This is a genomic window from Nonomuraea spiralis (assembly GCF_014648435.1).
Classification (GTDB): Bacteria; Actinomycetota; Actinomycetes; order Streptosporangiales; family Streptosporangiaceae; genus Nonomuraea; species Nonomuraea spiralis.
This window is the reverse complement of sequence record NZ_BMRC01000005.1, coordinates 226,511-338,031: the sequence shown is the minus strand read 5'-3', so window position 1 is coordinate 338,031 and position 111,521 is coordinate 226,511. Positions and strand designations below refer to the sequence as shown.

At 71.5% G+C, this 111,521-nt stretch carries 103 protein-coding genes and 2 pseudogenes (2 of these 105 running past the window's edge); 53 read left to right on the top strand and 52 right to left on the bottom strand.

Annotated elements, in window-relative coordinates; genetic code table 11:
* A protein-coding gene (locus IEZ27_RS14610; protein WP_189647674.1) for a hypothetical protein crosses the window boundary here: on the top strand, positions 1-81 show its 3' portion. Its footprint begins 108 nt before the window's first position; only the last 81 of its 189 coding nucleotides appear in the window; its start codon lies beyond the left edge, outside the window; it ends in the stop codon at positions 79-81.
* Between the two features lie 180 nt (positions 82-261).
* Here the strand turns inward: IEZ27_RS14610 and IEZ27_RS14605 are convergent, their stop codons facing one another.
* The 3 genes from IEZ27_RS14605 to IEZ27_RS14595 all read right to left on the bottom strand — a co-directional run bounded on the left by IEZ27_RS14605 (position 262) and on the right by IEZ27_RS14595 (position 2,525).
* The gene (locus IEZ27_RS14605) at positions 262-1,203 is read right to left on the bottom strand and encodes a ribosome-inactivating family protein (protein ID WP_189647673.1); all 942 of its coding nucleotides are present in this window, start codon (positions 1,201-1,203) and stop codon (positions 262-264) included.
* Positions 1,204-1,406: 203 nt separating this feature from the next.
* Positions 1,407-2,090 carry an alpha/beta fold hydrolase gene (locus IEZ27_RS14600; RefSeq protein WP_189647672.1) on the bottom strand — a complete coding sequence of 228 codons (684 nt, stop codon included), beginning with the start codon at positions 2,088-2,090 and terminating at the stop codon, positions 1,407-1,409.
* 141 nt (positions 2,091-2,231) lie between these two features.
* On the bottom strand, positions 2,232-2,525 hold the full coding sequence (locus tag IEZ27_RS14595) for a hypothetical protein (protein ID WP_189647671.1): 294 nt from the start codon (positions 2,523-2,525) through the stop codon (positions 2,232-2,234).
* 619 nt (positions 2,526-3,144) lie between these two features.
* Here IEZ27_RS14595 and IEZ27_RS14590 point away from each other — a divergent pair.
* Positions 3,145-4,134 carry an ArsR/SmtB family transcription factor gene (locus IEZ27_RS14590; RefSeq protein ID WP_189647670.1) on the top strand — a complete coding sequence of 330 codons (990 nt, stop codon included), beginning with the start codon at positions 3,145-3,147 and terminating at the stop codon, positions 4,132-4,134.
* A 92-nt stretch (positions 4,135-4,226) separates the two neighbouring features.
* Here IEZ27_RS14590 and IEZ27_RS14585 read toward each other — a convergent pair whose 3' ends face one another.
* The 3 genes from IEZ27_RS14585 to IEZ27_RS14575 form a co-directional block, all read right to left on the bottom strand.
* A complete protein-coding gene (locus tag IEZ27_RS14585; RefSeq protein ID WP_189647669.1) occupies positions 4,227-4,973 on the bottom strand; it encodes a hypothetical protein in 747 nt (248 codons plus the stop codon).
* Between the two features lie 121 nt (positions 4,974-5,094).
* Positions 5,095-5,649 carry a hypothetical protein gene (locus tag IEZ27_RS14580; RefSeq protein ID WP_189647668.1) on the bottom strand — a complete coding sequence of 185 codons (555 nt, stop codon included), beginning with the start codon at positions 5,647-5,649 and terminating at the stop codon, positions 5,095-5,097.
* Positions 5,646-6,500, bottom strand: a complete 855-nt coding sequence (locus IEZ27_RS14575; RefSeq protein WP_189647667.1) for a hypothetical protein — start codon at positions 6,498-6,500, stop codon at positions 5,646-5,648. Before IEZ27_RS14575 ends, IEZ27_RS14580 begins: the two co-directional genes overlap by 4 nt.
* 210 nt (positions 6,501-6,710) lie before the next feature.
* On the opposite strand from IEZ27_RS14575, the gene IEZ27_RS14570 reads away from it, so the two are divergent.
* Positions 6,711-7,715, top strand: a complete 1,005-nt coding sequence (locus tag IEZ27_RS14570; protein WP_189647666.1) for an ArsR/SmtB family transcription factor — start codon at positions 6,711-6,713, stop codon at positions 7,713-7,715.
* A 727-nt stretch (positions 7,716-8,442) separates the two neighbouring features.
* Here IEZ27_RS14570 and IEZ27_RS14565 read toward each other — a convergent pair.
* Positions 8,443-8,733, bottom strand: a complete 291-nt coding sequence (locus tag IEZ27_RS14565; protein ID WP_189647665.1) for a hypothetical protein — start codon at positions 8,731-8,733, stop codon at positions 8,443-8,445.
* 136 nt (positions 8,734-8,869) lie between these two features.
* Positions 8,870-16,207 (bottom strand): LamG-like jellyroll fold domain-containing protein, encoded by a 7,338-nt coding sequence (locus tag IEZ27_RS14560; RefSeq protein ID WP_189647664.1) that lies wholly within the window; start codon positions 16,205-16,207, stop codon positions 8,870-8,872.
* A 128-nt stretch (positions 16,208-16,335) separates the two neighbouring features.
* On the opposite strand from IEZ27_RS14560, the gene IEZ27_RS14555 reads away from it, so the two are divergent.
* Entirely contained in the window at positions 16,336-16,968 is a 633-nt protein-coding gene (locus IEZ27_RS14555; RefSeq protein ID WP_229823976.1) for a tyrosine-type recombinase/integrase, read from the top strand.
* Positions 16,969-17,187: 219 nt separating this feature from the next.
* On the opposite strand, the gene IEZ27_RS14550 is transcribed toward IEZ27_RS14555, so the two are convergent.
* Positions 17,188-18,498 carry a serine hydrolase domain-containing protein gene (locus IEZ27_RS14550; RefSeq protein WP_189647663.1) on the bottom strand — a complete coding sequence of 437 codons (1,311 nt, stop codon included), beginning with the start codon at positions 18,496-18,498 and terminating at the stop codon, positions 17,188-17,190.
* A 597-nt stretch (positions 18,499-19,095) separates the two neighbouring features.
* On the opposite strand from IEZ27_RS14550, the gene IEZ27_RS14545 reads away from it, so the two are divergent.
* Entirely contained in the window at positions 19,096-19,737 is a 642-nt protein-coding gene (locus tag IEZ27_RS14545; RefSeq protein ID WP_189647662.1) for a winged helix-turn-helix domain-containing protein, read from the top strand.
* Positions 19,734-21,089, top strand: a complete 1,356-nt coding sequence (locus IEZ27_RS14540) for an MFS transporter (protein ID WP_189647661.1) — start codon at positions 19,734-19,736, stop codon at positions 21,087-21,089. Before IEZ27_RS14545 ends, IEZ27_RS14540 begins: the two co-directional genes overlap by 4 nt.
* A 704-nt stretch (positions 21,090-21,793) precedes the next feature.
* On the opposite strand, the gene IEZ27_RS14535 is transcribed toward IEZ27_RS14540, so the two are convergent.
* Both IEZ27_RS14535 and IEZ27_RS14525 read right to left on the bottom strand, forming a co-directional pair.
* Positions 21,794-21,931 (bottom strand): hypothetical protein, encoded by a 138-nt coding sequence (locus IEZ27_RS14535; protein WP_189647660.1) that lies wholly within the window; start codon positions 21,929-21,931, stop codon positions 21,794-21,796.
* Positions 21,932-22,110: 179 nt separating this feature from the next.
* Complete coding sequence (locus IEZ27_RS14525) at positions 22,111-22,971, bottom strand: LysR family transcriptional regulator (protein WP_189647658.1); 861 nt, start codon at positions 22,969-22,971, stop codon at positions 22,111-22,113.
* 71 nt (positions 22,972-23,042) lie between these two features.
* Here IEZ27_RS14525 and IEZ27_RS14520 point away from each other — a divergent pair, with 71 nt between their 5' ends.
* Positions 23,043-23,786 carry an SDR family oxidoreductase gene (locus IEZ27_RS14520; RefSeq protein ID WP_189647657.1) on the top strand — a complete coding sequence of 248 codons (744 nt, stop codon included), beginning with the start codon at positions 23,043-23,045 and terminating at the stop codon, positions 23,784-23,786.
* A 200-nt stretch (positions 23,787-23,986) separates the two neighbouring features.
* Positions 23,987-24,793 carry a transposase gene (locus IEZ27_RS55505; RefSeq protein ID WP_379478686.1) on the top strand — a complete coding sequence of 269 codons (807 nt, stop codon included), beginning with the start codon at positions 23,987-23,989 and terminating at the stop codon, positions 24,791-24,793.
* On the opposite strand, the gene IEZ27_RS14510 is transcribed toward IEZ27_RS55505, so the two are convergent.
* Complete coding sequence (locus IEZ27_RS14510; protein ID WP_189647656.1) at positions 24,704-26,152, bottom strand: alpha/beta hydrolase; 1,449 nt, start codon at positions 26,150-26,152, stop codon at positions 24,704-24,706. The two genes, IEZ27_RS55505 and IEZ27_RS14510, sit on opposite strands and share 90 nt — an antisense overlap.
* Before the next feature lie 137 nt (positions 26,153-26,289).
* Positions 26,290-26,700: a hypothetical protein gene (locus IEZ27_RS14505; protein ID WP_189647655.1), complete on the bottom strand. Its 411-nt coding sequence runs from the start codon at positions 26,698-26,700 to the stop codon at positions 26,290-26,292.
* Between the two features lie 132 nt (positions 26,701-26,832).
* Here IEZ27_RS14505 and IEZ27_RS14500 point away from each other — a divergent pair, with 132 nt between their 5' ends.
* Positions 26,833-27,270 carry an NUDIX domain-containing protein gene (locus tag IEZ27_RS14500; protein WP_189647884.1) on the top strand — a complete coding sequence of 146 codons (438 nt, stop codon included), beginning with the start codon at positions 26,833-26,835 and terminating at the stop codon, positions 27,268-27,270.
* 153 nt (positions 27,271-27,423) lie between these two features.
* Here IEZ27_RS14500 and IEZ27_RS14495 read toward each other — a convergent pair whose 3' ends face one another.
* Together IEZ27_RS14495 and IEZ27_RS14490 are read right to left on the bottom strand one after the other, a co-directional pair.
* A complete protein-coding gene (locus tag IEZ27_RS14495) occupies positions 27,424-27,768 on the bottom strand; it encodes a nuclear transport factor 2 family protein (protein WP_189647654.1) in 345 nt (114 codons plus the stop codon).
* Positions 27,765-28,199: a MarR family winged helix-turn-helix transcriptional regulator gene (locus tag IEZ27_RS14490; RefSeq protein WP_229823975.1), complete on the bottom strand. Its 435-nt coding sequence runs from the start codon at positions 28,197-28,199 to the stop codon at positions 27,765-27,767. Before IEZ27_RS14490 ends, IEZ27_RS14495 begins: the two co-directional genes overlap by 4 nt.
* 294 nt (positions 28,200-28,493) lie before the next feature.
* On the opposite strand from IEZ27_RS14490, the gene IEZ27_RS14485 reads away from it, so the two are divergent.
* Positions 28,494-29,570, top strand: a complete 1,077-nt coding sequence (locus IEZ27_RS14485) for an isoprenoid biosynthesis enzyme family protein (RefSeq protein ID WP_189647653.1) — start codon at positions 28,494-28,496, stop codon at positions 29,568-29,570.
* 455 nt (positions 29,571-30,025) lie between these two features.
* Here IEZ27_RS14485 and IEZ27_RS14480 read toward each other — a convergent pair whose 3' ends face one another.
* A complete protein-coding gene (locus IEZ27_RS14480) occupies positions 30,026-30,475 on the bottom strand; it encodes a MarR family winged helix-turn-helix transcriptional regulator (RefSeq protein WP_189647652.1) in 450 nt (149 codons plus the stop codon).
* 63 nt (positions 30,476-30,538) lie between these two features.
* Between IEZ27_RS14480 and IEZ27_RS14475 the strand changes: the two genes are divergently transcribed.
* The 6 genes from IEZ27_RS14475 to IEZ27_RS14450 all read left to right on the top strand — a co-directional run bounded on the left by IEZ27_RS14475 (position 30,539) and on the right by IEZ27_RS14450 (position 35,417).
* Positions 30,539-30,907, top strand: coding sequence for a VOC family protein (locus IEZ27_RS14475; protein ID WP_189647651.1), 369 nt, complete (start codon positions 30,539-30,541; stop codon positions 30,905-30,907).
* Between the two features lie 178 nt (positions 30,908-31,085).
* The gene (locus IEZ27_RS14470; RefSeq protein ID WP_125634361.1) at positions 31,086-32,069 is read left to right on the top strand and encodes an AraC family transcriptional regulator; all 984 of its coding nucleotides are present in this window, start codon (positions 31,086-31,088) and stop codon (positions 32,067-32,069) included.
* Positions 32,070-32,168: 99 nt separating this feature from the next.
* On the top strand, positions 32,169-33,392 hold the full coding sequence (locus IEZ27_RS14465) for a styrene monooxygenase/indole monooxygenase family protein (RefSeq protein WP_189647649.1): 1,224 nt from the start codon (positions 32,169-32,171) through the stop codon (positions 33,390-33,392).
* Positions 33,389-33,886: a flavin reductase family protein gene (locus IEZ27_RS14460; RefSeq protein ID WP_189647648.1), complete on the top strand. Its 498-nt coding sequence runs from the start codon at positions 33,389-33,391 to the stop codon at positions 33,884-33,886. The genes IEZ27_RS14465 and IEZ27_RS14460 overlap by 4 nt, the downstream gene beginning before the upstream one ends.
* A gap of 79 nt (positions 33,887-33,965) precedes the next feature.
* Positions 33,966-34,538, top strand: coding sequence for a hypothetical protein (locus IEZ27_RS14455; RefSeq protein WP_189647647.1), 573 nt, complete (start codon positions 33,966-33,968; stop codon positions 34,536-34,538).
* A 114-nt stretch (positions 34,539-34,652) separates the two neighbouring features.
* Positions 34,653-35,417, top strand: coding sequence for an IclR family transcriptional regulator (locus tag IEZ27_RS14450; RefSeq protein ID WP_189647646.1), 765 nt, complete (start codon positions 34,653-34,655; stop codon positions 35,415-35,417).
* 9 nt (positions 35,418-35,426) lie between these two features.
* Here IEZ27_RS14450 and IEZ27_RS14445 read toward each other — a convergent pair whose 3' ends face one another.
* Entirely contained in the window at positions 35,427-36,188 is a 762-nt protein-coding gene (locus IEZ27_RS14445) for an IclR family transcriptional regulator (RefSeq protein WP_189647645.1), read from the bottom strand.
* A gap of 68 nt (positions 36,189-36,256) precedes the next feature.
* On the opposite strand from IEZ27_RS14445, the gene IEZ27_RS14440 reads away from it, so the two are divergent.
* Genes IEZ27_RS14440 through dmpG form a run of 3 tightly spaced genes read left to right on the top strand, consistent with a single transcriptional unit; the run spans position 36,257 to position 39,047 of the window.
* A complete protein-coding gene (locus IEZ27_RS14440; RefSeq protein ID WP_189647644.1) occupies positions 36,257-37,081 on the top strand; it encodes a 2-keto-4-pentenoate hydratase in 825 nt (274 codons plus the stop codon).
* On the top strand, positions 37,078-38,022 hold the full coding sequence (locus tag IEZ27_RS14435) for an acetaldehyde dehydrogenase (acetylating) (protein WP_189647643.1): 945 nt from the start codon (positions 37,078-37,080) through the stop codon (positions 38,020-38,022). Before IEZ27_RS14440 ends, IEZ27_RS14435 begins: the two co-directional genes overlap by 4 nt.
* Complete coding sequence (gene dmpG / locus IEZ27_RS14430) at positions 38,022-39,047, top strand: 4-hydroxy-2-oxovalerate aldolase (protein ID WP_189647642.1); 1,026 nt, start codon at positions 38,022-38,024, stop codon at positions 39,045-39,047. The genes IEZ27_RS14435 and dmpG overlap by 1 nt, the downstream gene beginning before the upstream one ends.
* Here dmpG and IEZ27_RS14425 read toward each other — a convergent pair.
* The gene (locus tag IEZ27_RS14425) at positions 39,010-39,723 is read right to left on the bottom strand and encodes a TetR/AcrR family transcriptional regulator (RefSeq protein ID WP_229823974.1); all 714 of its coding nucleotides are present in this window, start codon (positions 39,721-39,723) and stop codon (positions 39,010-39,012) included. The genes dmpG and IEZ27_RS14425 overlap by 38 nt on opposite strands.
* 183 nt (positions 39,724-39,906) lie before the next feature.
* Here IEZ27_RS14425 and IEZ27_RS14420 point away from each other — a divergent pair, with 183 nt between their 5' ends.
* From IEZ27_RS14420 to IEZ27_RS14395, 6 genes are all read left to right on the top strand, one after another.
* Positions 39,907-41,451: a bifunctional 3-(3-hydroxy-phenyl)propionate/3-hydroxycinnamic acid hydroxylase gene (locus IEZ27_RS14420; protein WP_189647640.1), complete on the top strand. Its 1,545-nt coding sequence runs from the start codon at positions 39,907-39,909 to the stop codon at positions 41,449-41,451.
* Between the two features lie 45 nt (positions 41,452-41,496).
* Positions 41,497-42,444, top strand: coding sequence for a VOC family protein (locus IEZ27_RS14415; protein ID WP_189647639.1), 948 nt, complete (start codon positions 41,497-41,499; stop codon positions 42,442-42,444).
* Complete coding sequence (locus tag IEZ27_RS14410; protein WP_189647638.1) at positions 42,444-43,289, top strand: alpha/beta fold hydrolase; 846 nt, start codon at positions 42,444-42,446, stop codon at positions 43,287-43,289. The genes IEZ27_RS14415 and IEZ27_RS14410 overlap by 1 nt, the downstream gene beginning before the upstream one ends.
* Before the next feature lie 58 nt (positions 43,290-43,347).
* Positions 43,348-46,953 carry a WD40 repeat domain-containing serine/threonine protein kinase gene (locus IEZ27_RS14405; protein ID WP_229824014.1) on the top strand — a complete coding sequence of 1,202 codons (3,606 nt, stop codon included), beginning with the start codon at positions 43,348-43,350 and terminating at the stop codon, positions 46,951-46,953.
* 118 nt (positions 46,954-47,071) lie between these two features.
* The gene (locus IEZ27_RS14400; RefSeq protein WP_189647636.1) at positions 47,072-47,632 is read left to right on the top strand and encodes an RNA polymerase sigma factor; all 561 of its coding nucleotides are present in this window, start codon (positions 47,072-47,074) and stop codon (positions 47,630-47,632) included.
* 68 nt (positions 47,633-47,700) lie between these two features.
* Positions 47,701-48,657, top strand: a complete 957-nt coding sequence (locus tag IEZ27_RS14395; protein ID WP_189647635.1) for a hypothetical protein — start codon at positions 47,701-47,703, stop codon at positions 48,655-48,657.
* A gap of 24 nt (positions 48,658-48,681) precedes the next feature.
* Here the strand turns inward: IEZ27_RS14395 and IEZ27_RS14390 are convergent, their stop codons facing one another.
* A complete protein-coding gene (locus IEZ27_RS14390; RefSeq protein ID WP_189647634.1) occupies positions 48,682-49,803 on the bottom strand; it encodes a sensor histidine kinase in 1,122 nt (373 codons plus the stop codon).
* A complete protein-coding gene (locus tag IEZ27_RS14385; RefSeq protein WP_189647882.1) occupies positions 49,800-50,462 on the bottom strand; it encodes a response regulator transcription factor in 663 nt (220 codons plus the stop codon). Before IEZ27_RS14385 ends, IEZ27_RS14390 begins: the two co-directional genes overlap by 4 nt.
* A 151-nt stretch (positions 50,463-50,613) precedes the next feature.
* On the opposite strand from IEZ27_RS14385, the gene IEZ27_RS14380 reads away from it, so the two are divergent.
* The gene (locus IEZ27_RS14380; protein WP_189647633.1) at positions 50,614-52,161 is read left to right on the top strand and encodes a DUF1349 domain-containing protein; all 1,548 of its coding nucleotides are present in this window, start codon (positions 50,614-50,616) and stop codon (positions 52,159-52,161) included.
* Between the two features lie 14 nt (positions 52,162-52,175).
* Here the strand turns inward: IEZ27_RS14380 and IEZ27_RS14375 are convergent, their stop codons facing one another.
* Complete coding sequence (locus tag IEZ27_RS14375) at positions 52,176-53,060, bottom strand: LysR family transcriptional regulator (RefSeq protein WP_189647632.1); 885 nt, start codon at positions 53,058-53,060, stop codon at positions 52,176-52,178.
* A 101-nt stretch (positions 53,061-53,161) separates the two neighbouring features.
* Here IEZ27_RS14375 and IEZ27_RS14370 point away from each other — a divergent pair, with 101 nt between their 5' ends.
* Positions 53,162-54,364 carry an alpha/beta hydrolase gene (locus IEZ27_RS14370; RefSeq protein WP_189647631.1) on the top strand — a complete coding sequence of 401 codons (1,203 nt, stop codon included), beginning with the start codon at positions 53,162-53,164 and terminating at the stop codon, positions 54,362-54,364.
* On the opposite strand, the gene IEZ27_RS14365 is transcribed toward IEZ27_RS14370, so the two are convergent.
* On the bottom strand, positions 54,305-56,227 hold the full coding sequence (locus tag IEZ27_RS14365; protein WP_189647630.1) for a hypothetical protein: 1,923 nt from the start codon (positions 56,225-56,227) through the stop codon (positions 54,305-54,307). The two genes, IEZ27_RS14370 and IEZ27_RS14365, sit on opposite strands and share 60 nt — an antisense overlap.
* On the bottom strand, positions 56,212-56,982 hold the full coding sequence (locus IEZ27_RS14360; RefSeq protein WP_189647629.1) for an ABC transporter ATP-binding protein: 771 nt from the start codon (positions 56,980-56,982) through the stop codon (positions 56,212-56,214). Before IEZ27_RS14360 ends, IEZ27_RS14365 begins: the two co-directional genes overlap by 16 nt.
* Before the next feature lie 102 nt (positions 56,983-57,084).
* Here IEZ27_RS14360 and IEZ27_RS14355 point away from each other — a divergent pair, with 102 nt between their 5' ends.
* Positions 57,085-57,666 carry a TetR/AcrR family transcriptional regulator gene (locus tag IEZ27_RS14355; protein ID WP_229823973.1) on the top strand — a complete coding sequence of 194 codons (582 nt, stop codon included), beginning with the start codon at positions 57,085-57,087 and terminating at the stop codon, positions 57,664-57,666.
* Between the two features lie 52 nt (positions 57,667-57,718).
* On the opposite strand, the gene IEZ27_RS14350 is transcribed toward IEZ27_RS14355, so the two are convergent.
* The 4 genes from IEZ27_RS14350 to IEZ27_RS14335 are packed head-to-tail and all read right to left on the bottom strand — an operon-like array spanning position 57,719 to position 63,101.
* Positions 57,719-58,078, bottom strand: a complete 360-nt coding sequence (locus tag IEZ27_RS14350; protein ID WP_189647628.1) for a hypothetical protein — start codon at positions 58,076-58,078, stop codon at positions 57,719-57,721.
* A gap of 51 nt (positions 58,079-58,129) precedes the next feature.
* Positions 58,130-59,122, bottom strand: a complete 993-nt coding sequence (locus IEZ27_RS14345) for a pyridoxamine 5'-phosphate oxidase family protein (RefSeq protein ID WP_189647627.1) — start codon at positions 59,120-59,122, stop codon at positions 58,130-58,132.
* Positions 59,122-59,760 carry a hemerythrin domain-containing protein gene (locus IEZ27_RS14340; RefSeq protein WP_189647626.1) on the bottom strand — a complete coding sequence of 213 codons (639 nt, stop codon included), beginning with the start codon at positions 59,758-59,760 and terminating at the stop codon, positions 59,122-59,124. Before IEZ27_RS14340 ends, IEZ27_RS14345 begins: the two co-directional genes overlap by 1 nt.
* A 44-nt stretch (positions 59,761-59,804) precedes the next feature.
* Positions 59,805-63,101, bottom strand: a complete 3,297-nt coding sequence (locus IEZ27_RS14335; protein ID WP_189647625.1) for a BTAD domain-containing putative transcriptional regulator — start codon at positions 63,099-63,101, stop codon at positions 59,805-59,807.
* 165 nt (positions 63,102-63,266) lie between these two features.
* Between IEZ27_RS14335 and fxlM the strand changes: the two genes are divergently transcribed.
* Positions 63,267-64,493: a methyltransferase, FxLD system gene (fxlM, locus tag IEZ27_RS14330; RefSeq protein ID WP_189647624.1), complete on the top strand. Its 1,227-nt coding sequence runs from the start codon at positions 63,267-63,269 to the stop codon at positions 64,491-64,493.
* Positions 64,494-64,526: 33 nt separating this feature from the next.
* Here the strand turns inward: fxlM and IEZ27_RS14325 are convergent, their stop codons facing one another.
* Positions 64,527-65,096 (bottom strand): TetR/AcrR family transcriptional regulator, encoded by a 570-nt coding sequence (locus tag IEZ27_RS14325; RefSeq protein WP_189647623.1) that lies wholly within the window; start codon positions 65,094-65,096, stop codon positions 64,527-64,529.
* A 96-nt stretch (positions 65,097-65,192) separates the two neighbouring features.
* Here IEZ27_RS14325 and IEZ27_RS14320 point away from each other — a divergent pair, with 96 nt between their 5' ends.
* Positions 65,193-65,594, top strand: a complete 402-nt coding sequence (locus IEZ27_RS14320; protein ID WP_189647622.1) for a nuclear transport factor 2 family protein — start codon at positions 65,193-65,195, stop codon at positions 65,592-65,594.
* A gap of 48 nt (positions 65,595-65,642) precedes the next feature.
* Here the strand turns inward: IEZ27_RS14320 and IEZ27_RS14315 are convergent, their stop codons facing one another.
* Positions 65,643-67,442, bottom strand: a complete 1,800-nt coding sequence (locus tag IEZ27_RS14315; protein WP_189647621.1) for a DUF5107 domain-containing protein — start codon at positions 67,440-67,442, stop codon at positions 65,643-65,645.
* 207 nt (positions 67,443-67,649) lie between these two features.
* Between IEZ27_RS14315 and IEZ27_RS55500 the strand changes: the two are divergent.
* The 6 genes and pseudogenes from IEZ27_RS55500 to IEZ27_RS14295 form a co-directional block, all read left to right on the top strand.
* Positions 67,650-69,224, top strand: a pseudogene (locus tag IEZ27_RS55500) (glycoside hydrolase domain-containing protein); the annotation flags it as partial.
* 204 nt (positions 69,225-69,428) lie between these two features.
* Positions 69,429-70,271: pseudogene (locus tag IEZ27_RS55495) on the top strand (discoidin domain-containing protein); the annotation flags it as partial.
* Positions 70,272-70,313: 42 nt separating this feature from the next.
* Complete coding sequence (locus tag IEZ27_RS55490; protein ID WP_379478688.1) at positions 70,314-70,790, top strand: discoidin domain-containing protein; 477 nt, start codon at positions 70,314-70,316, stop codon at positions 70,788-70,790.
* Positions 70,791-70,798: 8 nt separating this feature from the next.
* The gene (locus IEZ27_RS14305; RefSeq protein ID WP_189647619.1) at positions 70,799-72,151 is read left to right on the top strand and encodes an ABC transporter substrate-binding protein; all 1,353 of its coding nucleotides are present in this window, start codon (positions 70,799-70,801) and stop codon (positions 72,149-72,151) included.
* Positions 72,151-73,095 carry a carbohydrate ABC transporter permease gene (locus IEZ27_RS14300; RefSeq protein WP_189647618.1) on the top strand — a complete coding sequence of 315 codons (945 nt, stop codon included), beginning with the start codon at positions 72,151-72,153 and terminating at the stop codon, positions 73,093-73,095. The genes IEZ27_RS14305 and IEZ27_RS14300 overlap by 1 nt, the downstream gene beginning before the upstream one ends.
* Positions 73,095-73,925: a carbohydrate ABC transporter permease gene (locus tag IEZ27_RS14295; RefSeq protein WP_189647617.1), complete on the top strand. Its 831-nt coding sequence runs from the start codon at positions 73,095-73,097 to the stop codon at positions 73,923-73,925. The genes IEZ27_RS14300 and IEZ27_RS14295 overlap by 1 nt, the downstream gene beginning before the upstream one ends.
* A gap of 42 nt (positions 73,926-73,967) precedes the next feature.
* Here IEZ27_RS14295 and IEZ27_RS14290 read toward each other — a convergent pair whose 3' ends face one another.
* Complete coding sequence (locus IEZ27_RS14290) at positions 73,968-74,426, bottom strand: SGNH/GDSL hydrolase family protein (protein ID WP_229823972.1); 459 nt, start codon at positions 74,424-74,426, stop codon at positions 73,968-73,970.
* Between the two features lie 59 nt (positions 74,427-74,485).
* On the opposite strand from IEZ27_RS14290, the gene IEZ27_RS14285 reads away from it, so the two are divergent.
* Positions 74,486-75,223 carry a hypothetical protein gene (locus IEZ27_RS14285; protein WP_229823971.1) on the top strand — a complete coding sequence of 246 codons (738 nt, stop codon included), beginning with the start codon at positions 74,486-74,488 and terminating at the stop codon, positions 75,221-75,223.
* Positions 75,224-75,349: 126 nt separating this feature from the next.
* Positions 75,350-75,784, top strand: a complete 435-nt coding sequence (locus tag IEZ27_RS14280) for a hypothetical protein (protein WP_189647616.1) — start codon at positions 75,350-75,352, stop codon at positions 75,782-75,784.
* Positions 75,785-75,887: 103 nt separating this feature from the next.
* Here IEZ27_RS14280 and IEZ27_RS14275 read toward each other — a convergent pair whose 3' ends face one another.
* Positions 75,888-77,051 carry a hypothetical protein gene (locus IEZ27_RS14275; RefSeq protein WP_189647615.1) on the bottom strand — a complete coding sequence of 388 codons (1,164 nt, stop codon included), beginning with the start codon at positions 77,049-77,051 and terminating at the stop codon, positions 75,888-75,890.
* On the opposite strand from IEZ27_RS14275, the gene IEZ27_RS14270 reads away from it, so the two are divergent.
* Positions 77,029-77,193, top strand: coding sequence for a hypothetical protein (locus IEZ27_RS14270; RefSeq protein WP_189647614.1), 165 nt, complete (start codon positions 77,029-77,031; stop codon positions 77,191-77,193). The two genes, IEZ27_RS14275 and IEZ27_RS14270, sit on opposite strands and share 23 nt — an antisense overlap.
* Before the next feature lie 787 nt (positions 77,194-77,980).
* On the opposite strand, the gene IEZ27_RS14265 is transcribed toward IEZ27_RS14270, so the two are convergent.
* Together IEZ27_RS14265 and IEZ27_RS14260 are read right to left on the bottom strand one after the other, a co-directional pair.
* Positions 77,981-78,163: a hypothetical protein gene (locus IEZ27_RS14265; protein ID WP_189647613.1), complete on the bottom strand. Its 183-nt coding sequence runs from the start codon at positions 78,161-78,163 to the stop codon at positions 77,981-77,983.
* 80 nt (positions 78,164-78,243) lie between these two features.
* The gene (locus IEZ27_RS14260; RefSeq protein ID WP_189647612.1) at positions 78,244-78,756 is read right to left on the bottom strand and encodes a MauE/DoxX family redox-associated membrane protein; all 513 of its coding nucleotides are present in this window, start codon (positions 78,754-78,756) and stop codon (positions 78,244-78,246) included.
* A 77-nt stretch (positions 78,757-78,833) separates the two neighbouring features.
* Here IEZ27_RS14260 and IEZ27_RS14255 point away from each other — a divergent pair, with 77 nt between their 5' ends.
* The 7 genes from IEZ27_RS14255 (at position 78,834) to IEZ27_RS14225 (ending at position 85,095) form a co-directional block, all read left to right on the top strand.
* A complete protein-coding gene (locus IEZ27_RS14255) occupies positions 78,834-81,527 on the top strand; it encodes an AfsR/SARP family transcriptional regulator (RefSeq protein WP_189647611.1) in 2,694 nt (897 codons plus the stop codon).
* Positions 81,528-81,590: 63 nt separating this feature from the next.
* A complete protein-coding gene (locus IEZ27_RS14250; RefSeq protein ID WP_189647610.1) occupies positions 81,591-81,758 on the top strand; it encodes a hypothetical protein in 168 nt (55 codons plus the stop codon).
* A gap of 67 nt (positions 81,759-81,825) precedes the next feature.
* On the top strand, positions 81,826-81,984 hold the full coding sequence (locus tag IEZ27_RS14245; RefSeq protein ID WP_189647609.1) for a hypothetical protein: 159 nt from the start codon (positions 81,826-81,828) through the stop codon (positions 81,982-81,984).
* 80 nt (positions 81,985-82,064) lie between these two features.
* Positions 82,065-82,232 (top strand): hypothetical protein, encoded by a 168-nt coding sequence (locus IEZ27_RS14240; protein ID WP_185844634.1) that lies wholly within the window; start codon positions 82,065-82,067, stop codon positions 82,230-82,232.
* 72 nt (positions 82,233-82,304) lie between these two features.
* Positions 82,305-82,853 (top strand): TlpA family protein disulfide reductase, encoded by a 549-nt coding sequence (locus tag IEZ27_RS14235; protein ID WP_189647608.1) that lies wholly within the window; start codon positions 82,305-82,307, stop codon positions 82,851-82,853.
* Entirely contained in the window at positions 82,850-84,688 is a 1,839-nt protein-coding gene (locus IEZ27_RS14230) for an ABC transporter ATP-binding protein (RefSeq protein ID WP_189647607.1), read from the top strand. The genes IEZ27_RS14235 and IEZ27_RS14230 overlap by 4 nt, the downstream gene beginning before the upstream one ends.
* The gene (locus IEZ27_RS14225; protein ID WP_189647606.1) at positions 84,685-85,095 is read left to right on the top strand and encodes a S26 family signal peptidase; all 411 of its coding nucleotides are present in this window, start codon (positions 84,685-84,687) and stop codon (positions 85,093-85,095) included. Before IEZ27_RS14230 ends, IEZ27_RS14225 begins: the two co-directional genes overlap by 4 nt.
* 38 nt (positions 85,096-85,133) lie before the next feature.
* Here IEZ27_RS14225 and IEZ27_RS14220 read toward each other — a convergent pair whose 3' ends face one another.
* Complete coding sequence (locus IEZ27_RS14220) at positions 85,134-86,045, bottom strand: hypothetical protein (protein WP_189647605.1); 912 nt, start codon at positions 86,043-86,045, stop codon at positions 85,134-85,136.
* A gap of 145 nt (positions 86,046-86,190) precedes the next feature.
* On the opposite strand from IEZ27_RS14220, the gene IEZ27_RS14215 reads away from it, so the two are divergent.
* Both IEZ27_RS14215 and IEZ27_RS14210 read left to right on the top strand, forming a co-directional pair.
* Complete coding sequence (locus IEZ27_RS14215) at positions 86,191-87,006, top strand: hypothetical protein (RefSeq protein WP_189647604.1); 816 nt, start codon at positions 86,191-86,193, stop codon at positions 87,004-87,006.
* Positions 87,003-87,380, top strand: coding sequence for a GntR family transcriptional regulator (locus tag IEZ27_RS14210; protein WP_189647603.1), 378 nt, complete (start codon positions 87,003-87,005; stop codon positions 87,378-87,380). The genes IEZ27_RS14215 and IEZ27_RS14210 overlap by 4 nt, the downstream gene beginning before the upstream one ends.
* 137 nt (positions 87,381-87,517) lie before the next feature.
* On the opposite strand, the gene IEZ27_RS14205 is transcribed toward IEZ27_RS14210, so the two are convergent.
* From IEZ27_RS14205 to IEZ27_RS14160, 10 genes are all read right to left on the bottom strand, one after another.
* The gene (locus IEZ27_RS14205) at positions 87,518-88,759 is read right to left on the bottom strand and encodes a M24 family metallopeptidase (RefSeq protein ID WP_189647602.1); all 1,242 of its coding nucleotides are present in this window, start codon (positions 88,757-88,759) and stop codon (positions 87,518-87,520) included.
* Positions 88,756-89,823: a sugar phosphate isomerase/epimerase family protein gene (locus tag IEZ27_RS14200; protein WP_189647601.1), complete on the bottom strand. Its 1,068-nt coding sequence runs from the start codon at positions 89,821-89,823 to the stop codon at positions 88,756-88,758. The genes IEZ27_RS14205 and IEZ27_RS14200 overlap by 4 nt, the downstream gene beginning before the upstream one ends.
* A 5-nt stretch (positions 89,824-89,828) precedes the next feature.
* A complete protein-coding gene (locus IEZ27_RS14195; RefSeq protein ID WP_189647600.1) occupies positions 89,829-91,268 on the bottom strand; it encodes an FAD-binding oxidoreductase in 1,440 nt (479 codons plus the stop codon).
* Positions 91,247-92,344, bottom strand: coding sequence for a sugar phosphate isomerase/epimerase family protein (locus tag IEZ27_RS14190; RefSeq protein ID WP_189647599.1), 1,098 nt, complete (start codon positions 92,342-92,344; stop codon positions 91,247-91,249). The genes IEZ27_RS14195 and IEZ27_RS14190 overlap by 22 nt, the downstream gene beginning before the upstream one ends.
* Positions 92,341-93,168 carry an ATP-binding cassette domain-containing protein gene (locus IEZ27_RS14185; protein WP_189647598.1) on the bottom strand — a complete coding sequence of 276 codons (828 nt, stop codon included), beginning with the start codon at positions 93,166-93,168 and terminating at the stop codon, positions 92,341-92,343. Before IEZ27_RS14185 ends, IEZ27_RS14190 begins: the two co-directional genes overlap by 4 nt.
* Positions 93,165-94,028, bottom strand: coding sequence for an ABC transporter ATP-binding protein (locus IEZ27_RS14180; protein ID WP_189647597.1), 864 nt, complete (start codon positions 94,026-94,028; stop codon positions 93,165-93,167). The genes IEZ27_RS14185 and IEZ27_RS14180 overlap by 4 nt, the downstream gene beginning before the upstream one ends.
* A complete protein-coding gene (locus IEZ27_RS14175) occupies positions 94,025-94,942 on the bottom strand; it encodes an ABC transporter permease (RefSeq protein ID WP_189647596.1) in 918 nt (305 codons plus the stop codon). The genes IEZ27_RS14180 and IEZ27_RS14175 overlap by 4 nt, the downstream gene beginning before the upstream one ends.
* Positions 94,942-95,949, bottom strand: a complete 1,008-nt coding sequence (locus tag IEZ27_RS14170) for an ABC transporter permease (protein WP_229823970.1) — start codon at positions 95,947-95,949, stop codon at positions 94,942-94,944. Before IEZ27_RS14170 ends, IEZ27_RS14175 begins: the two co-directional genes overlap by 1 nt.
* 26 nt (positions 95,950-95,975) lie before the next feature.
* Positions 95,976-97,418 carry an ABC transporter substrate-binding protein gene (locus IEZ27_RS14165; protein ID WP_189647595.1) on the bottom strand — a complete coding sequence of 481 codons (1,443 nt, stop codon included), beginning with the start codon at positions 97,416-97,418 and terminating at the stop codon, positions 95,976-95,978.
* A 173-nt stretch (positions 97,419-97,591) separates the two neighbouring features.
* Complete coding sequence (locus IEZ27_RS14160; protein WP_229823969.1) at positions 97,592-98,800, bottom strand: amidohydrolase; 1,209 nt, start codon at positions 98,798-98,800, stop codon at positions 97,592-97,594.
* Positions 98,801-98,980: 180 nt separating this feature from the next.
* On the opposite strand from IEZ27_RS14160, the gene IEZ27_RS14155 reads away from it, so the two are divergent.
* Complete coding sequence (locus IEZ27_RS14155; RefSeq protein ID WP_189647594.1) at positions 98,981-99,736, top strand: GntR family transcriptional regulator; 756 nt, start codon at positions 98,981-98,983, stop codon at positions 99,734-99,736.
* 140 nt (positions 99,737-99,876) lie between these two features.
* Positions 99,877-101,043: an acetate/propionate family kinase gene (locus tag IEZ27_RS14150; RefSeq protein ID WP_189647593.1), complete on the top strand. Its 1,167-nt coding sequence runs from the start codon at positions 99,877-99,879 to the stop codon at positions 101,041-101,043.
* 17 nt (positions 101,044-101,060) lie between these two features.
* Here the strand turns inward: IEZ27_RS14150 and pta are convergent, their stop codons facing one another.
* The 4 genes from pta to IEZ27_RS14130 all read right to left on the bottom strand — a co-directional run bounded on the left by pta (position 101,061) and on the right by IEZ27_RS14130 (position 105,338).
* Complete coding sequence (pta, locus tag IEZ27_RS14145; protein WP_189647592.1) at positions 101,061-103,133, bottom strand: phosphate acetyltransferase; 2,073 nt, start codon at positions 103,131-103,133, stop codon at positions 101,061-101,063.
* 61 nt (positions 103,134-103,194) lie between these two features.
* Positions 103,195-104,016 carry a universal stress protein gene (locus IEZ27_RS14140; protein WP_189647591.1) on the bottom strand — a complete coding sequence of 274 codons (822 nt, stop codon included), beginning with the start codon at positions 104,014-104,016 and terminating at the stop codon, positions 103,195-103,197.
* A 29-nt stretch (positions 104,017-104,045) separates the two neighbouring features.
* Positions 104,046-104,573: a DoxX family membrane protein gene (locus tag IEZ27_RS14135; protein ID WP_189647590.1), complete on the bottom strand. Its 528-nt coding sequence runs from the start codon at positions 104,571-104,573 to the stop codon at positions 104,046-104,048.
* 108 nt (positions 104,574-104,681) lie between these two features.
* Complete coding sequence (locus tag IEZ27_RS14130) at positions 104,682-105,338, bottom strand: CBS domain-containing protein (protein WP_189647589.1); 657 nt, start codon at positions 105,336-105,338, stop codon at positions 104,682-104,684.
* 407 nt (positions 105,339-105,745) lie between these two features.
* Here IEZ27_RS14130 and IEZ27_RS14125 point away from each other — a divergent pair, with 407 nt between their 5' ends.
* The gene (locus IEZ27_RS14125) at positions 105,746-106,426 is read left to right on the top strand and encodes a CBS domain-containing protein (protein ID WP_189647588.1); all 681 of its coding nucleotides are present in this window, start codon (positions 105,746-105,748) and stop codon (positions 106,424-106,426) included.
* A complete protein-coding gene (locus tag IEZ27_RS14120; protein ID WP_189647587.1) occupies positions 106,411-107,040 on the top strand; it encodes a CBS domain-containing protein in 630 nt (209 codons plus the stop codon). Before IEZ27_RS14125 ends, IEZ27_RS14120 begins: the two co-directional genes overlap by 16 nt.
* 10 nt (positions 107,041-107,050) lie before the next feature.
* Here the strand turns inward: IEZ27_RS14120 and IEZ27_RS14115 are convergent, their stop codons facing one another.
* Together IEZ27_RS14115 and IEZ27_RS54945 are read right to left on the bottom strand one after the other, a co-directional pair.
* The gene (locus tag IEZ27_RS14115; RefSeq protein ID WP_189647586.1) at positions 107,051-108,544 is read right to left on the bottom strand and encodes a carboxylesterase/lipase family protein; all 1,494 of its coding nucleotides are present in this window, start codon (positions 108,542-108,544) and stop codon (positions 107,051-107,053) included.
* Between the two features lie 175 nt (positions 108,545-108,719).
* Positions 108,720-108,851, bottom strand: a complete 132-nt coding sequence (locus IEZ27_RS54945) for a hypothetical protein (protein ID WP_260477668.1) — start codon at positions 108,849-108,851, stop codon at positions 108,720-108,722.
* A gap of 135 nt (positions 108,852-108,986) precedes the next feature.
* Here IEZ27_RS54945 and IEZ27_RS14110 point away from each other — a divergent pair, with 135 nt between their 5' ends.
* Positions 108,987-111,035, top strand: coding sequence for an NACHT domain-containing protein (locus IEZ27_RS14110; RefSeq protein ID WP_189647585.1), 2,049 nt, complete (start codon positions 108,987-108,989; stop codon positions 111,033-111,035).
* A 48-nt stretch (positions 111,036-111,083) separates the two neighbouring features.
* On the opposite strand, the gene IEZ27_RS14105 is transcribed toward IEZ27_RS14110, so the two are convergent.
* Both IEZ27_RS14105 and IEZ27_RS14100 read right to left on the bottom strand, forming a co-directional pair.
* On the bottom strand, positions 111,084-111,263 hold the full coding sequence (locus IEZ27_RS14105; RefSeq protein ID WP_189647584.1) for a hypothetical protein: 180 nt from the start codon (positions 111,261-111,263) through the stop codon (positions 111,084-111,086).
* Between the two features lie 26 nt (positions 111,264-111,289).
* Positions 111,290-111,521, bottom strand: the 3' portion of a protein-coding gene (locus tag IEZ27_RS14100; RefSeq protein WP_229824013.1) for a S26 family signal peptidase. It continues 224 nt past the right edge of the window; 232 of the gene's 456 nt are visible here — the last part of the coding sequence; its start codon lies beyond the right edge, outside the window — the gene reads right to left on this strand; the stop codon is at positions 111,290-111,292.

The following is a 111,521-nucleotide window of genomic DNA, read 5'->3' as shown; positions in this document are numbered from 1 at the left end:
GGGCATGCGCGGATCGGCTACGCCCGCGCCTCCACTGTTCGCCAGCCGCTGGACACCCAGCTCGGCTTGGCTACGAGTTGATGAATCGTGGGGCGCTTTGTGATCACCGATCGCATTGGCGTACGGGTTCCGGAGGTGATCAGCCGGAAAGGGGGTGGGCCCCTCCGGAGAGGGGCCGCAGAACGGTCCTGGGCGACGGGATCTCGTCACTCGATGGCGGAGCGGGCACCCCTCCGTCAGCGCAGGGCCGAGAGGTCGAGGTCAGAGTTCGTCGCGTGAGGGGTTGGGATAGTTCCAGCCGGCGTTGAAGGTGTGCAGGACCCGTACGTACCGGCGGACCTGGTTGACGTTCTCGATGGTCCCGATGCCGGGGATGAAGGGGACGGTCGGGGTCGAGGTGTTACCCGCTCCTACGAGGTTCCAGTAGAAGTTGGACAAGACACCCCAGTTGTTCTCCAGGTTCTGCTGCCACGCCTCCAATCCGTAGCGGCCCCAGCCCCAGTCGCCGACCGCGGCGCGGAAGACGCCTTCGAGGTCGTTGAAGCGGGCGGCTTCCGAGGTCATCTGGATGAGCAGCATGAGGGAGCGGGCGGTGTTCTGGGTGTTGGTGTTGGCCGAGGTCTGGTTGGCGAGCTGGAGGATGGACGCCCGGATGTCGTTCCAGTAGATCGGCATGCTCGACCGGTCGCGCCCGGCGGCCTGGACGAGGGCCTGGTAGTTGCCTCCGAAGGGCAGGTTGGTGAGGGATGTGTCGATGGGGGCGCGGTTGAAGCTGGCGTCGTTGAAGGTGTAGGAGGTCCCGCTGCCCTGGGGGGAGAACCCGACGACGTACAGGTTGTCGGGCTGGACCCACAGGTCCACCGCCCGTCGGTTGCCACTGTCGTCATGGGCCGACAGCGAGACCCGGACGATCCCCTCCCCTGTAGAGGCGTTCTGCGTGTACTGCGTACCGTCTCGCCAGGTGTCGGAGACCGCGGCGCGCAGGCTGGCCAGGAACGTGGAGTAGGCGATCGTCTGCTGACTGCTGGGCGCATCCCCCAGGTCCAGCCAGACATGGTTGATCGACCCCTCTCCGGTGTGCGCGGCGGCGGGCCCGGCAGTGGAGAGCAGGCCGGCTACGACGGCCACGGACACCGTGAGGGCGAGCAGTGCCCGGCGAATTCTGCCGTGTCTGGGCGGGGTACGTCGGTGGTATCGGGGCATGGTCGACTCCTGCCTTGGGCGAGTGCTCATAGGGGCTCGGTGTTCTCCACCGAGGTGGTCAGGCCGGTACTCGGGGCCGGTGTGGGCATGTCACCGAATGCATGCACGTGCCGTACGGCATTGAGGTGTTCGCCGTGGATGGGGCGCTGGAAGCGGCGGGGCACGGGTCCGGCGGGGGGGGTCGCGGGCGGTGTCCTGTGCGGCTATGCCTGGGAGGCCTGCTCGATGAGGTCGGCGACCGCGTCGGGCCGGGACAGGTAGACGGCGTGGCTGCCGACGACCTCGACAACGGTCGCTCCGGCGCGCTCGGCCATGGTCCGCTGGGCCGGGGGCGGGATCATGCGGTCCTCGGTGGCGACCAGGTACCAGCTCGGCTTGGTACGCCAGGCCGGCTCGGTGACCGTACCGCCGAGGGCGTCCACGCCCCACGGCACCTGGGAGTCCGCCATGAACGCGGCCACCTGGCCGGGCAGGTCAGCGGCGAACGAGCCGTGGAATTTGTCGCGGTCCAGGAAAAGGAAGCCGTTCACGGGAGGGAGGATGGGCGGCACCGGCGCGCCGGGCGGCGGGTCGGCGATGAGGGTGTTGACCGACTCGCCCTTGTCGGCGGCGAAGGCGGCGATGTAGGCGAGGGCGGCGACGTTGGGGTGGGTGCCGGCCTGGCTGATGACGACCCCGCCGTAGGAGTGGCCGACCAGGACGGCCGGGCCGTCGAGAGCGTCGAGGACCTGGCGGGTCGCGGCGACGTCGCCCTCCAGCGACAGCGTCGGGTTCTGCACGACGTGGACGCGGAAGCCGTGCCTGGTCAGCTCGTCGTAGACGCCCTGCCAGCCCGATCCGTCCACGAAACCACCGTGCACGAGCACGATGTTCCTGATGGTGGTCATGGTCGCTCCTGACCTGGAGGGACAGACCCAACGCCTGTCCTGGTGCCCTTAATCCAAGTCGCGCGCACGCGGCCCGGCCACGCAGAACAGGACGCAGAAGTGGCGCGCAACCCGGGCCCCCGTCGAGCTCGCCGGCTGGGGTCAGGGCGTGGCGTTCGCCAGGTCGCGGCAGCGGCTGCTCGCCTCGGTGAGCTTGGTGATCGCCTCAGAGCGGCGGCCGAGCGACCCCGGACATTCGCCGATGCGGGCAAGCGCGATCGGTCGGGTGAACGCCACTACGTTGGGCCTCATCCCCGACTGGTCGTCATTCAGCGGCGCCCACAAGCCGAGGTACCGTTCCAGTGCCTCGGTGTAGCGTCCTCCATCGCGAAGGCAGCTGCCGAGGGAACCCGGACACTGACTGTAGGAATCGATGTCGCCGTCGGCCTTGAACATCTCCGCCGCCCGGTTTCCGACGCAGTGGCCTCGTCGAGCCGTCCGAGCCTTTGAAACGCGCCTGCCGCGTGGTGGTGGGCCGTGGCGATCTGCCACGTGGCGCCACTGCGGGGAGCCAGGTCCAGCGCCTGGGCTGTGTACCGCAGTGCGGTCTCCGGGTCGTCGCGCGGTACCAGATGGACCCAGGCCGGCAAGTTCAGTTGCCCAGCCTGCCGGGCCGCGCATGGCTGCACAAGTAGCGGCCCTCACGCGCGGGGAGGGCCATTCCCTGGTGTCCAACCTCGGGCGCAATGCGGCCGGCGGCGGCCAGGTGGGGCAGCTGATGCAGCGTCCAGCCTTCCCCATGTGGGTCGAGCTCAGCGGCGACCTTCGATGATTACCGCGATATTCTCACTGCTCTCATTTCTTTCCCTTGTGCCACTCTCGCCGGGCGTGCCCGAGCACCGGCCTCGGCGGGTTCAGCGCTCGCAACCGGGGACCTTTCTCGTCGGGAAAAGGGCCCTCACTGTCGCAGGAAGAGATCGCGCGTCGCGAGGCTTTTCAGTTTTGACTCAACCGTGCTGTCCAGCACCCTCCGCGGCCGCTGGACGCACGCTACGACTGCGACGTGGAGGAGCGGATGCTCAAGATTCACTTCACCCCCGCGGACCTGGCGCGTGTGCGCCTGGTGCCGACGCTGGGCGCCTTGGCCGAGACCCTGTTCAGCCTGAACGCGCTGCGCGGACGGGTGGAGGAGCCGACCTTCGGGGCCTGGCGGCGCCGGGTGCGAGCCGGACTCGACTCCCGGTTCTCGGTCCTGGCCGACATCACGCCGGGGCGAAGGCCCTGCTTCGACCAGACCTTCCTCGCCCGGCCCGATCGTGACCTGTCCGAGAGCGCCGGTGCCTTCCTGGTCAGCCCTCCCCGGAGCGTCCGGGCGGAACCGGACTTCTACGCTGGTCGGCGCGGCAGGGTGCCTGACTTGTTGGCCGGGCTCGCCGACGCCCTCAGCGCCCGGCGGGAGGTCCTGTCCACAGTGGAGGCGTACTTTCACGCCGCGGTCGGCCCCCATTGGAGGGGCATCCGCGCGCACCTCGACGCCGAGCGCGCGCAACGTGGCACGATCATGCTCGACCGGGGCGTCGACGGCCTGCTGTCCAGCCTGCACCGCACCATCCGGTGGACGGCGCCGACCCTGCGCATCGACTGCGACCCGGCGCTCGACGGCGATCTCCTCCTGGACGGACGAGGGCTGGTGCTGATGCCGTCGTTCTTCCTGCGCAAGCCGGCCGTGATGCACGACGCGAACGACTGGGCCGACTGCATCCTGATCTACCCGGCCACGGTAGGCCTCGACCAGGCCGCGAACGTCTGGACGGGCGACGCGCCCTCGGGGGCGCTGGGCAACCTCCTCGGGCGTACCCGCGCGTCAGTGCTCATCGCCATCGCCGACGGCATGCCTACCACCGGCGCCCTGGCCGGGCGCCTCGGCATCTCAGCGGCCGCGGTCAGTCAGCACACCGCCGTACTGCGCGAGGCAGGGCTGATCACGACGCGCCGGCATCACGGCAGCGTCCTGCACACCCCTACACAGACCGGTCTGACGCTCCTCAACCGCTGGCACGGCTAGCTGGACCATCAGGTATTGGGCCCCAGCCGATGGTCGATGAGACTTTTCCCGGTACTTGGCACTTTTGCGAGCAAGGTGGCAGTGGCACCTGATCATGGCTGAGTCTCGGGTTGCGGTCTTCGGCGCCGTCCGCGCGATTCCGGCTCCCAGGGTTGGAGTTCGGCGATGTCGAGGGTCGGTTCGGTGTCAGCGTCGCAGCGTGCGGCGAGTGCGTGGGCGTATTTGCTGATCCGATTGCGGATGGTCAGGTTGGCGCCGGTGCGGGTGGCTGGTGTGCGGAACAGGGCGATCTTGTTCTTGAGGGCGCGGGCGGCGCTGGCTTCTTGGTGGCGAAGTTTGGTGAGCCTCGGGCTGTGGAGGTGCTCGGCTTGGGTGGCCTCGGCCCGGATGAGGGCGGTTCCGATCGCGGGATCTTGCGGTCCGAGGTAGGGGCCCGCCTGGTAGACGTCGGTGCAGATGGCCTGCCAGTGGTCGACGGGGATCTCCCAGTCGTGGAGGGCTCGTCTGCGGCGGGCGTAGTCGGTGCGCCGTCTGGTCTGATCAAGGCTGTTGGCGAGCTGCTCGACGATGCTTTCGAACTGTGGCCATAGGCCGGTTCCGGCGATCTGGCGGCGGAGCACCACGAACGAGGTTCCTGCGGCGGTGACGGAGATGCCGAGAGCCGCGGCGCATTGCTTCCAGGTTCCGCCGGCAGTCATCTCGACGAGTTTGATGGGGGTGACGCGCCGCAGATGTCGTGGTGTCCACCGGTTGGGGTTGGGGATACGGCTGGCGAAGCCCGCGACGTAGTCGTCATACCAGGTCTGCCCGCAATATCGAGCCTCCTTCAACGCAGTCACTCACAACACGCGGCCTCACGTCGCAACCAAGGTTCTCCCGGTCTCCGTCTTGCCCCGGCCTCGGCGTATGACGCTGGAGGCCCGTCTTCCCACCGTGTGGGAAGACGGGCCGGATCCGTGTCTAGCGGTTGTTGTTACCGCACCAGTCGACCCAGATGTGGCCGCTGCCGTTGTCGTGCACGCGCCTGCCCAGCGGCTCGCGCTGCCACGCGTCGGCGCCGTCGTTGACCCAGGAGAACACGTAGTTGATGTCCGTGCGGCGCAGGTCCCAGTAGTCGCCGTTGCCGATGCACGCGTAGGCGCTGCCCGACCAGGGCGCGTAGTCGTAGATGTTCACGTCGTCGTACGGGCCGGGGTAGCCGTTGTTCCACACCACGTCCACCGTGTTGTTCCAGCCGGACGGCCAGCCGTTGTAGGCGTCGCCCGTGTACAGCAGCGCCTTGTTCATGTCGTCGGACCAGACGTAGAAGTTGCCGTCGGCGTTGAGCGCCCGCACCGGCAGCCCCGACTGGATCTTCGGCTTGCCCTCGGGCCGCTGCGGCTTGACCGCCTCGACCGCCGGCCTGGCCGCCTCGGAAGTGGGCGCGGGGGCCGGCTCGGCGTAGGCCGCCGTCGAGGCGGTCAGCACCGCGGCGACGGTCATGACGCCGAGCAACGCGTTCCTCAGAACCTTCATGATGGGTTTTCCTCTCCCTGTTCAGCGATGAGCGATTTCCTGATCAGCGCACGCGCCCTCGGCAGCGCCGCCTCGCGCAGGCTGCGCGCGTTCCGGTACTCGGCCGGATAGCGCGCCTCCAGCGCGGCGGCGTTGGCCTTGTCGAGGTCGCGTGCCGTCCTCGACAAGCCGGAGGAGGCCGCGCAGCGTGCTTCCGCCGTCGCGGCCCGCCGGTCGCGGTCCTCCGCGCCGCCCTCCTGGTCGGCCAGACGCTCCCTGCGCAGAGCCAGAGGCGTGTCGGCGGTGAACCCGGCCGCCTTCATGCACGCGGACCAGCGCTGACGCGCGGCCCCGTAGGCGGGGTCGGCCTGGGTCTGGCCGATACGCATCTGGACGAGCGTCTGGGTGACCCTGCTGGCGCGGAACCAGCGCGCCTTGTCCCCGTAGAGCTCCTGCCACGCCTGCGCCACGCAGCCGCCGGCACTGTGACCCACCGTGCCGCCGACGGGCAGCGCCGCCTCCAGGACGGCGGACCGGTCGCCGTGGTAAGCGGTCAGCCAGGCGCGCCTTTTCCCCTCCGGCAGGCCGCGAAAGTAGTTCTGCGCGGGGACGGCCGCCTTTTCCAGCTCCTTTCTCGCCGCCCTGCCGTACCCGTTGTTCCGCGCCCATTCCTCGTCGTCCACGACAAAGGGAAAACGGTCCATGTCCGGAGTCCTGCTTTTCGGCTCCGGCCAGTACCGCAGGCCCCGCCCGCTCATGCAGGCGCCGATGAGAACCTGCTCGGCCTGCTGGAGAACGTCGGCTTCCACCGGCGCAACCGGCGCAACCGCGCATCCGGCAAGCACGGCCAGCCCGATCAGGGCATGCCTCAACTGTCGTCCTGACACGTGAATTCCCCCGAAGTGGACTCGCCTGAGGTCGGGTCGGGCCGCCTTTCCACGGAAAGGCGGCCCGCTCACTGTCGCAGGAAGAAATCAGCTGCCGCGAGGCTTGTAAGTCCTGGCTTAATCCCGCCGCTCAGCGACGTGCGTGGCCGATCGGCGGCGTTCCGTGACGGATATGGCGACGTGTTTGGGGGGCGAATGCACAGGATTCACTTCACCAGCGACGACCTGGCGCGGGTCAGGGTGGCGCCGACGCTGGGCCCGATGGCCGAGACCCTGTTCAGCCTGACCATGCTGCGCGGACGGTCGGGAGAGGCGACGTTCGGCGCGTGGCGGCGCCGGGCCCGTGCCGGGCTGGACTCCCGGCACGCGATACTCGGGGCCGTCCTGCCGTCCCGAGGACCCAGCTTCGACCTGGTCAACCTGGCCGGCCCCGGACACGAGTTCGCCGAGAGCGCGGAGCGCTTCCTGTCCAGGAGCCGGCACGCGGTCCAGGCGGAGCTCGACTACTACGCCGACCATCACGGCCGGGTGCCGGCGGTTCTGGCCGGGCTCGTCGACAGCCTGGCCGCCCGCCGGGAGGCGCTGGCCACGGTGGAGGGCTACCATCGGGCCGCCGTCGCGCCGCACTGGGCACGCATCCACTCCCACCTCGTCGCCGAACGCGCCCGGCGCGGCACGATCCTGCTCGACCATGGCGTCGACGGCCTGCTGTCCAGCCTGCATCCGGACGTCCGCTGGGCGCCGCCGACGCTGCACGTCCGCAACGGCGACGAGAGCCCCGCCGAGCTGACGCTCGACGGGCGGGGGCTGCTGCTGGTGTCCTCGTTCTTCCTGCGGGTCCCCACCGTGATGTACGACCCGAGGTGCCTCACCGGCGGCCTCCTGGTCTACCCGGCCACGCTCGACGCCGACCAGGCCGCGAACGTCTGGACGACCGGCACGCCGGCGAACGCGCTGGCCGATCTTCTCGGCCGCACCCGGGCGGCGATCCTCACCGCCATCGCCGAGGGGGTGACCGGCACCGGCGTCCTGGCCCGAAGCCTGGACGTCTCCTCAGCGGCCATCAGCCAGCACACCGCCGTGCTGCGCGAGGCGGGCCTGATCACCACCCGCCGCCATCACGGCGGCGTCGAGCACCACCCCACCCAGATCGGTCTGACCCTCCTCGACCGGCATGACACACCACACCCGGCCCCCTGACGCCACTCGGCCACCCGCGAGCACCGAGCTCCACGCTCTCCATGGCCCTGCACCTGCCTCCATTCATGGCGCATCACGTGGAGGCCCCGCCCGTGGTGGTGACCGAAAGGGAATTCGCCGGCGTACCCGTGGCGCATCTCTGGGTTGTCGGCGATGGACTGGCCGAGGAGATCGCGCCCTTGGAGTTCGCTGATGGCGGTAGCAAGGTCTTGGGTCGCGACCAGATGGGTGTAGACGTGGGTCCAGACGCCTCGGGTGCTCTTCGTGATGTCGGGGCCGTTGTCCCACTTGTAGGTACCAGACAAAACGATGGAGGGACGGCCGTCAAAGACGGCTTCGTGCACGTCTGGAAGGTCGGTCTCGTCGGCGATCCACTCGGCGCCGGTCTTCGCGACGGTGGGCGCCCAGTCGTAGATGGGTACCCACGGGCGGGGGTCTGGTCGGCGGGGGCGTACTCGAGGATGGTAGGGGCGGCCTGCCGTGAGATGCCGGTGTGCGGCCCGGGGACGGCGGGCGCCGGCGGGTCCCAGCTGTCGGGGGTTTTGGGGGCATGGTCGGAGACGACGCCGATGAGGCGGTTGAGCGCTATCCACTGGTACTTCTTGCCGATGCGTTCGATCCAAGCGGGCTTGGGCCAGCCACTGCCGAACCTGCCAAGAACGTACCCGGCGAAGGCCGCGTGGAGTCGGGGCTGGTACCCGAGGCGTATGACTTCGGTGACGTTCCATCACGCGGCGGAGGGAAGGTCGATGCCGGGACGGTCGCGAAGTTCGGGGCTGAGCTGGTAGGTGAAGAAGTCGTCGCCGGTGGCCGAGTGGACCAGCTTCGGGTAGCCGCTGGTGTCGTACTTGGCGATGTCTGTGCCGGTAGGCCAGACGAGGGGCCAGTCGCTGGTGCAGGGCGGCCGGAACTGGTCGACGGCGACGTCAGCAGGCAGAGCTGCGCGGCTGTTGGCTGCTTCGAGGATGCTGCGGGCGGCATCGCGTACGGCGGCGTTCGGGGTGACGGCCGACGGCATGGAGAAGATGTTCCTCCACACCACCGCAGCCGCGGCCACCCAGTCGTCTGGAGCAGGACGCGGGCCTGCTTCGGCCGGCCGCTGTGGGAGATGGCACCTGCCGCCCCCGGACAAACAGGGGCGGCAGGTGGTGGAATCAGAGGTCCAGCCCGTAGTACTGGGCCAGATAGGCGATGATGTCGTCGGCGTGCGGCAGCAGTTCGGGCAGGCGCGCGGCGAGCGCCGCCCGGGTCGCCACCGCCAGGTCCGACGCGCGGATCGCGGAGGTGCGGACGTACGGATCCAGGCGCTGGATCAGTTCGTAGTTGCTGTCGATGTTCTCCGCCCTGATCGCCTTCTCCAGCGGCGGCGCGCCGGGCGGCGGTACGGGCGGGAGCACCCGGCTGATGTAGGTCACCCGGTGCATGACCCGCCAGCAGGGCGGCTTGGCGACCGACTGGCGAGCCTGACGCAGCGCGGCGGCGTTGGCCTCGCTGCTGTTCGTCAGCCACATCGGGTCGACGACCTTGTTGTAGAAGTCGTCGAAGTTGGCGCTGCTCTCACCGAGGTAGAAGGTGAGGAAGCGGTAGGCGTCCACCTTTCCGGGCACGAGCACGGGCTTGCCCTGAGCGTTGAAGACGGGTTTGCCGTTGTCGTAGCGCTGCAGGTCGCCCGAGGGCGCGCACTCGACGGTCAGGCCGAAGCCTCGGCTGGCGTCCTTGCTCTTGGCCCGCGTCACCGAGGTGCCGCCGGCAAAGGACGCCTCCAGGCCGAAGGTCGCGCCCTTCCCCTTGATCTCGAAGCCCACCTCGTAGGCGGCGCTCAGTGTGGCCTTGAACGAGTAGGAGCCGGTATGGGTCTCCGTGACCGCGTCAGTGGCCTGGATGGTCTCGGCGAAGAAGCCGCCCTGGGCGGTCCAGACGTAGGTGTTGACCAGGTCGCGGTGGGAGAAGCCTTCGGGAATGGGGTTGGGACTGGCGTCCCGCGCGGGCGGGGCCGGCGGCTCGCTGATGCCCATGGCGCGCAGGACCTTGCGGGCCTGCTTGCCCGTGGGGTCGGCGTGGTGGGTCTCGGTGGAGACGCCCTCGTAGTAGGCGCGCAACCGCTCCTGCTCGCGGGTGATCCTGCGCTTGAGCGCGTAGGCCTCCCGGGGCTTGAAGAAGCTGTACTGCCCGTAGTCGACGGCGGTCGGATAGTCGGGATCGCAGACCTTGCCGCGGTCATTGAAGCCGACCGCGCCGTCCAGGGTGCCCTGCTTGGTGTAGCGGGGGTTGACCGGGAACGAGATGATGTTCCAGTCCTTGGGGATGTCGGGATTGGCCAGCATCCGGTAGGCGACCAGCGCGCCCGTGTGGGCCAGGCGCAGTGCGAAGACGTCGGCCGTCTCCGACTGCACCAGCGCGTATCCCATGTTGGCCGGCACGTAGCGGCGGCCGACGGCGGAGTTGAGCACCTTGGTGGCATCCTCCAGATGGCCGGTGAGCCGCAGCTTGGCCGCGCGCGTGGTGTTGAGGCCCTGCGACACTTTCGCCTCGCTCGACCAGGCGTTGGAGAACTCCAGGCCGAACTTGAAGTTCCCGGTGTGGGTGACCTTCGCGATCGGGGTGGCGGTTCCCATGCCTCCGGGCGCGGTGATCGCCAGGAGGTTCTCGGCGTTGTTGACACTGAGGGCCAGGTTGAAGGCGAAGTCGACGCTGCTGGTGCGGTTGGACGACAGGCTGTAGACGACCTGGTTGGCCTCGTTGAACTCGACGCTGGAGGCGCCGGCCCACGAGTCCGCGCCGGTCAGGTTCTCCGACGGCACCGGAGGCGCGCTCTCGATGTAGCCGATGAGCTGCGGGTCGAACTGAACCTGGCCCACCCACTCCGACACCAGGCTGCCGACCTTGTACCCGGTGACGAGATGCCAGCGCCCGTCACGCAGGTAGCCGTAGCAGCGCTTGAGCACGCCGAACGACACGCCCTTGGCCGTGCGCTGCGCGTCGGCGTACTCGCCCACGGCCGGGGACGAGGTGATCGTGTCGTGGAACGGGGTGCGGATGGCGGCCAGCGCCGAGCGCACCTGGGAGCTGTCGGTGGAGATGGGCGCGTTGGACAGCATCAGCGTGGGACGGGACGCGGGGAAGTCCAGGGAGTTGCCGCGCAGGCCCTCGTCACGGATCTGCTTGGAGGCATCGGTGGTGGAGTCGCGGTCGAAGGGCCAGTAGGCGATGAGGTCCTGCTTGTCGCCCTGGAGCCGGGTGAAGAGGCTGTCCAGGATCTGCTCGGAGGTGCGCACGGTACGCCAGATGCGCACTTCCTCCAGCTTGCCGCCGAACGGCTCGCTCACCGTCCCGCCGGACAGCCGGGCGGCCAGGGTGAGCTGCTGGTCGCCGTAGTCGCCGACACCCGTGGCCGGGTCACAGGTGATGAGCTCGCCGTTGCGGTACACGCGGAGCCTGCTGGCGTTCTGGTCGGGGTCGACGGTCCAGGTGGCGCGGCGCAGGCGAGCCGGGTAGGTGTTGCCGTCGTCGAAGGTGACGTTGCCGGTGTTCTCCTCGAATCCCCAGCGGGCCACCAGACCCTTGTCGTGGCCGGTGACGGCCTGGCCGATCTGGGCGTCCTTGCGGGCCACCCGCCACAGCCTGACCTCGCCCAGCGAGCCGGACAGCGCGGAGACCTTGCCCGCGTCGCGGGCCAGCCCGATCGTCAGGCCTCCGGAGTTGCCCTGCGCGCCGGGACCGGTGTACCTCTCGGCGCCCGCACCCTGGCCGTCGATGTAGAAGCGGATGTCCGCCCAGGGCTGGGCGTCCGCCGTCTGGGCCACGGAGGAGACCGCGACCTGGCGTCCCTGGCGGACCACGGCGATCCGATGGAAGGCGTTCGCGCCGATCGCCCGGTTGGACGTGAAGCGCACAACCTTGCCGTCCGGCTCCACGAAGGAGAACTCCAACTTGCCGTCCTCCCGGACACAGAGCTGGTACGGCACGCCGATCCCCATCTCCGTCTCGCCCTTGGAGATCAGCCCCATGCGCTGCCCCAGCCGGTCGACCTTGAGGAACGCCTCGATGGTCAGGTCCTCCGGCAGGTCGAGCGCCTCGTCCTTGTCGACCTCCAGGTACGCGCCGCCGGAGAACCGGATGCCCCACGACTGCTCGAAACCGGCCGCGAGGTGCGCCCACTCACCGCAGGGGAACACGTCGCGGCTGCGGAGGATCCGGTTGCCGACCCCGGCCAGCACCTGGTGGCCCTTGATCGGGGACTGCACGGCCGAGGGGCCGGGGAAGGTCCAGTAGCCCAGCAGGCCGGGCTCTCGGCCGGACAGCCGCTGGTTGCGTTCGATGGTGATCTCTGCCTCGGTCCTGGCCCGGCCGAAGAGGCGCACCTCGTCGATCTCGCCGCTCAGGTACTCGGTGCTGAAGTTCCTGACGCCCAGGCGCATCGGGCCCTTGCCGGAGTACGGAGCTTTGGAGAAGCGGCGGGCGACCTCGACGCCGTCGCGGTAGATGATCTGGGTGCGGGTGGCGTGCTCGTACACGGCGGCCCAGTGGTGCCAGTTCAGATCCGGGGCGCTCGCGGGGCTGTGCAGGTCGTCGCCGTACAGGCAGAAGCCGAAGGAGTTGTCGGAGGTGATCTGCAGGTGCAGGGTCCGGTTCTGCGCTCCGCCCATCTCGCCGTGGACCAGCAGCGGTTCGACGACCGCGCGGGTGGTGGTGCGCCGGACCCACATCTCGATGGTGAAGTCCCGTCCGGCCAGGTCGATGCTGTCGCTCAGCTCGTAGGCGTCCTCGGGGGCGCCCTTGAACACCCGCGCGGTCATCCGGGGCGCTTCCGAGAGGGCCAGCATGTACTGCGAGCCGCCGGCGTTGGCGTTCAGGATCCTGGCTCTGCCGGACATGGGCGCGGCGTGGACCCAGGCCTCCATGGTCAGGTCGCCGGTCGTCGTGACGCGGTCGAGCTGGGTGGCGGGCAGGCGCAGGTGCTGCTGGCGGCCGTCGAAGGAGTAGGTGCGGCCGGGCATCTCGCCCCGCCAGCGGCTGCCGTGCCCGGTTACCAGCTTCCTGGCCTTGCCGTTCGGCATGCTGGTGATGCTCCCGGGTGTGAGGGTGAGCAGGCGCGAGCCCGACGACAGCGTCGCCCCCTGCCGGGAACAGGTGGCCTGGTCGTAGTCGTAGGCGATCAGGAAGACCTGCCCAGGGAACCTGATCGCCCCGCCGCTCGAGGTCAGGGTGAGAGACTTCTCGCCCACGGCGTGCGGGGAGGCCGCGCGGAACCCGGTCCCGGTACCGATCATGAGGTGGGCCCGCTCCGGCACGTCGACCGCCAGCGGCTCGGCCAGCGTCATGGTGTCGCGGGCCGCTGTTGTGATCAGGCCGAGCTTGACCGGCTCGGCCGCGGTTCCGGCGAGGATGGCCGCCATGCGCGCGGTGTCGCGCGGCAGCGACTTCCAGACCTCGGTCTCGTTACCGGCGGTGATGGTCAGGTCGCAGCGGCTCGGGGCTTCGCCGTCGGTCACCGTGATCGTGAACGAGCCGAGGTCGATGGCCGCGTCCTTGGCCGTGAACAGGACCGCGCCGCCGCCGCTGACCAGTTCCTGAACCGACGGCTTGACCTGGGTGTCCAGGTAGGCGGCGAAGAACTGGTCGTTGGCGCCTCGGTAGTACAGCACGACATTGCCGTTGGCGCTGTCCAGCAGGGTGGGCGCGTCGGTGCAGCGGGCGAAGCCCAGCAGGGCGCCGGAGCAGCTCAGACCGGTGCGGTCGAGGTCGAGCAGCGGCAGGTTCACGGTCAGGTCGGGGTCGCCCTTGGTGGCGCCGGTCATCGCGGCGAGTTGGGCGCTGACCTTGGTCAGCTCGGCCTGCTTGGCCGCCAGCCGGCGGGTCAGCTCGTCGATCCTGGTCTGCGCCCTGAGCGCCGCGTCCAGGGCGGCCTGGGCCTTCTGCAGCTGGTGCTGGACGTCCTTCAGCCGCTCTTCCCAGCCGTCGACCATGCCGGATCGGATCATCTTGATCTGGCCGAATTCCATGATCGTGGCGGCCTTCATCTGGCTGACCCTGCCGAGTGCGGAGCTGATCGCATAGTTGGTGTGGCGGGCGAAGATCCTGACCCAGTCACCATCCGGCACCAAGTAGAACTGACAGCTCGCTTTGAAGATCCGCTGGTACTGGATGATGGCCGTTCCGTCCGTGCCGCTGTCGCCCTGCACATTCATGTCCTTGCCGGACAGCACGTTCTTGATGAAGTAGACGGTCCGGCCGTTGTGGGTCTCGCCCGTCTCCTCGAACACCCACAGGCCGGAACGCGAGCTGGCGTCGACCACCTTGCTCAGAGGGGCCTCGTTGTCGAGGCTGTCGCCCCGGACCGTGATGTAGAGCTCCTGCCAGGTCTCCCTGCTGCTGTTGAACCGCAGCCGATATCGCCAGGACGTCAGCTTGTCCTGCAGCCTGTCGATGGTCGACTGAATAGACTTGACGTCACGGGCGAGGCGGTCGCGGTCGGCCGTGAACGCGGGCACGTTCGCGGCGTCCGCCCTGAGCGCGTCGATGTCCCTGGGCAGGCTCAGGATCTCGGCCTCCAGCGAGGCGACCCGCTGCTCCAGCACGCTGATCGCGTCCAGGTCCTGGCTGGCCAGGGGCCGCTGCAACACCGGCAAGTCGAGGACGTCGTTCACCTGGGTCAGCCGTCCGTCGCGCCCCACGCCGAAGTCCAGGGTCGCCACCTGGGCCTCCTTGTCGCCGGTCGCCTTGGTGGCGAAGGCCAGGAGCACACGGGTGTGCATCTTGACCGGCTTGGGGGCGGTGCCGTACCCGGTGGTGGTGGACTGCTGCCGGTGGTAGACGACGGAGGCCAGCCCGGAGGTGACGTTCCTGCCCTTGACGGTGAAGCTGTCGCGGCGCACGCCCGGGTGGTCGCCCACGGGCGCCTGCGACGCCACCCACACCGGGAGGTACGCCGTGCCGTGCAGGCCATTGTCGCTCTGGTCGTGAACGACGGCGCCGAGGCCCTCGTCGAGGCGGTAGTAGGCGACCAGGCCGGGCTCGTTGCCGATGAGGCGGTGGTCGAGGTCGCGCTTCAGCTCCGCCACCGGGCGCGCGCGGTCCCAGATGCGGACCTCGTCGATCTCGCCGTTGAAGAGCTTGCTCGGCTGGCCGCCGGTGTCCGTCGCGCCGATCAGGACCTGCGTGGCCTTCCCGGCCCGGTACGGCAGGCGAACGGTGGCGCTCGGCCGCCCGTTGATGTACACGGTCGCGTCGGCGCCGTCGAAGACCGCGGCCACGTGGGAGTATTCGTTCAGCGTGACGGTGTCGGTGGTGGCCACGGAGAAGGGCACGGCGTCGTGCGCGAGGAAGAGCGTGCCGTCTTGGCGCGTTCCGAACTGGCAGGCCACGCCCTTGCCCAGGACGAGCCCGTCGTGGGCGGCCGGCTTGATCCACGCCTCGATCGTGTACGGCCCGGCGCCGAACGTCAGGGCGGCCGGGCTGCCCAGGTCGACGCGGCCGGCCTTGCCGTCGAAGAGCAGCGCGGTCTCGGCGTGACCGGTCGCGCCCGCGACCGGCACCAGCTCGCGGTTGGTGAACGGGCACGTTCCAGGGCTGCGCTCGAAGACCGCGTCGCGGTACTTGGCGTCGGGGCTGGTGTAGAAGCGGGTGCCCTGGGTGTTGAACCAGCCGTCGGCGCCGCGCTCGACGTTGAAGGAGTCGACGCGTCCCGTGGCGTCGTTGTGGGCGAACACCTGCCAGCGCCACATCTCGTTCGTCGCGGTCGGCACGTGCACCGCGGTGAACCGGCCCTCCTTCAGGTTCCTGATGAAGGACAGCTCCCTGGTCGGCTCGTAGAACGGCCGCCCTTCCATGTCCTCGGTGCCCAGGGTGTCCTTGGCCGACTCGGGCTTGGTGGAGTGGCGGCTGCGCCGGTAGCGCACTTCGAGCACCGGCTTGAGCTTGCCGTCGACCAGCAGGAACCGGTCGACCAGCAGCGTGTCGCGCACCAGCGGCACCTGCTTGGCGCCGCTGAGCACGTAGTCCTTCCTGGCCGCGTCGGCCGAGCAGCCGCCGCCGGTCAGCTTGAACACCGAGTCGCCGTGGCCGTCGCCGATCGACTGGCGTAGGACGATCACGTAGCTGCCGTCCGAGAGCACCTGGAACGGTGCAACGGCCGACAGCCGCGCGGTCGTGGAGAGGAAGGAGTCGATCTCCTCGGGTTCGAGCTGCTCGTCCTTACCCGCCTCGATGCGGCCGCCGCGCTTGACCGTGGGCATCATCGTGGCGCCCGCGATTGCGTAGCCGACCTCGGTGATCTCGCGCGGGAACGGCAGTTCGGCCGGGTTGTCGGCCCAGTAGGCCGCGTCCAGCTCTCCCTTGGCCGGATCCTGCTTGGCCAGATTCAGGACGTTGTAGACGATCCGCCGCGCCGCGTCCATCGCGAACGCCACTGTGCTGCCCTGGTGGCGAACCATCGCCGTGTACTTGTATGCGCGGTCGCCGTAGACCTTGACCATCGCATCCCCAGCCGCCATGACCACCCCTCCTCGCCCGCCGAAGCACCCTTGACGATGATCGGAAGCTAGCGCTAGGTCAACGCGATACTGTGGCCACATCCGGCCATCGCATGCGCCCCGCTCAGACACCTCTAGCCGCCAACCCGATGGACCGGATCGACACCGTCAAGGTCCCGAAGGCCCTGCCCCGCCCGGCCGCGGCCGCCGACGTCGCCAAGGTCTTGGCCGCGATTTGCTCGCGGCGGCCGCGCAAGGATCTGCCACTGGACCGGCTGCGCGACCGGGTGCTGTTCGAGACCGCCTACGTCTGCGGCGCCCGCGCCTCCGAAGTGTGCGGTCTCTGCGTGGAGGATCTCGATCTGCGCCTGGACGACGAACATGTCCGCATCCACGGCAAGGGCGGCAGCGTACGCACCGTCCTGCTGGACGACCGCGGCTACGTCACCCTGCTCAAGCTCTACCTGGCCCGCACCGGCTACACCGCCGGGCCGCTGTTCCGGGCCAGCATCAACGGCCGCGGCGGACCACTGTCCTACGACGCCGCCCACCACCGCTGGCAGACCTACTGCACCGCCGCACGCGTCGAGATCGACATCCACCAACTGCGCCACGCCCACGCCACCGAACTCATCAACGCCGGCGTCTCCATCGAGGCCGTCCGCCGCCGCCTCGGCCACGCCTCCACCGAAACCACCCAGCTGTACGCGCTGCTGGACGACAAGGTCGCCGACGCCGAGATCCGCGCCGCCCGCCGCCGCCGCGACCGGGCAACGCGCTGAAAGACCTTCACGACCAAGAGAGACTTCACTCGCGCGGCCAAGATCCTCTCAGCGTCCACGGTTGTCTGCCGGTACCTCACCCTCGGACGCGGTCAGCGGAGCGGGCTGCGTCCAGGCCGTCCAGGGTGCGCTCGGAGATGTGAGGTCGTCCCCTTCGCGCAGCCAATCTCAGCTGAGTAGCGATTCACCGTGGCCTTGGGAGTTCCGGGCCCGTGACCATCAGGCAATGCGGTAGGCGGCGGCACCGTTGTGCAGGAAGCGGGCGCGGCCGTGCCCGTCGGAGCCGACCAGGGACAGGACCTGGTGGCCGTCGGACTTGGGTTCGGCGGTGATGACCGAGCTGTCGTTGAGGCGGACGACCTCGACGCGCTCCTCGGACCCGCCGAGGAAGGATTCGGCGATTTCATTGCGTGGCCGGTAGATGAGGAACGCGCGGTCGTGCTCACTGGTCAGGGTGATGTCGTACAGGGTGGAGCGGTAGGTGCCGCACATGCGATCCGCGTCGATCCCGGTCGGGTTCAAGGGCGGCACGGGTAGTGGTGCCGTCTCGACGCCGGCCAGGTCCCTGAGCACCGCACCGAAGATGTCGTAGGCCAGTGGCCCACCGCCCGTGCTGTTGGTCAGCACGGCCACCGCCACACCCGCCGATGGAACCACGCGAAGCCATGCCTTCTGCCCCTTGGCGACGCCGGTGTGGCCGACGACGCCGTCCTGGTAGAGCATCCAGCCAAGTCCCCAGCCGATGACGCCGCCGCCGAAGTCCGGTACGGATTCCACCTGGGGTTCGCGCAGTGCCGCCAGCGCGGAGTCGGTGAGATGCAGGCGGACGAACTCCAGCAGGTCGCGTGCGCTGATCGCAAAGTGCGAGCCGCTGGGCGCGGCGTAGTAGGAAACCGCCCACTCTTTCGCCGGAACGACCTGTCCGCCGGTCTGGATGTGACCGACCGCGGCGCGGTGCAGGATCGCCTCGTAGGTGTCGGTAGCGGCGGTGTGCAGGCCCAGCGGTGCCACCAGGCGTTCGCGGAGCACGTCGTGGAAGGGCTTGTCGCGTAACACCTCCACCAGCCTGCCGAGCACCACGTACCCGCTGTTGGAGTAGGAGAAGACGGTGTCAGGCGGGAGGAGGTGGTCCGCCTCGGCTAGGGTGGCGACGAACTTCTCGATCGCGTCGTCATTGCGACCGGTGTCGGTGAAGTGGTTGCCGTCGATACCGCCCGTGTGGGTGAGCAGATGGCGGGCGGTCAGGGACGCGGTGGCGGCCGGGTCGCTCAGCCGAAAGCCGGGCAGGTAGTCGCGAACGGGACGGTCGAGGTCCAGCACACCGTCGTCGACCAGTTGCTGGATCAGCGTGGCTGTCCAGATCTTGGCGATCGAGCCGATCTTGAACACCGAGTCGGTCGTGGCCTCGACCTGGGTGCGCAGACTCAGCACGCCCGCAGCCTCATCCCGAATCTCCCCGTTGGCCAGCACGGCGACCTGCGCGCCCGGTACGTCGTACTTCGCGACAAGCTCGCCCAGATCCCATCCCATCCCGCCAGGTTAGTGGCAAGCCTCCACCTGACCCGGGGACGGCTTTCGTCCAGCGATGGGCCAGTTCGTGACCTGACCGGGAGCCCTGCGACTCCACTTCAAGATCGTGGATGTGGGTTCCGGGCTTATATGGGCTGATCCCCGGTTCGGCGTGCTCGGTGACCCAGTTCAAGCCGCACCTGCAGTGGGTGTCGTGGTAGCGGCGCCACTTCGAGCCGAGCGCCTCGTACACGAGCCTGTCGCCGTAGCGCTGGGTGTCGCGCGTAAATCCCGACATCACAGCAGCGTTCCACGAACTGCCGACAGTTTCGCCCTGCTCGACCGACGCTGTGCCTTGCACTGGCGCCGCCTTGCCGTTCCAAGGGCCGACCTCGCGGCCATCTCTCCCGTGATCGAACTGAGACCTCAGCCGGACGGCACTCCGATACCGCAGGTCAGGTGCTACTTCGTTGGAAATCTCTTCATTGCTACCGAGACCCCTGACTCGGTCGGGTTGTCGCCGCCCGCCTTTGCACTGAGTTCCCACCGCCCATCTTTCCAAAAGATTTTTTGCAAAAATACTTTGGGAAAGATGGGCGGTGGATCTACTCTTTGGCCATGGTCAGCGAAGAGCACAAGCGCGTTCTCGACCCTGAGCAGGATGCCGCCGCGTTGAAGGCACTCACGCACCCCTTCCGCATCCGGCTGCTCGGATTGCTGCGGCAGGACGGACCTGCCACCGCGAGCGAACTCGCGGTCAGGACCGGAGAGACATCCGCTTCCACCAGCTATCACCTGCGGGTTCTGGCGAAGTATGCGTTCGCCGCCGAGGCCGAGCACCGCGACAGGCGAGAGCGCCGCTGGCGGGCGGTGCACCTGGTGACGTCCTGGAGCAACAAGGAGATGGACGCGGCACCGGAAAGCCGCGCCTTCGTCAGCTTCGCACGCAGGCGCCAGATCGAGCACCTGGAGGAGTCGCTTGCCCGGCATGAGGCCGACATCGCCGCCGGGCGGCTCGGCCAAGAGTGGCTGGAACCATCGGATATATCCGACCTGCTGCTCCGGCTGACCCCCGAGTCTCTCACCGAGCTGCGGCAGGTGCTCGATCGGAAAGTGGAGGAACTGACCACCCGAGACGCGGGCGACCCACGCGCTGCTCAGGTCGTCCTCCTCGTTGCCGGACTGCCCCTCGCACCGCACGATCCCGACATTGATCCGGACGCCTCCGTTCCCGCGTCTACGGGCGAGGACGCATCGTGACCGAGCCGCTGAACATGCGCGCCGCATGTCGCCGCTATGTCACAGCCTGCGTGCTCTTCTGGCTTCCGGCCGGGCTGACCATCGCGCCCCTGATCCTGCTCTTCACCGAACGTGGCATGTCCCTCGCGGCCATCGCGGGCTTCTTCGCCGCGCACTCTTTCACCGCCGCCGCGCTGGAGTTGCCCACAGGAGGGCTGTCCGACGTCCTGGGACGGCGCACCGTCCTGGCCGCCGCCGGTCTGCTGAATCTGGCTGCTTTCCTGCTCCAAGGCCTGGGCACCGCGCCCTGGGTGCTCGGTTGCGGCATGGCCCTCATGGGGGCGGGCCGAGCCCTGTCCAGCGGGCCGGCCGAGGCCTGGTACGTCGACATCGTCCATGCGCACTCCGGGCCCAGCGCCGACCTGCGTCCCGGTCTAGCCCGAGGGAAGTCCGCAACATCGGCGGCGCTGGCCGCCGGCACTCTGCTCGGCGGCGCCGTGCCCTGGCTGCTGGCAACCGGCCCGGACGTGGGTACGCAACTGAGCCAGGCAACCTCCGGCTTGGTTCTTCCTTTATCGGTCCCGCTACTGTTGGCCGCTGCTATCGAGATCATCTTCGTGCTGTACGTCCTGACGGCCCTGCGCGAGCCACCTCGGTCGGTGGCCACTCTGCGCGGCGTACTGCGAGGCATCCCTGTCACCATCGCAGATGGACTGCGTCTGGGCGGACGCGACGCGATGGTGCGCCGTATCCTCCTCAGCGCGGGGGCTGCCGGCAGTGCCCTGGCCGCCATCGAACTGCTCACACCGGGCCGTGTTGCGATCCTGACCGGCGCATCGGAGTCTGGCGCGGTGGTCTTCGCCTCGCTTGCTTGTGCCGGTTTCCTCTGCTCGGGTCTCGGGAGCCACCTCGCACCGCTCATCGCACGTCTGGCAGGCAGCGGCGAGCGCGCAGTCCTGGCAAGTCTTGGGACAAGCGCCAGCGGCCTGCTCCTCCTCGGCGCCACCGCGGCATCCACCGGAGCACCCGCGACAGCCCTCGCGGCCACCGGTTATGGCCTGGTGTACCTCGGGCTCGGCTCGGCGGGCCCGAGCGAAAATGACCTCCTGCACCGCCGGGTCACAAGTGCGGGCCGCGCTACCGCCTTATCCGTCCAGTCTCTCGCCCTGCAACTGATCGGCGCCCTCACTGGCTTACTCGTAGGTGTCCTGCCGCCCGGCCCGATTCCTTGGTTGCTGGGAGGAGCCGTATTGCTGACAGGAGCCCTCCTATGGATCTACCGCGGCCAACCGACTCCCGCGACCGGCATGGCAACAGGCCAGCACACCACGGTGTCGCCCTCTCCGAGCGCGGATGCGCCGCCCCGCATCTGACCGAAGGATCAGAGGGGGCTACCCATAAGTCCGCGCAGACCCACTTACCGGCCCATGTTCACCGACCACGGCCGCTGTCGCGCTCACAGAGCCGTGAGTACGTCGCCGTGCACACGTACGGCTTCCCGTTCCGACCGTGACGATCACCAGGAGATCACGATGCATCCAGACTTATACCTATTTGTTGAAGGCGTACGAGCCCGTGAGCTGTGGGAGGAAGCTGACCGGCAGCGCAAAGCCCGCCTGGTCGCCCCGGCGTCGGTCATCAGTGCTTTCGAGGAGCGGCTCGGCTGGGTGCTGGTGAGGACGGGCCTTCGGCTCGTGGACCGCCACGCCTGTAGGCCGCACTGGTCGCCGTCCATGCCGCCGCGGTGATTGCCGACCTCAGGGCCGAGGTGCTGCAGAACCTGGCTGATCATCACGGACAAGCTCGACGGTTCAGACGAACCCGATACTACTGCCGCCATCCGATCAGCCCGCAGGGGATGAGGGCCGTGATCTGAACGCGAAACGACGAGTACGCCGTCACCACTGGCCGCTTCTGCGCTGCCAGCCGCTGCTGGGATACCACCCGTGATGGCGACTCCTACCTCCCCCCAGCCTTCGCTCCCCCGCCTTCGGCTGCTGTTAGCCCGTCTGTGCCCGCAAGAAGCGGTGGCTCCCGGAGCTGTGAGAGCTCGGGGAGCCACCCTCGTGCGGGGCGGTTAGCGGTCGACGGGCCCTTGCGTGCGGTCGGGGTCGGGATGGGCGGTGTTGCTCTCGCCGTGATCGGTGGGTCGGCGGTGGCGGTCACGGGTCGCGGCGGCGGTGGCCAGCGGGATCCACTCTGTCAGGTGCTGCATGGTCGAGCTCCAAAGGTCTGGGCGAAGGGATGGGCGCGGGCGCGCAGGACGGTGTGCATGTTGACCCCCAGCGACGAGGCCAGCTCGCGGCCGGCCGGTAGCCGGTCCCCCGGGGATAGCAGTTGCCACCCCGTGCAACGCCTGGACACCGCCGTCGCCCGACCCCCGACTGCTGACATTCACCCGCGGTATGGCTGCTTGGTTTGCCGGTGGGCCGCGGCGGTGGTTGCGGTGCGGACGAATGCTGCGAGTGCAGATGTTCGGTGTCCTTGTGGCCAGGCGAGGATGAGGGTGGTGGGCTCGGCGTCGGTGACGGGTACGCAGACCAGGTCGGCGCGGAGCTGGCCGCGTACGGATGCGGGCACCACGGCGACCGCGCGGCCGAGCGCGACGAACTGCATGAGTTGGCCGACGTCTTGTACGGACAGCCCGTTGGTGGTGTCGGCAGACCAGTGGGGCATCGTCTCACCGGTCAGGTCGGCGAGACTCACGCTTACCCGGCTGGCCAGGCGGTGGTTGTGGGGGAGGACGACGACCTGGTCTTCGATCAGGAGTTCCGCGAAGTCGAGACCGGTCAGGTCGGTGTTCGAGCGGTGCAGCAGGCCGACGTCGGCACGGCCATCGCGGATCATCCCGGCGCGCTCGTGGGCCGAGCACAGGACGATGTCGACCGGGACCGCGTCCGGGTCGACATCGTAGGCGGCCAGGATGTCGGGCATCAGGCCGCAGTCACCACCGGGTTTCATCACCACGACCAGCCGCGCGGCGGGCCGGCCCGCGCGCTGGGCGCGTCGCACGGCTGCGTCGACCGCGTCCAGGGCCCGGCGGCTCTCGGTGAGGAACACCTCGCCGGCCGGGGTGAGCGTGACCCTTCGGCTGGTGCGTTCCAGCAGAAGCACGCCCATCCGGCGCTCCAGCCGGCTGATCGCCCTGGACAGCGGCGGCTGCGCGAGGCCGAGCCGCTCGGCCGCCCGGCCGAAGTGCAGTTCTTCGGCGACCGCCACGAAGAACGCGAGTTCGCGGGTCTGTAAGCGATCCATACCGTGAGGGTATCGGCCGAGACTCAGCTGGGCATTGTCCTGCCGTGGCCCCCGGTGGTGAGGTCGTCCCCATGACCGACAGGACGATCGCCCTGATCACGGGGGCGAACAGAGGAGTGGGGCGGGCCGTCGCCCGCCGGCTCGCGGACCGCGGCGCGACGGTCCTTCTCGGCTCCAGGGATCTCGGGCGTGGTGAGGAGGCTGCCGAGGCGCTCAGGTCCGGTGGGGGTGACGTACACGCCATCGCGCTCGACGTCATCGACGCGGCGACGATCGAGGCGGCCTCCGTCCAGATCGGCGAACGCTTCGGCCGCCTTGACGTACTGGTCAACAACGCCGGAATCTCCGGCAGCCCTGGTCCTACGGAGCCGGCGGCCGCCGACCTCGACCTGGTCAGGCGGGTGTTCGAGACCAACTTCTTCGGTGTGATCGCGGTGACCAACGCCATGCTGCCGCTGCTGTCGCGATCGGCGGCGGCCCGCATCGTCAACGTGTCCAGCGGTATCGGCTCGCTCGCCTATATGACCGATCCGGATCACTACATGTCCCGGTTGTCGGGGCACGCGGCGTACCCGCCGTCGAAGACCGCACTCAACTCCTTGACCGTGCAGTACGCCAAGGACCTTCGGGAACAAGGCATCCTCATCAACGCCTGCACCCCGGGTGCCTGCGCGACGGACTTCACCCAGCACCTCGGCCTCCCCGTCACTCGCACGGCCGACGACGGCGCCGCGATCGTGGTGCGGCTGGCCACCCTGGACGCGGACGGCCCGACCGGCGGATTCTTCGACGATGACGGCGTGGTGCCCTGGTGATCGCCACACGACTGACTGGAAGTACGGCAACATGAGCTGAAGCAGGCCGGGGGCGGCATCTACAACTGCTAGCCGGCGTCGTTGGGCGGGCGGCCGTAGCCTTGCGTTCATGATCGAACGAGTGAAGGTCGCCGTGGTCGGCGTCGGTAGCAACGTGTCCGCGCTGGTGCAGGGGATAGCGCTGTACCGGGCCTCGGGGAGTGGTGGCCGGGATCCGTCCGCCGGTGCTGGAGGGGCTAGGGGCGTGTTTCATAAGTGATCTCGGTGTGCCGCTCTCATGTGATGATCATGGTGTGGGTCGCGGGGATCTGACAGACGCGCAATGGGCGATGCTGGAGCCGCTGTTGCCGGGTGCGGCCGGGCGAGGACGCCCGGCCATCTGGTCGAAACGACGGCTCATCGACGGGATCCGATGGCGAGTACGGACCGGCGCTCCCTGGCGGGATGTGCCCGCATGCTACGGGCCATGGCAGACGGTCTACGGGCTGTTCCGCCGATGGCAGCGCGAGGGCTTGCTGCTGTGCGACCTGGTCGGGAACATGCCCGAACTGAGCCGGATCGTCCTGGCCGACGGCGACGAACCCAACGGCTACAGCGCCTGCTGGCAGGTCACGTTGCCCGAACCCCGGGCATTCGCCACCCGCCTGCACCAATCTGGGGTGCCGAACAGCGTCGGCACGTTCGGGCCATGGGCCGCCTCAGCTCACCCGGCCTGTCAGGAGATGAACCCGACCGCGTGTCCCGCCGCCGAGGAGGCCGTCGACCACCTGCTGGCCGTACCGCTGCTGTCGGCTGACACCGAACAGGACACAACGCACGACCCGAGCGGCTCCCGGCGGGGACCCCCTGGGGGAGCTGGAACGAGCCGGGAACCCGCAGGTTGGACGCTGTTGCTGACTACCCGAGCCGCACCGGGTTCAGCGGCAGACCGTGCCGGGCACAGGGAGCGTCCCGGAGATCAGGTAACGATCGATGCTCCCGGTCGCGCAGGCGTTACGCAGGTATGAGGTGTGCCCGTCGCCGTCATAGGTCAGCACCTGTGACCCCTTGATGCCCCTGGCCAGGCTCTTGGCCCAGGCGAGCGGCGTTGCCGGATCATGCGTGTTCCCGACCAGCAGAACGGGCGGCGCCTGGGTGATGTGCACCGGCCGCTGCGGATTGGACGGCGGGACGGGCCATCCCAGGCATCCGGTCGTCATGTCCCAGAACTCCGACGTCCCGCGCATGTGCGGAGCCTTCCGCACGGCGTCCCGAGCCCGCGTCCTGAGCTGTGAGAATCCGTTGATCTCAGGGTTGATGTCCTGGCAGAGGACCGCCCGGTAGGCCGAGGTCGTCCCAGGGTTGTCCAGCGCCTCGGCCCGCATCTGCCCGAAGATCACCGCATCGCCCCGTTCCGCCTGAACGATGCCCCGGGCCAGACCACCGTTGAAGTCAGGAGCCATCGTGAGCATCGCGTACGCGACGTAGCGCAATTCGTCCGCCGTCAGCGGACGCCCGCCGGTCACCGGGATCGGCGTCTCCTCCGCCTTGCGCACCAGCGCATCCCACACCTGCGGTACGGACCGACCGTGCAGCTCACATTCCTTCGTCCGCTCGCACCACCCGGCGAACCTGCTGAACCCGTCCTCCACCGCCGCCGCGGCATCGCGCACCATCTGGCGCGAGCTCATCCCGTGATCGACGATCCCGTCCATAGCCATCGCCCGCACCCGGTGGGGAAACTGTCGCGCGTACTCGGTCCCCAGCATGCTCCCGTAGGACCGTCCCAGGTAGCTGATCTGCTCCTCGCCCAGCGCGGCCCGCGCCGCGTCGAAGTCCCGCGCCACGCTCCCGGTGTCCATGTGCCGGATCAGCGGCCCGCAACTCTCGCCCACGGCCCGGTTGTGCGCGACGAGCCGGTCATACTCCCGCCGCGTCGCAGGAAACTGCGTGACAGCCGGATCATGCACCGCCTTCCCACATTGGATCTGCTCGCTGCCACCAACCCCGCGCGGATCGATCCCGACAATGTCGAACCGCTCGCGCAACTCCTCGGAGAAGTAGTACGGCGCCCAATCCCGCACCAGATCAGCCGCCCCCGTCCCTGGTCCACCCGGGTTGTAGAACAGCACCCCGATCCGTTGTCCGGTGGCCTTGCGCCGCGTCATGTTCAGCGAGACCTGCGGCCCGTCCGGCTTCGCCCAGTCCACCGGCACGGCGAGGGTGCCGCACTCGGCCCCGGGCTCCTTCCCGCAGGCTCGCCAGCCGATCGCGTCTGTACTGGTCACACGTGCCGCTTGGGTCTCTTGGCCGGTCGCAGCGGCAGGCGCCGCCGGGACCACTACCGCGATCAGCGCCAAGCCCGTGACGAGAGGGGTCCATTTCATGATCTAGATCGTCCCCGGCTCACCAGCCCCCGGCCATCGGCCTTTCGGGCCTGCCGCATCGGCCGAACGGACGATGGTTCGTCAGGTACGGCCCTTGGAAGTCCTCACAGAAAGATCAGCGGACTGGTAGTGCTTTGTCAGGTCGGCGTGTCGTAGGGCGGCTGTGCCGGTGCGGGTAGTTTCATGCTGCGATGCCCCCTCACGAGCCCTCGGTTGCGCGGCGGCGGCCTCCAGGACCAGCTGGAACTGCAAGCTGTCATGCCGGTGGCCGGCGGTGACGAGCAGTGACAGCGGCTTGTGTCCCTGCTCGACCGCCAGTAGGCGCCCGCCTGGACCACCCACTCCACCGTCATCTCAGCGACCGGCCCGCCGCACAAGAGGGACAGGTCGGCCGCACGCAGATACCGCTCGCCCCCGCCGCCGGTCAGGGCGTGACCCGCCCACGCGACGAACGGCTCGTAGTACGGCTGGTAGACGATCACCACACCGGCCTCGCCCAGCACCGCGATCTCCTCCAGCAGCCGTACGATCCCGGGTGCGCCTTCCACCGGCAGCCACTCCTTGGGCAGGTAGCGCGCCCATCCCCGCACGCGAGTGCCCAGCCCTCCGGCGGCCACCACAACCTTCGCCTGTTCAAACGCCCTGCCCGGCCCCGGTCGCTGGGATACCGTGCGCAGGTGATGAAGGTACGAGTCACCGGCGTGCTCATCGAGGACGGCCGGATCCTCCTTCTCGACCAGGACACCGACACCGGCCGTTCGTACTCCCTGCCCGGCGGGAAGGTCGAACCGGGCGAGCCCATCGGCGACGCGCTGGTGCGGGAGATGTGCGAGGAGACCGGTGTCGAGGTCAGCGTGGGCCGGCTGCTGTACGTGTGCGACCACCTACCCGGCGGCGACACTCATGTCGTGCACATGACGTTCGAGGCCGCCCGCATCGGCGGCACCGTCGGCGCCATCACGGCGGGTGCCGACACCACCCCGATCCGCGGCGTGGAGTTCGTACCCCTGACCGAGTTGCCCGCGCTCGGGTTCGCCGACCGGTTCGTCGAGCTGGCCCAAGCCGGATGGCCAGGAGCCGGAAGCTACATGGGAGCCAAGGCCAACATCGGCCTGTGACGCCCGCTGCAGTGCGGCGATGAGCCGCTCGTCCAGGTCCTGCAACGGACGGCTGCGCTCGGCCAAGCCGTCCATCCGGTCCGACAGCAGGGCGGCCAGCTCGCGCGGGAACCGGCCGACGGTGGCCGTCACCGCGGACGGTGGGGGCCGGTTTCAGGAGTCGCGGCGCAGGGAGGACAGGCCCCACAGTTCGGCGATCCGCCCGTCACGCACCCGGAAGATCTCCAGCATGGTCGGCGGCTGCCCGCCGGGGACGCCCCGCACGCTCGTACGGACGGCGGCCGTGTTCCCCTCGACGACCATGTCCTCGACGACGACCTGAACGTCCGGGAACGCCTCGTGGAACCGTCGCCATGCCCGGGTGACACTCTCGGGACCGGTGGTTCCCAGGGGATGGCTGAAGAAGTCCGTCGTGAAGATCTCCTCCATGGAGGTGTACTCACGGGCGTTGAACGCCGTGTACATGCGCCGCGCGGCGGCCCGCACTGCGTCGGTCATCGGCTCTCCTGTTCGGTCACGTTCGCGCGGACGCGCCGTAGGACGTCCAGCACGACCTCTCGCTGTTGTGCGGTGGCGCCGGCGAGCAGCCGCTCCTGGTACGCCTGATGCGATCGCTCCAGGTCGGCCGCCACCCGCTCACCTTCGGGGGTCAGGGCTGCCAGGGTGTAGCGGTTGTCAGCCGGGTCGAGACGCCGCCCGACCAACCCTTCGGCCTCGAACTCCTTGACCAGCCGGGTGACGCTCGCGCCGTCGATGCCCAGCGCCTGGCGCAGATCGCTGTGACTGGTCTCGCCGTTACGCCGCAGCCGGATGAGCACCTGCACTCGGTGCGGGCTCATGCCCACGTGCCGGGCGAACGCCTGGCGCAGATCGGCACATACGCCGCCGAGCTCGCGGAAGAACTTGTCCTCGGACGTCTCTTCATGCACCGACTCTTTATATCGTCAACTCTTGATGCCATCAAGAGTATGCCCAAGGCGTCGAGTGGGATCTGCACTGCGTGGTGCCGCTGTGGCTACCGGCTCGGCCGCCCGGCGCATTCTCTCCCGAGCAGCGGTCACCGCCCTCGCACTCCTGCTGTTGTACGTCTCGACCCGCCGATTCGCCTCTGCCCCCATATCGGGAGGGCCCCCGGCCGAGACCGTCAGCCGATGAGCACCCGCAACGATCGCCGTATCGTGGCTGTCGATTACTGAGGGTGGCCGACGGGTACGGAGCCGGGTGTGGGATCCCCCGTTGTGCCGACCAGGCCCACCGGTCTCGGCACCTCCGCAGCCCGGCTCGACCTCCTCCAGGACGCCGGATCATCCCCGGACACCGGCTCGTCCTCGGAGGCCGGTTCCCCGCCGCCCGACGACCTGTCGCGGTTCCGGCGGGAGTTCGTCCGGGCCGGGTATCCGCGGCGGATCGCCGCGCTGACCGACGGCTACCGCCCGAGCGCCGACCCCGCCCGAGTACGGGCCGAGGCCCGGTTCCTGCGAGCCGAACTCGCGGAGTTCGGGATCTCGCGCGATCTGGCCTATGTCGAGATCATGTGCACCTACCGCCAGCTGATGATCCCGGTGGACGAAGCCGACCTGGGGATGGCGCTCAGCCGCAGCATCCTGTTGCCGACGATCGTCGACGACGACTGCGACCAGGGGCCGGAGGCCGCGTTCCGGGAGCTGCGGGCCGCCGTGCTCAAGGGCGTCACCCAGCCTCGGCACACCAGGGTCGTCCTCGACTCCGCCCTGCATCCGCAGTCGGTCTACACCGAGCACATGTTCAACGAGTTCTCCCGATTCTGCTCGGCGAACTTCCTGAGCCTGTACAAGACGTTCTTTCACCAGTCGCTTTTCGGGGTCGTCCTGGAGTCGGCCTACAACACCCGCGATGCGCGCGACGACGTCGACACCGAATACGTGCGCGTACGGTCCGGATTCGGCGAGTACTACGCCACGGCGATGAGTGTGGCCTATCCCTGTCTCAAGTTCGACGACACCGTCGCGTACTGGGGCGCCGCGCTGGGCGATTGGGGGAACTTCTTCATCGACATCAATGACGTGATGTCCTCCTACAAAGAAATCCTGGGCGGTCAGTTCACGACGAACCGCATCTTCCGCAAGGCCGTCCAGAACGGGATGCCGTTGATGGACGTCTACGAGGAGACCTTCCGGCGGGCAGTGGCAAGCATGAACCGCATCCACGAGCTGGGCACCCCGGAGCAGCGGCCGCACCTGTTGCACCAGTTGCAGGGCTACGTTCACTGGCACCTCACCTCTGACCGCTACCGCTGGGCCGAGCTCATCACATCAAGCTGAGCCACCCGGTCGCAGCCGCCCGACGGGGCCTCGGGGACGGCTCGCCGGCCATGCGGATCGCGGCCGGATGTGGACACTTGCCTTGATCGAGAGGCTGAATGAGCATGACGTCATGGACCTCCCGGACCGTCGACCGACACGTCGCGCTCAGGTGTGCAGTCAGGGGCGAGCGGAGGGGACGGCTGTTCGGCCAGCCTGCTCGGCCTGCTTCTCGTCATCCCGGTGGTCACGGCACTTCTGTCGTCAGGCCCGTTGCGGGGATCCGGTTGGGCCACATTTCTGAATTGGCTCACTCTTGTGCTGAGCGCCCCGACAGCGGTCACGTTTGTCGTGAAAGCGCTCGCCAGGCTTCCCAGAGGTGAATACAGGGCCCTCTTGTGGTCCGCGTTCGGCGGCCCTGTTCGACTGGTTGGTCGAAACCCTGCAACACCGGTGAAGCGGCTCGAAGTCTGTGGTCATGCGCCGTCGCGCAAAGAATGGATCATGCCCCGCAGGATCCGGAACGCGTCCGACTGCTCGGTCTCGGTCATGCCGCCCAGCATTCTGACCTCGACGGACCGGACCGCGGCGCTCGCCTTCTCCAGGCTCCGTCGGCCGCGAGGCGTGAGCCGCGCGGGCAGGGCCTTCCCGACGGGCGCCTCGGCGGGCCTGGTCACGTAGCCGTCTCGTTCCAGGGTCTGGAGCAGGACGTTCATCGACTGCCGTGTCACGAACGCGCCGCGCGCGAGCTCGGAGTTCGACAGGCCGGGCCGTTGGGCCAGCAGTTCGAGGCAGGAGTAGTGAGTCACGGTCATCCCGAGTGGCCGCAGCACCTCCTCCATGGCCGCACGCAGGGCGCTCGAAGCCTCTTTCAGCAGGTAGCCCAGCGATTTGTCCAGGTCGATGCCGGCACCGTTTTGACTCATGTCAGTATTCTGACATACATTGACCCGTGTCAGGAAACTGACACGAACAGAAGGAGCATCGTCATGCCCGTAACCGGCCCCGACTTCATCTCGCTGCAGGCACGCGACCTCGCCGCTTCGCAGGCGTTCTACGAGCGATACCTCGGACTCGTCCGCTCGCCGGCCGGACCTCCGCACGCCGTCGTCTTCGAGACGAAGCCGATCGCGTTCGCGCTGCGCGACGTCCTTCCCGGCACCGATCTCGCCTCCGTTGCCCAGCCCGGCATCGGTGCCGCGATCTGGCTCCACGCCACCGACGTCCAGGCCATCCACGACGCTCTCGTCACCGACGGTCACACCATCGTCTCCGCACCGATCGACGGCCCCTTCGGCCGGACGTTCACCTTCGCCGACCCCGACGGCTATCAGATCACGCTCCATGACCGCGTCTGAGGCGAGCGCCCTGGTTCCCGGTGCCACCGGGGGCACTCGGTCGCCGTCGCGGCACTGATCGCCAGGCACGTCGCCAGGCACTCCGACATTGCGGCGATCTCGGGCTGCACGCAAGCAGGCCACGGTTTGTGCGTACTTTTACATGGAACGCCGGAGCGGGGACGGCCGATCATCTGGTGTGCTCCTCAGCAACCGTGCCGTCTTCGCCAGTTCCGACCTCGACGAGGTCCGCGGTGAGGTCGCCAAGGTGTTCTGCCCGCACCGGCTGGACCTGGCCGGGGACGCGGGCCTGCTGTCGGCCCGGTTCAACTCCGTGCAGCTCGGCTCGGTCCGGGTCAGTTACCTCGACTACGGGGCCGACGTGCACATCGAACCGGGCGACCTGGACACGTTCTTCCTGGTGATGATCCCGCTCGCCGGGCGCAGCCTGATCCGGGCCGGGGACAAGGAGATCGTCTCCAGCCCGTCCCTGGCCGCGCTGCCGTCGCCGACGCGCCACCTCGACATGCGCTGGGCCGCCGGGTGCCCCCAGCTGCTGGTCAAGTTCGAGCGCTCCGCGATCGAACGATCCCTGGAACAGATGCTCGGCGAGCAGCTCGACGGTCCGGTCGTCTTCGACCTGGGCATCGACCTGACGACGGGCTGGACCAGGTCCTGGCGCGACATGGCCGACCTGCTCGTACGGGAGGCCGAACGGGACGACGGGCTGGCCGGCCACCCGCTGGCCGTCGCCCACCTGGAGAACGCCCTGATCACCCTGCTGCTGACCATGCAGCCGTCCAACTACCTGGAACGGTTGACGGCGCCCAGGCCGGCCGCGCTGCCGAAGGTCGTACGACGGGCGATGGAGTTCATCGAAGGGCACGCGCACCTCCCGGTGAGCACCACCGACATCGCGGGCGCCGTCGCCGTCAGCAGCCGTTCCCTCCAGGAGGGGTTCCGCGCGCATCTCGGGATGTCCCCGATGGCCCACCTCAGGCGGGTACGGCTGGCGCGGGTGCACGACGAGCTCAGAACGGCCGACCCCGCCAGAGCCACGGTGACCACGGTGGCCGCCCGATGGGGATTCCTGCACCAGGGACGTTTCGCCGCGCAGTACCGCGAGAGGTACGGGCAGCCGCCGTCGGAGACGTTGCGCGGAGGGCCCGCGTCAGGCGGATGAGATCCGCGCTCAGCGGATGGCCCGGGTGGACGCGCCGCCCGTACCGTTCTTGTCAGGCGCCGATCCGATCCTCCACACGACACCCGAAGGACACCACCCATGCGCGACATCCTCATCGTCGGCGCCGGCCAGGCCGGTCTCCACCTGGCCATCGGCCTGCTCCAGCACGGCTACGACGTCACCGTGGTCTCCAATCGCACCCCCGAGTCCATCCGCGACGGCCGGGTGATGTCCGGCCAGGCCATGTTCGGCACCGCGCAGGCCCACGAACGCGAGCTCGGCCTGGACTGGTGGGCCGGCGTCTGCCCGCCCGTCGAGGGCATCGCGCTCACCGTCCCGAGCCCGGAGGGCGGCAAGGCGCTCGACTGGGCGGCACGGCTGGACGTCCCGGCGCGCTCGGTCGACCAGCGGCTGAAGATGCCGGCGTGGCTGGGCGAGTTCGAACGGCTCGGCGGCAAGCTCGTCCTGCACGACGCCACGCCCGAGGACCTGGAGAGCTACGCGGCCCGGTACGACCTGGTCCTGGTCGCGGCGGGCAAGGGGCAGATCGCCTCGCTCTTCGAGCGGGACCCCTCGCGCTCCCCGTACGCCACCCCGCAGCGCGCGCTGGCGGTCACGTACGTCAACGGCCTCGCCCCGCGTCCCGATCATTCCGCGGTCTGCTTCAACCTGCTCCCCGGCGTGGGCGAGTACTTCGTCTTCCCCGCGCTCACGCACACCGGACCCTGCGAGATCATGGTGTTCGAGGGCGTGCCGGACGGGCCCATGGACTGCTGGGGCGACGTGCGCGGCCCCGCCGAGCACCTGGCCCGCAGCCGCCGGATCCTGGAGACGTTCTTCCCGTGGGAGGCCGAGCGCTGCGCCGGGATCGAGCTCACCGACGCCAACGCGGTCCTGACCGGCCGCTTCGCGCCCACGGTCCGCCGTCCTGTGGCCGTCCTGCCGTCGGGCGCGCCGGTGCTCGGGGTCGCCGACGTCGTGGTGCTCAACGACCCGATCACCGGGCAGGGCAGCAACAACGCCGCCAAGTGCGCCGCCACCTACCTGCGGGCCATCGTGGAACGGGACGGGCAGCCGTTCGACGCGGACTGGATGCGGCGGACCTTCGACCGGTTCTGGACGCAGGCCCAGCACGTCACGAACTGGACCAACGCCCTGCTGGCGCCCGCCGAACCCCACCACCTGGCGCTGCTGGGGGCCGCCGGGCAGTGTCCGGAGGTCGCCTCCCGGTTCGTCAACGGCTTCGACGACCCGGCCGACTACGCCGACTGGTTCATGGACGCCGACCGGGCCGCGTCCTATCTCGGCAGGGTGACGGCGTGAGATCGCTCCGTGACGCCTTCGGGCAGTTCGCGACCGGGGTGGCGGTGGTCACGACGGTGACCGCCGCCGGGGAGCGGGCCGGGGTGACCGTCAACTCCTTCACCTCGGTCTCGCTGGATCCGCCGCTGCTGTTGTGGTGCCTGTCGAACCGGGCGCCCAGCGCGCCGCTCTTCCTGCGGGCCGGGCGGTTCGCCGTCAACGTCCTCGCCGCCGACCAGGGCCACCTGTCCAGGCGTTTCGCCACGCCGGCGGCCGACAAGTTCGCCGGGGTGGAGCTGCTCGGCACGCCGCTGCCGATCCTCGCCGGGACGCTGGCCAGCTTCGTGTGCCGTACGGAACGTGTGCACGACGGCGGGGACCATCACATCGTGGTCGGGGCGGTGGAGTGTTACCAGCGGACGGGGGGCGAGCCGCTGGTCTTCCACTCAGGCCGCTACCGGGAGTTCTGGCCCGAGATGACGACCGGCGAGGGCCGCCTGCCCAGCCACGCCTGACGGACCTCTCCTCTCCGGCGGCCACATCGCGATCAAGAACTACTGAACTTTCTTCACATCCGTCACCTCTAACCCCGATGTGAACAAGCTTCAGAAGCTAGCCACCCTGTCCGTACTGCCGGTCGCCGCGGCGCTCGTGTCACTCCCCGCCCAGGCGGCGGCGCAACCGGGCTGTCCCGTTCCCACCAAGGCGGAGGTGAAGCGCTCGTCCGACAGCAAGATCGACAAGCCGCCGAGGGGCGCCACCGCCGTCAAGGGAGTCCGCGCCGGCCACGTCCCGAAGGGCTTCACGTACGGAAAGGTCGTCGTCAACAAGCACGACGGCATCACCGAGTACGGCTACCAGTGGTCGGACGACCGCGACGACGTGGACCGCCGGCACCGGTCGCTGTGGATCAGGGTGGTGTGCTGGCCGAAGGCGAGCACACTGGCACAACTCAAGAACGCGCCGTTCGGCGTCGGGACGTTCTCCGGGGACACCAAGACCGTGAAGATCGGCGGCCGTCAGGTGCTCACCCAGGAGGGCGACGGCGCGCTCGGCCACGGGCGGTACGCGGGCTGGGTCGAGCGCAAGGGCGTCGTCGTCACCGTGATGGCCAGCCAGCCTCTCGTGCCCGAGCTCGCGAAGATCATCAAGGGCATCACGCTCTGAGCCGGCCGCCGTCGGCCCAGGTCCTCGCGGGCAGCCGGTGACGGCGGGGGCCGGGCCGACGGAGTTGGAAAAGGGCATTCTGTAAGACGGAAAAGGTGTGTCAGGATCGGCTGCATGGCGAAGCCCATGAAGACCCCGCCGGCCTACGCGCCGAACAGCGTCGACCATGCCCTCCGGCTGGCGCAGATCCTCCAGCTCGACGGGGTGATCACGGTCTCGGCCGCGGCCGAGCGTCTCGGGGTGGCCCGATCGACGGCCCACCGGTTGCTGACCGCGCTGGTGTACCGCGACTTCGCGGTGCAGAACGAGGACCGCAGCTACCGGGTGGGCCCCGTTCTGGCCCTCGCCGAACGTGCCCAGTCCGACGTCGGCGCGCTGCGCGCGGCGGCGCTCGGGGCGATGCGGGCGCTGGTGGACCGGATCGACGAGACGGTGAACCTCAGCATCCGCACCGGCCGGAGCGTGCGTTTCATCGCCTCGGTCGAGTGCGGGCAGGCCCTGCGGGTGGGCAGCCGCGAGGGCATGGTCTTCCCGGCCCACCAGGCCACCGGCGGCCTGGTGGCGCTGGCGGCGCTCTCGGACGAGGAGCTGGAGGTCCTCTACGCCGCCGACGACCGCGGCGACCCGGCCGAGGAGCTGCCGGATCTGGCACGGTTGCGCCGCGACCTCCGGTCCGTTCGGCAGAGCGGGATCGCGCTCAACCTGGAGCGCACCGAGCGGGGCGTGGTCGCGGTGGGATGTCCGGTGAAGGGGCGCAGCGGGTCGACGGAAGCGGCACTGTCGATCTCGATGCCCAGCGTGCGCTACTCCCCCAAGCAGATCAAACCGCTCGTCGCCGCGCTCACGGCCGCGGCCGACGCGATCAGCCGCGCCCTCTGAGCGTCCGGTTCACCGCAGGAGGTCGCGCCTGGTGAGCGTGCTGGCGAGGGCGGCCGCCGCCGCGCGCACCGCGGTCGCGTGGCCCTCGGGCCGGAACCTGCCGCTGGGGCCGGCCACGCTGATCGCGGCGAGCGGCTCGTCGCCGCGGCCCAGCACCGGCGCGGCGACGCACACGAGCCCGACGGCCGACTCCTCGGCCTCGAACGCGACGCCGGTCTCCGCGACGCGTCGCAACTGGCCGCGCAGGATGTTCGGCGCGACGACGGTGTGCGGCGTGCGGCGTTCGAGGGGGCCGGTCAGCACCTCGCGCCGCAGGTCGGCGCCGGCGTACGCGAGCAGCGCCTTGCCGATCGCGGTGCAGTGGAGCGGCATCCGCCCGCCGGTGCGCGAGGGCGCCCTGGCCTGGCGGTGGCCGCCGATCTTGGCGACGTAGACGACGTCGTGTCCCTCCCGTACCCCGAGGTGGACGGTCTCGTGGGTGCGTTCGTAGAGGTCCTGGAGGAACGGCATCGCCAGCTCCAGCAGGCTGCGTTCCACCGAGGCGAGCATCCCGAGCTCGAACAGGCCGCCGCTGAGCCGGTAGCCGCCGTCGGCGCGGTCGAGCAGGCGGTTGGCGACCAGATCGCCGGACAGCCGGTGGACGGTCGCCTTGTGCAGGCCGGTACGCCGCACCAGCTCGGCGAGGCTGACGACCCGGTCGTCGGGCCGGAAGGCACGCAGGATCGTCACCGCCTTGCCCAGCACGGTGTCGAGATCGGCTGTCTCCGTCACCCCTCCAGCGTATCGCTGAACGAGACGATGTGCTGGTTGGTGCGCCATTCTGCCTGCACAGTGGGGGTATGAACGAAACCATCGGATCGGCCGCCGCGAGCCCGTCCGACATAGCCGCCGCGGTCGAGCGGCTTGCCGGCGCGGCCGCGTCCGGCGTGCCGTGCGCCCCCGTACGGGACCTGATCGGCCGGGACGACCTGGCCGCCGCGTACGCCGTCCAGGCCGCGCTCACCGGGTCCCGCCTCGCCGCCGGAGCCCGGATCGCCGGCCGCAAGATCGGCCTGACCTCGGAGGCGGTGCAGCGGCAGCTCGGTGTCGACCAGCCGGACCTCGGCGTGCTGTTCGACGACATGGCCTACGCCGACGGGGACACGATCCCGGTCGGGCGGATCCTCCAGCCGCGGGCGGAGGCGGAGATCGCGTTCGTGCTCGGCGCCGACCTCGCCGACGGCCCGCTGGACGCCCCGCAGGTCCGGGACGCGATCGCGTACGGCGTCGCCGCGCTGGAGATCTGCGGCAGCCGGATCGCCGGCTGGGACATCAGCTTCGGCGACACGGTCGCCGACAACGCCTCCTCGGGCGCGTACGTGCTCGGGACGGAACGCCGCACGCTCGGCGAGTTCGAGCCGGTGGACGTCGTGATGTCGATGAGCGTGGACGGCGAGGAGGTCTCCGCGGGGACCGGCGCGGCCTGTCTGGGCGACCCGATCGAGGCGGTCGTGTGGCTGGCCCGCATGGCCCGCGACCTCGGCGAGCCGCTGCGCGCGGGGCAGGTCGTCCTGTCCGGCGCGCTCGGCCCGATGCGGCCGGTCGCCGCCGGGGACACCGTCACCGCCACCCTGTCCGGCCTCGGCACGGTGACGGTCCGCTTCACCGAAGGAGCAGCAGAATGAGCAGGACGAAGGTCGCGATCATCGGGTCGGGCAACATCGGCACCGACCTGATGATCAAGGTGATGCGCGGGGCGCGCCACCTGGAGATGGGGGCCATGGTCGGCATCGACCCGGAGTCGGACGGCCTGGCCCGCGCCGCCCGGTTCGGCGTCCGCACGACGCACGAGGGTGTGGACGGGCTGATCGCGCTGCCGGACTTCGGCGAGATCGGGATCGTCTTCGACGCGACCTCGGCCAAGGCGCACGAGGTGAACGCCGCGAAGCTGCTGCCGTTCGGGAAGCGGCTGATCGACCTGACCCCGGCCGCGATCGGGCCCTACGTCGTCCCCGCCGTGAACCTCGACGAGCACCTCGACGCGCCCGACGTGAACATGGTCACCTGCGGCGGGCAGGCCACGATCCCGATCGTCGCCGCCGTCGGCCGGGTGGTGCCCGTCGAGTACGCCGAGATCGTCGCCTCGATCGCGTCCAAGTCGGCCGGTCCGGGCACCCGGGCCAACATCGACGAGTTCACCGAGACCACCTCGGCCGCCATCGAGCAGATCGGCGGGGCCCGCCGCGGCAAGGCGATCATCATCCTCAACCCCGCCGACCCACCGCTGATCATGCGGGACACGGTCCTGTGCCTGGTCGCGGCTCCGGACCCGGCCGCGCACGAGGAGATCCGCCGGTCGGTCGAGAAGATGGTCGCCGACGTGGCCGCGTACGTCCCCGGCTACCGGCTCAAGCAGCAGGTGCAGATCACCGAGATCCCCGCCGACCAGCCGGTCGGGACGCTGCTGGCCGCCGGCGCCGCCCGGCCCACCCACCAGGTGTCGGTCTTCCTCGAGGTCGAGGGCGCCGCGCACTACCTCCCGGCCTACGCCGGCAATCTCGACATCATGACCTCCGCCGCCCTGCGGGTCGCGGAGCGCATCGCGGCACGGAAGGCGGGCCTTTGATGGGTACTCCGATCTTCGTCCAGGACGTCACGCTGCGCGACGGCATGCACGCCGTACGCCATCGGATGACTCCGGAGGACGTCAAGCGCATCGTCACGGCGCTCGACCGGGCCGGCGTCGACGCGATCGAGGTCGCGCACGGCGACGGCCTGGCCGGAGGGTCGCTCAACTACGGTCCCGGGTCGCACACGGACTGGGAGTGGATCGAGGCGGCGGCGTCGGTGCTGGTGAACGCCCGTCTCACCACGTTGCTGCTGCCGGGCGTCGGCACCGTCGACGAGCTGAAGCGCGCCCACGACCTCGGCGTGCGTTCCGTCCGGGTCGCCACGCACTGCACCGAGGCCGACATCTCCGCGCAGCACATCGCCGCGGCGCGGGAGATCGGCATGGACGTGTCCGGGTTCCTGATGCTCTCCCACATGGCCCCGCCGGAGGAGCTGGCCCGGCAGGCCAAGCTCATGGAGTCGTACGGCGCCCACTGCGTCTACGTCACCGACTCCGGCGGCCGGCTCACGATGAACGACGTGGCCGCGCGGGTGCGCGCGTACCGCGAGGTCCTCGACGCCGGGACCGAGATCGGCATCCACGCCCACGAGAACCTGTCGCTGTCGGTGGCCAACTCCGTCGTCGCGGTCGAGAACGGCGTCTACCGGGTCGACGCGTCGCTGGCCGGTCACGGCGCGGGCGCGGGCAACTGCCCGCTGGAGGCGTTCATCGCGGTCGCCGACCACTCGGACTTCGAGCACCGCTGCGACCTGTTCCAGCTCCAGGACGCCGCCGACGACATCGTCCGGCCGTTGCAGGACCGTCCGGTGCGGGTGGACCGGGAGACCCTGACCCTGGGGTACGCCGGGGTCTACTCGTCGTTCCTGCGGCACGCGGAGAGCGCCGCCGCGCGGTACGGCGTGGACGTGCGCGACATCCTGATGGAGTGCGGCCGCCGCCGGCTGGTCGGCGGGCAGGAGGACATGATCGTCGACATCGCCCTCACGCTCGTCGCCGAGCGGGAGAAGCAGCCCGCCTGACCGGCTCGCCCGGCTCGCCGGCGCCCCGGCGGGCGGCGATCAGCGCCTCGCCGATCGCCACCATGGCGTCGGCGAGCTGCTCCATGAACTCCGAGATCGGCTTGCCGTCGCCGGACTGGAGCGAGACGAAGGCGCCGTCGAACCCGGCCATGCCGAAGTGGGCGAGGGCGTCGGCGACCGCGTTCGCGGCGTCCTCGCCCTCGCCGGCGAACGACGAGCGGATCATGTGCCGCATGTGGTCGCGCCCCTCGCCGCGGACCTCGCTCACGGTCAGCGTCGCTTCCGGGGCCTCGGCGGCCTCGTTGCTCATCACCAGCACCAGCAGCAGGCGCAGGAACTCCTCCCGGTGCACGAAGACCTCGCCGGTCTTCCGCAGGTACCAGCCCAGCCGCTCGCGGGGGGTGCCGCCCGCCGGCGGGTCGCGGTGGGCCTCGCGCATGGCGTCGAAGAAGCCCTTCGCCCCCTGGGCCATGACGGCGGACAACAGCCCCGCCTTGGACTCGAAGTGGTGGTAGAAGGCGCTCTTCGGCAGGCCCGTCTCCTTCACGAGCGTCGAGATCGACGTGCCGGCGTAGCCGCGTACGGACATCACCCGGGCGGCCGCGTCGAGGATCTCCTGCCGGGACCGCCGGCCGCGGCTGTTCACGTTGTGCGCCTCCTGCGCGGACTTCTCCACCTGCCGAAGTCTAGGGACCCCGGAGGGGCGACTCGTCCAGCGGTCCGGCCGTGATGTGCGGAACTCGTTCGGCCCAGCTCTTGACACGTTGCCGCAGGTCATTGTTAGTCTCCTCACAATTGGACCGAACGTTTGGTCCAAAAGTGCCGCATCGAGGCGTGCGGTCGAGAACGGAGTCAGCGCATGACCGACAGCTACGACGCGGACGTCGCGATCGTCGGGTACGGCCCGACCGGCGTGATCGCCGCGCTCACCCTCGCCAGGTACGGCGTCTCCGCCGTCGCCCTGGAACGGGACCGGGACATCTATCCCCGGGCCCGGGCCGTGACCGTCAACGACTGGACGATGCGGATCTTCCAGGACCTCGGCATCGACGAGCGGATCGAGAAGAAGATCGACCCCCAGCGGGCCCTGCGCTGGATCACGTACGGCGGCACGGAGATCATGCGGATCGAGCACCCGCCCTCCACGCTGGGCCGTAAGGCGCGCTTCTACAACATCTACCAGCCGACGATGGAGGCCGAGCTGCGCGCGGCCGCGCAGGAGCACCGCGACCGCGTCACCGTCCACTACGGCGCCGAGGTCACCGGCATCGACCAGGACGCCGACGGCGTCACCGTCACCTCGACGGACACCGAGACCGGCCGGACCCGCACCACCCGCGCCCGGTACGCGATCGGCGCCGACGGCGGCACCAGCACGATCCGGAACGAGGTGGGCTGCCGCCTGCTGGGCGACACCAACGACGTCACGTGGGTGGTCATCGACTGCCGCGTCAAGCGCTGGTGGCCCGACCGGGACTTCCTGACCTTCTGGTCGGACAAGGAGCGGCCGGTCGTCGACATCGCGCTCTCCGCCGGCAACCACCGCTGGGAGATCCCGCTCAAGCCCGACGAGTCCCCCGCGGACTACCCGACCAGCGTCGAGGTCTGGCCGCTGCTCAAGGCGCTCGGCGTCACCGAGGACGACGTCGAGATCCACCGGCACGCCTTCTACAAGCACCACGTCCGGATGGGCGACACCTGGCGCAAGGACCGGGTGTTCCTGGCCGGGGACGCGGCCCACCTGATGCCGCCGTGGGCCGGGGCCGGGATGCAGTCCGGGATGCGCGACGCCCACAACCTGGGCTGGAAGCTCGCCCGCGTGCTCAAGGGCGAGCTGCCGGAGAGCTGGCTGGACACCTACGAGGCCGAACGGCGGCCGAACACCGCCTTCTACACCGGTCTCGCGGTCCAGCTCGGACGGGTCATCAAGCAGGAGCTGTCGGAGGAGGAGCAGGCCGCGATGAACGCGGTCCCCGAGAACACGGTCACCCCGTACGAGCCGCCGCTGACCGCGCCGCCGGTGCTGGAGGGCGGCTGGATCAGGGGGCCGCTGGGCGACACCAGCATCGTCGGCCGGATGGTCCCGCAGCCGATCGCCGGTGACACCGCGGGCCGGATGGCGCGCCTGGACGACCTCCTCGGCGACGGCTTCGTGCTGCTCGGCGACGACGTCGACCCCGCGACCCTGCTGACGGCTGCGGAGAAGGCCGGCTGGGACGCGCTCGGCGCCCGCTACCTCGCCGTACGGCCGAAGACGGCGTACACGCGGGGGCCGGAGGAGCTGGTGGACCTCGACGAGGTGCTCCTGCCGTGGCTGCGCCGGTACGGCGCCCGCGCCGTGGCGGTCCGTCCCGACAAGTTCGTCGCCGCGGCCGACGTCAGCGGCCTCGCCGTGCCCGCCTGAATCCGTCACCCGCGTCACCCGCGTCACCCGAGAAGGAGAAGAGAGATGTCCGGAGTCAAGGAGCTCGGTTACGTCGTCTACGAGGTCGGCGACCTCGCCGACTGGGAGCACTTCGCCGTCGAGCTGCTGGGCATGCAGTTCGGGGAGAAGATCGACGGCGGGTTCACCCTGCGTACCGACGAGAAGGCCCACCGCTGGATCGTCACCGGCGGGCCCGCCGACGACCTGGCCGCCACCGGCTACGAGGTCTCGGACGCCGCCGCGCTCGACGCGCTGGTGGAGAAGGTTCGCGCGGCCGGGGTCGAGGTCGCGCAGGGCGACGCGGCCCTCGCCGCCGCCCGCAAGGTGGAGCGGATCTTCATCACCACCGACCCCATGGGCAACCGGGTCGAGCTGGTCACCGGGCTGGCCGACGCCGCGACGCCGTTCGAGTCCGAGAAACTGCTCGGCGGGTTCGTGACGGGCGCCGGCGGCGCGGGCCACCAGGTCCTCCTGGCGCACGGTGTCGCGCGGGAGACGTACCTGCACTTCTACGTCGACCTGCTCGGCTTCAAGATCAGCGACGTCATCGTCGAGGAGCTGGCCCCGGGGGTGGTCGCCGACCTGATCTTCCTGCACTGCAACGGCCGCCACCACACCGTGGCCTTCGGCGACCTGCCCTCGCCGAAGAAGACCCACCACTTCATGGCCGAGGTGACCGACATCCGCGACGTCGGCCTGGCCTACGACCGGTGCATGGACGCCAAGCGGCCGTTCGAGATGACGCTCGGCATGCATCCGAACGACCACATGTTCAGCTTCTACGTCTTCACCCCCTCGGGCTTCAGCGTCGAGTACGGCTGGGGCGGACTGATCATCGACGACGAGACGTGGGAGGTGAAGACGCTCGACAAGCTGCACAGCTGGGGCCACCGCCCGCCGGGCGTCGTCGCCGGCCTGCTGGCCGCCGCGCCGGCGCCGAACGAGCCCGCGCCGAACGAGGAGGCCAACTGATGACGCTCGACGCCAAGGACATCGCGCGCACGGTGCAGACGGCGGACTGGAAGCTGCGCTACTACGAGGCGGGCTCCGGCCATCCGGTCGTGCTGCTGCACGGCAGCGGACCGGGCGCGACCGGATGGAGCAACTTCGCCGGCAACATCGAGGCGCTGGCCGATCACTTCCACGTCTACGCCGTCGACATGCCCGGCTGGGGCGAGTCGGACCCGGCGACCGTCGACCGGCTCGACCACGTGGAGGCGGTGATCCAGTTCCTGGACGCCCTCGGCATCGAGAAGGCCGCGTTCGTCGGCAACTCGATGGGCGGCCAGACCTCCCTGCGGCTGGCCACCGAGCACCCCGGCCGGATCTCGCACCTGATCACCATGGGACCGCCGGTCGGCCGGATCCCCACGCTCTTCGGCGCCGGCGACGGCCCGTCCGAGGGGCTGAAGGTGCTGATCGAGGCCTACCGGGACGCGAGCCCGGAGAACATGCGCAGGCTTGTCGAGATCATGGTCTACGACAAGGCGCGGTTCGCCACCCCCGAACTGTGCCAGGCGCGTTCGGACGCCGCGCTCGCCCGCCCCGACCACCTGCGCAACTACGTGGACGGCCTGCCGAAGGGCGCCCCGCTGCCGAAGTGGGTCAGGCCGGAGCTGCTGCCGGGGATCCAGGTGCCGACGCTGCTCATCCACGGCCGCGACGACCGCGTGGTGTCGTTCGAGACCTCGCTGTACCTGCTGGCCAACATCCCGCACAGCCGGCTGGTGCTGCTCAACCGGTGCGGGCACTGGGCGATGATCGAGCACGCCGACGAGTTCAACCGGCTGGTCGCCGACTTCATCGCGAACAACTGACCCCAGGCGGGCGGTGCGCAACTTTCCCGGGAAAGTGTGCATCCAACCCGCCGTGGACATGTTGATCGAGGGCGACCCGCAGCGCCTCGGGGGTTACTGGCTCGCCGGGCGGCTCGGCGCGGGCGGGCAGGGCGTGGTCTACGAGGCCTACGCCGAGGACGGCCGGCGGGTGGCCGTCAAGGTCCTGCACGGCGACCAGGCGCGCCAGCTCGCCAGGGAGGTGACCGCGGCGCGGCGGGTGGCCGCGTTCTGCACCGCCCCCGTCGTCGAGGCCGTGCTGGACGGGCCCCGGCCGTACATCGTCAGCGAGTACGTCGAGGGCCCGAGCCTGCGCAAGGCCGTCTCCGAGGGCCGCCGGTTCGGCGGCGCCGACCTGCACCGGCTCGCCACCGCGGTGGCGACCGCGCTGACCGCGATCCACGACGCCGGGGTGGTCCACCGCGACCTGAAGCCCGACAACGTGCTGCTCGGCCCGGACGGCCCGCGCGTCATCGACTTCGGGATCGCGCGGACGGCGGAGATGTCGCTGACCGAGACCGGGCTGGTCACCGGCACGCCGACGTACATGGCGCCGGAGGTGTTCACCGGGCAGCGGGCGGGGATGCCCGCCGACGTCTTCGCCTGGGGCGGCATCATGTTGTACGCCGCGACCGGCGCCGACCCGTTCGAGGCCGAGAGCCTGGGCGGCGTCATGCACCGCGTGTTGTCGGCCAACCCCGACCTCGGCGTGCTGCCCGGCTCGATGCGCCCGCTGGTGGGCGTCGCGCTGGACAAGGACCCGGCACGGCGGCCCACCGCCAGGCAGCTCCTGCTGGCCCTGGTCAGCGCCGAGAGCGGGCTCGACACCGCCCATCTGCTGGCCCAGGGCAGCGGGCAGGCGGCCGGCATGACAGGAACCGCCGACGACCCGGGGCTCGGCACACTGGCCGAGCAGGCGTACGGGATGCTCACCCGCGACGAGCGCGAGCTGGCCGCCGAGGTCTTCCTGCGGCTGGTGACCATCGGCGAGCGCGACGAGCTGACCGTACGCCGGGCCGCCCTCTCGGAGCTGACCGAGGGCAGGCCGGCGCGGGAGTCGGCGGCCGTGGCCCGGATCATGGACGTCTTCGGCTACCTGCTCGGCCGCGACGGCGAGGAGGTGTGGTTGTCGCGGCCCGCCCTGCCGCACGCCTGGCCGCGCTATCGCCGCTGGATCGAGGCGAACAAGGACGGCCTGGCCGCCCACCGGGAGATCCTGACCGCCGCCAGGCGCTGGCACCAGACCGGGCGCAGGGACGGCGACCTGTTCCAGGGCCAGAGCCTGGACAGCGCGCTGCGGTGGGCGGCCACCGAGCGCCGCAACATCACCCTGTCCCCCCTCGAACGGGACTTCCTGGACGCGGGCGCCCGGCTCGCCAGGGGCAGGGCCAGGCGCAACCGGCTGGTCACGCTCAGCCTGGCCGGGCTGCTGGTGATCTCGCTGGTCGCAGGAGGGCTGGCCGTCCAGCAGAGTGTGCTGGCCGACGAGCGGGCCGACGCGGTGGCGGCGCAGCGTGACCGGGCCGAGGGGGCGCGGCTGGCGCAGGTCGCGGGCACGTTACGGTACACCGACCCGCGGACGGCGATGCAGCTCAGCGTGGCCGCGTGGCGGCTGGCTGGGTCGGCGCAGGCGCGCGCGGCGCTGACGACCGCGCTCGCGCAGCGCGAGGTGGCTGTGTTCAGGGATCCGGCGGGGGCCGCCGACACCGTACGCGCGCTGAGCCGCGACGGCCGGATCCTGGCCAGCGTGGGCGGCGACGCGATCAGGTTGTGGGACCTGCGTACCGGCAGGCGGGCGGGCGGCGTCGCGAAGCTCGGTCTCAAGGGCGAGTCGCCGGTGGCCGCCGCCCTGTCGCCCAGCGGCCGGGACCTGCTGCTCACCACGTCCAGGCGGCTCGTGGTGTGGCGGCCGGGCGCCGGCCGGGTCGTACGGTCCCTGCCGATGGCCCGCGACGTGCAGCTCTACGGCCGGTACGGCACCGTCGACCGTTACGTGATGACCACCTACACCGACGGCGACGGCCACCGGCACGACCACGTCTGGGACCTCGAACGCGGCACCCGCAAGGCCATCTCCGCCTACGACGGCGCCATGACGGCGGCCGGCGATGCGATCTACGTGCGCGGCGGCGGCGCGCACGGCCGGGTGGAGCGGCGTGGCCTGCCGGGCCTGCGCCTGGAGCAGGCCCAGCCGCCCGCCGCCGCCTGCGACTGCCGGGCTCCCCTGGCCGTCACGGCCGGCGGCGGCGACCTGATCGAGGAGACCCGGGACGACCTGACCGCGACGCCGGTGAAGGGCGGCCGTTCCCGGGACCTCACTCTGCAGACCGGCGTCATGCCGTGGAACCGCGGCGAGCTCACCGTCAGCCCGGACGGCCGGCTGTTCGCCTCGGTGACCGAGTCGCAGATCCAGGTGTGGCGGGCCTTCGACGAGCATCTCACCACGATCACCCTGCCCACCGGCGCCGACAACGGCTCACAGGCCCCGCAGGTGGGGTTCGACGGGAGCGGGATGCGGTACCTGAGCGAGGACCGCGTGCTCACCGTGGACCTGGCCGACCTGCCGGTCAAGGCGGCGGACGCGACGCCGTGGGGGCAACCCGAGCTGAGCCCGGACGCCCGCCATCTGCTCGCCGTGGGCGAGGACGGCACCGTCTACACCGGCGACCGGCCTGCGAACAAGGAGAACAAGGCGGGCACAGCGGACAAGGCGGGCGGTGGGGGTGGGATGCGGCCTGTGGTCAAGGTGGCCGGGGGCGGCTCCGGGGCCGCTACGGCCGCCGCGTTCAGTCCTGACAGCCGCCTGGCCGCCGTGGGCGCCCCCGGCGGGATCGTCGTCATCGACGTCGCCACCCGCCGCCCGCTGGCGCAGTGGCGTCCGGACCTCGCGGGCCGGCCGCAGGCGACCGACCTGCTGGCCTTCGCCCCCGGCGGCGCCCGCCTGGCCGCCGTGCAGTACGCCGCCGATGGCGACGCCGACGAGCGGAGGCTGGCCGTGTGGGACTGGAAGACCCGCCGCGCCCTGTGGTCGGTACGGTTCACCAACGTCAGCGGCGTCAGGTTCGCCCCCGACGGCCGGACCCTCGCGGTCGCCGGCACGAAGTCGGCCGACACGCCCGGTCACGACCTGCGGCTGCTCGACGCGACGACGGGCAGGCAGCTCGGCGCGCCGTTCGGCATGAGCGGCCAGGACTCCACCGTCATCGACTTCGTGTTCTCCCATGACGGCTCCTCGGTGGCGGTCGTGGACGGGCGCGGCCGGGTGACCGCGTTCGACATGGCCGGCCGCCGCCGTGCCGGCCAGGTGGGTCAGGGTGGCGAACTCGTCGGTGACGCGACCATGTCGCCGCGCGAGAACGTGATCGCGGTCGGCACGAAGTCCGGCCGGGTCCAGCTGCTCGACCTGGCGACCGGCACACCCCTCGGCCTCCTGCGCGACGGCGACGTGGGCGGCGTCAGCGCGCTGGCGTTCTCCGCCGACGGGACGGCGGTGACGACCGTCGACCGGGCCGGCCTGCCGCACGAGCGTCCGGTGGAGCCCGCGAAGATGGCCGCCGCGATCTGCGCGCGGTCGGGCGCGCCGCTGACGCCGGCCGAGTGGCGGGCGTACGTGACCGAGGCCCCTTACCGGAAGGTCTGTCCGTAATCGGTCACTGACGGACGGTCATTGTGGCAAACAGTCGGAAATGATGGGCCGGGTGCGTACATAGGCAGGGGTGTCCGAGTAATTGATTCGATGAGGAGACCCACCATGGGAACCGCCCGTGGATGACGAGCGGCGGGCCAGGTTCGAGGCCGCCTACAACCGGACCTACGGCCAGATCACGGCCTACGCGGCGCGCCGCTGCGACTCCCCGCAGGACGCCGCCGACGTGGTGGCGGAGACGTTCACCGTCGCCTGGCGCCGGGTGGACGAGCTGCCGGAGGGCGAGGAGGCCACGCTCTGGTTGTACGGCGTGGCGCGCAAGGTCCTGGCCAACCATTTCCGGGGCGACAACCGCCGCCGGGTGCGCACGGCCGAACTCGACGCCGAACTGGCCGACCTGTACGGCCACTCCCCCGACACCCAGGTCGAGCTGGACGCGATCGGCCGCGCGTTCAGGGGCCTGCCCGACGACGACCGGGAGTTGTTGTCCCTGGTCGCCTGGGAGGGGCTGGAGCGCGAGGAGATCGCCAGGGCGCTGGGGTTGTCCCGCAACGCCGTACGCATCAGGCTGCACCGGGCCCGCAAACGCCTGTCGCGCGCGCTGGCCGCGGCGGGCGTGGACATCACCGCGGAGAGCCGGCTGGTCCCGGCCGAACGACCGCTGCGAGAGGCCCTGTGAGCGACACCCCCGAGAACACCCCGAAGAACGCCCCGAAGAACGCCACTGAAGGTCCGGTGAGGAGTCCGGTGAGGAACGTAGACGAGATCGAGGCGATCAGGCCGCTGGCCCGGGTCGCCCCCGGGGAGCAGGGAGGCGAGCCGTCCGGCGCGGGGGCGCGGGCGCTGCTGGCCTCGATCACCGCCGAGGAGCCGGGCACGGCGCTGGACCGGGGCATGGCGTCCGGGGGCCGGCGGTTCCGGCCGAGGCGGGTGCTGATCGGCCTGGCCGCCTCGGCCGCGCTCGCCGCGGGCGTGGTGGTGGCCCCGATCGTGCTGAAGGACGGCGTGCCCAGCTCGTACGCCGTCAACCTGGACGACGGGATGGTGACGATCCAGATCCGCGACTTCGACGACGCCGCCGGGCTGGAGAGGCGGCTGAAGGAGCTGGGAGTCCCCGCGCGGGTGGACCACGTGGCCAAGGGCATGACGTGCCGGGAGCCGCGCGGCACGCCCGTGGAGAACATCCCCCGCGGCCTCTACAGCCTGCCGGAGAACATCCCCGGCGAGTCCGAGGGCTGGCAGATGCGTATCAACAGCAAGCTGTTCGGCCCGGATCAGACGTTCGTCTGGACCATCAGCGGCAAGGGCGGCGGGACCAGCACGATCCTGTACGAGGGGCCGGTGGCGCCCTGCGAGCCGGTGCCCGCGCCCACGCCGAGGCAGATCGAGCCGGAGTTCCGTGCCGCGACCGACAAGGGCCGCTCGCTGGAGGGGCTGCGGGTGGACGAGAAGACCGTCGGCGAGGTGCTGCCCGAGCTGAAGCGGCGCGGCAAGAAGGTGATCTTCGCCATCATCTCCGTCCCGCCCGGCAACCCCGGAGGGTACGGCATCGACCGGACGCAGAAGGAGCCCGTCGGTGACAGCTGGGTCGTCTGGGAGGCGGAGGAGAACGCCAAGGGGGTGATCCGGCTGCTGGTGACGGAGGATCGGCTGGACAAGAACCCCGTCTACGGCGGCCCCCGGGACGCGGTCATCAAGGACTGACCCTTCTCGGGTCCCCCGCGGTGATCAAGGAGCTGACGATCGGCGGGCGGCGTGTTCGGCGAACCGTACGGTGACGGACAGGCCGCCTTCCGGGGGTGCGACGGTGGTGAGGGCGGCGTGGTGGGCCTGCGCGACGGCGTTGACGATCGCGAGGCCGAGACCGTAGCCGCCGCCCAGGCCGTGGCGATCGGGCGCCAGTTTCTGGAAGGGCTGGAACAGGCGCCCGATCTGGTCGCCCGGGATGACGGGCCCGCTGTTGGCGACCGTGAGGACCGCGTGCGCGCCGGTGCCCCGGGTGGTGACCCGTACGTGCCCGTCCGCGTGGTTGTGGCGGACGGCGTTGTCGACGAGGTTGGCGACGAGGCTTTCGACCAGCCCCGGGTCGCCCGCGATGGTCGCGGGCGACAGGTCCGCGGCGAGCTCGACCCCTGCCTCCTTGGCCTGGTCGCGGCGCGTGGCCAGCACGTCTCCGGCGACGTGGGCGAGGTCGAGGCGGTCGCGGCGGGTGAGGCCGCGCTCGCTGGTGGCCAGGGCGAGCAGGGCTTCGACGAGCCGTTCCTGGTGTCCGCCGAGAGCCAAGGCCTCCTGGCAGGCCGAGCGCAGCGTGGCGGCGTCCGCGCCGGGGTCGGCGAGGGCGACTTCGAGCAGCGTACGCAGGCCGGCCAGCGGGGTGCGCAGCTCGTGGGAGACGTTGGCGACGAAGTGGCGCTGGGCGTCGAAGGACGCCTGCAGGCGGGCGAACAGGTCGTCGAGGGTGTGGCCGAGCTCGGTCAGCTCGTCCGTGGGCTCGCCGAGGTCGAGGCGCCGGTGGAGGTCGCCGGTGGAGATGACCTTGGCAGTGGCGGTGATGGCGCGCAGCGGGCGCAGGAAGCGGCCGGCGACGTACCAGCCGAGGGCCAGCGCGACGGGCACCAGCACGACCAGCGCGACCGCCGATCCCAGGAGAAGCTGGGGCACCCCGACGCCGGGCCCGTTCTCGCTGACCGCGCCCGGCGAGGGGCCGCCCACGGGCGCGGAGACCCGTACGGAGGCCAGCGGGACGTCGACGAGGACCAGCACGAACACCCCGGCGGCGTAGACGGCCGCCGCGTACGCCAGCGCGAGCCGCTTCCGCAGGGACCTGCCGGACGACGGCCGGGCGGTCATGACGCTCCGAGGCGGTAGCCGCCTTCGCGGACGGTCTCGATCACGGGCGGGTCGCCGAGTTTGGCCCGCAACCGGTGCACGGTGTGCTTGACGGCGCTGCTGAACGGATCGGTGGCCTCGTCCCAGACACGTTCGAGCAGCTCCTCGGCGGAGACGACCACGCCGGGCATCGCGAGCAGGCATTCGAGCAGGGCGAACTCCCGGGGGCTCAGCTCAAGGCGCCGACCGGCCCGGAACGCTGCCCGGCGGGCCGGATCGAGCGTGAGGTCCGCGTACGCCAGAGTGGGCGGCAGCGGCGGGGTGGCGCGGCGGGCCAGGGCACGGACGCGGGCGACGAGTTCGGCGAACGCGAAGGGCTTGGGCAGGTAGTCGTCGGCGCCGAGGCTGAGCCCGTCGACGCGGTCCTCGATCGTGCCGGACGCGGTGAGCATCAGCACGCGGGTCTCGTGGCGGCCGTACGCGAGCCGCCGGCAGATCTCGTCCCCGTGGACGCCGGGCAGGTCGCGGTCGAGGATCACCACGTCGTAGCGGGTGACGGCCAGGCGTTCGAGGGCGGTGGTGCCGTCCAGGACGACGTCGACGGCCATGCCCTCGCGGCGCAGGCCGGTGCCGACCGAGCGGGCGAGGATCTCGAAGTCCTCGGCGACGAGGACTCTCACCGCCGCCCACCGCCGGTGGTCGTACGGGCGGGGCGGGCGGCCGGGCCGCCGGGTCGAGAAGCCATTGCTCAACGATGGCAGACTCCCGGTTCCAGCCGGGTCGCAGTCGCCGCCACCCGGGCGGAACCGGGCGCCGCGTACAACCGTCGCCATGAGTGCATCTACGGCTTACCGATCCGGCCGAGGGGCCGGGCCGGACGGCTTTCCCCGACTGCTGCGCGCGGAGTGGGCCAGGTTCCGCGCCGGGCGCGGCTGGGCGCTCGCCATGGCGGCGTCCGTGCTGGTCACCGTGTCGCTCGGCCTGCTGATCGCCGGGAGCGCCCACAGCACGTGCGTGACCGGGCAGGGCGAGGGCCCCTGTCCCGCGCCGTTGCTGGGGCCCGACGGTACGGCGGTCAAGGACAAGTACTACTTCGTGCACCAGCCGCTCACCGGGAACGGTGGCATCACCGCCCGCGTGTCGGACATGACCGGGCAGATCCGGCTGCCGGACGCCGTACCCGGGGTGCGGAACGTCGCCAAGGGAGTGGTGCCGTGGGCGAAGGCCGGGCTGCTCATCAGGCGGAGCCTCAAGCCGGGCACACCGTACGCCGCCGTCATGCTCACCGGGGCGCACGGCGTGCGGATGCAGTACGACTACACCCATGACCTGGCCGGCGGTCCGCACAACGGCCCGCAGTGGTTGCGGCTGACCCGGTCGGGCGACACCATCAGCGGCTACGAGTCGGACGACGGCCGCACCTGGACCGAGATCGGCACGGTCAGGCCGGCCGGGCTGACGGAGACGGTCGAGATCGGGCTGTTCGCCACCTCGCCGGGCACGTTGTGGGACATGGCGAAAGCCTTCGCCCAGGTCACCGCCACCTTCGACCAGATCGGGCTGCGGGGCGCGAACGGCCCGTGGCGGAACGACGACGTCGGCGTGTCCATGGAGTCCGACGGCAGGACCCCGCATCACCCGGGCGGGGTCGTCAAGGCCGGCGACAAGCTCGTGGTGACCGGGGGCGGTGACATCGGGCCGGCCACGGTGGAGGGCGGTCTGCGCGCCGACCTCACCCTGATCGGCGGCGCCGTGGGGCTGATCCCGCTGCTCGTGGCAGCCGCCACGTTCCTGACCTCCGAACGCCCCCGAACCGGAACCTCCCCTGCCCCGGCCGCTCCCGCCGAGCCGCGGCCGGCGCGGGTGCTGGTGGCCAAGGGGGTGCTGGTCGGGGTGGTGGCGTTCGTGGCGGGGCTGGTGGCGTCGGGGGTCGTGGTGCCCGCCGGTCTGGCGTTGTTGCGCGCCCATGAGAACCCGATCCAGCCGATCACCCTGGGCACCGGCCTCCGGGTGATCGTCGGCTACGCGGCGCTGAGCGCGGCCGCCGCCGTGCTGGCTCTGGGCCTGGCCGCGCTGGCCGGACGGATCCTCGCCGCCGGGCTGGCCGTCACGCTGGTCGTCGTGCCGTACCTGCTGGCGACCGCGGGAGTGGCGCCGTGGTTGCTGGCGATCACCCCGGCCGCCGGGTTCGCGATCACGCAGAGCGTCCCCACGTTCGCGCACGTGGACGTCGACCCGTCGCTGATCGGGGGCTACCACCCGCTCCCGCCATGGGCAGGGCTGGCGGTGACCTGCGGATATGCCGCCCTCGCGCTGGGGGCGGCGATGGTCGTACGGCACAGGAGGGGCGTCCGCGGCGCCGTCGCCGGCCGATCCTGACCCGTCCGGGGCGGCTAGGCAACCGTCAGCGCGGCGGTCAGACGGTCGCGGAACCGGCGGGCCGCCTCGGACACGTACGCCCCCTCCCGCCAGTACAGCCGCAGCACCCGCTCAGCGCCGGGAACGGCCAGCCGTACGGCAGAGAACGGCGTCCGCGCCGCCAGCGGCGAACGGAGGTACCACGCGGGCCCGAACCCCACCCCCAGCCCGGCGCTGACCATCTCGATGCCCGTCGACGCCTCGTCGATCTCGCAGGCGACCACCAGTTCCAGCCCGGCCTCGGCGAACAGCCGTTCGGCAAGCGTGCGCTGCCAGATCCCCGGCCGGGTGGTGACGACGGGTTCGCCCGCGAGGTCGGCCATGGTCACCTCTTCCCGGCCGGCGAGCCGGTGCCCGAGCGGCACGCCGAGCAGGACCTCCTCACGGACCAACTCGGTGTGGACCAGTCCCGGCCCCTCCAGCTCCTCAGAGGCCAGGCAGAAGTCGACCTGCCCCTCGTTCAGCCGCTTGGTCATGACCTCCGGGGTCGCCTGGAACAGCCGTACGGCGACGCCCGGGTGGTCGGCGATGAAGCTCTTGACCGGCTCGGTGACCGTGAGCAGCGTCTCCGAGGCGAGCGAGACGCTGCCGTGGGTGAGGCCGGCGGCGTCGGTGAGTTCGCGCCTGGCGTCGTCCAGCTCGGCCAGGGCCCTGTCCACCCGGCGCAGGAACGCGGCCCCGAACCGGTTGAGGCGGATCCGCCTGCCCTGCCGGTCGAACAGCGGCACGCCCAGGTCGGCCTCCAGGCGGGCGATGGTCCGGCTGAGCGAGGGCTGGGCGATGCGGAGCTCGTCGGCCGCCCTGCTGATGTGCTCGTGACGCGCCACGACCTGGAAGTACCGCAGTGACAGCAGATCCATTTATGCCTCTACAGCCATGAATATATGGAAAAACTGGTCTTGGACAGCATATAGCGGCCCTTCCTACGATCAACCGCAATGATGCGATCTATGGAGGTTCCGTGCCCTTCGGGTATTTGTTCACTGTGGCGCTCGCCGCGGTCGGCACGCTGTTCGCGCTGCGGCCGATCTCGTACTCGCGCCCGCTCGGCCGGGTGAGCTACTTCTTCGGGCTGGCCGCCAACGAGTTGCCGTTCGCGGCGTTCATCTGGCTGCTGCTGGCCCCGACGGCGCTGGCGTTCGCCGAGGGTGACATCCACTCGGCGGGCGGCTGGGCGGTCGTCGCCCTGGCCGCCCTGACCACGATCGGGCTCACGGTCATCGCCTACCGCGGCCTGGGAGAACGGGCCAGGATCTGGCGCGCGATGGACGCCGGCCTGGGCGCGGGCTGGCGCGCCGCCATCGACGCCGACCTCGCCGCCGGACTGCGCCGTCGTCCGCCGTGGGCCCGCATTCTGTTCCTGCCCATCCTCAAGCGCCGCATGGACGTCCGCCGGGTGGCCAATCTGTCGTACGGCGAGGCGGGCCGCCGCAACCTGCTCGACCTCTACCACCACCGCTCGCGCCCGTCCGGCGGGCCCGTCATGATCCACCTGCACGGCGGTGGCTACTCCGGCGGCCACAAGAACAGCCAGTCGCTGCCGTTGCTCTACCGGCTCGCCGGCCAGGGCTGGGTCTGCGTCAGCGCCAACTACCGGCTACGCCCGCAGGCCCAGCACCCGGACCACCTGATCGACCTCAAGAAGATCATCGCCTGGGTCCGCGAGCACGCCCACGAGTACGGCGCCGACGCCTCGACGCTGTTCGTCGCGGGCAGCTCGGCGGGCGGGCACATGGCGGCCCTGGCCGGGCTCACCCCCAACGACCCCGCCTACCAGCCGGGCTTCGAGCACGCCGACACCTCCGTGACCGGCGTCATCTACCTGAACGGCTGGTACGGCACCTACTTCGGCCAAGGCCCCGAGTCCTCGCCGCTGGCCCACATCACCGCGGACGCACCGCCGTTCCTCGTGGCCCACGGCGATCTGGACCCGCTGGTGCCCGTGGCCGAGGCCCGGCACTTCGCCGACCAGCTCCGCCGTACGTCGGCCTCCCCCGTCGTCTACGCCGAGCTGCGCGGCGGCAACCACGCCTTCGACCTGTACCACTCGGTCCGCTTCGAGGCACTCGTCGACGCCATCGAGGCCTTCACCGCCCGGGTGAGGTCACGGAACAGAAGGAGTGTGGCCGGCGCGGTCGTCCACGAGTGGCTGTCGTCGCCGTGACCTGGCCAGGTAGTAGAGGCCGATGCTCAGTCCGGTGACCAGCAGGACGGACCCGAGGGTGATCATGGCGATGATGGTCGGCCATCGGAGCGGAGGCGGCAGGTACAGGGCCAGGAACCACGATCGGGTGATCTCGCCGGTGGTCAGCATGAGCGCGGGCACGACGCCCTGGGCCACCAGGGGCACCCAGCACAGGGTCAGGCTCGCGACGACGTAGGCGCGCCGGCCCGCCGGAGCCAGGTCGAGGCCGAGCCGGTCCAGGCCCAGGGAGGGCTTGGACCGGGACAGCCGCTCCAGGTCCAGGGCGGGGGCCGGCCGCCTCCGTCCCGGTGAGACGCCGGTGCGCAGGTGCAGGAGCAACTCGGGCGCGTTCGACCTCAGCCTGGTCGCGGCGACCCGCCCCAGCGCCCAGGCCAGTACGACGCCACCGGTCAGGCCCACGACCGGGCCCGCCCAGACCGGCCCCAGCCGGACCGCGGCGTACGCGGGGACGGCGGTCGCCGCCGTGAGGATCAGCACCAGCAGCACCTGGGCGAAGTCGATGCCGTTCTCCAGCAGGTTGCCGCCTCTGCGGTGCGGGTCGGGCAGAGGCGACGGCCGCAACACCGACACCAGCACGGTCACCCCCGCGCCGCCGCCCAGCAGCGCGGGCACGAGCGCCGCCAGCCAGGGCCACAGGTCGTACCGGCCGCTCAGGACGACCATGGCGACGGTCAGGACGATCGTCGGCGGCGCGGCGACCAGCAGCCAGGCGAGCTGACGGCCGCGTACGTCGTGGCGCTCGGCGCCGGGGATCATCATCTTGCCCCACAGCTCGGTGCCGTCCTCGCCGTAGAGGTTGGCGGCGATGGCCGCGGCCCACAGGGCGAAGACCGTTCCGGTCCAAGGGAGGAAGACCGGCGCGCCTACGGCCAGCGGCAGCAGGCAGAACGCCAGGGCGTAACACAGGGCGAAGACCAGGTAGTGGAATCGCGGCAGGTCCCGGGACCAGGTGCGCAGCTCGCGGGCGGCGACCGCCGTGGTCGGGCCCTTCGCCCAGCCGCCGGTGGTCACCCGGGCCGGGCGGCCGTTCGGGCGCCTGGTGGTCAGCCGCCGCTTGAGCAGGGCCGCCCAGCCGTACCAGCAGGCCAGCGCGAGGACGGCCAGCCCCGCGAGGGCGGCGGCCACCACCGGCCACCGCCCCTCACCGGCCGCGCGCACCGCCACCACGCCCCAGCCTGAGGGCAGCGCGGCCCCCCAGGCGGAGAAGGAGCCGGAGAACCCGGTGCGCAGGACACTCTGCGCCAGGGGTGAGAGCACCCAGGTCGAATGCAGACCGGCCAGGACGACGGCGCTGACGAGGGCGGCCAGCGCCGCGCCCGCCTTGGACCGCATGACCTGGCCGAGCGCCGCGGTGACCAGCCGGGAGGCCAGTACGCACACCATGAGCTGGAGCACGACGGCGAGCGCGCCGACCGCCGTGGCCGCCGCGCCGAGCCCGGTCCTGACGGCCGCCACCACGAGCGCGGCGAAGGCCACGAGGGTGACCAGGGGCGCGACGCCGACGAACGCGGCCCCCGCCAGCCCGGCCGCCAGACGGCGCGGCGTGCACGACAGCAGCGAGAAGTGTTCGGGACGCAGCGTCTCGTCACCGCCGCCGAACAGCGCCGGGCCCAGCAGCCATCCCGCCGCCCACAGGGCGAACCCCACACCCAGCAGGTCGAACGGCAGCGACGCGACCGCGTGGTCGCGGCCCACCAGTGCGATCAGGCCCCCCGCGAGGACCAGCCCGGCCAGCGCTCCGGTGAGCATCTGGAAAGCGCGCCGCCCGGTCATGGAATGCCGCAGGACGGCCAGTTTCATCCGGATCAGGACGACAACCACGCCAGCTCACCCACCTCGGGGATCTGGCCGCCGACCAGGCTCACGAACCGCTCCTCCAGGCTCAGGCCCGCCTGTACGGCCGCCAGCGGGCCCGAGGCCACGACCCGGCCGGAGGCGATCACCGCCACGTGGTCGCACAACTGCTCGACCACGGCCATCACGTGGCTGGAGAACACCACCGAGCCGCCCCCGCGGACGAACCGCCGCAGGATCACCTTGATGGCGGCGGCCGAGACGGGATCGACGGCCTCCAGCGGCTCGTCCAGCACCAGCAGCCTCGGCGCGTGCAGCAGCGCCGCGGCCAGGCCGATCTTCTTGCGCATGCCAGTCGAGTACTCGATCACCAGCGTGCGTCCGGCCCCGTCCAGCTCCAGGATCTCCAGGAGCTCGGCTGCCCGCCGCTCGACCTGCCGGGGTTCCATGCCGCGCAGCAGGCCGGTGAAACGCAGGAGCTCGGGGCCGGTCAGCCGCTCGGGCATGGACAGCCCGTCGGGCAGGACGCCGATCAGCTGCTTGGCCCGTGTGGGGTCGGCCCATACGTCGATGCCGAAGATCTCGGCCCGGCCCTCGTCGGGGCGCAGCAGGCCGACGGCCATCGACAACGACGTCGTCTTGCCTGCCCCGTTGGGGCCGACCAGGCCGAAGAAGGACCCGCGCGGCACCTCCAGGTCGACGCGGTCGACCACCGGTCTGCGTCCGAAGGTCTTGGTCAGGCCGGCGAGCCGGAGCGCCGGGTTGGTGCTGGATGGCCTCACGGTGAGCTCCTATCTACACGGCACGTGCCGTGCCGTTCTGGAGCATGATGGAGGACCGGCGCCCTTGTCAACACGGCACGTGCCGTCCGTTACGGTGGTGGCATGAGTGACAAGCGCAGTAGCCGGGCCGCCGACCGTACCGAGGCCATCATGCGGACCACGCTGGAGTTGGGCGAGGAGATCGGGTACGCCAAGCTCAGCATCGAAGCGGTCGCGGCCCGCGCCGGCGTCGGCAAGCACACGATCTACCGCCGCTGGCCGTCCAAGGGCGCGCTGTTCCTCGACTCGCTGCTGTCACTGAACGAGTCCCACCTGGACTACCCCGACACCGGCGATCTCCTCGCCGACCTGCGCCGGCAGATCCACGCGGCCGTCGACCTGCTGGACCGGCCGCCCGTGGGCCCCCTCTACCGGGCGCTGATCGGCGAGGCCCTGCTCAACCCCCAGGTCGCCGCGGCGCTCAACGACCACTTCATCACCCCGCAGGCGGAGAAGACCGTCGCCCGGCTGAGGGCGGCCCGTGACCAGGGGCAACTGTCGCCCGGCTTCGACCTGGACCTGGCGATGGCCGTCCTGTCGGGCCCGCTGTACTTCCAGGCCCTGATCGTCCAGGCGCCGCTGACCCACGAGTACGTCGACCGCGTGATCGAGACCCTCTTCACCGGGATGTACGCCAGACCCTGACCCGGAACGCCCGTACTTCCGCCCCCGTCGCGCTCACGGAGGCCCGAGGGTGTCAGGCGCGCAGGAGCTGTTCGGCGTGCGGGAGTTCCTCGGCGCGCGGGCGGCCGGGCCGGGTGTCCAGGAGCCGCCATCGGCTCGTGACGCCGTCCGGGCCCTTGAGCGTCCCCCGCGCGAGGGCGGTGTCGATGCGGGACCGTACCTCGTCCTCCGCGTCCGGTTCGGCCGCGAACAGGACGCGCACCAGCACGACGCCGTCCCGGCGGTCGGCGGCCGTGTGGTGGGGCGCGACCGGGCAGGGCGGCTCGTGGTCCCAGTGTCCGCACAGAGCCACGGTGATCGCCGCGCCGAGCGCGCGCACGTCACTGTCGTCCTCCATGACGATCGTCGCCTCATGAGCGAAAGCGGTACGCACCCTCCCATGGTCGCCCGCCCGAGCCCGAGAGGTCCAGCCCGGATCCCGTTCTCACGCGCGGGCGGCGCCGGGCCCGGGACGGCGGACACGCGGTACGGGCTGCCCGCGACGGGCGGCCTCGGCCTCCAGGCGCTTCCTGAGCATCCGGCCCTGACCGAGGAACGAACGGTTCCGCGCGCGGCGGTTCCCGGCGAGACTCCAGTCGTTCAGGGCCCGCTCGACCCGTACGGCCAGCCGGTCGCCCGCTCCCTCCGCGGTCCCGACGAGCACGACGTTCTCCTGCCACTCCATGGCCGGGCCGTGCCGGTGGAAGGTCAGGCACACCGGCCCGTCGGCCGCCCGTACGCCCGCGGGCAACCGCAGGTCGTACCCGGTCCCGGTCCGTACGGCCGAACGGGTGGGCACGGCCAGCGGCATGCCGTCGGCGACCATGGTGACGACGGGCTCGCCCAGGCGGTCCGCGCGGTCGGCGAACGGCCGCCAGTCCACCGGCGGGGCCGACCGGCTCGGCAGCCGGGGACCCATGGGGGCGGGGTCGGAGGCGGGGGCCATGACGTCGCCGGAGCCCGTCCAGATCTCGGGTGTCCTGGACAGGTCGCCGTCGGGCCAGCGGACGATCCGCTCCGGGGTCACCTCCACCCAGACGCGGGCGAAATACCACCCCAGGCGTTTCACCAGGAACCACGGCATCCCGGCGAACCCGGCGCCGGTCTTGGCGAGCGACTCGCGAACGTACCGGTCGGTGCCGGCCTGGAGATCGGCATCGCGTACGGTCGCCCGGCCCTGCACGAGGACGACGTGCGCCCGGTCCGGCCCGCCGGAGCCGAGCAGCGCGACGCGCGGGTCGCGCCGGGCGCGTTCGGCCTTGTCCGGGTAGGTGAGCCCGGTGCTCACGTCGAGCGTGCCGCCCGCGCCGGCGTACGGCGTGACGGGCCAGGTGACGGGCCGGCCGTCGCGGGTGAGCGAGGCGTACCCGCAGACCAGGGCGCGGTCGAAGAGCTCGGCCGCCTCGCGCGGCAAGGTGGCCGGTGCGGCTGTGGTCATCACGACTCCGGGAGAGCGGGGGCGGGGGTGGCGTACAGGCGGGTGAAACGCCGCCGGTAGGCGGGCCACCAGAACAGGCGGAACATGAGCCGGGCCACGACCGGCAGGTCCGCGTACGAGGCCGCGAGCAGGTCGGCGCCGGCGCTGGAGGCGAGCCAGCCGAAGATGACGGGCACCCGGCGGCGGCCGAAGTCGTCCATGGCCCGGCGTCTGTCGGCCTCGACGTCGTCGAGGGTGAGGTGGCGGAGCATGAGCGGCACGGCGGTCCGTTCCTCGTGGTCGAGGTGCTCGTTGACGAGCTCGTGCAACCGCCGCAGGGCGGGGGCGCGCCCGGTCAGGGGCACCGCGCGATCGGCGGCGGCCTCGATGAGCGGGTCGAGCAGGGAGTGCTCGGACTCCAGCTCGGCCAGCGCGTCCGCCGCCTCCGGGGCACGACCGGTCAGCGTGGGCCACAGGACGGCGTCCTCGTGCGAGTGGTGGGCGTGCAGCATGTCCAGCACGAGCGCGAGCTGCTCCTCCAGCAGCTCCTCGTGCGCGTCGTCACGCGGGTCGCCGCACGCCTCGGCCAGGCGGCCGAACTCGGCGCGGAAACCGGCGTGCATCATCAGGAAGCCGGTCAGGTGTTCTGGTGTGATCATCAGTCTGTTCCTCACGTGTCGGGAACAGAGTGCGCGGCCCGTCTCTACGTGCACTTGGCGAGGGCTTGGCGGGCTCTAGCCAGCCAGTAGCCCGCGCCCGCCCGCTCCAGCAGGCGCACCGCCTCCCGCAGGTGGGCCCGTGCCCCCTCGCGGTCCCCGAGCGCCAGCAGCGCCTCCCCCAGGTGGCCGTCGTACGCGCCGTCGACGGTGGTGCACGTGCCGCTCACGTGCAGCAGCCCGGCGAAGGGCCGGAACGCGCCGTGGACCTCCCGTACGACGTCCGCCTCGCCGAGCCGGATCGCGGCGTGCAGCCGGCACATGGTGGCCGTCGCCCAGTGGTAGTCGCGCGGCGGCAGGGGCGTCTCGCGCAGGAGCCGCCGGGCGCGTTCGTGCTCGCCGAGGCCCGCGAGCGCGTACGCCAGGAGGTAGGCCGCCCCCGCCAGGCCGGTACGCCGGAACGTCTCCTCGATCCACGCCGCCTCCTCGCCGAGGCGGTCCTCCTGCATGAGCGTCTCGGCCCGTACGGCGACCATGGCCACCTCGAAGTACGCGAGATCGGCGAACGACAACGTCGCCCGGACGGGCTCGAAGTGCCGGGTCGGGTCCGGCACACCCTGGAACAGGTCGAGCCCCACGTGCGCCACCGCCACCTGGAGCGCCAGCGTGGGATTGTGCAGGTCGCGCAGCGGCGTGCCCATCTCCGCCAGCAGCGCGCGGGCCCGCGAGACGTTGCCGTGCGCCACGAGATGCACGACGAGGTGGAGCTGCGCGATCACGCTCAGCTGGGCCGACAGGTCCGGCTGAGCCAGCAGCCGGCGCGCGGTCCCGGCGCGCTGCTCGATGAAGTCCTGTCCCTGCGTGGCGAGCAGGCGCAGGTGGAGCACGCGCCGCAGCGCGGCGGGGTCGCCCAGGCGCTCGGCCGCCGCCACGGCCTGCGACGAGACCGCGCCGACCTCGTCCTCGCGTCCGGTCTGGGCGGACACGACCGCCCGTACGGCCTGTGCCGTAGCCCAGGCGGGCGCGGACGGCGGCAACTCCCGTACGGCCCGGTCCATCGAGTCCCGTACGGCGGCGACGTCGAGGCCGTACCGGAAGGGCACCCAGACGCCGTGTCCCATGGCGATGTCGGCGGCCCTGACGGCTTTGTCCAGGTCGGCGCCGGCCAGGGCGAGCGCCTGCTCGACCGCCTCGTAGCCCTCGTCGAACCGTCCGGCGGCATAGCGGCTCTCCGCCAGCCCGACGGCGAGCTCGAAACGTTCGGCCGCGCCGGCCCCGGCCGGTTCGGCCGCCGCCAGCGCCTCCTGCCACGACAGGGCCGCGTCGTCGGGCGCGTGCCGCCGCAGGGCCGCCCGCGCGGCGCGGGCGGAGAAGTCCATCGCCATCCGGGCGGGCCGCGCGCCCAGCTCGGCCGCGGCCAGCCAGTGCCGCGCGATCACCGCGGCGCGGTCGTCCCGGTCGCCGTGGACGCGGGTGAGGGCGTCCGCGACCTGCTCGTGCACCCGTGCCCGCCACAACCGCGACCGGCGCGACAACAGGGCGTCGGTCACCAGGGCGTGCGCGAACTCGTACCCGCCCAGCCGGTACGACGACTCCCGGATCAGCCCCGCGTCGAGGGCCGCGTCGAGCGGCGGCAGCAGGTCGCCGACCTGGACAAAGCCGTCAGGGCCGCCGGCGACCCGGGCCAGGACGCCCGCCTCGAACTCGTCGCCCATCACGGCGGCCAGCTCCAGCACGCGGGCCGCCTCCTCCCCCAGGGCCGCCACCCGGTGCAGCACGACGTCCAGCACGCCCTGCGGCAGCTCCTCGCCCGCGCGGGCCAGCTCCGTGAGGAAGAACGGGTTCCCGGCGGTGCGTCCGCGCAGCTCCTCGGCCCCGCGGCTGCCCGGGTCACGGCCGGACACCTCCCGGACGAGCGTACGGACCTCCTCGGCGGCGAGCCCGTCGAGCCCGAGCCGGCGCGCGCCGAGCCGCGACAACGCCGACAGCGTGGCGGTGAGCGCCGAGGCCCCGTGCCGCCGGAAGGTCGCCACCAGCAGCAGGCCGGGCCGGGCGGCGGAGGCCATGTGGACCAGCAGCCGCAACGTCGCGTCGTCGGCCGCGTGCACGTCCTCCAGCACGACGACCGCCGGGCCGACGCCGGCCAGGAACGTGCCGACCGCCTCGAAGAAGCGCAGCCGCGCCCCCTGCGCGTCGGACGCCGGGATCGCCTCCACCCCGCCGGACAGGAACCCGCGTACCTCGCCGGGCAGCGCGGCCTCCGGGGCGGCGGCGGCGAGGTCGCGCAGCACCCGTTCCCAGGGCCACAGGGCGGGCGCGGTCTCGTGGTCGGGACTCGCCCCCCAGCCGACCGGCACGCGGGCGGTCGCGCGGAACCGCTTCAGCAGGCTCGTCTTGCCGACACCCGGCTCGCCGTCCACCAGCACGACCAGCCCGGCGGCGGACGCGGCCTGCGCCGCCTCGTCCAGGAACGCCAGCGCGCTCTCACGTCCGACGAACACCGGCGGGTCGGCCGCGGGCTCGGCGACCTCGCGTGCCGGGGGTTGCCGCGGGGGTGACGGCGTGGCCGGCCGTACCGGCGGGAGCAGCGTGGCGTCCTGACGCAGGACCGCGGCTTCGAGGTCCCGCAGCCGCGGCCCGGGGTCGATGCCCAGCTCCCCCGCGAGCACCTGCCGCACCCTGCGCAGGCATTCGAGGGCCGCCGCCTGCCGGTCCGCCCGGTAGTGGGCCAGCACCAGCAGCTCCCAGGCCCGCTCCCGCAGCGGATGTTCCCGGACGAACGGGTCCAGCCGGGCGACCACGTCCGTGTGCCGGCCCAGCTCCAGCAGGGCCGCGGCCAGCCCCTCCACCGCGTCCAGCCGTACCTGTTCCAGGCGGCCGATCTCCGCCTGCGCCCACTCCTCGGAACGCGCGTCCGCGTACGGGTCGCCCCGCCACAGGTCGAGCGCCTCGGCGAGGGCGGCCGCCGCCTGCTGGTGCCGTCCCTCGGCCAGACGGCCGGACCCGGTCGACACGAGCGCCTCGAAGTCCCTCGTGTCGAGGTCGAGCCCGCCGGTCATCAGGCCGTACCCGTCGGCGGCGCTGACCAGGACGGTCGGGGTCGCGCCGGGCCGCCGCCCGGGCTCCAGCCGGCGGCGCAGATTGGAGACGTACGCCTGCAGGCTCCCCTGGGCGCTGGCCGGCGGACTGCCGGACCACAGCCGGTCGGCCAGGAGGTCCACGGGGAGCACGCGGTCGGCGTGCATCACGAGAAGGGCCAGCAAGGCGCGCTGCTTCGGCGTTCCGACCGGAACGACCCGCCCGGCCACGACGAGTTCCATGGGCCCGAGGACGTTCAGCCGCACCCGCCAATGATAGGGAGCCCCCTTTCAACCGGTCCAGTCACGACATTTCCACCCCCGTCCAGCCGTCCGGCGCCAAGGATCGCACCACTTCCACCGGCTTGGGGCAGGCTCGCCCGTGCTCTCGAATCTCCGGTACGACCGGCAGGCCCGGCTACCCTCGCTCCGGTGACCACCGACCTCGTGCCCTCCGACTCCCCCGATCGCCTTCGGGCCAGCATGGTCTCCGAGCTCAGGCGGGGCGGCTGGATCCGCTCCCCCGCGGTCGAGTCGGCCTTCGCGAAGGTGCCGCGTGATCGGTTCGCTCCGGAGTCCCCGCCACGTGCGGCCTACGCGGCCAACGACGTCGTCATCACCAAGCGCGGCCCCAACGGCAGAGCCACGAGCTCGATCAGCGCGCCGTGGCTGCAGGCCGACATGCTCGAAGCAGCGGAGCTCCGCCTGGGCGCGAAGGTCCTGGAGATCGGCTCCGGCGGCTACAACGCCGCCCTCATCGCCGAGATCGTCGGCCCCGGCGGGCTGGTGGTCACCGTCGACATCGATCCGTTCGTCACCGAGCGCGCGAGCCGTTTCCTCGCCCAGACCGGCTACGGACGGGTCAAGGTCGTCCTGGGGGATGCCGAGCATGTCGCCGATCAGCACGCCCCGGACGGCGGCTTCGACGCGGTCATCGTCACCGTCGGCGTGTGGGACGTGCCCTGGGGCCACCTGCTCGCTCCGGACGGCCGGATGATCGTCCCGCTGCGCTTCTCCACCATCAGCCGCTCCTTCACCTTCGTCCGCGACGGCGGGCACTTTCTCGGACTCGACCCCGAGGTCTGCGGCTTCGTCCCCTGCCAGGGCGCCGGCAAGCTGCCCGATCAGGAACCGGTCCTGGCCGGCGGCGCCGTCAGACTGACCCTGGAGACCGGCCCCGCCCTTGACACGGACGCACTCGACCGGGCGCTGACCGGCGACCGCACCGAGCTGTGGACCGGCGTCACCGTCGGTGGCGAGGAGCCGTTCGACTCGCTGCACCTGCGGATCGCCACCGTCGACGACCGGTTCGGCATGTTCTGGCAGGACCCCGACCGTGACACCGGCCTCGTCCAACCGGCCATGCGCTGGTACTGTCCCGCGCTCATCACCCGCGACAGCTTCGCGTACCTCACCATTCGCCGGCAGCGCGGCACCGAGGGGCGCTGGGAGTTCGGCGTCAGTGGCCACGGCCGCGACGGCGCCGAACTCGCCCACCGGCTTCACGATCACGTCTGCACCTGGGATCGTGCCTGGCGCGACCGCCCCGAACCGACCTTCACCCTCCACCCCGCCGACGCCGACGTGCCGGCTCCCGCCATCGGCCGTATCTTCCGCAAACGTCACACCCAGCTCGTGATGAGCTGGCCCGACACCTGACGGTTCCGCCTGGTGCACGTACGGCCGGTCGCGTCAGGAGGTGGGGCCGGTGAAGCCGTGGTGGAGGAGGTGGAGGAGGTGGCGGGCCTCGTTCGCGTCGGCTCCCGCGATGGCGGTCGCGTTGGTCAGGGCGAGCAGGTGGTCGAGGGTGAGGTCGGTACGCACCTCACCGGCCCGCTGAGCCCGCATGAGCAGCTTGTCCGCGGTGGAGCGCATGGAGTCGTGCCATTGGCGGAACAGTTCGGCGCGGCGCTCCTGGCTGGTGTCGGTCCCGGCGAGGGCCAGGGCGCGTTTGTCGGAGATGTGCGCGACGAAGGCGTCCAGCCAGGTGAAGAGCGCCTCGCCCGGTGACGGCTCGTCGAGCAGGCGGGCGCCCAGGTCGCACAGGACCGTGACCTCGTCGGCGTAGACCGCCACGATCAGGTCGGTACGGGTGGGGAAGTGCCGGTAGAGGGTCGCGTTGCCCAGCCCCGCGCGCCTGGCCACGTCGTCCAGCGCGACGCCGGGACCGTGTTCGGCGAAGAGTTCCTTCGCCGCCGACAGCAGCAGCCGCGCGTTGCGGGCCGCGTCGGTCCGTCGTGCTCGCCGTGGGGCGTTCGCCATGGGCCTGTTCTCCGCCGGTTGTCATGTGGGGACGTCCCCGGTTACGGTAGCGCACACAAACGGGGACATCCCCACTTAAGCGGGAGACGGAGAACCATGGCTCTCACCCTCGAAGAGCGCGTCGCCATCACCGAACTGATCGCGATGCACGGCCACCTGTGCGACAGCGGGGAACTGGACAGGCTGGAGGAGGTGTTCACCGTCGACGTCACCTACGACGTCACCGACTTCGGACAGGAGCCCCTGCGCGGAGTGGCCGCCTGCGCGGCGGCCGGACGGGCCCTGGGCGATCTCAACCCGGTCGGGCACCACGTCACGAACGTCGTCCTGACCGAGCAGGACGGCGGACGGGTGCGGGCCCTGTCCAAGGGCATCGGCGTCAACGCCGACGGCACGACCGCCAGCGTGACCTACGAGGACGTCGTCGTCCGCCTCGACCAGGGCTGGCGGATCAGCCACCGCAGGGTACGCGCCCACCGGGCTCCCCTGGGCGGCTGAGCCACCCGGCCCCGGCCCGAGAACGGACCAGGTCCGCGCGCCGCGGCGCTAGTCCATGCGGAAGTCGTACGCGGGCGGGAGGGCGGCGTCCCTGCCGTGGTGGGCGAACCAGAGGTCGTCCAGGGCGTCCTCGCCTTCGCGCAGGTCGGGGACGATGAGGCCGGCGTCCAGGATCCGGCCGGTACGGGCGCGGTCGCCCGTGGCCAGCGCGGCACGGGCCTCCAGCAGGCGGACGCGGCCGTGCGCGCGGTCCTCGGCCGGGAGGCGGTCGACGAGGTCGAGGGCGTCGGCCGGGCGTCCGGCGGCGATCAGGGTGGTGAGGGTCTCGACGGTGAGCGGGCGCATGCCGGGCGCCAGGGCGTGCGCCTCCAGCAGGAGGACGGCCGCGGCCGCGTCGTCGCCGTCGATCCGGCCGGCTTCGGCGAGCGCCCGCAGCACCAGGGGGTGACGCCGTACGGCCAGGGCCTCGCGCCAGGCGTCGAGCGCGCCCGCCCGGTCGCCGGCGGCCCACAGGTTGAGGCCCAGGTGGTAGCGGCCGTGCCAGTCCGCGGCCGTACGCAGCAGGTTCAGCCAGCGCGGTCCGACCACGCACACCGCCTCGCAGACCGCCTCGCCGGGCAGCCGCCCCTCGGCCAGGAGGGACAACCACGGCGTCTGTTCCGGCCCGAGGGTGTCGTCGGGGAACGGCGTGGCGGCCGACTCCGGCAGGCCGCCCGCCCTGCGTTCCAGCGCGCCCCACCCCGAGCCCCGGTGGATCACCTCGGTGACGGGCCGGTCGGTCCACGGCCCGGGATCGGCCTGCTTCCAGGGAAGTGTCCTGGCGATCACGTCGACCGCCGCGCGCGCCTGCTCGTACGGAGCGTGGGGCTGGCGGAGGGTGAGCGGGCTGTAGGTCTCCGTCCAGGTCCAGGCGGTGTCGCCGGGGAGCGGCAGGTGCTCCAGCTGGGTACGGGCCAGCCCGGCCTGGATCTCCAGGTACGGCGCCCCGGGCCCCGAGAGCCAGGTCTGCCAGTTGCTCCCCCCGGCGGAGACGCCCCAGCCGAACAGCTTGCGCCCCTTCAGCCGGGAGGTGGAGGTGTGCAGCAGGCCGTGGCCGTCGTCGTCCACGGCGGCGATCCAGGGGATGTCGGACGTGACGTGGAAGAAGTAATCGGCGGCAGAGCGCCACGTTCCCGGGTAACCGGCGTCGGGCTCGCCCGGGTACGGCACGGTGGTCAGGCGCTGGGCGTACCCGAAGTGCTCGGCCCGGTCGGCGGGGGCCAGGACGCGGGTGCGCGGGGTCTGCGGGACGGCGATGTTGGACCACCAGTAGACGGGCACGGTCTCCGTCCGCGGATTGCGGATGGTGACGGACACCACCAGGGCCGGAGAACCGGGCGGCAGGGCGGCGTCGATCTGGACCACCAGGCCGCGCATCCGTTCGTACTCGTACAGCCGCAACACCGGGTACGGCGCCTCCACCCACGCGGCGTGCAGCGGGTCGCAGGTCAGGGCCCAGTGACCGGTCGTGCCGAGGTTCCATTCCACGCCGCCGGCGAACCAGGCGTCCCGCAGGGCGAGGTTGGCCGGTTGGATCACGGGGTTGCGGTGCAGCAGTTCGCGGCCGGTGGCGAGGTCGACCAGCGACCACAACCGTCCGCCCAGTCCGGGCAGGAAGACCGCGCGCAGGTGCTCGTTCTCCAGCGTGACGGAGGGGACCTCCCGCTCGGCGGGGTCGCGGCCGTAGGAGTCGCGCCTGGCGTACGGGAGCAGCGACGGCGGGTGCCCGAAGTCGGGGGTCGCCACAGCGGGAGGCCGCAGGATCGGCAGCGGGCTGACCGGCCCGGCGTCGGCGATGGTGAGCTTCATCCGGACATTGCCCTTCGTTCAGAACGTTTTAAGGCGACCTGCCGCGAACGCTAAGGACCGCCAGGGCGCCTTGTCAATGCCCCGAAGTGTGCGTGTAACAGTCCGAATACGAGCCATTGACGACATCTATGTGCACATCTATGTTCCAGTCAGCGCATTTTGAATCGTTTTACCGCAGGTTTCGGGGACCTCAGTGAGGAGCCGTCCATGGCCGTCAGACCCGCCCCGCTCGCAGTGTTATGCCTCCTGCTCGCCTCCATGTTCCTGGCCGTTCCCGCCCACGCGGCCACCCTGTCCGTCTGGGTGCAGAGCGCGGCCGACCGCGCGTTCTCCTCGACCACCCGCCCGTCCGGCGCGCCGGCGTCGATCGCGCTGCGGGCGGCCCGCGGCGAGAGCGAGGCCGCCCAGATCCTGGTCAGGCCCACCGCGGCGGCCACCGGGGTGCGGGTCACGGCCGGCGCGCTGAAGGGCCCCGGCGGCGCGGTGATCCCGGCGTCGGCGATCACCGTCAGGCGTGAGTACAACCACCCGCGCATCTCCAAGATCGGCGTCTACCAGAACCCGCCGGACGGCGGCACCGCCTACTACGACTCCCTGATGGAGAACACCCCGCAGTCCCTGGCCGCGAACCTCACCCTGCCCTACCACTACAGTGTGCGCGTCCCCGCGTCCCAGACGCCCGGCGCGTACACGGGCACCGCCACCGTCCGGAGCGACGGCGGCGACGTCACGGTAAATGTCGCGGTCACGGTCTACGACGTCACGATCCCGCCCGCCAACCGGTCGACCTTCAAGATGAACAACTGGTCCACCTCGGCGGGCTGGGACTACGACGGCACGGTCCGGGCGATCCCCGCGCAGTACGGCGTGCAGATGTACGACGCCGGCTGGTGGCGGGTCATCGGGAACATCGCGGCCAACCACGCCAGGCACCGCAACAACGTCATCTTCGCCGACTTCCAGGCGCTGCTCATCCCCGACACGACCGTGGACGCGGCGGGCACGTACACCTTCGGCTGGGGCACCTTCGACCGGTTCGTCCAGACGTTCGTGGACGCGGGGGCGATGCAGTACATCTACACCCCCCACCTGCTGGAGGGCCTGCCGAACGACGTCGTCAAGCTGGACATGATCAAGAAGGTGAACGGCGTGGTCCAGCGTGTCCTGGCCGATCCGGGCACCGCCGAGACGAACGCGTACCTGACCCAGCTCTTCCCCGCGCTCAAGGCCCACCTGGACGCCAAGGGCTGGACGGACCTGTTCTACATGAGCGCGCTGGACGAGCCGACCACCGCCAACCAGGTCAACGCCGCCAAGTGGCTCTACGCCAAGTACCGCCAGTACTTCCCCCGCCCACTGACCAACGAGGCCCATCTGCGGGTGCTGCCCGCGATGGAGGAGGACCTCACGACCGCGACGCCGCACACCATGCTCTACGACAGCGACGTCGCCTACTTCCAGCGCCGCCGCCTGAGCGGCACGGACCTGTGGCTCTACAACAGCAGCTCGCCGCAGGACAAGCGGATGAACCGCTTCATCTCCTACAACCTGGCCGCGACCCGGCTCACGCCCTGGCTCACCTGGAAGGTCGGCGGAACCGGCTACCTGCACTGGGGCTGGAACTTCTGGTGGGACTTCAGCGACCTCAACCGGCCCTCCGACACCTTCGACGACTGGCAGACCGGCGACAACTGGCTGGTCAGGCCGAACAAGGCCGCCTACGACGTCTACGACAGCGTGCGCAGCGAGACCCAGCTCGACGGCCTGGAGGACGTGGAGCTGCTGAACCTGCTGGCCAAGACCAAGCCGGTCGCCGCACGGGCCATCGCCAACACGCTCGTCACCGACTCGAACTCCTACGAGCAGAGTGGCACCGAGGTCGACAACCGGCACCGGCAGATCCTCGACGCGCTCGTCTCACCGGGCCCGGACCTGCGTTTCCCGTACGCAGACGACTTCGCCGCGGGTGAGACGAGCTGGCGGCACAGCGCGGGCGCCTGGTCGGTGGCCGGCGGCGAGTACGTCCAGTCCGACTCCTCCGCCAAGTGGGGCACCACGGCCGCGCTGGAGGGCCGGGCCTACCGCGACGTGGTGGCCGCGGCCGACGTGCGCATCACCGGGGTGAACGCCGACGGCGGCGACACCAACTGGGCGGGGCTCATGGTCCGCAACCTCAACGCCACCGACATGGACACCGGCTACCTGGTCGCGCTGCGCGACAACGGCCAGGTCTTCGTCTACCGCAGCGGCGTCCAGCTCGGCACCGCCGCCGTGCCGGGGTACGCCGCGGGCCAGTGGACCAGGCTGCGGGTGGCCGCCCGCGGCGGGACCATCACCGTGTTCGCGGGGGCGAGGAAGGTGCTCACGGTCACCGACGACGCCTACCCGGTGGGCGGCCTGGCCCTGGTGACCGGCGGCGCGAGCGCCCGCTTCGACAACGTACGGGTCAACCCGGAGACCAACCCGGCCGAGGGGCGTACCGTGACCGCCTCCAGCTCCTACGACGGCGACGGCTGGTCGGCCCCCGCCGCCGTGGACGGCGCCCGTACCGGTGTCGGCTGGAGCAGTTCCGCGGCGAACATGGGCGCCAACCACACCGAATGGGTGCAGGTCGATCTCGGCAGCGTCAGGCCGCTGAGCCGGGTGGACCTCTATCCCCGCTCCGACGGCGCGAACACCGGCCTCGGCTTCCCGGTGGACTTCACGGTCCAGGTCTCGGCCGACGGATCGTCCTGGGCGACGGTCGCCACCAGGACCGGATTCCCCAGGCCGGGCGCGGGCGCGCAGACCTTCCCCTTCCCGGCCGCCGACGTCCGGTACATCAAGGTGACCGGGACGAACCTCGGCACCGACCAGCTCGGGCACTACCACATGCAACTGGCCGAGATCGAGGGCGCCGGCGGCAACCTCGCGGCGGGCCGCCCGGTGACGGCGTCCAGTTCGGTGGAGTACCTGGACGAGGGGTGGCTGCGGGCCGACCTCACCGACGGTTCGCGTTCGGCGCTCTGGTACTCGATGGGCTGGAGCAGCCTGCCGGGCGCGGCCGGGCGTACCGAGTGGGCGGCCGTCGATCTCGGCGGCCCGAGCCGGGTCTCCCGGGTCGACCTGTACGCCAGGTCGGACGGCGAGAACACCGGCGGCGGCTTCCCCGTGGACTTCACGATCCAGGTCTCGGCCGACGGCTCCGCCTGGACCACCGTCGCCACCAGGACCGGATACCCGCAACCGGACGCCTCGGCGCAGACCTTCTCCTTCGCGCCCGTCACGACCCGGCACGTCAGGGTCGTCGGGACCATCCAGCGCACCGCCCCCTACCACATGCAGCTCGCCGAGCTGGAAGTCCATTAGGAGCACAGATGAGAAGAACGTCCATCGCGGTCCTCGCGCTGGCCCTGACCGCCTGCGGCGGCCCGGCGGCGCCGGCCGAGGAGGAGTTCTCGCTTCCCACGGCGGCCGCGTACTTCACCACCCCCTGCCCCGAGGCCGGCACCAGGCCCGCCACGGACAAGGAGCTGACCTACTGGTCGATGTGGACCAAGGACGAGCCGCAGGGCAAGGTCCTGCGGTACGCCGCCGACTGCTTCACCAAGAAGACCGGCGTCAAGGTCACCATCCAATGGCTGGGCCGCGCCTACCTGCGGCAGAACCTGTTACCCGCGCTCAACACCGACACCGTGCCCGACCTGTTCGACCAGGACCTCACCAACATCAAGGCCGCGATCGCCTCGGCCGGCGGCACCCGCCCGCTGGACGACGTGCTGAACCTGAAGACCGGCGACGGCGTGGTCCGCGACGTGCTGCCCGCCGCCTACAGGGACAGCGCGGCGATCAAGGACGAGGCGGGCAAACCGTTCGCGGTGCCGTACCTCGTCATGGGCAACGCCTGGTGGTACGACAAGAAGAAGGTCCCGGGCCTGAAGCCGCCCGCGACCATGAAGGACCTGTACACGCTGTTCGGCGACCGGTCCGTCGCGCTCGACGGCGACATCGGCTACTACGCCGCCTGGTTCTTCGACCAGCTCGCCACCCGGTACGTCGGCCCAGGCGGGCTGGCCAGGGCCGCGCAGGACCCGACAGGGCGACTCTGGAAGAGCGACCCGGGCTTCCTCAAGGCCGCCGAGCACACCGCCGGGATCGCCGCCCACCTGGTGGACGGCTGGGACGCCGGCAAGTTCCCGCAGATCCAGCAGCGCTGGGCCGACGGCGACGCCACGTACCTGTTCATGGGCAGCTGGGGCCCGACGGAGACCCGCGAGTACCTGACCAAGCAGGGCGGCGGCCAGGACATCGACTACGGCTCCTTCCAGTTCCCCATGCCGGACGGCGCCACCCACGACGTCATCGAGGTGCAGCAGGTGGCGTTCGGCGTCACCGCCAAGGCCAGGCACCCCGAGGCGGCCAAGGCGTTCATCGCCTACTTCCTCACCCGCGACCTGCTCGCCGGTCTGCCCGCGGTCGCCGACAGCCTCACCCCGCGCACCGACCTGCCGGTCCCGTCCGACCTCACCGACCTCAAGGCCGCCCTGGAGAACCCGGCCAAGAAGCACACCCTGTTCATGGACGGGCTGGACGGCGTCGCCGACGGCAAGTTCGCCGAGCAGGTGTTCTTCCCGGCCGACAACGACCTGCTCAAGGGCAAGCTGACCCCCGTCGCCTTCGTGGACCGGCTGGTCACGGCGACCGCCGCGTTCTGGAAGGCACAGGGCTGATGGCACAGGCCCTGGCGGCGGGCAGGCGCGCCCTGCCCGCCGCCGCCACACCGCACCTGCGCAACCGGCGGCGGCTGTTCTGGCCGTTCACGCTGCCCGCCCTCGCGCTGTACGTCGTCTTCCTCGTCGGCCCCGCCCTCGCCACCGTGGTGCTCGGCTTCACCCGCTGGTCGGGCGCCGGTCCGGTCACGTTCGTCGGTCTGGAGCAGTACGGCAGGCTGCTGGGCAGCGAGTCGTTCCGCGACGCCTTCGTCAACACGCTCGGCTACATCGTGGTCGGGGGGACCGGCACGTTCGTGTTCGCGTTCCTGTTCACGATGGTGTTGCGCGGCATGCGGGCCTCCAAGACCGTCCGGGCGATCCTGTTCTTCCCCAACATCGTCGCGCCGGTCGCGCTGGGCATGTTCTTCGGGTTCGTGTTCACCTACAACCCGGGGCGGCAGGGGCTGGCCAACTTCCTCCTGGAGTCGTTCGGTCTGCCCGCGGCCCGGTTCCTGCGTCCGGAGAACGTCACCTGGGTCGTGATGGGCGCGCTGATGTGGGCCAGCGCGGGCTTCTACATCACGATCATGATGGCCGCGGTCGACCGCATCCCGCCCTACCTGTACGAGGACGCCGAACTGTGCGGCGCCTCCCCCTGGCAGCAGTTCCGCGCCGTCACGCTCCCGCTGACCTGGGACGTCGTGGGCATCGCCGGCGTGCTCTGGACGATCGGCGCGGTCAAGATCTTCGAGATGGTGTTCGTACTCGCGGGCCCCGGCACCTACTCGCCCCCCAGCCGTACCTGGACGCTGGCCGTCTACGTCTACGACCGGTCCTTCGGCACCCAGGGCACGCCGGAGTACGGCACCGCGTGCGCCTGCGCGGTCGTGATGATCGTCCTGGTGACCGTGCTGGTGACCGCGCTGCGCAGGGTGATGCGCAGAGAGAGGCTCGAATACTGATGCTCAGGATCGCCGGCAGGACGGCCGTCTGGCTGTTCACCGGGCTCAACGTGCTGCTGCTGTACTGGCTGGTCGCGGCGTCGTTCAAGACCCCGCTGGAGATCTTCCGGGATCCGTTCGGGCTGCCGCGCACCTGGTTCGCCAGGGGCAACCCGTTCCGCAACTACCTCTACGCCTGGAACCAGGCCGAGTTCGGCCACGCCTTCCTCGTCACCGTCGTCCTGGTGGCGGCGGCCGCGGTCTCGATCGTGGCGGTCTCCGCGCCCGCCGCGTACGCCCTCAGCCGGTTCGGCGTACGCGGATCGGGGCCGCTGACCGGCTTCCTCGCGCTCGGCATGGGCGTCCCCGTGCAGACCGTGATCATCCCGCTCTTCGTCGGCCTGTCCGACTTCGGGCTGACCAACAGCCTGTTCGGCCTCTATCTCCTCTACGTGGCCCTGTCGGTGCCGTTCACGGTGTTCCTGCTGACCGGCTTCTTCCGTACGCTGCCCGAGGAGACGGAGGAGGCGGCGGCCCTCGACGGCGCCTCCCCGCTGCGCACGTTCGTCTCGATCACCCTGCCGCTGGCCCGCGGCGGCATGGTGACCGCGCTCATCCTCAACGCCATCGGCCTGTGGAACGAGACCCTGCTGGCCATCGTGTTCATCCAGGAGAACGCGGGCTTCACCCTGGCCCGCGCCCTGTTCACCTTCTACGGCGCGGCCACCTACCAGTCGGAGTACGGCGGCCTGATCGCCGGCGTCGCCATCGTCGTCCTCCCCATGCTCGCGCTCTACCTGGTCCTGGCCCGCCGCATCATCACCGGCCTCACGCTGGGCGCCGGCAAGTAGAAGGGTCTGGCCGTCACGCTCCCGCTCGGGCTTCGGCAGCCGTCAGCCGAACAGCGACAGGTCCACGGAGTCGGCCAGGGCCCGGTAGCCCGCGTCGTTGCCGTGCAGGTGGTCGCCGCAATGGAAGTCCTCCCTGATCCGGCCTGGGTGGTCCGGGTCGCGCCAGACGGCGTCGAAGTCCAGCACGGCGTCGAACGCGCCGCCGGTGCGGATCCACTCGTTGACCGTACGACGTGCGCGCTCGCCCTCCGGCGTGTGGATCTCCGCGCCCTCGTACGGCGCGATCGTGGTGGCGTGGACCTTCACGCCGCGTTCGCGGGTCCGGGCGATCAGCCGGAGGTAACCGGCGATGACGTCGTCCGTCGTGACCGGCGCGCCGGGGAACCTCTTCAGGAACTCGGCCTCAGCGACGGTGCCGACGTGTGGTTGTCCGGGCTGGCCCACATGTTCCAGGCCGAGATCGCCGAGAACGCGGGCGCGCTCGACCGGGCGCACGGCCATGTGGAGGCGGCCCTGGCCCGCTTCCGGCAGGTCGGTGACCGCTGGGGGGGCGGGCCGCCGTGCTGCCGATGCGCGCCCGGCTGCGGCGGTACGACGACCTCGACGGCGCGCTGGCCGACCTGCGCGAGTCCCGTACGACGGCGGGCGAGTTCGGCTCGCTCAGCCTCGGCGACCAGCTCTACGGCGACCTGCGCCGGATCGACGTGCACGTCCGGCGCGGCGACACCGGCCGGGCTCTGGCGATGATCGACTCGGCCCGGGAGCGGGCGCTGCGCGCGTCCTCGGCGGAGTTGCTGGTCCTGGTCGACGCGCGGGAGGCGGACGTCCGGGTGCGGCTCGGCGACCTGGACCGGGCCGCCGGCCTGCTCGGCGACGCCGAACGGGGTCTGCGCGGCGACACCGCGTTCCCCTCCGACCACGCCCGGACGCTGGTCGCCGGGGCGCGCGCCACGCTCCGGCTGGCGCTGGGCGATCCGTCCGGCGCGGAGGAGGCGCTGCGGGAGTCGTACGCGGCCGCGCTGGCGACCCGGGAGCTGCCGATCCTGTCGCTGGTGACGGTGAACGCGGCCGCGCTCGCGGAAGCGCGCGGGCGGCAGCGGGAGTCGGCCGTCCTGCTCGGGGCCGCCGCGCGGCTGCGGGGCACGCACGACCGTACCGATCCGCAGGTACGCGAGCTCACCCGCCGGGGTCGGGCCGCGCTGGGCGAGGACGGGTTCGCGGCGGCGTACACGAAGGGCTGGGAGCTGGACACGCGGGCGGCGGTGAACGCGGCGCGTACAGCGTTCCGCTCTCCATGACGAACGGCCCGTTCATGCCGGCCACAGGAGTGGGTCTGGCCCCACCCGCCCGTACGGCCAAGCCCATACCGGGCTGATCGGGTGCTCCCTAGCATCGTTCACGCAACGACCTAAAGGAGACAGATCATGACGAACATCGGTGACGCCACGACCGCCCACCTCGGCGACGCCCGCGTCCAGGACGCCTTTGCCACCGTGAAGAAGTGCGTCACGCTCTTCGGCGTGGTCGGGGCCGTCGTCCTCGGGGTGGTCGCGGTGATGGCGTTCACCGGCCAGGAGGCGAGCGCGTTCATGTGGATCCGGGGTGCCGTCCTGCTCGCGGTCGCCCCGCTGCTGCACCGGATGACCGTCCGCGCTTCGGAGGGGTCGTACAAGGCTTTCGACCGGGTGCGTACCCTCTCCACGATCCTGCCGATCGCGATCATCGGCGTCGACCTGATCCCCGGCCTCTGCCCCGCCTGGTACGCCGTGCTCCAGGGCCTGTCCGCGCTGGCCCTGGCCGGCGTCGCCTTCATCACCCGCGGCGCCGCCCTGCGCGCAGCCTTCCCCGGCCAGAAGTGAACCCGCTCGCCCCTTCGTACGGCCACGACGCGCTGTGCCGCGATCGGGCCCGGCGCCGGGCCGCCGGCTGGTGCCGAGGGGCGGGCGCCGGGCGCGAGGCGGGTCAGCCGGTGAAGTCGGTGGCGTTCGCGGTGCCGGCCGGCCACAGGTACTTGGCGTTGTCGGCGGGCGTGTAGCCGCGGTTGCCGTCGCCGGTGCGCGCCTGGATGCGGTTGTTGCGCCATGTCGAGCCGCGGGCCTTGCCGCCCCAGATGCCGCCGTACAGGAAGCCGTGCAGCTGGTCGAGTTCGGCCGAGAAGACGTTTCCTGAGACGGTGATGTCCTTGGCGTTGTCGGCCGTGCCGATGCTCAGGGCGTAACCCCATCCGGAGATGTAGTTGTTCGTGACGGAGACGTCCTGGTAGACGCCCTTGCCTTGGAGCGCCAGGCCGTTGGTGTTGCCCAGGGACGCCAGGGTGTTGTGGTTGACGATCATGTGACCGCCGTTGCCCTCGCTCTGCGGGCCGATGCCGTCATGGTGGTAGACGTCGCGGGCGGTGTCGGCCATGTCATGGATGTAGTTGTTCGTCCACGTCGAGGGCCGGCCCGGATATCCGGTCACCATGATCAGTCCGGCGTTGCCCCAGATGTCGTTGTGGTCCATCACGGCGACGGCTTCCTTCATCGTCGTCATGAGCTGCCACGACTTGTCGAACGGCGTGCCCGGCTTGGCGTGCGCGGACGACACCTTGCCGTCGTTGCCGGGAGGCGTGGAGTAGGAGCTGGGCTTGAACGTCGAGTACAGGAACTTGATGTTGGTGTCGGAGTAGATCTGCACCAGGTTGTCGTTGGGGTTCGTGCCCTCGAACAGGCAGCCCACGAACGTGAGATTGTCGCCGTAGATGTACACCTTCGAGGCGGTGAAGCGCTTGAAGGAGATGACGCTGTTGTCCGGGTACTCGACCCGCAACGGCTTGTCGGGGCTCATGCCGGCCGCGTAGTCGGCGAGCTTGCCGGGATAGGCGCCCAGCCCGAGGCCGCCGGCGTTCGCGGGGGTTCGGGAGTAGCCGGTGTTGGAGAAGTCCGGCCAATACCCCGAACCGTCGTTGGGCCGCGCCCCGAGGGGGGAGCCGGACGGCGGGGGCGACCCGGTCGGCGTGCCGGTGGGAGTGGACGTCGGGGTCTTGGTGGGGGTGGGTTTCGTCGTCGGCGTCTTGGTGGGGGTGGGCTTGGTCGTCGGGGTCCTGGTGGGGGTGGCCGACGGTGTGGGCGTCTTCGTCGGCTTCACGGTCGGGGTGGCGGTGGGCCTGTGGGTCGGCCTGTGGGTGGGCCTGCGCTTGCGGGTCGGCCTGGGCGACGCGGTCGGCGTGGCGAGGCCGGCGTTCTCGCTGGTCATCGCCACCCTGCTGGCGTCCCGTACGGCGGCCTGACTGTCCCGCGTGTCGGCCCCGGTCACCAGGATCGAGGTGACGAGAGCCGCGGCGGCCGAGACGCCGCCCCATCTGATCAGGCGGTTGACCAGGAAGCGGCGTGGCCGGAATAAATGCTGAGGTGACATATGAGGGGGTCCCCGTGGTATTCGGCGATGAATCGAGTCGTTCCGGCCGGACCGAGCCTGTGACACACGAAGGACGAAGCCCTTGTCCGGCCCCGCCTTGCTGTTTGCCTTATCGGCCCGTCCGTCGGACGCGGAACACCTTAAGCCATGATGATCACTTCACACAAGGAAGGGGTAAATGGCCGATGAAGGGTGTGCTTCGATTCCCCTCGGTCCGGTTCGAGAGCGGGGCCCGGCGGCCGTACGGCCGGGCGTCCGGCCCGGCAGGCCGGTCGCTGGGACAGGTCGTCGCAGCTAGGAGGCATCGCCCTGTTGGTCTTCATCATCCGGCTGACAACATACGATGTTATCGGCTAAGGTTCCCCGAAATCTTCTTCAGGGAGCTCTCGTCGCCGGTGAATCACGGGCGACAACTCAGGCACTCATGGATCGGTAACAGCGCTTTTCTCAGCACACGATCGGATGGAGTGGATGTCGCCGAAAGGAGGTGCCATCAATTCATTTGATTTTTTCTTTTCTGATTGATGGCGGCCGGCCGCAACCACTTCTCACTGGTACAGGGTGGGCTCCGGGGAAAGCGGAAGGGCCCTCGCGTGGTCGCGGGGCCCGTCGCTCGTGGCGTCACCTGGCCGAGACGGCCTTCCCGGTGCGGGGATCGTTCACTGCTGGTCCTGCGTGTCCTTGGCGGGGAGCGCGTAGGCCAGGGCCACGCCGAGGCAGAGCGACATCGCGAGGCCCAGGAGGAGGTTGTGGAGGGTGACGCCGAGCCCCATGCCCAGCGCGACGCCCGCGGCCAGGCCGGCGATCCAGTTCGGGGTGGCGTTCTTCGTGTTCTTCGTCATGCTTCGATCTTGTCGGAGGTGAGGGGTTCGGGTTAGATGCCGGAATCATGGGTGGGAGATGACAGAAGTCACGACATCCGCTACCGGAGCAGCGAGGCGAGATCGTCCGTACGGGTGATCACCAGGCCGAGCGCCGCGCCGGCGACCCCCGCGATCAACGCCATCCCCACGTCGGCGATGCCGAAGGACGTCGACGCCGCGAGGCCGAGTACGGCCAGCGCCGTGAGGACGAGGTCGCGGATGACGTGCGTCCACCCCATGGGCGTCTCCGAGGCGCCGCCGAAGCAGCGGCAGGGTACGGCCGCGCCCCGCCGTACGACGAGGGCGGTGGCGACCGTGAAGCAGCCGAGCAGCGCCGCCGCCAGCGCGAACCCCAGCACCCCCGCCCACCGGAGGGGCGTCGCCACCAGCACGATCACCGCGGCCTCCCCCGCGGCGACGGCGACCGGGACGGCGGTCGAGCGCCACGGCGTCATGTCCCTGACCGACCTGACGAACCGCGTCCACGGCTCACGTCCGGAGATCTTGCTCCACAGCGCGAGCGCGAAGACGGTGACCAGCAGTACGCGGCATCCCACCTCGACGTAGCCCATGATCGAGATTGTGCGCCGGCCGTCTTAACGATTTCTCAACGCCGACTCCATGACTGCGCGGCTAGGCTCGAATGATCATGCTGATTCGGTTGCTTGGGCCGGTGGAACTGGAACGCGAGGCACGGATCCGCCAGGTACGGCCCCCGCAGGTCGCGCTCGCGCTGGCCGCTCTGGCCTGGGAGGTCGGCCGGGTCGTACCGGTCGAGACGCTGCAGGAGAGGATCTGGGGCGAGCAGGTGCCCGACGGCGCCAGGAAGACCCTCTACACGATCATCACGCAGCTCCGCCACGACGTGCTGGGCGACGACGGCGACGTGCTGCGCCGGCTCGGCGGCTACCTGCTCGACGTGGACGAGACGGCGGTGGACCTCGTCCTGTTCCGCGGCCTGGCCGAGCGGGCGGCGGCCGTGCCCGAGCCGGAGGCGCCGTTGGGCGAGGCGCTCGGGCTGTGGCGCGGCGAGCCGCTCATGGGGCTGCCGGGCGAATGGGCCGAGCGGGCGCGCCGCGCTCTCCGTGACGAGCACAAGGAGGTCTGCCTGCGCTGGGCGCGCGCCGTGACCCGCGCCGATCCGGGACCGGCGGTGGCGGCGCTGTCGCCGCTGGCCGAGGAGTACCCGCTGGACGAGCCGGTGGCGGCCGCGCTGATCGAGGCGCTGCACGAGTGGGGCAGGACCGCCGAGGCGCTGACCCGCTTCGCGGACGTACGCGCCCTGCTGGCCGAGGAACTGGGCGTCGATCCTGGGCCCGAGCTGCACCGCGTCCACCAGCGGCTGCTGCATCCCGATCAGGGCGTCCGCGCCGCCAAGCCCCTGGCGCCCGCCCAGCTCCCGCTCGACCTGGACTGCTTCGTCGGCCGGGCCGCCGAGCTGGAACGGCTGGACGGCGAGCGGGCTCCCGTACGCGTGATCCACGGCCCTCCGGGGGTGGGCAAGTCGTCGCTGGCCCTGCGCTGGGCGCACCTGCACCGCGAGCACTACCCCGACGGCCAGCTGCACGCCGACCTCGACGCGAGTGACGCCGCCGCGGTGCTGCCCCGCTTCCTCGGCTCGCTCGGCGTGCCGGAGGGGCGGGTGCCCGCGAGCCTCGACGCGCAGATCGGGCTGTTCCGCAGCGTGTTGTCCGGCCGCCGGGTCCTGGTCGTCCTGGACGGCGCCCGCGACGCGGCCCAGGTCCGTCCCCTGCTGGCCGGCGCGCCCGGCTGTCTGACGCTGATCACCACCCGCTCCGACCTGTCCGGCCTGTCGGTGACCTCGGGCGCGTCACTGCTGCGCCTCGACGTCCTGCCGGACGGCGACGCCCGCGGGCTGCTGTCGGCGCGGCTGGGCACGGCACGCCTGTCGGCCGAGCCCGAGGCCGCCGGGCAGATCGTGCGCCGGTGCGGCCGCCTGCCGCTGGCGCTGGCGATCGTCGCGGCCCGCCTGTCACGCAGGACGGAGCTGTCCCTGGCCGATACCGCCGCCGATCTGGCGCGTCCGGGGCTGGAGCCGTTCGTCCACGCCGATCCGGCCATCGACCTGCGCCGGGCGCTCGGCCGCTCCTACCACGACCTGCCGGAACCGGCCGCCCGCCTCTTCCGGCTGCTCGGCCGCGAATCGGGCGCGCACCTGTCGCTCGCGGCCGTGGCGAGCCTGGCCGGGCTGCCGGTCGACCGCGCGCGGGAGACGGTCGACCGGCTCGACCACGCGAACCTGGTCGAGCTGCGCGCGGAGGGCCGCGTACGCCTGCACGACCTGCTCCGCGTCTACGCGGCCGAGCAGGGCCGCGCGGCCGACGACCAGGAGGTACGCCAGGAGGCGACGCGCCGCCTCCTCGACCACTACGTGCACACCGCCCTGTCCGCGAGCGACGCCTGCTATCCCCATCGGGAGCGGCTGCACCCGCCACCACCGGTCACGGGCGTCGTGGTGCAGCGCTTCGCCGGCGCGACGCAGGCGCTGCGCTGGTTCGCCGCGGAGTCGCCGCCCCTGCCCGCGCTGCTCGCCGAGGCCACCGGCGCCGGGCTGAACCGGCACACCTGGCAGCTCGCCTGGGCGTTCTCGGAGTTCATGCAGCGGCGCGGCCCGTGGGCCGAGATCCTCAACGTCCAGGCGGTGGCGCTGTCGGCGGCCGAGCGCCTCGACGATGGGCTGGCCGCGGCGCGCTGCCACAACGCCACGGCCCGCGCCCACGTCAAGCTGGGACACGACCGGGAGGCGGTGGCGCACTTCGAGCGGGCGCTGGAGCTGCATCGCCGGTTCACCGAGCCGGCCCTTGAGGCGCACGTCCACCTGGGGCTGACCGTCCCGCTGAGCCGGATCAGGCCGGGCCGGGAGCTGGAACACGCCGTACGGGCGATGGAGCTGTTCAGGCAGGGCGGCGACGTCGTCGGCGAGGCGCGGGCACTGAACAACGCGGGCTGGTGGCGCGCCCAGCGCGGCGAGTACGAGCAGGCGCTGGCCGACTGCCGCCGGGCGCAGCGCCTGCTGGCCGAGTTCGGATACCCGCAGGGCGAGGGGCACGCCTGGGACAGCGTCGCCTACGTACTTGATGCCATGGGCCACCACGCCGAGGCGGTGGCCTGCTACGAACGCGCCGCGGAGCTGCTGCGGGGCTGCGACGACCTGTATCCGGCGGCGGAGACGCTGGTCAGGCTGGGCGAGACGCACGCGCTGGCCGGGGAGGCGGAGGCGGCGCTCGACGCGTGGAAGCGCGCGGCGGAGTGGTTCGACGAGCTCGGCGACGCCCGCGCGGAGGAGGTCAGGGAGCAGGCCAGAGCGTTGAGAAACCGCTGAGACTTCGCTGAGACGGGCGGCGCATGCTGCGAGCGACCATCCGTACATCCGAAAGGAGGTCTCATGCGCGCCATGACCCGATGGGCCGACCGGCTCCTGGAGAAGGTCGCCCCGCACACTGTCGCCCGCGCCACCGACTGCGACTGGGAGACGTCGTGTCCCAATCCGACGCAGGCCCGGTACTGCTGCTACTACCCCAATGGCCGCCGCTACTGCGGCCGCTGCCAGTAGTGGCGCCGACGCCGGTGGTTCCCGTGCCCGGGTCGACGGCCGGGCACCCCGCACCCGGAGGTGGGCCGTGCCGTACGCGATCGCTCTCGTGGCCTTCGCCTGCGCGCTGTGCGTGCTGAACCTGACCCTGACCCTGGCGGTGGTGCGCCGGCTGCGCGACCACACCGGACGGATCGACGAGCTGTACGCCTTCGTCGACGCCGAACTCGCGGACAGGGCCCGCTGAAGGCGCCGAGAAATCACCGAGACCGCCGGCGCGTGCCGCGGTCGACCCCCGCACCGACGAAGAGAGGTTCGATGAAGATCGTGACCAGATGGGCGGACCGGCTCCTGGAGAAGGTCGCCCCGCACACCGTCGCCAGCGCGACCGACTGCGGCTACGACTGCTGCAACGGCAACATCTACGCGGCCTGGTGCTGCTCCTACCCCAACGGGACCTACCGCTGCGGCATCTGCACGCGCTACCGCTGCTAGCGCGGTTCTGCCCCGATGAACCGGTGCCCGGCGCCCCCGCCGGGCACCACCCTTTCGACCCGGAGGTGTGCTGTGCCGTACGTGATCGCCGTGGCCGCCCTCATCGGTGTGCTGTGCATGATGGACCTGGTGCTGACCCTGGGCGTCGTCCGGCGCCTGAAGGAACACGACAAGCTGATCGAGGTCCTGTACGAGACCCTCGAAGCCGGCGGCCTGGCCGGGTCGAGCGGCCTGGCCGTCGGCGACCGCGTCGGCGACTTCGACGTGACGGCCGTGGACGGCGCCAGGACGACCCTTGGGGCGCTGCCGGACGGCGCGGTGGTCGCGTTCGTGGCCGCCGAGTGCGACGCCTGCCGCAAGGAGCTCCCCGAGCTCGTCAAGTGGGCGTCCGGTCAGGACAGGTCGCGGGTGCTGGTCGTGGTCGACGGCCACGGCGGCGACCCCCGGCCGATGGTCCGCGCGCTCTCGCCGGTCGCGCAGGTGGTGCTGGAGGACGGAGGCGGGGCGGCCAGCGAGGCGTTCGGGATCCGGTCCTTCCCCAGCTTCTTCCAGGTCGGCGGCGGCGTCGTCCAGGGCAGGGTGCGCGGCGTGTCCCGGCTGCCCGCCGGATCCACCGCATGAAACGCGGCAGACGCGAGCAGCCGGGGTTCCGGGTCCTGGCCCGGGGCGCGGCGCGCGGCGCCGGGCTGGTGTGCCGGGCGGCGCCCGCGCATGTCGCGGCGTACGTCGCGGTCACGCTGGTGGGCGCCGTCACGCCGGTCGCCCTGGCCTGGCTGACCAAGGACGTGCTGGACGGGATCGCCCACGGGTCCGCCGCGGGGCTGCCGGGACTGGCGGCGGCGATCGCGGTCGTCACGACGCTGGCGGCGGCGGCCACGCACGCCGCGGAGTATCTGCGGGGTGAGGTCGACCGCCGGGTCTCACTGCGGGCCAAGGACGAGCTGTTCACCGCCGTGTGCGGCTTCACCGGGCTGGCGCGATTCGAGAGCCCGGCCTTCCTGGACCGGCTGCGTATGGCGCAGCAGAGCGCCAGCAACCCCGGACGGCTGATCGACACCGCCATGTCGGCCGCGCGCAGCCTGATCACCGTGGCCGGTTTCGTGGGTTCGCTGTTGCTGATCAGCCCCGTCTTCACGGCCCTGCTGCTGCTGTCGGCGATCCCCGCGCTGCTGATCGAGTTGCGGCTGTCCCGGCAGCGGGTGGACATGATGTGGCGGATCGGACCCGTCGAGCGCAAGGAGATGTTCTACGCCCGGCTGATGTCCACCACGGACGCGGCCAAGGAGATCCGCCTGTTCGACCTCGGGGCGTTCCTGCGGGTGCGCATGCTGGCCGAGGTCCGGGCGGCCTACGCCGCCCGCCGCGGGATGGACAGACGGGAGTCGGCCGTCCAGGCCGGGCTGGCGGGCGCCGCCGCGATCGTGGCCGGGATCGGGCTGGTGTGGGCGATCCTGGCGGCGGCGCAGGGACGGCTGAGCGTCGGTGACGTGTCGATGTTCGTGGCGGCGATCGCCGGCGTGCAGGCGGCGCTGAGCACGATGGTGTCGGCCGGCGCGATGGCACACGAACAGCTGCTGATCTTCCAGCACCACGTCACGATCATCGGCTCGGGACCCGGCCTGCCCGTTCCCGCCGACCCGGTCGCGCTGCCCGCGCTGCGGCGCGGGATCGAACTGCGCGACGTGTGGTTCCGCTACAGCGACGAGCATCCCTGGGTGCTGCGCGGGGTCGACCTGTTCATCCCGTACGGGCGGACCGTGGCGCTCGTGGGCCGCAACGGCGCCGGCAAGAGCACGCTGATCAAGCTCCTGTGCCGCTTCTACGACCCGACCCGCGGAGCGATCCTGTGGGACGGGGTGGACATCCGCGACGTCCCGCCGGAGGCGCTGCGCGCCAGGATCGGGGCGGTGTTCCAGGACTTCGTCTCCTACGAGCTGACCGCGCGCGACAACATCGCCGTCGGTGACCTGACCGCCGCCGAGGACCAGGAGCGGCTGCGGCTCGCGGCGGAGGAGGCCGGCGTCCACGAGGCCCTCGCGGCGCTCCCGTACGGCTACGAGACGCTGCTCAGCCGCGACTTCGCCCCCGAGCAGGACGAGGAGGCCGACGGCGTGCTCCTGTCCGGCGGGCAGTGGCAGCGCCTGGCGCTGGCCAGGGCCTTCCTGCGACGCGAGAACGACCTGATGATCCTCGACGAGCCCAGCGCCGGGCTGGACGCCGAGGCCGAGTACGAGGTCCACAACCGGCTCACGCGGCTCAGGGCCGGGCGTACCAGCGTGGTGATCTCACACCGGCTCGGCGCGACCCGCGACGCCGACACGATCGTCGTGCTGTCCGGCGGCGCCGTCACCGAGCAGGGCACGCACGCCGAACTGCGCGCCCTGGACGGCACGTACGCCGCCCTGTTCGCCCGCCAGGCCAGCGGCTACGTCGACGATCTGGCGGCCCGGCGATGATCGTGGTCGCCGTGGCCGTCGGCCTGCCGCTGCTGGCGCTGGCGTGGTTGCGCGTCCGGTTCCTGGTGGTGACCGTCGAGGGGGAGAGCATGCTCCCGGCCTACCTGCCCGGCGAGCGGGTCCTGGTACGGCGGGCGCGGGCGGCGCGCCCGGGGCAGGTGGTCGTGCTCTCCGGCAGAGGTCCCGAGGAGGAGAGCCGGTGGATCATCAAACGACTGGCCGCGGTCCCCGGCGACCCGATCCCGCGCGAGGACGTGCCGGCGCTGCGTGACGCTCCGGGGACGCTGGTGCCGTCGGGCCGGATCGTCGTCCTGGGCGACAACCCAACGCGCTCCCACGACTCGCGCCGGGTGGGCTACCTGAGCGCCGACCGGCTGCTCGGCGTGGTCCTGCGCAAGATGGGATAGCGCGGCCCCCGCCGGCCGGGGTCGTCCGAAGCGGGCCTCTACTTGTACGCGTCGACCAGGTCGTCGCTGTAGGGGTCCCGGCCGGGCCCGACGGTGGCGGGAGCGGGGATCGAGGCCTTGACCCCCCAGCTGTACCGGGTGGCGGCGGTGGCTCCCCGCAGCCGATGGCCCTCTCCCGTCCGCCAGACCGTGATGACCGTGATCGGCCTACCGGTGAGATCGGTGTGGACGCCCCACATGAACGAGATCTTCCCGGCCTGCGGGTCGAGCCGGCCGCCGAGCATGTCACGGAACGGCTTGGACGCGCGGAACAGGGCGGCGAAGGTGGTCGTACCGCGGTAGGCCCAGGTCTTGCCGACCCGACGGCCGTCGGCGTCGTAGAGCGGGCTGCCGGCCCGGTTGATGGTCGCCGTACTGACGAGGAACTTCAGGGTGCCGACGTCGAAGGGGTCGATGATCTGGTCGCCGTAGAGCGCCGCGCCGCCCGGAGCCCCGCCGAGGGTACGCCATCCGGCGCCGCTGCCGTAGGCGGGCCCCGAGACGTAGAGACGGCCACCGACCGTACGTGCCCTGTGCACCGCCGAGGCGACCTTGACCTGGTCGGCCGCCCGTCGGTCACCGCCGGCGGCGTCCTCCTTCAGGAACCGCAGAGGGCATTCCTGGATGATCACCTGGCGTTTCATGTCGGCGGCCACCACGCCACCCCGGCCCAGCCTGGCCACACCGGTCACCACGGGCGCGTCCGCCCGCCGCCCGCACTCCCTCGTCGGCAACGCCTCCACACGCGGATCCGCCGGCCATGCCGCGTCGGTCCGCTGATGGACCTTCACCGCGGCGCCCTGGCCTTGCAGCCGCTTGACCGCAGCCACCACATCCACCGCGGCCGCCTGCGCGGGGACGGGTAACGCGGTCAGTCCGAGCACGATCGCCGATGTCGCTCGCCATCTCATAGCCGGTGATCATGCCATACGCCATCGATGCACGATCCCTCCGAACCTGTGCCCCCAGATCGGGACGACAGCCTGCGGGGCGTTGACTTTGTCGCAATCAATGACGCACCATGTTGCTACAAAGCTTGCGACAAAAGGAGGGGTCATGACGAACGCGTCCGACGCCGGACCGCCGTCGGCGGACATCCGGAGCGCCGAGACCTGGCTGCGGCGGCACGGCCTGAGCGACGGCCCGCCGACGCCGTTGCTGGCCACGCGCCTGGCGGTGCGGCGGCGCGTACGGCTGCTGGGCAGCGTCCTGCTGGCCGTGCTGATCATCGCGGCCTCCCTGGCGCAGGTCGCCGCCCTGCCGGGAGCCTCCGACGCGGCCGGATCACCGCAGCTGGTGCCGATGCTGGCGCTGAGCGGGTCGATCGTCGCACTGCTGCTGACCCAGACGCTGCTGGACGCCTGGGTACGGCGCGTCGACCGGCGCGCCGGAGCGGCACTCCCGCGACGGGTGACCCATCCGGTGCAGCTCGGCTGGGCCGCCCTGCTCGGACGGCCCCACGCCGCCATGGCGGGCGCCACCATCGTCTGCGCGTTCGCGCTGGGGGTGAGCGCGCTGGTCGTCACCGAGGGCACCGCACGGCACGCCGCCGTCGTACTGCTGGTCGCCGTGACCGGAGTCGCCCTCGGCGCCGTCCTGCAACTGCGCGAGATGCTGGCCCGGCCCGTCGTGGCCGAGGACGAGGTCTCGCTGACGGCCGACGTCGTCATGCGGATCGAGGACGCGCGCGAGAGCTCCGCGCCGGCCGTGTTGTGGGCGCTGCCGGTGGTGCTGCTGTCCGGGTTCGCGCCCGGGTGGTGGAGCGCCGCCTCGGTGGGTTTCCTGGTGCTGGGGGTGCTCGCCCTGGTCGCCGTCCACGTCAGGGCGCCGTCGTACGCGGCCACGGCGCGGCGCGCGGTGGGCCTGCGATGATCGTCATCGACGCGGGCTCGCCGGTCCCGCCGTTCGAGCAGTTGCGGGCCCAGCTCGCCCGGCAGATCCAGGACCGTACGCTCGCCGTGGGCGCCCGGCTGCCGACCATCCGCCACCTCGCGGCCGACCTCGGCCTGGCCGTCAACACGGTCGGCCGGGCCTACCGCGAGCTGGAGGAGGCGGGACTGATCGAGACGCGCGGCCGGGCGGGCTCGTTCGTGGCGTCCGCCGGGGAAGAGGGCCGGGAACGCGCCCGCCGGGCCGCCGCCGACTACGCCGCCGTGATCGCCAGCGTCGGCATCGACGCGGCCGAGGCGATCCGCATCGTCCAGGCGGCTCTGACATCCGGCGCGGTGGCACCGGCCTCGCCATGACCGCGCCCCGGCCGCGGCCGGGGGAGGTACGAGGTGACGGAGAAGGCCCGCTCAGCAGAACGGCTACAACATCGCGAAGCCCTGAGCCCACTCCTGGCGGGCGCCGCGGGCCCGGTGGACCGCGGCGCCCCGGCGGGTCAGCCGACCACGTTCAGGTGGTTGGGGATGGTGTTGAGTTCTTCGGGACCGGACGCCGTCAGCAGGACGGTGCCGCCGATGCAGACACGCTTGCCGTCGCGCACGGCGTTCGGCTCGAAGGCGAAGGCGTGTCCCTCGGTGATCTCGAAGTCGCCGTCGAGCCCCATGCCGCTCGGCAGCTTCTCCAGGCGCGACAGCGCCGGGTCGACCTCCGGGTGCAGGCGGGTGGCGCTGTTGAAGAGGGGCGAGACCGTCTGGACCATCGGGCCGGTGTTCCAGGTACGGGAGCGGTGCAGCGGCTCCTCCATCACCGCCGCGAGCTCGGAGAACCGGAGCCCGGGGCGCAGCGCGGCGAGGCCCGCCTCGTAGGACTCCCGGCAGACCGCCTCCAGCTCGCGCAGCAGCGCGTCCGGCTCGCCGAGCGACACGTCGATCTGCTGCTGCGACTCCATGCCTCCGTAGAACGCGAAGATCTCCGCCGCGATGGTGTCGCCGCGCTTGAGCACGTGCGGAGCGCCGCCCATGCCAAACCATTCGGGGATGTTCCAGGCGAAGCCCGAGGCTCCGGCGCGCTCCAGCATGAACGGCCAGCGCGCCCAGCCACCGCCGGCGATGATCGCCTGGAAGGACGCGGCGACGATCTCGTGCTCGTTCGCGCCCTCGCCTGCCTTCGCGACGAACGCCGCGCAGGCCGCCTCACCGAGCTCCGCGGCCCGGCGCAGGAGGACCTGCTCCTCGGCGCTCTTGACCAGCGCGAGCGACTCGTACTCGGCGGAGATGTCGACCCAGGTGACGTCGGGCAGCAGCGAGAGCACCCGCGTCCACTCGCCGAACGGGATGACTCCGGACCAGTCGCCGACGAACCGGCTGGTCAGGCCCACGACGCCGAGTGCCGTCCGGTCCAGTCCGCGTTCCCGTACCGCGGCGGCGAGGTTGGCCAGCCGCTCGCCGTGCGCCCAGTCCTCGACCCAGCGTTCCCAGCGGGCGCCCGGCTCGTCGAAGCGGCCGAGGGGAACATCGCCGACCAGCAGGAGCGGGTCCCCGGTACGGGTGAACAACACGACCGAGTGGGTGACCTCGTTGGTGATGTAGGAGTCCGCGGAGTCGCGGCCGTAGCCGAACACGACGACCCCGTCGAGCCCGGAACGTTCCAGCAGGGCGCGGATCGAGTCCCAGCGGCGGTCCCGCTCGCGCAGGCTCAGCGTCGGGTACTTGGTCGTCTCTTCGAAGGTGTCGGTCATGTGCGTGGCTCTGTTCTCTCTTCGGTTGACGGCGGGAGCGACGCCACGAGCTCGCGCAGGCGGCGCGCGCTCTCCCTGATGAATTCGAGCGGTTCGCCCGGGACGACCGGGCCTCTGAGCCGGCGCAGGCCGGGCGCGGACCCGGCCGCGGCCCGAGCCTCGTACGCCCGGGTCAGCCGGACGACCTCAAGGGCCTCCGCGGCGGTCAGGTCCGGATGCCCGCGCAACCAGCGTTCGTCGTCGATGTGCAGCGACATCTCGGCGCGGCTGCCGATGACGCCCTCGATCGAGAGCATCACGTCGCGCCCGGCGAGCGGGGCGAGCAGCGCGGGCCAGTCGATCACGCCCTGGCCGACCGGGAGCAGGAAACGGCCGATGCCCTCGTCGGTGAACGCCAGGGCGACGTCGCGGACGTGGGTGGCCCGCACGTAGGGCGCGGCGCGGCGCATCGCGCGCACCGGGTCCTCGCAGCGCACCAGCACGTTCGCGGTGTCGAAGGTGATGCCGAGCACGTCGGCGCCCACCGCCTCCACGATCCGGACCAGCTCGAACGTCGTGATCTCCTCGTGCGTCTCGATGTCGAGATGCACGCCGGCGTCCCGGGCGATCGGCGCGACCCGGCCGAGGAACCGTTCGACGGCGGCGAGCTGCCGCTCCCAGCTCACGTCGGTACGGAAGCGGTCGCAGGCGTACAGGCCGCTGAGGCGGAACTGGTAGTTCGCCGTGGCGGTCCACAACTCCCGGATGCCGGCGTCCGCGGCGGCGAGGATCATCCGGCGCAGGCCGAGGAGGTAGTCGCCGTCGCCGAGGGCGCGCACCCCGGGCGACTCGGGGTTCGCGAACGGGTTCACCTTCCCCACCCCCGCCTCGACCCGCAGGCCCAGCGCCGCCGCGGCCTGCATGGCGTCACGCAGTTCCGCCGGGTCGAGGGTCCCGCTCAGTTCGAGCACCGACCGGAAGAACACGCCGTCCAGGCCGAGCTCGGCCGCCTGCTCCAGCAGCCAGACCGCTCCCCTCTCCGGCGCCCCGGGGAACTTGGAGCTGTCGACACCGACTTTCAGCATGGCCGCTACTCCGCGCCCGCGTGGTCGGCGCCGGCGGGCTGGAGGTCGACGAGGCCGTGGTCGAAGACGTTCAGCGGGTCGTAGCGGCGCTTCAGCTCGACCAGCCGGTCGTACTTCGGGCCGTAGATGGCGCGGGCGCCGCCCTCGTCCTCCTTCTCGGAGGTGAAGTTGACGTAGCTGCCGTTCTCCCACTCCGCGACGGCGGCCGAGAACCGCCTGACCCAGGCCACCAGCGGCTCGCGCTCGTCCGGGTACTCCCAGTCGGCGCCGATGTTGCCGGCCCAGCGGGAGTGGATGCCCGAGGTGGAGTCGTTCGCGTGGTCGCGCGGCTGGAGCCGGCCGGCGATCAGCTCGAACGGGCACATCGTCTGGTGCGTGATGAACGAGCTGGAGTTGAGCGAACGGCCGGGGTAGGCGTCGACGTGCTCGATGGCGAGGTCGAGCAGCTCGTCGGGGAGCTCGCCGAAGGCGACGTGCCGCCAGTAGTGCGCGATGCCGTAGCGGAACTCGTCGTCGGTCGCGTGTTGCAGCGTCACGTGCGGGATGGAGCGCACCGACTGGTAGATCGGCTCGCCACCCTGGAACATCGGCGCGCTGAGCGCCGGCTCGTCGGCCGGGTCGCCGTAGGTGACGGTCGCCACCGAGACGATCGGCTTGCCGCGGTGCTCGCGGGGCAGCTGCGACCAGTACTCGGGGCTGCGGTAGAGCCGCACGTACGTGCCGACGTTGTCCGGCATCGCCGGTCCCTGCTCGCGGAACAGTCGCAGCACCTGCTTGCGCGACTCGGCCGGGTAGAGGGCGAGGCGTACCGTCGCCAGGCCGGGCAGGTCCACGTAGCCGAAGACGAACTCGGTCGCGATCCCGAAGTTGTGGCCCGCGCCCTTGAGCGCCCAGAACAGGTCGGGGTCGCTGTCGGCGTTGACGCGGCGGACCACGCCGTCCACGGTGACGAGCTCCACCTCGCGCAGGAAGTCGACCGTGGAGCCGAACATGCGCGACAGGTAGCCCATGCCGCCGCCGAGGGTGAGGCCGGCCACGCCGGTGTGGGAGACGACGCCGGCCGGCAGCGCGATGTCGTACGGCTCCGCCGCGCGGTCCACGTCGCCCCAGCGGCAACCGGCGCCCACGGTGATCGTCCGCGCCTCCGGGTCGATGGACACCGACCGCATCAGCCCGGTGTCGATCAGCACGCTGCCGTCGGCGACGCTGGTCCCGGCGAGGTTGTGCCCGCCGCCCCGCACGGTCAGCGGGAAGGCGTTGGCGACGCACCAGCGGAGCGCGCCGGCGACGTCGGCCGTGCTCGTGCAGCGTACGATCGCCGCCGGGTGCTGGTCGACGTCGGCGTTCCAGACGCGGCGCAGCGACTCGTACCCCGGCTGTCCCGGGTACACCACGTCGCAGCCGACGGCGGACGCCAGGCTGTTCAGGACCTCGGGTACGTACATGTGGGGAGTTCTCCTTCACTGGCGAGAGTTGGGTTGCGAAGGTCGAGGAGCGCGCGGAGGCAGGCGAGCGATTCGCCGAGGAACGCGCGCAGCTCCGGCCCGGCCGGGCCGGAGCGCCGCAGTTCGCCGAGCCCCGGCCGGCGGCCGGCGGCGGCGTCGGCCGTGTGCCGAGCCGCGAGCGAGCGCAGCTCCTCCAGGTCGGACGGGGTCATGTCGGGATGGGCCGGCCACCACCGCGGGTCGTCGGGCAGCAGCGACATCTCCGCCCGCGAGCCGCCGATGCCCTCGATGACGAGGTCGATCTCCGGCCGCGCGCCCAGGAGCGTGTCGAGCAACCGCGGCCAGTCGGTCATCCCCTGGCCGATCGGCATGAGGAACCGGGAGAGCCCCTCCCCCGTGTCGGCGAGGATCGCGTCGCGCAGATGCGTCATCCGGGTGTACGGCGCCACCCGCGCGACGGCCGGTCCGACGGGCTCGCCGCGGACGACCAGGTTCGCGGGGTCGAGGCAGACGCCGAGCACGTCGGCGCCGACCAGGTCGATCAGGCGCAGGATCTCGAAGGTGGTGATCTCCTCGTGCGTCTCGATGTTGAGGCGCACGCCGTGCTCGCGGAGCACGGGCGCGAGCGCGAGCAGGAAGTCGCCGGTCGCGGCGAGCTGGTCGGCCCAGTCGGCGTCGGTGCGGAAGCGGTCGAAGCCGAGCAGCCCCGGGTAGGGCTTGAAGCCGCCGGTGGCGGTCCACGCCTCGGTCCAGCCGTGCTCGGCGCACAGGCGGATCAGCCGTTCCATGCCGGTCAGGTAGCTGCCGCCGCCGAGATCCCGTACGCGCGGCAGTTCGGCCGTCATGTACGGGTTGACCTTGCCGACCCCGAGCTGGACGAACATCCCCCGGTCCCGGGCCGCCCGCGCGAACGCGCCGATCGCGCCGGGGTCGAGCTCGGGGAAGGCTTCGTCGACCGTACGCACGAGGATGCCCTCGAACCCGAGGCCCGCCACGGCGTCGAGGGTCGTGAGCGGGTCGGCGCCCAGCAGGGAGGAGCCGCCGGTGAACTTGACGTCGGCGCCGATCCTGGTCATCGCGGCACCTCCGCCCGCTGCCTGCGCAGTTCCCTGCGCCCGCGCTCGTACGCCGGGTCGGGAATGGGCACGGCTTCGAGCAGCGCGCGGGTGTAGTCGGCCCGCGGGTTGCCGTAGATCTCGGCGACGCTGCCGGAGTCGACGACGCGGCCGTGGTGGAGCACGACGACGCGGCTGCACAGGTACTTCACGACCGCGAGGTCGTGGGAGACGAAGAGCACGGTCAGGTCGAGCCGCCGCTGCATGTCCTTGAGCAGGTTGAGCACCTGGGCCTGCACGGAGACGTCGAGCGCGGAGACCGGTTCGTCGCACAGCAGCACCCGCGGCCCGACGACCAGCGCGCGCACGATCGCGATGCGTTGCCGCTGCCCGCCGGAGAAGTCCCGCGGATAGCGGCCCAGATGCTCGGTGTCCAGCCCGACCAGGTGGATCAGGTCGAGGATGCGTTCCATCCGGTCGCGGGCCGGGAAGCCGCCCATGACGAGCATCGGCTCCTCCAGGAGCTGCCGCACGGTCATCCGCGGGTCGAGGCTCGAGTACGGGTCCTGGAAGACCATCTGCACCTCGCGCCGGTAGCGGTGCAGCTCGCCGCGGCCCGGTCGTGCCGGGTCGATGCCGTCGTAGCGGATGCTGCCGGAGTCCTCGCGTTCGAGGCCGATCAGGCAGCGGATGATCGTCGACTTGCCGGAGCCGGACTCGCCGACGAGGCCGACGATCTCGCCCTCGGCGATCTCGAAGCTCACGTCGTCCAGCGCCTGGTGGGCGCGGCGGCCGGAGCCGAACCGCTTCGAGAGGCCGTCGACCTGGAACAGCACTCTGCTCATACCGTGGGCCCTTCCGTCGCCATGAAGTCCCCGACCGTCTGCAGCCGGGTGTCCGGGTCCGCGTCGAGGCGGGGGATCGAGCCGATCAGCCCGCGCGTGTACGGGTGCCGGGGGTTCTCGAACAACTCGTCGACCGGGCGGTCCTCCACGAGGCGGCCCCGGTACATCACCGCGACCCGGTTGGCCAGGCCGGCGACGATCGCCAGGTCATGGGTGATGAAGAGCACCGACAGGCTCATCTCCCGCGACATGGCCTCGATGAGGTCGAGCACCTGCTCTTGGACCCGTACGTCCAGGGCCGTCGTCGGCTCGTCGGCGATGAGCAGGCGCGGCTCGGCGATGAGGGCGGCGGCCATGACGACGCGCTGCCGCATGCCGCCGGAGAACTGGCCGGGATAGGCCTTCAGCCGTTCCTTCGCCTTCGGCACGCCGAGCCGGTCGAGCATCTCGGCCGCCCGCCGCAGCGCCTCGCGGCGGGCGACGCCGCGGACGACGAGCGGCTCGGCCACCTGCTGGCCGATCGTGAGCACGGGGTTGAGCGCGGTCATCGGATCCTGGAAGATCATCGAGATCTCGCTCCCGCGGAGGCGGCGCATCCGGCGCTCCCCCGCGCCGAGCAGTTCGGTCCCGTCCCACCGGATCGAGCCGTCGTAGACGAGCGCGCGGTTGAGCTGGAGGATGGCGCGGGCCGTGATCGACTTGCCGGAGCCGGACTCGCCGACCAGCGCGACGCGCTCGCCGGGGCAGATCGACAGGTCGAGCCCTTCGACGACCGTGAGGTCGCCGGCGCCGCCTCCGATGCGCGCCCGTTCGGGAACGCGCACGCTGAGGTTCTGGATGCTGAGGACGGGCTCGGTCATCGGACGCTCCTCGACGCCGGGTCGACGACACCGCGTACGGCGTCGCCGACGAGCCCGAAGGCGATGGCGGAGATCGTGATGGCGAGGCCAGGGAAGAGGGCCACCCACCACGCGCTCGTGATGAACTGCTGTCCCTGGGCGACGAGCGACCCCCAGTCCGGGCTGGGCGGGGGCGCGCCGACGCCGAGGAAGGCCAGGCCGGCCATCATCACGATGGTCCCGGAGATCTCCATGCTGGCCTGCACGTAGACCGCGTCCATCGAGTTGGGCAGGACGTGCCGGAGCATGAGCCGCAGCCGGGAGACCCCGAGCACCTGGGCGGCCTCGACGTAGGAGCCGCACATCGTCTCGCGCAGGATGCCGCGCATGAGCCTGGCCGTGCCCGGCCAGGAGGCCGCGACCATCGCGATGATGATCGAGGTGAGCGACGGGCCGATGGCGGCGGCCAGGCCGAGGGCGAGCACGAGCGACGGGATGGACATGAAGATGTCGCACACGCGCATGACGGCTTCGTCGGCCCAGCGTGGCAGCAGCGCGGCGACGCTGGCGACGAGGACACCGGTGATCATCGACAGCACCACGATGCCCACGGCCGCGAGCAGCGTCGTTCCGGCGCCGGCGAGGATGCGGGAGAGCACGTCGCGTCCGGCGTCGTCGGTCCCGAGCAGGTGGCCGGGGCCGGGTGGCAGCAGCGCGTCCTCCGGCGCGACCTCGTACGGCGAGAACGGCGCGAGGAACGGGCCGACCGCGGCGAACAGCAGCAGGAGCACGACGCCGGCGAACGCGAAGCGGTCGACCAGGGCGACGCGCCGGCCGAAGAGCCGGCGGATCCGGCCGCCGATGCTCCGGCCGACCGCGGCCGTGGACAGGTCGATCCCGTGGGGAACGGTGAGGGGTTCGCGGGTTCCGGTCATCAGGCGGCTCTCAAGTGGTTGGTACGCACCCGCGGATCGAGGATCATCTGCAGCAGATCGACGACCACCGAGGAGACGATGAAGACGAACCCGACGACGAGCACCGCCCCCAGCACGGCGTACGTGTCGTTGTTGACGATGGCCTTGTACATGTAGCTGCCGACCCCGGGGAAGGAGAACACCGCCTCCACCAGCACGGACGCGCTGACCATCCAGCCGAACTGCATGCCGAAGATCGTCAGCGTCGAGCCCATGGCGGAGCGGAGCGCGTGGCGCACGACCACCCGTCCGCGCGGTACGCCCTTCGAGATCGCGAAGTCGATGTAGTCGGAGTGCAGCGCGGAGATCATGTTGGAGCGCACGTTCCGCGCCAGCGTGGCGATGAACGGCACGCTCAGCGCCAGGGCGGGCAGGACGAGGTGCGCGAGCGAGTCCAGCAGGTTCGCGACGTCTCCGAACAGGAGGGAGTCGAGCACGGTGAACCCGGTCACGTCGGGCGGCGCCATTCCCACGCCGTTCAGGCCGGACAGCGGGAACCAGCCGAGGAGGAACCCGAGCGTCCAGCGCAGCATGATCGCGAACCAGAAGATCGGCACCCCGCCGGCCAGGACGAGGATGAGACGGGCCGCGACGTCGGCCGCCCGCCCTTGCGAGACCGCGGCGACGACGCCCAGCGGAACCGCCACCAGCACGGTGATCAGCATCCCCGCGAGCACCAGCTGAATCGTGTTGGGGAGCGCCGCGGCCAGGTCGCTGGTCACTCCCTGGTGCGTGTACGCGGAGGTGCCGAGGTCGCCGGCGGCCGCGCGCGTGAGGTAGGCACCGTACTGGGCGAGCATGGACTGGTCGAGGCCCATCGTGTGCCGGACCTGCTCGACCTGGTCGGCCGAGGCGAAGCGGCCCGCGGCCACCCGGGCGGGGTCGCCCGGGATCAGCTTCGACATCAGGAACACGATCGTCGCGACGCCCCAGCCGGACAACAACGCCAGACCGATCCGTCGGATCACGAAGACGAACATCATCGGCCGTCCGGCTACTTCGCCAGCAGCAGCCGGCCGACGTCGAACGTCGGGCTGGTGGGCGTGTACGGCAGCGGCGCGAGCTTGCCGTTCCTGGCGCCGTTCACGGTGGGCCAGGCGATGTAGACGGCGGCGTGGTCGGCCACGATCTGCTTCTGCGCGTCCACGTACGCCTCGCAGGCCGCCGCCTGGTCCTTGGCGGTCGAGGCCGCCGCGAGCAGGCTGTCGACCTTCGCGTTGTCGTAGCGTGCGCCGTTCGTCTGGCCGATCGCCTTGGAGTTCCAGCTACGGTCCAGGACGGAGCCCGCGTCGGGGAACGGCGCGAAGTCCCACGAGATCGCGATGTCCGGGGTGGTCGCCGGAGCCGAGATCATCTGCATGTACTGGGGGAAGGTCGCCGTCTTGACCTTCACCACGAGGCCGATCTCGCGCAGGCTGTTCTCCAGCAGCGTCCCGGCGAGCTTGAACTCCGGGACCGCCGGGTCGTAGGCGATCGACACCGTCGCCCCGGCCGCGCCCGCCGCGCCGAGGAGCTGCTTGGCCTTGGCCACGTCGCGGGCCGGCGCCGGGCCGTCGTAGACGCAGTCCATGCCCCGGGGGATGACACTGCGGGCGATCTCGCCGGAGCCCTGCAACGCGGTCTTGATGTGGCCTTCGTAGTCGTAGGCGAGCTGGATCGCCTCGCGTACGCGCGGGTCGCGGGTGACCTTGCCCTGCGTGTTCATCGTGGCGAGGGTCACGCGCGTCGAGGGCATCGAGTAGCCCTCCAGCCCGGCCTTGCCGCTGAGCTGCTTGACGTCGAGGGGCGCCAGGCCCCAGCCGAGATCGACGTTGCCGGTGAGGAGTTCGTCCCTGAGCAGGCTGCTCTCGTTCATCATGCGCAGCACGACGTTCTGCGGGCGGCGGGCGTCCGTGTCCCAGTACTTGTCGTACCGGGACAGGCCCACCTCCTGGTTCGCCTTGTAGCCGCTCAGCACGTACGGGCCGGATCCCGCGTCGTGCGTGGCCAGCCACTGCTGGGCGTCGTCCGCGCCCTCGTTGCTCCGCACGACCTTGGAGTCGACGATGTAGAGGTAGCTGAGACCGGCGAGGAAGCTGACGCTCGGCCGGGTGAAGGTGATGGTGACGTGGGTGTCGTCGACGACCTTCGAGGACGCGTACGAGGGGATGAAGGCGACGCTTCCCGAGGCGATCCGCTTGGCCCGGTCCAGGCTGTACTTCACGTCCTCGGCGGTGAGCTTGTTGCCGGAGTGGAAGACCACGTCGTCGCGCAGCGTCAGGGTCACGGCCGTCGCGTCGGAGTTGAACTCCCAGGAGGAGGCCAGCTTGGGGATCATCTTCGAGTTCGAGTCGAATCCGACCAGCCGGTCGTAGAAGGCGGCGATGAAGATGTCGTTGTCGGCGTTGGACGACTGGAGGGGGTCGAGGGTTTCCAGCGAGGCCTGGCCGGCGGCCACGATGGCGTCCGCCTTCGCTCCGGCGTCGCCGCTCGTCGAAGGCGCGGACAGTCCGCACGCGGACAGGGCCGACGCCGTCGTTACGCAAAGGACCGCGAGAATGGCTCGCCGTGCAGCGCGACCTTTCATGTCGGGTTCCTTCCTCAGATGTGCAAGGGGGGTTGTGTGGGGGGTTATGCGATCGGGCTGGGGACGTCCGATCGTGTGGTGAGAGAGCTGCGCGAGACCCACCGGCCGGCGCGCATGACGTCGCGGCCCGGGGGCGGAGCGGCGACGGCTTCGGCCGCGCGGCGGGCGCCGGCCACCACTAGGTCGGCCGGACCGCCGGCGCGCAGGCCGTGGTCCGGCACGCCGAGCGCGGCCGCCGCGCGGTCGGTCACGAAGCCGAGGGCGAGGTCGAGGTCGTCGTCGGTGAACAGGCTGTTCCGGTACGCGACGGTTCGCGCCACGTCCAGAGGGTCCCCCGAGCCGAACGGCCACCAGCTGTCGCGGATGTTGTCGGTGCCCGAGAAGACATTGACGCCACGCCGTACGAGTTCCAGCACGGGCGGGACGGGGCCGGCGGGCCCGTTGGTCATGATCGAGATGTGCTGTTCGGCGAACGCGGCGGCGATCTCGTCGAAGTCGCGCTCCCCCAGACGGCCCAGCCCGTACGCGTGGCTGAGCGCGACCGAGCCCCGCATCCCGTACGCGGCGACCCGGCCGACGATCGCCCGGTACTCGGTGAGCGCCGCGGGCCCGTCCTCGTGCAGGTGGAGGTCGATCCCCGCGCCGTGGCGGTCCGCCAGCGCGAAGACCGCGTCGAGATGGCCGTCGAGGTCGCCGTCGATGGAACGGGGGTCGAGCCCGCCGACGACGTCCGCGCCGAGGCGCATCGCCTCCTCCAGCAGGTCCGCGACGCCGGGCGCCGAGACGATCCCGCTCTGGGGGAAGGCGACGATCTGCACGTCCAGGTAGCCGGCGAACGTCTCGCGGAGCCGCAGCATCCGCTTCAGCCCGTCGAGCCCGACGTCGGGGTCGATGTCGACGTGCGCCCGTAATGTGCCGGTGCCGTACTCGACCATCGTGCGGGCCAGGCCGAACGCGCGCTCGTCGGCGGTGTGGCCGAGCGTGGCGCGGCGGGCCTTCTCCAGCTCGATGCGTTCCCGGACGCCGCCACCGGGAACGTGCGGCTGCCACTCCCCGCCGAAGAAGGTCTTGTCGAGGTGGGCGTGGCCGTTCACGAGCGGCGGCAGGACGAGCCGCCCGTCCAGGTCCTCGGACGGGCCGGTGACCGGTTGGGATCCGGCCGGCCGGATGTCCCGGACGACCGTGTCCACGATCTCGATGTCGACGAGGTCGCCGCTACGAAGGCGTCCGTTCCGAAGGGTCGTTTGACTCACATCGATCCTCTCAGCTCCGCTGATGGCATACACAGTCGCAGACAGGATCACGTTTGTCACGGTTGTTGGGGCTTGTTACGTCGTTGTTGTATACCAAACCCGAGATCACGTTTGGAGAAGGGCTGGGCGGGCGCGGCCCGATCATGCCTAGAATGAGTCGCCGGAGCACGGAGGTTGAGGGTGTCCATCCCAGAGCGAGAACGACCGCCGACTGCCGAGGGGGAGCCGGTCGACACACCCGGGCTCTCCCTCGACCAGCTGGCCTACGAGTGGGTGCGCGAGCGGATCATCGACGGCACCTACAAACCTGGCGCGCGCATCCGCGAGCGGGCGGTGGCCGAGGAGCTCGGCATCTCCCGCATCCCCATCCGCGAGGCGTTCCCGCGGCTGGAGAGCGAGGGGTTCATCCGCAGCCTGCCCCGGCGCGGCGCGGTGGTCGCCTCGCTGACCGTCCGCGACGTCAACGAGCTCTACGACGTACGCGGCTCGCTGGAGGTGCTGGCCACCCGGCTCGCGGCCGAGCAGTGCGGGCGCGGCGCGTCCGCCGAGATCCTCCGGGAGATCCTCGAGGAGGCGGAACGGGCCGTCGCCGCCAACGACGGCGTGCTGCTGTCGGCCACCAACTCGCGTTTCCACGCCGCGATCCTGACGCTCTCGGACAACCTGCTGCTGCAGGACCTCATGGCGCCGATCCTCGGCCGGGTCAACCGGCTCTTCTACATCGTGCCCGAGAGCGACCAGGTCAACTTCCACCACGAGCACGCCGAGCTCTACCGGGCGATCTCGTCCGGCCAGGCCGACCTGGCCGCCGCCCTGGCCTTCGCCCACGTGGAGCACAGCCGCCGGGACACCATCCCGGTCGTGCAGTCGCTGCTCGACGCGGCCGACACGCCCCGGCCGGCGGGCCCCCGTCAGGTGGTCAGGCGCACACCGTAGGCGCGCGTGATGACCTTGGTCCCGGATGTGGGTGCCCTTCGGCCGCCGTGCCCGCCGCCGTTCTCAAGGAGGGTGGAGGCGGACATCCGGTGTCCTACCGCGTCACCGGCGGCTGATCACGACTGAATAGGCTCTCCGACATGGCCGACCCCATTCTCGTGCTGAACACGGGATCCTCCTCCATCAAGTACGAGCTCATCGACCCGCACACCCGCGAACGCTCGGCCAAGGGCCTCGTCGAACGCATCGGGCAGGAGTGGGGGCGGCTCACCCACGTCGGCGGCGACGGGCGGCCGTACGTGCGCGACCGGCCGTTCCCGGACCACGGCGTCGGGCTGGATGCGATGCTGGAGGCGTTCGCCGCCGCCGGGCCGGCGCTGGACCCCGTCGCGGTCGGGCACCGCGTCGTGCACGGCGGCGACCGGTTCGGCGCGGCCGTGCTCATCGACGACGAGGTCGTCGCCTCCATCGAGGAGCTGGCCCCGCTCGCGCCGCTGCACAACCCGGTCAACCTGACCGGCATCCGGCTCGCGCTCAAGACGTTCCCCGAGGTGCCGCAGGTCGCCGTGTTCGACACCGCCTTCCATCGCACGCTCGCGCCGCAGGCGTACACGTACGCGGTGCCGCGCGAGTGGGGCGTGCGGCGCTTCGGCTTCCACGGCACCTCCTGCGCGTACGTCTCCCGCCGCGCCGCCGAACTGCTCGGCCGCGACCCGTCCGGGCTCAACCTCATCGTGCTGCACCTGGGCAACGGCGCCGGCGCGACCGCCGTCTCCGGCGGGCGCAGCGTGGACACCTCCATGGGCATGACCCCGCTGGAAGGGCTCGTCATGGGCACCCGCTCCGGCGACGTCGACCCCGCCCTCGCCGGCTACCTCGAACGGACGCGCGGCCTGGACGCCCGGCAGGTGGAGCACGCGCTCACCCACCGCGGCGGCCTGCTCGCGCTGACCGGGACCAGCGACATGCGCGAGGTCCGCGCCCGCGACGACGCCGACGCCCGCCTGGCCCTGGAGGTCTACACCCGGCGCGTCCGCAAGTACGTCGGCGCCTACTACGCGCTGCTCGGCCGGGTCGACGCGATCGTGTTCACCGGCGGAGTGGGCGAGCACGACGCGGCCACCCGGGCGGAGTCGCTGGCCGGGCTCGATCGGCTCGGCATCACCGTGGACCCCGCGCTCAACGGGTCGGCTCCGGCCGGGGAACGTACGGTGTCCCCGCCCGGCGCCGAAGTGGCGGTCCTGGTCGTCCCCACCGACGAGGAGGGGGAGATCGCCCTCCAGACGCTGGCGGTGTGCTCGCCCTGAGGCGAGGTCCGTCGGGTCTAGCGGCGGTCCGCCAGTTCCAGCAGCTCCCCGGGCAGGTCCGGCTCGTCGTCGTGCACCTGCGCGGCCGTGACGGCGACGGTGGTGACGATGTCGGCCACCGTGGCGCCGCGGGACAGGTCGTTGACCGGCTTGCGCAGCCCTTGCAACACCGGGCCCACCGCGACCGCCCCGGCGCTGCGCTGGACGGCCTTGTACAGGTTGTTGCCGGTGTTCAGGTCGGGCACCACGAACACGGTGGCACGCCCGGCCACCTGGCTGCCGGGCATCTTCACCCGGGCCACGGACGGGTCCACCGCGGCGTCGTACTGGATCGGCCCCTCCACCTGGAGGTCGGGACGGCGCTCGCGGACCAGCTCGGTGGCGGCGCGGACCTTGTCGACGTCGGCGCCCGCGCCGGAGGCCCCGGTCGAGTACGACAACATGGCGATCCGCGGATCGACGCCGAACCGCGCCGCGGTGCCGGCCGAGGCGATCGCGATGTCGGCGAGCTGCTCGGCGCTCGGATCGGGGTTGACCGCGCAGTCGCCGTACACCAGCACCCGGTCGGCCAGCGACATGAAGAACACGCTGGAGACCAGGCCCGTACGCAGGATCTCGAACGCCGGCCTGATGGTGTGGGCGGTGGTGTGCGCCGCGCCCGAGACCATGCCGTCGGCCATGCCGGTGTGCACCATGAGCGTGCCGAAGTAGGAGACGTCGGTGACGGTGTCGCGGGCCAGCGCGACGGTCATGCCCTTGTGCGCCCGCGCCTCGGCGTACGCGCGGGCGAACCGCTCGCGCAGCTCCGCGTCGAACGGGCTGAGCACCCTGGCCGCGTCCAGGTCCAGGCCGAGCTGGGCGGCCTGGACCCTGATACGTTCCTCGTCGCCGAGCAGGGTGAGCTCGGCCACGTCGCGGCGCAGCAGGATGTCGGCCGCGCGCAGGATGCGCGGCTCCTCGCCCTCGGGCAGCACGATGTGCCTGCGCCGGGCCCGTGCCCGGTCCAGCAGCTCGTACTCGAACATGAGCGGGGTGACGACGTCGGTCTTGGCGATGTCCAGCCGTTCCAGCAGCAGCGGGCCGTCCACGTGGGTGGCGAACAGCCGCAGCGCGGTGTCGATCTTCCCGGTCGCCTCCGGGGTGAAGCGGCCCTCCACCGAGGACAGGCGGGTCGCGGTGTCGAAGGTGTCGTGGTCGGTGGCGACCACCGGCAGCGGGATCGCCATGCCGCGCAGCAGCCGTTCGACCGGGGCCGGCAGGTCCGTGCCGCCGGTGAGCACGACGGCCGACAGGGCGGGGAAGCCCGGCGTGGTGTGCGCCGCGATCAGGCCGGGCAGCAGCGCCGCGGCCCGGTCGGACGGAATGATCACCGCCGCCCCCTCGGTGAGGCGGTCCAGGATGTTGGGCAGCGACATGGCGCCCACCATCAGCGTGCTCGCCTCCCGTCCCAGCCCGTCGCGCTCGCCCAGGAAGAACCGGCCCTCGCACGCGTCGAGCAGGTCGGCCACGGTCGGCGCACGCAGGGAGGCGGTCTCCGGCAACACGAACACCGGCGCCGGATGCGCGATCGTCAGGCCCTCGGCGGCCCTGGTGACCACGACCGCGAGCTCCTGGTCGTGGTGCTGCGCCAGCTCCCTGGACGACAACTCGACCGCGGCCGCGATCTGCGCGGCCGTCCGGCCCCGGCCGGACACCACGTTGACCACCGGCGTGCCCAGGTTCGCCGCCAGCCTGGCGTTGAACTCGAACTCCGTCGGCGCCCCCACGTCGGTGTAGTCGGTGCCGACCACCACGACCGCGTCACACCGCCCGGCCAGCGCACGGTAGCGGGCCACCACCTCGCCGACCGCGCGGTCGGCGTCGGCGTGCACCTCGTCGTAGGTGACACCCGCGCACGCCTCGTAGGGCAGGGCGAGCTGGAACCTGCTCCGGATCGTGTTGATCAGGCCGTCCTCGCGGCCCGCCCGTACCACCGGCCGGAACACCCCCACACTCTCCACCTGGCGGGACAGCAACTCGACCAGGCCCAGGGCGACGGTCCCCTTGTTGCTTCCCGCCTCACCCGCGGCAATGTACGCAGCACGTGTCATGACACTCATTCTCGGTCGTCTCGGCAGGTCGATCCGCCCGCGTGGGGGCGCGGCCCGGCGGTCATCGTGGTGTCCTGACCACGGCCAGCGGGCCCGGCGCGTGGTGCAGCAGCGCGTGGCTGACCGAGCCCAGGACCAGCCCGGCGAACGTGCCGTGCCCGTGCGAGCCCACCACCAGCAGCTCCGCGCCGGCCGCGGCCTCCCGCAGCACCTCTACCGGATGCCCGTGCACCAGCTCCTCGACGACGGGGACGCCGGGGTGCCGCGCCCGCAGGCCGGCGAGCGTCTCCTTCAGCGCGTCCGTCCCGCCGGGATCCGCCGGGTCGTACCCGCTCCGGTGGTCCTTGGCGCGGACGGCCCGCAGCCGGGCACCGCGCAGCGCCGCCTCGGCGAACGCGAACTCCAGCACCCGGGGCGAGGCCGCGGACCCGTCGACGCCCGCGACGATCTCGCGGGCCGGCGCCGAGGTGGGCGGGCGGACCACGACGACGTCGCAGGGCGCGTGCCCGGCCACCCCGTAGGCGACCGATCCGACCAGCGCCCCGCGTACCCCGCCGAGCCCGTGGCTCCCGACCACCAGCAGGTCGGCGTCGCGCGCGGCCTCGATCAGGGCGGCGCGCGGGTCGTCGGGCAGGAACGTCGTCCGCAGGCCGATCTCCGGCCGGTCCGCGCGGGCCCGTTCCTCGGCCGCCGCCAGCACGGACCGGCCGCCCTCGCGCATCCAGGCGGCGACCTCGGCGAAGCGGCCGGTCTCCGTCTCGTACGCCCAGCGCGGCAGGGCGTGCGCCACGGTCAGCGGCACGTCACGCAGCGCCGCCTCCCGCGCCGCCCAGACCACGGCTTCGAGCCCGGCCCGCGAGCCGTCCACTCCCACGAGAATCATGGCTTCTCCTTCGACGGGGGCCGGGCCGGTCACTTGAGCCACGGGGTGCGCCGGACGACGGGCAGGCCGCCGAGCCCTAAGGTGCCGCCGGCCCCGGTGAGGGCCAGGCCGACGAGGACGAGCGCGTACACGATGTGGTCGTCCACGAAGGGGTTGGTCTCCAGCGGCAGCCCGGCCGCCCACATGAGCAGCAGCATCGCGGTGCCGGCGCCGGCGGCGACGCGGGTGCCGATCCCGAGGACGAGCGCCAGGCCGACGCCGGCCAGGCCCGCCATGAACAGCCAGTCCACCCACACCTGTCCGGCCAGGCTCGAGAAGAAGCCGCCGAACGCGTTCTCACCGGCGCCCTTGAGGAAGCCGGTCGTCGGGCTGCCGCCGTTGATCCAGGCTTTGGCGGCGGGGGTGGCCAGGCCCCAGCCGAACGTCTTGTCCAGGAAGGCCCACAGGAAGATCCAGCCGAGCGCGATCCGGGCGACGGCCCAGACGTAGTCGGCGGGGGTCCGCGCCGCCTTGACCACGTGGGTGTGCGTCACGGGCCGGTGAATGGTGGTGGCCATGGCGGGCCTTCCTTCCGTGCTGTCCTACGTTCCTGTCTCACCTCCATCCCATCGGCCGGGGGCGGCGGCGTTCAGTGCCGTACGGCCCGGGGCCGAATGACCTTGGTCCTACAGCAGCGGAGGGACGACGACGAGGTCGTCCTTGACGCAGGTCAGCTCGGACACGACGTCGATGACGCCCTCGACCGCCCTGACCGCCTCGGTGACGGCGATGGCCTGCGACCTCGTCCCGGTCCGGCCGCCGATCGTCACGACTCCGCGATCGACCACGACGGAGAACCGCTCGGGGTCCGGGAGCGCGGCTCTGATCTCGGCTTCCAGCTCGCCGGCCGGGCGGGTGAAGACCCGCAGGACGTCCCGCTGGTGCAGGGTGCCGGCGATACGGCCGGTGACGGGGTCGATCACGGGCAGCTGCTTGACGCGGTGGTCGTGCATCAGGCGGGCCGCGTCCCGGAGCGGTGTGCCGGGCGTGACGGTGATCGCCGGCGAGGTCATGAGCTGGGCCGCGTTCACCGCGGCGGCCTTGTGGTGTTCCGCGCGCCGGTCGCGGGACTCGAAGATCGACACGCTGTGCCGTACCGGGTCGCTCTCCTTGACCAGCAGGTCGTCCTCGGAGACCACCCCCACCGGCCGCCGGTCGGCGTCGATCACGGTGACCGCGCCCACCGCGAACCGCTTCATCGCGGCCACGACGTCGGCGAACGACGCGTACGCCGGCACCGCGATGGCCACCCGGCCCATGACGTCCTTGACTTCGATCGACATGACGTTCCCCCTCACCTTCATCCTCCAGAGTCCGGCGCCGGAGCCCGGCCGGGTCCCGCGCCGGCGCGTGGACGTGAGGACACCCGCCGGGCGAGGCGGACGGTCCCGCCCTGCCGGGGTCGCCGGGACCGGCGACCGGAGCATCGTGACTGCCGTGATCCGGCGTCGGACGGGCCCGCTGCGGGGATGGGGATCTCTCGCGCCTCGGCGGGTGTCTTCCCTCATCCTCGGCGGGGGTCGGGCGCGTGCGTAGGGTCGTTGGTCCTCACCCCGCCGGGACCAGCGGCCCGGTCTTCCCGTTCGCGCACCGACCAAGGACCGTCCGCATCGAGGACTTCCGCCCCTGAACGACGCCGTCCTCCCGCGATGGGATGGAGGTGAAGCACCGGAGGGAGAGCTGATCCGCCATGCGCATGACCGTCGCGGACGTGATGACGACCGAGGTCGTCACCGTCACCGCCGCCACCCCGTTCAGGGACATCGCCGAAGCCCTCGTCACCGGCGGCGTCAGCGCCGTACCGGTGATCGACGACGACCACCACGTGCTCGGCGTGGTCTCCGAGGCCGACCTGCTGCGCAAGGAGGAGTTCCGCGAGCAGTTCTGCCGCGAGGGCTACCGGCCGCCGCTGCGCGCCCGGCTGCGGCACCCCGGGGCCCGGCGGAAGGCCGGCGGCGACACCGCCGCCGAGCTCATGACCAGCCCCGCCGTCACGATCACCGCCGGGGCGGCCGCGGTCGAGGCCGCCCGCCTCATGGACGCCCACGACGTCAGGCGGCTCGCGGTCGTCGACTACAACGGCCGTCTTGAGGGCATCGTCAGCCGCCGTGACCTGGTCAGACTGTTCCTGCGCGGCGACGCGGAGATCGCCGCCGAGGTGCGCGACGACATCCTCGACCGCGCGCTCTGGGTGAACACCGACGGCGTGCGGGTGACGGCGGAGCACGGCGTCGTGACGCTGTCCGGCTGGATGGAGCGCCGTACCGAGGCCGCCATCGCCGTCCGCATGACCGGCCGGGTCAACGGCGTGGTCGGCGTCGTCGACGAGCTGGCCTGGAAGCAGGACGACTCGACGTGGCAGGGCAGGTAGCCATGCTGGTCCGGGAGGTCATGAGCAGCCCCGTCGTCACCGTCGGCCGCACCGATCCGGTACGGCGGGCCGTCCGGGTCCTGTACGGCCACGCCATCACCGCCGCCCCCGTCGTCGACGACTCGGGCAGGCTGGTCGGCGTGGTCAGCGAACTGGACCTGCTGCGCGGCGAGTTCGAGCCCGACCCTCGCGCCACCGCGACCCCCGCCACCGCGTCCGCCGAGCCGCCGCCGCGCCTGGTCCTGGAGGTGATGACCCACGAGGTCGTCACCGTCACCGAGACCACCGACGTCACCACGGCCATCGAGTTCATGGTGGGCAGGCGGGTCAAGAGCCTGCCCGTGGTCCGCGGCGGACAGCTCGTCGGCATGGTCAGCAGGCGCGACCTGATGGCCGTGCTCGCCCGTCCCGACGACGAGCTGCGCGCCGCGGTCGTGGCCGCGCTGGCCGAGCAGTATCCGTCCGGTCCGGGCTGGACGGTCGCGGTGCGCGACGGCGTCGCGGAGCTGGGCGGGCCGCCCCGCGAACCCGCCGACCACATCGCCGGCCTGCTGGCCCGTACCGTGCCCGGCATCGTCCGGGTCAGGCACGTACGGGCTCAGCCGGGGCCGTGAACCGGCCGGGCTACGGCCGTGCCCGCGGGGTGAGCGGGGCGAAGGCGTGCCCGGCCCACAACTGCCGGGAGACCTCCTCCGGGTACGCCTTCGTGCCCGGCTCGGTGTCGATGACCCAGGTGTGCCTGTCGCCCGGCTCGTACGCCGGCCAGCCCGGATCCCCGGAGGCGGCGAACGCGGTCCAGGCGGCGCGGACCCGGGCCGACAACTCGGCCGCGACCGGCGGCGGCTCCTGCCCGAGCAGCAGCGTGGCCATTCCCGCCGTCAGGTTGCCGAACGTCAGCGGCACGCCGAGCCCGTGGCAGGCGCCGAGGGCGTCGCCGCCCATGCCGGGGGCGGGCCAGGTCAGCTCGTACAGGTGGGCCCGGCCATGCCTCGCGTGGGTCTCGGCCAGCCGGAGCGAAGGCATCCGGAACATCCAGTCGGAGTGCACCAGCTCGTACAGCCGTTCCTCGCCGGCGCCGGGGTGGGCGGCCCGGTAGGCGCCGGGGTCCGGGGCGAGCTCGCGCAGCGCGGTGGCCGCCCGCTCGGCGGTGATCCGGCCGAAGTCGCCCTGGAGGGCCATGAACAGCCGGTACTCGTCGCGCGTGTGCCCCACGACCAGGGCGACGTCGCGCGCCGGAGCCTCCCACGGCACGGCGGGCAGCACCTCGCCGTCCACGACCGGCGCGAACGGCGTCCGGACGTACGCGGCCGTGCCCCACCGCGGGTGGCCGCCCATCTTGTCCGCCACCGCGTCCCCGGCGTCGAGCAGCCGCTCGGGCGACAGGCGGGCGAGTTCGGCCGCGAACGGCGGCAGGCCCAGCTCACCGGCCAGCGCGGCGGCGATGTCGGCGGCCAGCTCGGCGGAGAGGAACAGGCCCGGCACGCTCTGCGCGATCGCCCCGCGGAACAGTCCGGCGGCTCGGGGCATCGCCAGCAGCGCCGCGATGCTCCCGGCCCCGGCGGACTCCCCGAAGACGGTGACCCGGTCCGGATCCCCGCCGAAGGCCGCGATGTTCTCACGCACCCAGCGCAGGGCCGCCACCTGGTCCAGCAGCCCGCGGTTGGCCGGCGCCCCCGCGAAGTGCCCGAAACCCTCGGCGGAGAGCCGGTAGTTGAAGGTGACCACGACGACGCCGTCCCGGGCGAGCACCCGGCCGTCGAAGACCGGGTCGCCGGACCACCCGTACATGTAACCGCCGCCGTGGATCCACACCAGCACCGGGAGCCCGGCGGCGCCCAGGTCGGGGGACCAGACGTTGAGGGTCAGCCAGTCGCCGTCCGTCGCGGCCCCGCCGGACGCGCCCAGCAACCTGGACTGCGGCGGCGGCGGGCCGAACGTGGCGGCCTCGCGTACTCCGTCCCATGGTTCGGGCGGGACCGGCGCGGCCAGTCGCAGGCCGCCCACCGGCGGTCGTGCGTACGGCACGCCGCGGAAGACGGCGACGCCGTCCTCCGTCCGCCCGCGCAGTCTTCCCGTGGTCACCCGGGCCTCTGGGCCCGCGGATCCGATGGCACTCATGGCACACTCCCCTTCCGGAGGTGGCTCTCACAGCCAGGCGCGGCCATCTTCACCCGGACGGCGGGCCCGCCGCATCTCGATTTCGCGTGCGGGGCGGCGAAGGCGGGTGCCGGCGGCGACCGGCCGTGGTGGGATGGACGCCGGGACGCGCGATCAGACCTGGAGCAGTCGTGAGTCAGCCATCCTCCTCCTGGGACGTCCCGGGCCGGTCCCGGTCATGCCGGCGGTCGTCCCGCACGGCGGTCGCCAGCGCGATCGCGGCGGCGGTCAGCTGCACCAGATCGGTGAGGAGGTCGAGGAGGTTCATGCGGCGAGCATCCGGATCCGCGCCGGGGCCGTCCTGCCCTCTCCCCCGGCGCCGCCGGAGAAGCCGCAGGTCGGAGCCGTGCTCCCGGGCGGCGGAAAGTGTCCGGACCGGACCCCGCCGGACGGGCGGCACAGCATGACCGGCCGGGAGGACGACCCGCGCCGCTGGTTCGCCGACCGGCTCGGCGAGGGGTTGCGCCTGTGCGGCCGCAGCAACACCCAGCTCGCCCTGCGGGCCACCGCCATCCTGGAGCACCGGGCGAACCTGTCCGGCGGGCGGGTGCTCGTCGATCGCAAACGCATCAGCGCCTGGTCCACCGGCGCGGACCTTCCGCAGGATCAACGTGTCCTGGAGGCGCTGGTCAAGGCGTTGCTGGAGGGGTTGCGCAGGCAGCAGGAGCAGGGGCGGGCCGACGCGGGCGAGATGACCGCGGGCCTGCTGGACGAGCGGGCCTGGTTGTCGTGGTGGCGCGCCGCCCGCGACGCCCCTCGCGGCGAGCCGTGGCTGGGGGCCTACCTGGCCGCCGCCCGCCGTGCCGCCGAGGCCCACCCGTACCCGGGGGTGCTGCCCGGCTCCCGGCTGCCGCCACTGTCGCAGGTGTACGTGCAGCAGCGCGGCCGGTTACGGTCCGGCGACCACCCCGCTCCTGACGCGTACGGCTCGCCCGGAACGCGGCTCACGGCCGAGGCGGTCGTGTCGGCCGATCACGACGTGCTCCTGCTCGGCGCTCCCGGGGCGGGCAAATCCAGCCTGTTGCGCCACGTGCTGATCACCATGGCCGCGTCCATGGAGAACCGTGGCACGGCCGTGGAGGGCGACGTTCCCGTTCATGTGCCGGCCGCGTGCCTGACCGTGCGGGGGTTGTCGTTCGCCGGGCAACTCGCCGCCGCGGCCCGGGACGAGCTGTCCGGACAGCGGGTGCCGCCGCTGACCGCGGAGCTCTTCGAGCGCCCGCCCCGGCCCGGCTCCCGTTGGCTGGTGCTGCTCGACGGCCTCGACGAGATCGTCGACGTACGGCAGCGGGTCCGGCTGATCCAGTTGGTCGGCGAACACCGCGCGGGCCCCTACCGGTTCGTGCTCACGAGCCGTCCGCTCCCCGAGGACGAGCTGCGCCCGCTGGAACACGATTCGCGCCTGCGGATCTACGACCTGCTGCCCTTCGAGCCCGGCCAGCTCCGGTCCTTCGCCGAGGGCTGGATGCGCACCGCCCACGACCTCGACCCCGTACGGCTGCCCGACCCCGAGGCCGCGGTGCGCGCCTTCCTGGCCCAGGCGACGCGACCGCCTCTGGCGCAGCTCGCCCGCACCCCGCTGCTGGCCACCGTCCTGTGCCAGTTGCACGCCGCCGGACCGGACCGGACGCTGCCGCGCGACCGCTACGGCATCTACCAGAACTTCGAGCTCCTGCTGCGGCAGCGCCTCACCGATCCCCAGGTCCCCGAACTGCCGGACGCGATCCTCGCCGCGCTGGGCCGCTTCGCCGCCCGGCGGCATCACCGGCACGGGATCGACGACGTCCCGGCGCGCGATCTGCTGGTCGAGGTGCTGCGCGACACCGACGGCCTGCGCCCGCCGGGGCTGCCGCCGCTCGACTGGACGGCGCGGCGCGAACACCTGCTGCGGCGCACCGGCCTGGTCTCGGCGCGCGGCGGCACGTACACCTTCGTCCATCTGACCATCGGCGAGTTCCTGGCCGCCCGGCACGTGGCCGCCGACGCCCGGCTCAGCAGGCAGGCGTCCCGCGAACTGTACGGCTGGCCGGGCCCCAGAACGCTGGTCAGCTTGTCGTCCTATGACCGGTTCCTCATCGCCGCCTGGCTGGGCGGCCCGTCACGGGACCCGTCTCCGCAAGCGCCGCGAGGGCTCGCGACGGCCCTGCGCCGCTCGGCCCGCTGGAGCATCGGCGCCGGGTACATCGCCCAGCTCGCCGCCGACGGCCTCACGCCGCCCCCGGAGACCGCCGACGCGGCCGCCGCCATCCTGAGGGGCCTGGCCACCGACCCCGGCCGGGTGGGACACATCCGCGTCGAGGCCGCGCGGGCCCTGGCCGATCTGCGCCACGAGCAGGGCCGCGACCTGCTCGCCGCCCTGGCCGCCGACACCGGGCTGAACGAACTCCACCGGATGGCGGCGGCGGAGACGCTGGCCGTACTGGACCCGCCGCGCCGGCCGCCCTCACCCTGAACGGGCCGGAGGCCGGGCGGCGGGATGCCGTCCGGCCTCCGGGGCTGGTCAGAACCAGGGGCAGGGGTTGTTGCAGGCGGTGTAGCTCGACGTGCAGTCGGTGTAGAAGAAGATCCGCTTGTAGAATCCGCCGCCACAGTGGTCGCACCAGGTCTGGTACGTGCAACCGGCGCCGGCGGTCGTCTGGGGGAGGACACGGGCGAGCACCCGCTCCGCGAGCTTGACCATTGTTGTTGTCCTTTCCTCGCTTTTCCTCACCGCCCGGCGGGACGCCGGCGCGGAGTCTTCGGCAGGTGGCCGACGACCACGCCCAGGAGCTGCCGGGCGGGTACGTAGCCGAGCCTGCGGGAATCGAGGCTGATCGGCCGGTTGTCACCGAGCACGACCAGCTGTCCGGGTGGTACGACGGGCTCCGGCCGGGTCGCCAGCGCGGGCACCTCGGCGCGCGGCACCGGATCCCCGGGCACCGCCGCCGCCCGCTTGACC

What these genes read in the sequence shown, in the direction of transcription:
- IEZ27_RS14190 (WP_189647599.1), bottom strand. Translation starts at nt 92,344, where the DNA reads ATGACCAGGATCGGCGCCGACGTCAAGTTCACCGGCGGCTCCTCCCTG.
- IEZ27_RS14290 (WP_229823972.1), bottom strand. Translation starts at nt 74,426, where the DNA reads ATGGCCGTGCGCCCGGTCGAGCGCGCCCGCGTTCTCGGCGATCTCGGC.
- IEZ27_RS14185 (WP_189647598.1), bottom strand. Translation starts at nt 93,168, where the DNA reads ATGAGCAGAGTGCTGTTCCAGGTCGACGGCCTCTCGAAGCGGTTCGGC.
- IEZ27_RS14220 (WP_189647605.1), bottom strand. Translation starts at nt 86,045, where the DNA reads ATGAGATGGCGAGCGACATCGGCGATCGTGCTCGGACTGACCGCGTTA.
- IEZ27_RS14405 (WP_229824014.1), top strand. Translation starts at nt 43,348, where the DNA reads ATGTTGATCGAGGGCGACCCGCAGCGCCTCGGGGGTTACTGGCTCGCC.
- dmpG (WP_189647642.1), top strand. Translation starts at nt 38,022, where the DNA reads ATGGGTACTCCGATCTTCGTCCAGGACGTCACGCTGCGCGACGGCATG.
- IEZ27_RS14140 (WP_189647591.1), bottom strand. Translation starts at nt 104,016, where the DNA reads ATGATTCTCGTGGGAGTGGACGGCTCGCGGGCCGGGCTCGAAGCCGTG.
- IEZ27_RS14180 (WP_189647597.1), bottom strand. Translation starts at nt 94,028, where the DNA reads ATGACCGAGCCCGTCCTCAGCATCCAGAACCTCAGCGTGCGCGTTCCC.
- IEZ27_RS14105 (WP_189647584.1), bottom strand. Translation starts at nt 111,263, where the DNA reads ATGGTCAAGCTCGCGGAGCGGGTGCTCGCCCGTGTCCTCCCCCAGACG.
- IEZ27_RS14590 (WP_189647670.1), top strand. Translation starts at nt 3,145, where the DNA reads ATGCTCAAGATTCACTTCACCCCCGCGGACCTGGCGCGTGTGCGCCTG.
- IEZ27_RS14440 (WP_189647644.1), top strand. Translation starts at nt 36,257, where the DNA reads ATGAACGAAACCATCGGATCGGCCGCCGCGAGCCCGTCCGACATAGCC.
- IEZ27_RS14210 (WP_189647603.1), top strand. Translation starts at nt 87,003, where the DNA reads ATGATCGTCATCGACGCGGGCTCGCCGGTCCCGCCGTTCGAGCAGTTG.
- IEZ27_RS14375 (WP_189647632.1), bottom strand. Translation starts at nt 53,060, where the DNA reads ATGGATCTGCTGTCACTGCGGTACTTCCAGGTCGTGGCGCGTCACGAG.
- IEZ27_RS14545 (WP_189647662.1), top strand. Translation starts at nt 19,096, where the DNA reads ATGGTCAGCGAAGAGCACAAGCGCGTTCTCGACCCTGAGCAGGATGCC.
- pta (WP_189647592.1), bottom strand. Translation starts at nt 103,133, where the DNA reads ATGACACGTGCTGCGTACATTGCCGCGGGTGAGGCGGGAAGCAACAAG.
- IEZ27_RS14315 (WP_189647621.1), bottom strand. Translation starts at nt 67,442, where the DNA reads ATGAAGCTCACCATCGCCGACGCCGGGCCGGTCAGCCCGCTGCCGATC.
- IEZ27_RS14280 (WP_189647616.1), top strand. Translation starts at nt 75,350, where the DNA reads ATGACGAACATCGGTGACGCCACGACCGCCCACCTCGGCGACGCCCGC.
- IEZ27_RS14295 (WP_189647617.1), top strand. Translation starts at nt 73,095, where the DNA reads ATGCTCAGGATCGCCGGCAGGACGGCCGTCTGGCTGTTCACCGGGCTC.
- IEZ27_RS14320 (WP_189647622.1), top strand. Translation starts at nt 65,193, where the DNA reads ATGGCTCTCACCCTCGAAGAGCGCGTCGCCATCACCGAACTGATCGCG.
- IEZ27_RS14415 (WP_189647639.1), top strand. Translation starts at nt 41,497, where the DNA reads ATGTCCGGAGTCAAGGAGCTCGGTTACGTCGTCTACGAGGTCGGCGAC.
- IEZ27_RS14230 (WP_189647607.1), top strand. Translation starts at nt 82,850, where the DNA reads ATGAAACGCGGCAGACGCGAGCAGCCGGGGTTCCGGGTCCTGGCCCGG.
- IEZ27_RS14305 (WP_189647619.1), top strand. Translation starts at nt 70,799, where the DNA reads ATGAGAAGAACGTCCATCGCGGTCCTCGCGCTGGCCCTGACCGCCTGC.
- IEZ27_RS14205 (WP_189647602.1), bottom strand. Translation starts at nt 88,759, where the DNA reads ATGACCGACACCTTCGAAGAGACGACCAAGTACCCGACGCTGAGCCTG.
- IEZ27_RS14555 (WP_229823976.1), top strand. Translation starts at nt 16,336, where the DNA reads ATGGACCGGATCGACACCGTCAAGGTCCCGAAGGCCCTGCCCCGCCCG.
- IEZ27_RS14570 (WP_189647666.1), top strand. Translation starts at nt 6,711, where the DNA reads ATGCACAGGATTCACTTCACCAGCGACGACCTGGCGCGGGTCAGGGTG.
- IEZ27_RS14525 (WP_189647658.1), bottom strand. Translation starts at nt 22,971, where the DNA reads ATGGATCGCTTACAGACCCGCGAACTCGCGTTCTTCGTGGCGGTCGCC.
- IEZ27_RS14420 (WP_189647640.1), top strand. Translation starts at nt 39,907, where the DNA reads ATGACCGACAGCTACGACGCGGACGTCGCGATCGTCGGGTACGGCCCG.
- IEZ27_RS14580 (WP_189647668.1), bottom strand. Translation starts at nt 5,649, where the DNA reads ATGAAGGTTCTGAGGAACGCGTTGCTCGGCGTCATGACCGTCGCCGCG.
- IEZ27_RS14125 (WP_189647588.1), top strand. Translation starts at nt 105,746, where the DNA reads ATGCGCATGACCGTCGCGGACGTGATGACGACCGAGGTCGTCACCGTC.
- IEZ27_RS14130 (WP_189647589.1), bottom strand. Translation starts at nt 105,338, where the DNA reads ATGTCGATCGAAGTCAAGGACGTCATGGGCCGGGTGGCCATCGCGGTG.
- IEZ27_RS14355 (WP_229823973.1), top strand. Translation starts at nt 57,085, where the DNA reads ATGAGTGACAAGCGCAGTAGCCGGGCCGCCGACCGTACCGAGGCCATC.
- IEZ27_RS14200 (WP_189647601.1), bottom strand. Translation starts at nt 89,823, where the DNA reads ATGCTGAAAGTCGGTGTCGACAGCTCCAAGTTCCCCGGGGCGCCGGAG.
- IEZ27_RS14480 (WP_189647652.1), bottom strand. Translation starts at nt 30,475, where the DNA reads ATGAGTCAAAACGGTGCCGGCATCGACCTGGACAAATCGCTGGGCTAC.
- IEZ27_RS14115 (WP_189647586.1), bottom strand. Translation starts at nt 108,544, where the DNA reads ATGAGTGCCATCGGATCCGCGGGCCCAGAGGCCCGGGTGACCACGGGA.
- IEZ27_RS14110 (WP_189647585.1), top strand. Translation starts at nt 108,987, where the DNA reads ATGACCGGCCGGGAGGACGACCCGCGCCGCTGGTTCGCCGACCGGCTC.
- IEZ27_RS14565 (WP_189647665.1), bottom strand. Translation starts at nt 8,733, where the DNA reads ATGCCGTCGGCCGTCACCCCGAACGCCGCCGTACGCGATGCCGCCCGC.
- IEZ27_RS14150 (WP_189647593.1), top strand. Translation starts at nt 99,877, where the DNA reads ATGGCCGACCCCATTCTCGTGCTGAACACGGGATCCTCCTCCATCAAG.
- IEZ27_RS14605 (WP_189647673.1), bottom strand. Translation starts at nt 1,203, where the DNA reads ATGCCCCGATACCACCGACGTACCCCGCCCAGACACGGCAGAATTCGC.
- IEZ27_RS55490 (WP_379478688.1), top strand. Translation starts at nt 70,314, where the DNA reads ATGCAACTGGCCGAGATCGAGGGCGCCGGCGGCAACCTCGCGGCGGGC.
- IEZ27_RS14500 (WP_189647884.1), top strand. Translation starts at nt 26,833, where the DNA reads ATGAAGGTACGAGTCACCGGCGTGCTCATCGAGGACGGCCGGATCCTC.
- IEZ27_RS14135 (WP_189647590.1), bottom strand. Translation starts at nt 104,573, where the DNA reads ATGGCCACCACCATTCACCGGCCCGTGACGCACACCCACGTGGTCAAG.
- IEZ27_RS14535 (WP_189647660.1), bottom strand. Translation starts at nt 21,931, where the DNA reads ATGCAGCACCTGACAGAGTGGATCCCGCTGGCCACCGCCGCCGCGACC.
- IEZ27_RS14510 (WP_189647656.1), bottom strand. Translation starts at nt 26,152, where the DNA reads ATGAAATGGACCCCTCTCGTCACGGGCTTGGCGCTGATCGCGGTAGTG.
- IEZ27_RS14465 (WP_189647649.1), top strand. Translation starts at nt 32,169, where the DNA reads ATGCGCGACATCCTCATCGTCGGCGCCGGCCAGGCCGGTCTCCACCTG.
- IEZ27_RS14225 (WP_189647606.1), top strand. Translation starts at nt 84,685, where the DNA reads ATGATCGTGGTCGCCGTGGCCGTCGGCCTGCCGCTGCTGGCGCTGGCG.
- IEZ27_RS14265 (WP_189647613.1), bottom strand. Translation starts at nt 78,163, where the DNA reads ATGACGAAGAACACGAAGAACGCCACCCCGAACTGGATCGCCGGCCTG.
- IEZ27_RS14410 (WP_189647638.1), top strand. Translation starts at nt 42,444, where the DNA reads ATGACGCTCGACGCCAAGGACATCGCGCGCACGGTGCAGACGGCGGAC.
- IEZ27_RS54945 (WP_260477668.1), bottom strand. Translation starts at nt 108,851, where the DNA reads ATGAACCTCCTCGACCTCCTCACCGATCTGGTGCAGCTGACCGCCGCC.
- IEZ27_RS14250 (WP_189647610.1), top strand. Translation starts at nt 81,591, where the DNA reads ATGCGCGCCATGACCCGATGGGCCGACCGGCTCCTGGAGAAGGTCGCC.
- IEZ27_RS14475 (WP_189647651.1), top strand. Translation starts at nt 30,539, where the DNA reads ATGCCCGTAACCGGCCCCGACTTCATCTCGCTGCAGGCACGCGACCTC.
- IEZ27_RS14595 (WP_189647671.1), bottom strand. Translation starts at nt 2,525, where the DNA reads ATGTTCAAGGCCGACGGCGACATCGATTCCTACAGTCAGTGTCCGGGT.
- IEZ27_RS14435 (WP_189647643.1), top strand. Translation starts at nt 37,078, where the DNA reads ATGAGCAGGACGAAGGTCGCGATCATCGGGTCGGGCAACATCGGCACC.
- IEZ27_RS14175 (WP_189647596.1), bottom strand. Translation starts at nt 94,942, where the DNA reads ATGACCGGAACCCGCGAACCCCTCACCGTTCCCCACGGGATCGACCTG.
- IEZ27_RS14600 (WP_189647672.1), bottom strand. Translation starts at nt 2,090, where the DNA reads ATGACCACCATCAGGAACATCGTGCTCGTGCACGGTGGTTTCGTGGAC.
- IEZ27_RS14450 (WP_189647646.1), top strand. Translation starts at nt 34,653, where the DNA reads ATGGCGAAGCCCATGAAGACCCCGCCGGCCTACGCGCCGAACAGCGTC.
- IEZ27_RS14495 (WP_189647654.1), bottom strand. Translation starts at nt 27,768, where the DNA reads ATGACCGACGCAGTGCGGGCCGCCGCGCGGCGCATGTACACGGCGTTC.
- IEZ27_RS14520 (WP_189647657.1), top strand. Translation starts at nt 23,043, where the DNA reads ATGACCGACAGGACGATCGCCCTGATCACGGGGGCGAACAGAGGAGTG.
- IEZ27_RS14550 (WP_189647663.1), bottom strand. Translation starts at nt 18,498, where the DNA reads ATGGGATGGGATCTGGGCGAGCTTGTCGCGAAGTACGACGTACCGGGC.
- IEZ27_RS14325 (WP_189647623.1), bottom strand. Translation starts at nt 65,096, where the DNA reads ATGGCGAACGCCCCACGGCGAGCACGACGGACCGACGCGGCCCGCAAC.
- IEZ27_RS14260 (WP_189647612.1), bottom strand. Translation starts at nt 78,756, where the DNA reads ATGGGCTACGTCGAGGTGGGATGCCGCGTACTGCTGGTCACCGTCTTC.
- IEZ27_RS14380 (WP_189647633.1), top strand. Translation starts at nt 50,614, where the DNA reads ATGAGTGCATCTACGGCTTACCGATCCGGCCGAGGGGCCGGGCCGGAC.
- IEZ27_RS14560 (WP_189647664.1), bottom strand. Translation starts at nt 16,207, where the DNA reads ATGGCGGCTGGGGATGCGATGGTCAAGGTCTACGGCGACCGCGCATAC.
- IEZ27_RS14195 (WP_189647600.1), bottom strand. Translation starts at nt 91,268, where the DNA reads ATGTACGTACCCGAGGTCCTGAACAGCCTGGCGTCCGCCGTCGGCTGC.
- IEZ27_RS14390 (WP_189647634.1), bottom strand. Translation starts at nt 49,803, where the DNA reads ATGACCGCCCGGCCGTCGTCCGGCAGGTCCCTGCGGAAGCGGCTCGCG.
- IEZ27_RS14345 (WP_189647627.1), bottom strand. Translation starts at nt 59,122, where the DNA reads ATGACCACAGCCGCACCGGCCACCTTGCCGCGCGAGGCGGCCGAGCTC.
- IEZ27_RS14255 (WP_189647611.1), top strand. Translation starts at nt 78,834, where the DNA reads ATGCTGATTCGGTTGCTTGGGCCGGTGGAACTGGAACGCGAGGCACGG.
- IEZ27_RS14215 (WP_189647604.1), top strand. Translation starts at nt 86,191, where the DNA reads ATGACGAACGCGTCCGACGCCGGACCGCCGTCGGCGGACATCCGGAGC.
- IEZ27_RS14300 (WP_189647618.1), top strand. Translation starts at nt 72,151, where the DNA reads ATGGCACAGGCCCTGGCGGCGGGCAGGCGCGCCCTGCCCGCCGCCGCC.
- IEZ27_RS14340 (WP_189647626.1), bottom strand. Translation starts at nt 59,760, where the DNA reads ATGATCACACCAGAACACCTGACCGGCTTCCTGATGATGCACGCCGGT.